General features: G+C 72.0%; 97 protein-coding genes, 4 tRNA genes and 1 pseudogene (2 of these 102 running past the window's edge). 57 read left to right on the forward strand and 45 right to left on the reverse strand.

The window, feature by feature from the left end; translation table 11 throughout:
- A protein-coding gene (locus ACZ7P3_RS07525; protein WP_472079653.1) for an FAD/NAD(P)-binding protein crosses the window boundary here: on the reverse strand, positions 1-587 show its beginning. Its footprint begins 1,336 nt before the window's first position; the window shows 587 of its 1,923 coding nt (coding positions 1-587); it begins with the start codon at positions 585-587; its stop codon lies beyond the left edge, outside the window.
- Between the two features lie 153 nt (positions 588-740).
- Positions 741-980, reverse strand: coding sequence for a DUF2277 domain-containing protein (locus ACZ7P3_RS07530; protein ID WP_472079654.1), 240 nt, complete (start codon positions 978-980; stop codon positions 741-743).
- 93 nt (positions 981-1,073) lie between these two features.
- Here ACZ7P3_RS07530 and ACZ7P3_RS07535 point away from each other — a divergent pair, with 93 nt between their 5' ends.
- Entirely contained in the window at positions 1,074-2,147 is a 1,074-nt protein-coding gene (locus ACZ7P3_RS07535) for a ketopantoate reductase family protein (RefSeq protein ID WP_472079655.1), read from the forward strand.
- 13 nt (positions 2,148-2,160) lie between these two features.
- Here the strand turns inward: ACZ7P3_RS07535 and ACZ7P3_RS07540 are convergent, their stop codons facing one another.
- Entirely contained in the window at positions 2,161-2,343 is a 183-nt protein-coding gene (locus ACZ7P3_RS07540) for a hypothetical protein (RefSeq protein ID WP_472079656.1), read from the reverse strand.
- A gap of 280 nt (positions 2,344-2,623) precedes the next feature.
- Between ACZ7P3_RS07540 and ACZ7P3_RS07545 the strand changes: the two genes are divergently transcribed.
- Both ACZ7P3_RS07545 and ACZ7P3_RS07550 read left to right on the forward strand, forming a co-directional pair.
- Positions 2,624-2,758: a hypothetical protein gene (locus ACZ7P3_RS07545; protein WP_472079657.1), complete on the forward strand. Its 135-nt coding sequence runs from the start codon at positions 2,624-2,626 to the stop codon at positions 2,756-2,758.
- A 94-nt stretch (positions 2,759-2,852) separates the two neighbouring features.
- Complete coding sequence (locus ACZ7P3_RS07550; protein WP_472079658.1) at positions 2,853-3,209, forward strand: hypothetical protein; 357 nt, start codon at positions 2,853-2,855, stop codon at positions 3,207-3,209.
- 46 nt (positions 3,210-3,255) lie between these two features.
- Here ACZ7P3_RS07550 and ACZ7P3_RS07555 read toward each other — a convergent pair.
- Positions 3,256-3,330 (reverse strand) — tRNA-Val (locus ACZ7P3_RS07555).
- 602 nt (positions 3,331-3,932) lie between these two features.
- Here ACZ7P3_RS07555 and ACZ7P3_RS07560 point away from each other — a divergent pair.
- Together ACZ7P3_RS07560 and ACZ7P3_RS07565 are read left to right on the forward strand one after the other, a co-directional pair.
- Positions 3,933-5,330, forward strand: coding sequence for a hypothetical protein (locus ACZ7P3_RS07560; protein ID WP_472079659.1), 1,398 nt, complete (start codon positions 3,933-3,935; stop codon positions 5,328-5,330).
- A 77-nt stretch (positions 5,331-5,407) separates the two neighbouring features.
- Complete coding sequence (locus tag ACZ7P3_RS07565; RefSeq protein ID WP_472079660.1) at positions 5,408-5,956, forward strand: DUF4383 domain-containing protein; 549 nt, start codon at positions 5,408-5,410, stop codon at positions 5,954-5,956.
- Here ACZ7P3_RS07565 and ACZ7P3_RS07570 read toward each other — a convergent pair.
- The 3 genes from ACZ7P3_RS07570 to ACZ7P3_RS07580 form a co-directional block, all read right to left on the reverse strand.
- Positions 5,944-7,095 (reverse strand): amidase domain-containing protein, encoded by a 1,152-nt coding sequence (locus ACZ7P3_RS07570; protein WP_472080297.1) that lies wholly within the window; start codon positions 7,093-7,095, stop codon positions 5,944-5,946. The genes ACZ7P3_RS07565 and ACZ7P3_RS07570 overlap by 13 nt on opposite strands.
- Before the next feature lie 150 nt (positions 7,096-7,245).
- A complete protein-coding gene (locus ACZ7P3_RS07575; RefSeq protein WP_472080299.1) occupies positions 7,246-8,520 on the reverse strand; it encodes a polysaccharide deacetylase family protein in 1,275 nt (424 codons plus the stop codon).
- A gap of 57 nt (positions 8,521-8,577) precedes the next feature.
- Positions 8,578-10,683, reverse strand: a complete 2,106-nt coding sequence (locus tag ACZ7P3_RS07580) for a transglycosylase domain-containing protein (RefSeq protein ID WP_472080301.1) — start codon at positions 10,681-10,683, stop codon at positions 8,578-8,580.
- 368 nt (positions 10,684-11,051) lie between these two features.
- Here ACZ7P3_RS07580 and ACZ7P3_RS07585 point away from each other — a divergent pair, with 368 nt between their 5' ends.
- A complete protein-coding gene (locus ACZ7P3_RS07585) occupies positions 11,052-11,273 on the forward strand; it encodes an FmdB family zinc ribbon protein (protein WP_472079661.1) in 222 nt (73 codons plus the stop codon).
- A 38-nt stretch (positions 11,274-11,311) separates the two neighbouring features.
- On the opposite strand, the gene ACZ7P3_RS07590 is transcribed toward ACZ7P3_RS07585, so the two are convergent.
- Genes ACZ7P3_RS07590 through ACZ7P3_RS07600 form a run of 3 tightly spaced genes read right to left on the reverse strand, consistent with a single transcriptional unit; the run spans position 11,312 to position 15,913 of the window.
- A complete protein-coding gene (locus ACZ7P3_RS07590; protein WP_472079662.1) occupies positions 11,312-12,136 on the reverse strand; it encodes an HAD family hydrolase in 825 nt (274 codons plus the stop codon).
- On the reverse strand, positions 12,136-14,724 hold the full coding sequence (locus ACZ7P3_RS07595; protein WP_472079663.1) for a phosphoribosyltransferase: 2,589 nt from the start codon (positions 14,722-14,724) through the stop codon (positions 12,136-12,138). Before ACZ7P3_RS07595 ends, ACZ7P3_RS07590 begins: the two co-directional genes overlap by 1 nt.
- A 22-nt stretch (positions 14,725-14,746) precedes the next feature.
- Positions 14,747-15,913 (reverse strand): HpcH/HpaI aldolase/citrate lyase family protein, encoded by a 1,167-nt coding sequence (locus tag ACZ7P3_RS07600; RefSeq protein ID WP_472079664.1) that lies wholly within the window; start codon positions 15,911-15,913, stop codon positions 14,747-14,749.
- Positions 15,914-16,088: 175 nt separating this feature from the next.
- On the opposite strand from ACZ7P3_RS07600, the gene ACZ7P3_RS07605 reads away from it, so the two are divergent.
- Positions 16,089-16,895, forward strand: coding sequence for a TerD family protein (locus ACZ7P3_RS07605; protein ID WP_472079665.1), 807 nt, complete (start codon positions 16,089-16,091; stop codon positions 16,893-16,895).
- 3 nt (positions 16,896-16,898) lie between these two features.
- On the opposite strand, the gene ACZ7P3_RS07610 is transcribed toward ACZ7P3_RS07605, so the two are convergent.
- The 6 genes from ACZ7P3_RS07610 to ACZ7P3_RS07635 all read right to left on the reverse strand — a co-directional run bounded on the left by ACZ7P3_RS07610 (position 16,899) and on the right by ACZ7P3_RS07635 (position 21,486).
- Positions 16,899-17,633, reverse strand: a complete 735-nt coding sequence (locus tag ACZ7P3_RS07610) for a TerD family protein (protein ID WP_472079666.1) — start codon at positions 17,631-17,633, stop codon at positions 16,899-16,901.
- A 97-nt stretch (positions 17,634-17,730) separates the two neighbouring features.
- On the reverse strand, positions 17,731-18,870 hold the full coding sequence (locus ACZ7P3_RS07615) for a DUF475 domain-containing protein (RefSeq protein ID WP_472079667.1): 1,140 nt from the start codon (positions 18,868-18,870) through the stop codon (positions 17,731-17,733).
- A gap of 174 nt (positions 18,871-19,044) precedes the next feature.
- A complete protein-coding gene (locus ACZ7P3_RS07620) occupies positions 19,045-19,623 on the reverse strand; it encodes a TerD family protein (RefSeq protein WP_472079668.1) in 579 nt (192 codons plus the stop codon).
- Positions 19,624-19,722: 99 nt separating this feature from the next.
- Entirely contained in the window at positions 19,723-20,298 is a 576-nt protein-coding gene (locus tag ACZ7P3_RS07625) for a TerD family protein (protein ID WP_361120016.1), read from the reverse strand.
- A gap of 140 nt (positions 20,299-20,438) precedes the next feature.
- A complete protein-coding gene (locus tag ACZ7P3_RS07630) occupies positions 20,439-20,897 on the reverse strand; it encodes a peroxiredoxin (protein WP_472079669.1) in 459 nt (152 codons plus the stop codon).
- Positions 20,898-21,045: 148 nt separating this feature from the next.
- Positions 21,046-21,486 (reverse strand): DUF3052 domain-containing protein, encoded by a 441-nt coding sequence (locus tag ACZ7P3_RS07635; protein WP_067314036.1) that lies wholly within the window; start codon positions 21,484-21,486, stop codon positions 21,046-21,048.
- Between the two features lie 408 nt (positions 21,487-21,894).
- On the opposite strand from ACZ7P3_RS07635, the gene aceE reads away from it, so the two are divergent.
- From aceE to ACZ7P3_RS07655, 4 genes are all read left to right on the forward strand, one after another.
- Positions 21,895-24,642, forward strand: coding sequence for a pyruvate dehydrogenase (acetyl-transferring), homodimeric type (gene aceE, locus ACZ7P3_RS07640; RefSeq protein WP_472079671.1), 2,748 nt, complete (start codon positions 21,895-21,897; stop codon positions 24,640-24,642).
- Positions 24,643-24,799: 157 nt separating this feature from the next.
- Entirely contained in the window at positions 24,800-25,543 is a 744-nt protein-coding gene (locus tag ACZ7P3_RS07645; protein WP_472080303.1) for a potassium channel family protein, read from the forward strand.
- Positions 25,544-26,048: 505 nt separating this feature from the next.
- The gene (locus tag ACZ7P3_RS07650; RefSeq protein WP_472079673.1) at positions 26,049-27,266 is read left to right on the forward strand and encodes an alpha/beta hydrolase; all 1,218 of its coding nucleotides are present in this window, start codon (positions 26,049-26,051) and stop codon (positions 27,264-27,266) included.
- 66 nt (positions 27,267-27,332) lie between these two features.
- Positions 27,333-28,187 (forward strand): DUF4429 domain-containing protein, encoded by an 855-nt coding sequence (locus tag ACZ7P3_RS07655; RefSeq protein ID WP_472079675.1) that lies wholly within the window; start codon positions 27,333-27,335, stop codon positions 28,185-28,187.
- Between the two features lie 139 nt (positions 28,188-28,326).
- On the opposite strand, the gene ACZ7P3_RS07660 is transcribed toward ACZ7P3_RS07655, so the two are convergent.
- On the reverse strand, positions 28,327-28,782 hold the full coding sequence (locus ACZ7P3_RS07660) for a MerR family transcriptional regulator (protein WP_472079677.1): 456 nt from the start codon (positions 28,780-28,782) through the stop codon (positions 28,327-28,329).
- 95 nt (positions 28,783-28,877) lie between these two features.
- Here ACZ7P3_RS07660 and ACZ7P3_RS07665 point away from each other — a divergent pair, with 95 nt between their 5' ends.
- Together ACZ7P3_RS07665 and ACZ7P3_RS07670 are read left to right on the forward strand one after the other, a co-directional pair.
- The gene (locus tag ACZ7P3_RS07665; protein ID WP_472079679.1) at positions 28,878-29,348 is read left to right on the forward strand and encodes a GNAT family N-acetyltransferase; all 471 of its coding nucleotides are present in this window, start codon (positions 28,878-28,880) and stop codon (positions 29,346-29,348) included.
- 17 nt (positions 29,349-29,365) lie between these two features.
- Entirely contained in the window at positions 29,366-30,187 is an 822-nt protein-coding gene (locus ACZ7P3_RS07670; RefSeq protein WP_472079680.1) for a serine hydrolase domain-containing protein, read from the forward strand.
- Positions 30,188-30,517: 330 nt separating this feature from the next.
- Here ACZ7P3_RS07670 and ACZ7P3_RS07675 read toward each other — a convergent pair whose 3' ends face one another.
- The gene (locus ACZ7P3_RS07675; RefSeq protein WP_472080305.1) at positions 30,518-31,171 is read right to left on the reverse strand and encodes a pirin family protein; all 654 of its coding nucleotides are present in this window, start codon (positions 31,169-31,171) and stop codon (positions 30,518-30,520) included.
- Positions 31,172-31,244: 73 nt separating this feature from the next.
- On the opposite strand from ACZ7P3_RS07675, the gene ACZ7P3_RS07680 reads away from it, so the two are divergent.
- From ACZ7P3_RS07680 to fabF, 5 genes are all read left to right on the forward strand, one after another.
- Positions 31,245-32,450: a PucR family transcriptional regulator gene (locus ACZ7P3_RS07680; RefSeq protein ID WP_472079682.1), complete on the forward strand. Its 1,206-nt coding sequence runs from the start codon at positions 31,245-31,247 to the stop codon at positions 32,448-32,450.
- A gap of 89 nt (positions 32,451-32,539) precedes the next feature.
- Positions 32,540-33,478, forward strand: coding sequence for an ACP S-malonyltransferase (locus tag ACZ7P3_RS07685; protein WP_472079684.1), 939 nt, complete (start codon positions 32,540-32,542; stop codon positions 33,476-33,478).
- A gap of 17 nt (positions 33,479-33,495) precedes the next feature.
- Positions 33,496-34,527 (forward strand): beta-ketoacyl-ACP synthase 3, encoded by a 1,032-nt coding sequence (locus ACZ7P3_RS07690; RefSeq protein WP_472079686.1) that lies wholly within the window; start codon positions 33,496-33,498, stop codon positions 34,525-34,527.
- A gap of 105 nt (positions 34,528-34,632) precedes the next feature.
- Positions 34,633-34,881 carry an acyl carrier protein gene (locus tag ACZ7P3_RS07695; protein ID WP_472079688.1) on the forward strand — a complete coding sequence of 83 codons (249 nt, stop codon included), beginning with the start codon at positions 34,633-34,635 and terminating at the stop codon, positions 34,879-34,881.
- Positions 34,882-34,966: 85 nt separating this feature from the next.
- Positions 34,967-36,229, forward strand: coding sequence for a beta-ketoacyl-ACP synthase II (gene fabF, locus ACZ7P3_RS07700; RefSeq protein ID WP_472079690.1), 1,263 nt, complete (start codon positions 34,967-34,969; stop codon positions 36,227-36,229).
- A gap of 131 nt (positions 36,230-36,360) precedes the next feature.
- Here the strand turns inward: fabF and ACZ7P3_RS07705 are convergent, their stop codons facing one another.
- Entirely contained in the window at positions 36,361-36,855 is a 495-nt protein-coding gene (locus tag ACZ7P3_RS07705) for a DUF3145 domain-containing protein (RefSeq protein WP_359062974.1), read from the reverse strand.
- Positions 36,856-37,111: 256 nt separating this feature from the next.
- Between ACZ7P3_RS07705 and ACZ7P3_RS07710 the strand changes: the two genes are divergently transcribed.
- The gene (locus ACZ7P3_RS07710) at positions 37,112-38,005 is read left to right on the forward strand and encodes an SGNH/GDSL hydrolase family protein (RefSeq protein ID WP_472079692.1); all 894 of its coding nucleotides are present in this window, start codon (positions 37,112-37,114) and stop codon (positions 38,003-38,005) included.
- A gap of 182 nt (positions 38,006-38,187) precedes the next feature.
- On the opposite strand, the gene ACZ7P3_RS07715 is transcribed toward ACZ7P3_RS07710, so the two are convergent.
- Both ACZ7P3_RS07715 and ACZ7P3_RS07720 read right to left on the reverse strand, forming a co-directional pair.
- The gene (locus ACZ7P3_RS07715; RefSeq protein ID WP_472079694.1) at positions 38,188-39,222 is read right to left on the reverse strand and encodes a hypothetical protein; all 1,035 of its coding nucleotides are present in this window, start codon (positions 39,220-39,222) and stop codon (positions 38,188-38,190) included.
- A gap of 133 nt (positions 39,223-39,355) precedes the next feature.
- A complete protein-coding gene (locus ACZ7P3_RS07720) occupies positions 39,356-41,794 on the reverse strand; it encodes a beta-glucosidase H (RefSeq protein ID WP_472079696.1) in 2,439 nt (812 codons plus the stop codon).
- A 102-nt stretch (positions 41,795-41,896) separates the two neighbouring features.
- Between ACZ7P3_RS07720 and ACZ7P3_RS07725 the strand changes: the two genes are divergently transcribed.
- Positions 41,897-42,478: a TetR/AcrR family transcriptional regulator gene (locus ACZ7P3_RS07725; RefSeq protein WP_472079698.1), complete on the forward strand. Its 582-nt coding sequence runs from the start codon at positions 41,897-41,899 to the stop codon at positions 42,476-42,478.
- A gap of 79 nt (positions 42,479-42,557) precedes the next feature.
- Here the strand turns inward: ACZ7P3_RS07725 and ACZ7P3_RS07730 are convergent, their stop codons facing one another.
- Positions 42,558-42,947 (reverse strand): RidA family protein, encoded by a 390-nt coding sequence (locus tag ACZ7P3_RS07730; protein WP_472079700.1) that lies wholly within the window; start codon positions 42,945-42,947, stop codon positions 42,558-42,560.
- Positions 42,948-42,996: 49 nt separating this feature from the next.
- Between ACZ7P3_RS07730 and ACZ7P3_RS07735 the strand changes: the two genes are divergently transcribed.
- Together ACZ7P3_RS07735 and ACZ7P3_RS07740 are read left to right on the forward strand one after the other, a co-directional pair.
- Entirely contained in the window at positions 42,997-43,953 is a 957-nt protein-coding gene (locus tag ACZ7P3_RS07735) for a LysR family transcriptional regulator (RefSeq protein ID WP_472079702.1), read from the forward strand.
- Positions 43,954-44,028: 75 nt separating this feature from the next.
- Positions 44,029-45,285, forward strand: a complete 1,257-nt coding sequence (locus ACZ7P3_RS07740) for a pyroglutamyl-peptidase I (protein ID WP_472079704.1) — start codon at positions 44,029-44,031, stop codon at positions 45,283-45,285.
- On the opposite strand, the gene ACZ7P3_RS07745 is transcribed toward ACZ7P3_RS07740, so the two are convergent.
- Together ACZ7P3_RS07745 and ACZ7P3_RS07750 are read right to left on the reverse strand one after the other, a co-directional pair.
- Positions 45,275-46,111, reverse strand: a complete 837-nt coding sequence (locus ACZ7P3_RS07745; RefSeq protein ID WP_472079706.1) for an EI24 domain-containing protein — start codon at positions 46,109-46,111, stop codon at positions 45,275-45,277. The two genes, ACZ7P3_RS07740 and ACZ7P3_RS07745, sit on opposite strands and share 11 nt — an antisense overlap.
- 31 nt (positions 46,112-46,142) lie before the next feature.
- Positions 46,143-46,580: a MarR family winged helix-turn-helix transcriptional regulator gene (locus ACZ7P3_RS07750; RefSeq protein ID WP_472079708.1), complete on the reverse strand. Its 438-nt coding sequence runs from the start codon at positions 46,578-46,580 to the stop codon at positions 46,143-46,145.
- 90 nt (positions 46,581-46,670) lie between these two features.
- On the opposite strand from ACZ7P3_RS07750, the gene ACZ7P3_RS07755 reads away from it, so the two are divergent.
- Together ACZ7P3_RS07755 and ACZ7P3_RS07760 are read left to right on the forward strand one after the other, a co-directional pair.
- The gene (locus tag ACZ7P3_RS07755) at positions 46,671-47,669 is read left to right on the forward strand and encodes an NADP-dependent oxidoreductase (protein WP_472079710.1); all 999 of its coding nucleotides are present in this window, start codon (positions 46,671-46,673) and stop codon (positions 47,667-47,669) included.
- 106 nt (positions 47,670-47,775) lie between these two features.
- Positions 47,776-48,195, forward strand: coding sequence for an organic hydroperoxide resistance protein (locus ACZ7P3_RS07760; RefSeq protein ID WP_472079711.1), 420 nt, complete (start codon positions 47,776-47,778; stop codon positions 48,193-48,195).
- Between the two features lie 136 nt (positions 48,196-48,331).
- On the opposite strand, the gene ACZ7P3_RS07765 is transcribed toward ACZ7P3_RS07760, so the two are convergent.
- Together ACZ7P3_RS07765 and ACZ7P3_RS07770 are read right to left on the reverse strand one after the other, a co-directional pair.
- Positions 48,332-49,492 (reverse strand): serine hydrolase domain-containing protein, encoded by a 1,161-nt coding sequence (locus tag ACZ7P3_RS07765; RefSeq protein ID WP_472079712.1) that lies wholly within the window; start codon positions 49,490-49,492, stop codon positions 48,332-48,334.
- Positions 49,493-49,752: 260 nt separating this feature from the next.
- On the reverse strand, positions 49,753-50,826 hold the full coding sequence (locus tag ACZ7P3_RS07770; protein WP_472079713.1) for an SCO2400 family protein: 1,074 nt from the start codon (positions 50,824-50,826) through the stop codon (positions 49,753-49,755).
- Between the two features lie 201 nt (positions 50,827-51,027).
- Here ACZ7P3_RS07770 and ACZ7P3_RS07775 point away from each other — a divergent pair, with 201 nt between their 5' ends.
- The 8 genes from ACZ7P3_RS07775 (at position 51,028) to ACZ7P3_RS07810 (ending at position 61,874) form a co-directional block, all read left to right on the forward strand.
- Positions 51,028-52,185 carry a mandelate racemase/muconate lactonizing enzyme family protein gene (locus ACZ7P3_RS07775; RefSeq protein ID WP_472079715.1) on the forward strand — a complete coding sequence of 386 codons (1,158 nt, stop codon included), beginning with the start codon at positions 51,028-51,030 and terminating at the stop codon, positions 52,183-52,185.
- On the forward strand, positions 52,182-53,213 hold the full coding sequence (locus ACZ7P3_RS07780; RefSeq protein WP_472079716.1) for a zinc-dependent alcohol dehydrogenase: 1,032 nt from the start codon (positions 52,182-52,184) through the stop codon (positions 53,211-53,213). The genes ACZ7P3_RS07775 and ACZ7P3_RS07780 overlap by 4 nt, the downstream gene beginning before the upstream one ends.
- A gap of 318 nt (positions 53,214-53,531) precedes the next feature.
- Positions 53,532-54,500 carry a hypothetical protein gene (locus tag ACZ7P3_RS07785; protein ID WP_472079718.1) on the forward strand — a complete coding sequence of 323 codons (969 nt, stop codon included), beginning with the start codon at positions 53,532-53,534 and terminating at the stop codon, positions 54,498-54,500.
- A gap of 173 nt (positions 54,501-54,673) precedes the next feature.
- Positions 54,674-55,783: a multiple monosaccharide ABC transporter substrate-binding protein gene (gene chvE, locus ACZ7P3_RS07790; protein ID WP_472079720.1), complete on the forward strand. Its 1,110-nt coding sequence runs from the start codon at positions 54,674-54,676 to the stop codon at positions 55,781-55,783.
- 32 nt (positions 55,784-55,815) lie between these two features.
- Positions 55,816-57,402: a multiple monosaccharide ABC transporter ATP-binding protein gene (gene mmsA, locus ACZ7P3_RS07795; protein WP_472079722.1), complete on the forward strand. Its 1,587-nt coding sequence runs from the start codon at positions 55,816-55,818 to the stop codon at positions 57,400-57,402.
- Positions 57,399-58,643 carry a multiple monosaccharide ABC transporter permease gene (gene mmsB, locus ACZ7P3_RS07800; RefSeq protein WP_472079724.1) on the forward strand — a complete coding sequence of 415 codons (1,245 nt, stop codon included), beginning with the start codon at positions 57,399-57,401 and terminating at the stop codon, positions 58,641-58,643. The genes mmsA and mmsB overlap by 4 nt, the downstream gene beginning before the upstream one ends.
- A gap of 28 nt (positions 58,644-58,671) precedes the next feature.
- Positions 58,672-59,820 (forward strand): aldose epimerase family protein, encoded by a 1,149-nt coding sequence (locus ACZ7P3_RS07805; RefSeq protein ID WP_472079726.1) that lies wholly within the window; start codon positions 58,672-58,674, stop codon positions 59,818-59,820.
- A gap of 128 nt (positions 59,821-59,948) precedes the next feature.
- Positions 59,949-61,874: a pyridoxal phosphate-dependent aminotransferase gene (locus tag ACZ7P3_RS07810; RefSeq protein WP_472079728.1), complete on the forward strand. Its 1,926-nt coding sequence runs from the start codon at positions 59,949-59,951 to the stop codon at positions 61,872-61,874.
- A gap of 11 nt (positions 61,875-61,885) precedes the next feature.
- Here the strand turns inward: ACZ7P3_RS07810 and ACZ7P3_RS07815 are convergent, their stop codons facing one another.
- Positions 61,886-63,322, reverse strand: coding sequence for a family 2B encapsulin nanocompartment shell protein (locus ACZ7P3_RS07815; RefSeq protein ID WP_472079730.1), 1,437 nt, complete (start codon positions 63,320-63,322; stop codon positions 61,886-61,888).
- A 404-nt stretch (positions 63,323-63,726) separates the two neighbouring features.
- Between ACZ7P3_RS07815 and ACZ7P3_RS07820 the strand changes: the two genes are divergently transcribed.
- Positions 63,727-64,488: a hypothetical protein gene (locus ACZ7P3_RS07820; protein WP_472079732.1), complete on the forward strand. Its 762-nt coding sequence runs from the start codon at positions 63,727-63,729 to the stop codon at positions 64,486-64,488.
- 9 nt (positions 64,489-64,497) lie between these two features.
- On the opposite strand, the gene ACZ7P3_RS07825 is transcribed toward ACZ7P3_RS07820, so the two are convergent.
- Entirely contained in the window at positions 64,498-65,145 is a 648-nt protein-coding gene (locus tag ACZ7P3_RS07825) for a DUF4360 domain-containing protein (protein ID WP_472079734.1), read from the reverse strand.
- Positions 65,146-65,322: 177 nt separating this feature from the next.
- Positions 65,323-65,781, reverse strand: a complete 459-nt coding sequence (locus ACZ7P3_RS07830) for an RrF2 family transcriptional regulator (RefSeq protein WP_472079736.1) — start codon at positions 65,779-65,781, stop codon at positions 65,323-65,325.
- A 75-nt stretch (positions 65,782-65,856) separates the two neighbouring features.
- On the opposite strand from ACZ7P3_RS07830, the gene ACZ7P3_RS07835 reads away from it, so the two are divergent.
- The 4 genes from ACZ7P3_RS07835 to ACZ7P3_RS07850 all read left to right on the forward strand — a co-directional run bounded on the left by ACZ7P3_RS07835 (position 65,857) and on the right by ACZ7P3_RS07850 (position 72,295).
- Positions 65,857-68,826, forward strand: coding sequence for a glycoside hydrolase family 35 protein (locus ACZ7P3_RS07835; protein WP_472079738.1), 2,970 nt, complete (start codon positions 65,857-65,859; stop codon positions 68,824-68,826).
- Positions 68,827-69,064: 238 nt separating this feature from the next.
- Positions 69,065-69,682, forward strand: a complete 618-nt coding sequence (locus ACZ7P3_RS07840) for a toxin-antitoxin system, toxin component family protein (protein ID WP_472079740.1) — start codon at positions 69,065-69,067, stop codon at positions 69,680-69,682.
- Positions 69,679-70,905: an MAB_1171c family putative transporter gene (locus tag ACZ7P3_RS07845; RefSeq protein WP_472079742.1), complete on the forward strand. Its 1,227-nt coding sequence runs from the start codon at positions 69,679-69,681 to the stop codon at positions 70,903-70,905. The genes ACZ7P3_RS07840 and ACZ7P3_RS07845 overlap by 4 nt, the downstream gene beginning before the upstream one ends.
- Positions 70,898-72,295 carry an NAD(P)/FAD-dependent oxidoreductase gene (locus ACZ7P3_RS07850; RefSeq protein ID WP_472079744.1) on the forward strand — a complete coding sequence of 466 codons (1,398 nt, stop codon included), beginning with the start codon at positions 70,898-70,900 and terminating at the stop codon, positions 72,293-72,295. The genes ACZ7P3_RS07845 and ACZ7P3_RS07850 overlap by 8 nt, the downstream gene beginning before the upstream one ends.
- 203 nt (positions 72,296-72,498) lie before the next feature.
- Here ACZ7P3_RS07850 and ACZ7P3_RS07855 read toward each other — a convergent pair whose 3' ends face one another.
- Positions 72,499-73,344, reverse strand: coding sequence for an SMP-30/gluconolactonase/LRE family protein (locus ACZ7P3_RS07855; RefSeq protein ID WP_472079746.1), 846 nt, complete (start codon positions 73,342-73,344; stop codon positions 72,499-72,501).
- Positions 73,341-74,114 (reverse strand): IclR family transcriptional regulator, encoded by a 774-nt coding sequence (locus ACZ7P3_RS07860; RefSeq protein ID WP_472079748.1) that lies wholly within the window; start codon positions 74,112-74,114, stop codon positions 73,341-73,343. Before ACZ7P3_RS07860 ends, ACZ7P3_RS07855 begins: the two co-directional genes overlap by 4 nt.
- A gap of 416 nt (positions 74,115-74,530) precedes the next feature.
- Between ACZ7P3_RS07860 and ACZ7P3_RS07865 the strand changes: the two genes are divergently transcribed.
- On the forward strand, positions 74,531-75,130 hold the full coding sequence (locus ACZ7P3_RS07865; RefSeq protein ID WP_472079750.1) for a hypothetical protein: 600 nt from the start codon (positions 74,531-74,533) through the stop codon (positions 75,128-75,130).
- A gap of 212 nt (positions 75,131-75,342) precedes the next feature.
- On the opposite strand, the gene ACZ7P3_RS07870 is transcribed toward ACZ7P3_RS07865, so the two are convergent.
- On the reverse strand, positions 75,343-76,173 hold the full coding sequence (locus ACZ7P3_RS07870) for an oxidoreductase (protein ID WP_472079752.1): 831 nt from the start codon (positions 76,171-76,173) through the stop codon (positions 75,343-75,345).
- A 102-nt stretch (positions 76,174-76,275) separates the two neighbouring features.
- Here ACZ7P3_RS07870 and ACZ7P3_RS07875 point away from each other — a divergent pair, with 102 nt between their 5' ends.
- Positions 76,276-77,181, forward strand: a complete 906-nt coding sequence (locus tag ACZ7P3_RS07875; RefSeq protein WP_472079754.1) for a LysR family transcriptional regulator — start codon at positions 76,276-76,278, stop codon at positions 77,179-77,181.
- 177 nt (positions 77,182-77,358) lie between these two features.
- Here ACZ7P3_RS07875 and ACZ7P3_RS07880 read toward each other — a convergent pair whose 3' ends face one another.
- Positions 77,359-78,225, reverse strand: coding sequence for an ATP-grasp domain-containing protein (locus ACZ7P3_RS07880; protein ID WP_472079756.1), 867 nt, complete (start codon positions 78,223-78,225; stop codon positions 77,359-77,361).
- 135 nt (positions 78,226-78,360) lie between these two features.
- Between ACZ7P3_RS07880 and ACZ7P3_RS07885 the strand changes: the two genes are divergently transcribed.
- From ACZ7P3_RS07885 to ACZ7P3_RS07900, 4 genes are all read left to right on the forward strand, one after another.
- Positions 78,361-79,437 (forward strand): MerR family transcriptional regulator, encoded by a 1,077-nt coding sequence (locus tag ACZ7P3_RS07885; protein ID WP_472079758.1) that lies wholly within the window; start codon positions 78,361-78,363, stop codon positions 79,435-79,437.
- Between the two features lie 10 nt (positions 79,438-79,447).
- Positions 79,448-80,053: an O-methyltransferase gene (locus ACZ7P3_RS07890; protein WP_472079759.1), complete on the forward strand. Its 606-nt coding sequence runs from the start codon at positions 79,448-79,450 to the stop codon at positions 80,051-80,053.
- Between the two features lie 73 nt (positions 80,054-80,126).
- On the forward strand, positions 80,127-81,614 hold the full coding sequence (locus tag ACZ7P3_RS07895; RefSeq protein ID WP_472079761.1) for an acyl-CoA synthetase: 1,488 nt from the start codon (positions 80,127-80,129) through the stop codon (positions 81,612-81,614).
- A complete protein-coding gene (locus tag ACZ7P3_RS07900; RefSeq protein WP_472079762.1) occupies positions 81,607-83,193 on the forward strand; it encodes a carboxyl transferase domain-containing protein in 1,587 nt (528 codons plus the stop codon). Before ACZ7P3_RS07895 ends, ACZ7P3_RS07900 begins: the two co-directional genes overlap by 8 nt.
- 1 nt (position 83,194) lies before the next feature.
- Here ACZ7P3_RS07900 and ACZ7P3_RS07905 read toward each other — a convergent pair whose 3' ends face one another.
- Positions 83,195-86,809 carry a S8 family serine peptidase gene (locus tag ACZ7P3_RS07905; protein ID WP_472079764.1) on the reverse strand — a complete coding sequence of 1,205 codons (3,615 nt, stop codon included), beginning with the start codon at positions 86,807-86,809 and terminating at the stop codon, positions 83,195-83,197.
- A gap of 209 nt (positions 86,810-87,018) precedes the next feature.
- Between ACZ7P3_RS07905 and ACZ7P3_RS07910 the strand changes: the two genes are divergently transcribed.
- Together ACZ7P3_RS07910 and ACZ7P3_RS07915 are read left to right on the forward strand one after the other, a co-directional pair.
- On the forward strand, positions 87,019-87,405 hold the full coding sequence (locus ACZ7P3_RS07910) for a CU044_2847 family protein (protein WP_472079765.1): 387 nt from the start codon (positions 87,019-87,021) through the stop codon (positions 87,403-87,405).
- 670 nt (positions 87,406-88,075) lie between these two features.
- Positions 88,076-89,113 (forward strand): rod shape-determining protein, encoded by a 1,038-nt coding sequence (locus ACZ7P3_RS07915; protein WP_472079766.1) that lies wholly within the window; start codon positions 88,076-88,078, stop codon positions 89,111-89,113.
- Positions 89,114-89,174: 61 nt separating this feature from the next.
- On the opposite strand, the gene ACZ7P3_RS07920 is transcribed toward ACZ7P3_RS07915, so the two are convergent.
- Entirely contained in the window at positions 89,175-90,140 is a 966-nt protein-coding gene (locus ACZ7P3_RS07920) for an anti-sigma factor RsbA family regulatory protein (protein ID WP_472079767.1), read from the reverse strand.
- Between the two features lie 133 nt (positions 90,141-90,273).
- Here ACZ7P3_RS07920 and ACZ7P3_RS07925 point away from each other — a divergent pair, with 133 nt between their 5' ends.
- Positions 90,274-90,957: an ANTAR domain-containing response regulator gene (locus ACZ7P3_RS07925; protein WP_472079769.1), complete on the forward strand. Its 684-nt coding sequence runs from the start codon at positions 90,274-90,276 to the stop codon at positions 90,955-90,957.
- Between the two features lie 666 nt (positions 90,958-91,623).
- Here the strand turns inward: ACZ7P3_RS07925 and ACZ7P3_RS07930 are convergent.
- The 3 genes from ACZ7P3_RS07930 to ACZ7P3_RS07940 all read right to left on the reverse strand — a co-directional run bounded on the left by ACZ7P3_RS07930 (position 91,624) and on the right by ACZ7P3_RS07940 (position 92,029).
- Positions 91,624-91,700 (reverse strand) — tRNA-Ile (locus tag ACZ7P3_RS07930).
- A gap of 177 nt (positions 91,701-91,877) precedes the next feature.
- Positions 91,878-91,950, reverse strand: a tRNA-Asn gene (locus ACZ7P3_RS07935).
- Positions 91,951-91,956: 6 nt separating this feature from the next.
- Positions 91,957-92,029 (reverse strand) — tRNA-Asn (locus ACZ7P3_RS07940).
- Between the two features lie 158 nt (positions 92,030-92,187).
- Here ACZ7P3_RS07940 and ACZ7P3_RS07945 point away from each other — a divergent pair.
- The 4 genes from ACZ7P3_RS07945 (at position 92,188) to ACZ7P3_RS07960 (ending at position 97,994) form a co-directional block, all read left to right on the forward strand.
- Positions 92,188-92,493: a YtxH domain-containing protein gene (locus tag ACZ7P3_RS07945; protein ID WP_472079771.1), complete on the forward strand. Its 306-nt coding sequence runs from the start codon at positions 92,188-92,190 to the stop codon at positions 92,491-92,493.
- A gap of 236 nt (positions 92,494-92,729) precedes the next feature.
- The gene (locus ACZ7P3_RS07950) at positions 92,730-94,187 is read left to right on the forward strand and encodes a xylulokinase (protein ID WP_472079772.1); all 1,458 of its coding nucleotides are present in this window, start codon (positions 92,730-92,732) and stop codon (positions 94,185-94,187) included.
- 145 nt (positions 94,188-94,332) lie between these two features.
- Positions 94,333-96,066: an ABC transporter ATP-binding protein gene (locus ACZ7P3_RS07955; RefSeq protein ID WP_472079774.1), complete on the forward strand. Its 1,734-nt coding sequence runs from the start codon at positions 94,333-94,335 to the stop codon at positions 96,064-96,066.
- Positions 96,066-97,994 (forward strand): ABC transporter ATP-binding protein, encoded by a 1,929-nt coding sequence (locus ACZ7P3_RS07960; protein WP_472079775.1) that lies wholly within the window; start codon positions 96,066-96,068, stop codon positions 97,992-97,994. The genes ACZ7P3_RS07955 and ACZ7P3_RS07960 overlap by 1 nt, the downstream gene beginning before the upstream one ends.
- 220 nt (positions 97,995-98,214) lie before the next feature.
- Here the strand turns inward: ACZ7P3_RS07960 and ACZ7P3_RS07965 are convergent.
- The 5 genes and pseudogenes from ACZ7P3_RS07965 to ACZ7P3_RS07985 all read right to left on the reverse strand — a co-directional run bounded on the left by ACZ7P3_RS07965 (position 98,215) and on the right by ACZ7P3_RS07985 (position 105,492).
- A pseudogene (locus ACZ7P3_RS07965) lies at positions 98,215-99,538 on the reverse strand (RNA polymerase sigma factor).
- A gap of 256 nt (positions 99,539-99,794) precedes the next feature.
- Positions 99,795-101,690, reverse strand: a complete 1,896-nt coding sequence (dnaG, locus tag ACZ7P3_RS07970; protein ID WP_472079777.1) for a DNA primase — start codon at positions 101,688-101,690, stop codon at positions 99,795-99,797.
- 154 nt (positions 101,691-101,844) lie between these two features.
- Positions 101,845-103,110, reverse strand: coding sequence for an NAD(P)/FAD-dependent oxidoreductase (locus ACZ7P3_RS07975; protein WP_472079779.1), 1,266 nt, complete (start codon positions 103,108-103,110; stop codon positions 101,845-101,847).
- 104 nt (positions 103,111-103,214) lie between these two features.
- Positions 103,215-104,489 (reverse strand): deoxyguanosinetriphosphate triphosphohydrolase, encoded by a 1,275-nt coding sequence (locus ACZ7P3_RS07980; protein ID WP_472079781.1) that lies wholly within the window; start codon positions 104,487-104,489, stop codon positions 103,215-103,217.
- 148 nt (positions 104,490-104,637) lie between these two features.
- Positions 104,638-105,492 (reverse strand): sirohydrochlorin chelatase, encoded by an 855-nt coding sequence (locus tag ACZ7P3_RS07985; RefSeq protein WP_472079783.1) that lies wholly within the window; start codon positions 105,490-105,492, stop codon positions 104,638-104,640.
- A 154-nt stretch (positions 105,493-105,646) separates the two neighbouring features.
- Between ACZ7P3_RS07985 and ACZ7P3_RS07990 the strand changes: the two genes are divergently transcribed.
- Together ACZ7P3_RS07990 and ACZ7P3_RS07995 are read left to right on the forward strand one after the other, a co-directional pair.
- Positions 105,647-106,324, forward strand: coding sequence for a SanA/YdcF family protein (locus ACZ7P3_RS07990; RefSeq protein ID WP_472079785.1), 678 nt, complete (start codon positions 105,647-105,649; stop codon positions 106,322-106,324).
- Positions 106,325-106,452: 128 nt separating this feature from the next.
- Positions 106,453-107,283: an arylamine N-acetyltransferase family protein gene (locus tag ACZ7P3_RS07995; RefSeq protein WP_472079787.1), complete on the forward strand. Its 831-nt coding sequence runs from the start codon at positions 106,453-106,455 to the stop codon at positions 107,281-107,283.
- 1 nt (position 107,284) lies between these two features.
- Here ACZ7P3_RS07995 and ACZ7P3_RS08000 read toward each other — a convergent pair whose 3' ends face one another.
- Positions 107,285-107,719, reverse strand: coding sequence for a gamma-glutamylcyclotransferase family protein (locus tag ACZ7P3_RS08000; RefSeq protein WP_472079789.1), 435 nt, complete (start codon positions 107,717-107,719; stop codon positions 107,285-107,287).
- A 151-nt stretch (positions 107,720-107,870) separates the two neighbouring features.
- Between ACZ7P3_RS08000 and ACZ7P3_RS08005 the strand changes: the two genes are divergently transcribed.
- Positions 107,871-109,520, forward strand: coding sequence for a M4 family metallopeptidase (locus tag ACZ7P3_RS08005; RefSeq protein ID WP_472079791.1), 1,650 nt, complete (start codon positions 107,871-107,873; stop codon positions 109,518-109,520).
- A 205-nt stretch (positions 109,521-109,725) separates the two neighbouring features.
- Here ACZ7P3_RS08005 and ACZ7P3_RS08010 read toward each other — a convergent pair whose 3' ends face one another.
- Positions 109,726-111,279, reverse strand: a complete 1,554-nt coding sequence (locus ACZ7P3_RS08010) for an MFS transporter (protein ID WP_472079793.1) — start codon at positions 111,277-111,279, stop codon at positions 109,726-109,728.
- Positions 111,280-111,386: 107 nt separating this feature from the next.
- Between ACZ7P3_RS08010 and ACZ7P3_RS08015 the strand changes: the two genes are divergently transcribed.
- The 4 genes from ACZ7P3_RS08015 to ACZ7P3_RS08030 all read left to right on the forward strand — a co-directional run.
- A complete protein-coding gene (locus tag ACZ7P3_RS08015) occupies positions 111,387-111,590 on the forward strand; it encodes a hypothetical protein (protein WP_472079795.1) in 204 nt (67 codons plus the stop codon).
- A 10-nt stretch (positions 111,591-111,600) separates the two neighbouring features.
- Positions 111,601-112,305, forward strand: coding sequence for a TetR/AcrR family transcriptional regulator (locus ACZ7P3_RS08020; protein WP_472080307.1), 705 nt, complete (start codon positions 111,601-111,603; stop codon positions 112,303-112,305).
- A gap of 574 nt (positions 112,306-112,879) precedes the next feature.
- Positions 112,880-113,401 (forward strand): hypothetical protein, encoded by a 522-nt coding sequence (locus tag ACZ7P3_RS08025; RefSeq protein ID WP_472079797.1) that lies wholly within the window; start codon positions 112,880-112,882, stop codon positions 113,399-113,401.
- Between the two features lie 177 nt (positions 113,402-113,578).
- A protein-coding gene (locus ACZ7P3_RS08030) for a class F sortase (protein ID WP_472079799.1) crosses the window boundary here: on the forward strand, positions 113,579-114,176 show its 5' portion. 23 nt of this gene lie beyond the right edge of the window; the window shows 598 of its 621 coding nt (coding positions 1-598); it begins with the start codon at positions 113,579-113,581; the stop codon falls past the right edge of the window.

A 114,176-nucleotide genomic window follows, 5' to 3' on the forward strand; every position in this document is an offset into this window, starting at 1 on the left:
CGCTGCTCGTCGTCGGCGGTCGCCGGCAGATGCCCCTGGGCCAGGACCACGGCCGCGAGTCCGGGCAGCACGCCGCCGTCGTCGAGGGTGAGCGCCTGACTGCCGTCCGGGCCGTCGTCCAGCCGCAGGGCACGGGCCCGGTGGGTGTGGACGCGCACCGGCCGCGGGGCCGTCCGGACGGTCCGCGCGAACACCCACTCCATGTAACGGCCGTAGTGGGCGCGGGTGGGGTAGTCGTCCGGGCCGAGTTCGCCCCGCGCCCACTCGTGGAGGCTGGGGCCGGGGCGGACGGGGCCCGAGCAGTCCACGCTGGCGTCGGTGAACAGCGTCACCTGGCTCGCCACGGTGTTCATCAGGAGTTCGGCCGGCTGCGCGGTCCGCCAGACCCGGCCCGGGCCGGGCGGCGCCGGGTCGATCACGTGGACCGCCAGCCGGGCGCCGGACGGCAGGAGTTCCGGTGCGGAGGCGCAGAGGCGCTCCAGGACGCTGGTGCCGCGCGGTCCGGCCCCGACCAGGGCGACGGAGACCGTGGGGGATTCCTGGGTCGGTGCAGACAAAGGTGTGACTCCCGAGCGTATGGGGCGCATGGCAGCAGACCGCCCAGGGGAAGCGGACGGTCCGCCTCATCATGCCCGTCCGGGACCGGCCGGGAGGGGTCACTCCGGACCCGGTCCGCACCAACACCGGTTCACCAGGCCCGAGTTGTCCGCCATGCCGGTCCCGGTGCGCTCAGGACAGGTTCACGCCTCTCGCCCCGCTCCGCGCACGGATGCGCCGCGCACCTCCAGCCCCCCGAGCAGCTCGGCCGTGGCCTGGGCGACGGCCTCCACGGCCCGGTCGAACACCTCGCGGTTGTGGGCGGCGGGCGCCCGGAACCCCGAGACCTTGCGCACGTACTGCAGCGCGGCGGCCCGGATGTCGTCGTCGGTGGCCTCACCGGGCAGCACGGGCGGACGCAGCGTCTTGATACTCCGGCACATGCCCCCAGTCTCACGCACACCGCGCACCCCTGCGAAGATCCCGGCGAAGGCGGCCACCGATCCCCGGGGCCGACCGACGAGAGGAACCTCCTCATGACGAACAAGCACACCACGTCCGTCCCGGGCACGGGCGGCACGAGCGACACCGGCGGTACCAGCGGCACGAGCAGCACCGGCGACACCGGCGGCACGAGCGGTACCGGCGGCACGAGCGGTACCGGCGGCACGGGCGGTACCGGCGGCACGAGCGGTACCGGCGGCACGAGCGGTACCGGCGGCCTCACCGTGGCCGTCCTGGGCCCCGGCGGCACCGGCGGCCTCCTCGCCGCCCTGCTGTCCCGCTCCGGCCACCGCGTCATCTGCCTGGCCCGCACGGCCACGGCCGACGCCCTGCGCGGTACCGGCATCCAGGTCCGCAGCCGCCAGTTCGGCGACTTCACGGCCCCCGTCGAGGCGGACACCGAACTGCGCGAACCCGTGCACGCCTGCCTGATCACCGTCAAGCACACCTCCCTGGACGCCGCCCTCACCCGCGTCCCGCCCGCCGTCCTCGGCGACGCCCTCGTCGTACCGCTCCTGAACGGCGTCGAGCACCCCGCGGCCCTGCGCGCCCGCTACCGCCCCGAGAGCGTCGCCCCGGCCGTGATCCGCGTGGAGTCCACCCGCCTCGCCCCCGGCGTGATCGAGCACGGCAGCCCCTTCACGGAGATCGACCTGACGGGCGACGCGGTCCCCCGCTCCGGCCTCGAATCCCTCGCCGCCACCCTCTCCTCGGCCGGTGCGACCACCCGCGTCCTCGACGACGAGACGGCTGCCCTGTGGGCGAAGATGACCTTCCTCGCCCCCTTCGCCCTGCTCACCACGCGCTACGGCATCCCCCTCGGCGAAGCCCGCACCCGCCACCGCTGGGAACTGGAATCCCTGGTCGCCGAGGCCGCCGCGGTCGGCCGCGCCTGCGGCGCCCCCACGGACCCGGCCCTGGCCCTGTCCCGGTACGACGCCTTCCCGCCCGCCGCCAAGTCCTCCATGCAGCGCGACGCCGAGGCGGGCCGCCCGCTCGAACTCGACGCCATCGGCGGCGCGTTGCTGCGCGCGGCGGACCGGCACGGCGTACCCGTGCCGGTGACGGCGCGCCTGGTCGGCGAAGTACACGCCGCCGGCCGCTGACGGCCCCGTCGGCTCAATGGGTCAGCAGCCACTGGGCCGACACCAGATGCACCGCGGCGAGAGCGGCCGAGGTGATCAGCATCCCCCTGATGCGGCGGGCGGCGCCGATCGCGGCGTCGCCCAGCTGCGCCAGACCCGCGACGATCAGCACGGGACCGAGGGCGTCCCAGGAGCCCGCGGCGAGCAGCACCAGCACGACCGCGCTGAGCGGGACGGCCCGCCCGGCACGGGCCCGCCGCGGCGACGCGGCCTGTTCGTCTCAGCCACACCCGACCAGCTGTACGGCAGGCTGCTCCGCGGCGCCCCCGGCATCCCCGCGGGCGTGCGGGCCCAGGCCGGCCGCATACCGCTTCCGCCGCGGCTGCTTCCAGATCAACCTCGCCCTGTCGGCACGGCCGCACTTCACCGACCGGAGGCTGGACGCGGGCGGCGCCGTCAACCCCGTCCCCGCCCACCGCGGCGGCCACCGCATCCTCGTGCCCGGCGCCTGGCTGATCGGCGCCGCGACCTGGCCCGGGCCCGCGGTCAACGGTGCCTCCGGCCGCGCCGTCGCCCGCGCGGTCATCGACTCCGCGGCCGGCACCCGGCCCGCTCCGGAACCGGCCGGCTGAGGTGCCGTGCGGGTACGGCGCCCGGGCCCACCCGTTCGCGTGAACCCCGCTGCCGAACTCGCCACCCAAAATCGAACAGGCGTAGCATTGCCGCGTGGCTACGACCTATGAATTCCCCAGTGACCTCCTAGCCGGTCAGGAGGAGCTGCATCAGGTCCGGGCCGAGCTGTCGGCCCTGCTCAAGCGGCTGCCCTGGTCGGTCGAGCCGATGGACGGCTTCCTCGACGACAACGGCTGGCGCAAGACGGAGCGGCCCGCGTCCCCCGGCTGGACGGCGGACGAGCAGGCCGAGGTGGAGAAGCTGCGGCAACGGGAGCACGAGCTGGCGGTGTTCGTCAGCGGCCACCGCTTCTGGGCCGAGGTCGCGACGGCGGAGCGGGTCGAGGCCCGCATGAAGCTGAAGCACGCGCGCGAGGAGAAGGCCGGGGAAAGAGCCGGCGAGAAGGAGTGACACGAAAGCCCCCGACCGGCAGCGGTCGAGGGCTTCTCGTTTCTCCTGGTGGGCGCGGACGGTTTCGAACCGCCGACATCCTGCTTGTAAGGCAGGCGCTCTACCCCTGAGCTACGCACCCGGGACGAACCGACAGCCTACATGGCCCGGGGGGCAGTGCCGCAAACCGTGTCCGGGGCGTACGTCCCGGGGCGAGGGCCTCTCCGGCGGACCGGGCCTGCTCCGGCCATCGGTGCCTCATCGGCGCAGGTGGGCGGGGCCTGATGCGTCGCGCCTCGAACCAGCCGCGGTACCCGGCCCCGTGGATGCCGACAGCGACTGCGGGGCCGTGCCGGTCACGCCGCCCCGGGCCGCCCATCGCCTCGAGGCGGGCTCCGACGACGGGGCGGTGTCCGTCCCGGCGCCCCGCGACGACAGGCGTCCGCACGCCGCGCCCTTCCCGGCGCCCCGCGACGACAGGCGTCCGCACACCGTGCCCTTCCCGGCGCCCCGCGACGACAGGCGTCCGCACGCCGAGCCCTTCCCGGTGCCCCGCGACGACAGGCGTCCGCACGCCGAGCCCTTCCCGGTGCCCCGCGACGACAGGCGTCCGCACGCCGCGCCCGTCCGCTCACCGGACGGGAAAGTAACGGTGCGCACAGCGAACTGACCGGCCCGTGTGTTCGTCTTTCACGGGTGGGAGAATGACACCACCCAGGGCGGACCACAGCACGGGAGAGGGATGTGACGGCGACACCGGGCACGCCATCGACGCGGTCGTACCCGCATCCGCCGTCGGCCGTACGGCGCCGGGGCGGGTCCTCGGCTCTGCGCGACACCCTCACACTGATGAGCCTGCCGGTGCTCGCCGCGCTGGCACTGCCCGGCGCGTTCGCCGGCGGCGGCACCCGGCGCTGGTTCGGCGGGCGTGCGGAGGGCCAGCGGGCCGAGGCGCAGGCCGCGAAGGACGCCGCGGCGGCCGCGTTCTACGAACTCGACACCGCTCAGCGGGACCTGCGGATCTCCATCGAGACCATCACGGCCGTCGACGACTCCCCCGCCGCCCGGCGCGCCATCGCCGACTTCGAGGCGCTGGGCCGGCGGATCGACGAGGTCAGCCAGCGCTACATCCAGGCCGTCGACGCCCATGACCTCGACCGGGACGATCTGGAGGCCGCAGCGGCCGCCCGGGCGCGTGGCGAGCTGACCGCCGCCAAGGACGAACTGGTCCGGGTCGGGCAGGAGCTGGAACGCTTCGGCGATGCGCTCGGGCCGCTGCTCGGCAAGGCCGAGACACAGCTCGCCCGGCTCGCCCCCGCCGTGGAGCGGGCCCGGCAGGCGCTGCTGGGCGCGAGCAACGCGCTGGACGCGGCGCGGCAGAGCGGCCTCACGGCCGAGGATCTCGCGGCGCGGCTGGCGGCCCTCTCCCCCGAGCTGACGAAGCTGAACCAGGGGGCCGGGCAGCACGGGCTGGCGCAGACGCTGGAGCGGGCCGAGCGCGTGCAGCGGGAGGCCGGGGCGATCCGGGCGGAGGCCGAGCGGCTGCCGGAGCAGGCGGCCGAGATCGATCACCGGCTGGTGAGTCTGCGGACCCGGGCGCAGGCGCTGACGACCCGGGCGGGACAGGTCGATCCGGTGCTGAGCGAGCTGCGGCGGCGGTTCTCGGCCGCCTGCTGGCAGGACCTGCAGCAGGTGCCCGCGCAGGCCGCGGAGAACGTACGGCAGGCCGAGCTGAAGCTGGGCGAGGCCCGGGCCGCCCGGGACGCCCAGCGCTGGGCGGACGCCGCCTCGCTGCTGTCGACCGTGCGGGCCCTGCTGAACAGCACCGACGAAGCGGTGTCGGCCGCCGGTGACCGGCTCACCCGGCTGAACGCGGTGCAGAAGGACCCGCAGCAGGAGATCGACCGGACCCGGTTCGCCATCCGGGACGCCCAGCGGCTGGCCATGACCGGCCGGACGAACCCTGATCCGCGGCATGCGCGGCCGCTGGACGACGCGGTGGCCCGGCTGGAGCGGGCGGTCGGCACGCTGGAGGGGCGGCACCCCGACTACTGGCACTTCCTGACCGAGACGGAGGCCGTGCGGCAGACCGTGGCCCGGGTGGTGACCCAGATCCGCGAGGAGCGGGGCGGCATTCACTGAGCCGTTTGCCGCCGAGGCGTGGCGGGCGGATATTGGGTCGTACGTATGGCCTCCGCTGGCACACGAAGGAGGCGGATATGGCCACACATTCAGTGCACCAGCAGACGCGGCGGCGGACCCGGCTCGACGACCACCTTCCCGTCGATCACCGCCTGAACAAGGTCTACCGGATCGGCGCGGGCCTGATGGGTCTGTTCCTGCTCGCCTTCGGCATCCTCGGCCTGACCAACAACATCGGTTTCTTCGACACCGGCGGGAACACCGCCATGGGTCTGAACACCAATGGCGCGCTCAGTGTCCTGTCCGTCTGCGTCGGGCTGCTGCTCTTCGTCGGCATGGTGATCGGCGGGAACTTCGCGTCGACGCTGAACATGACCCTCGGGATCCTGTTCATCCTCAGCGGGTTCCTGAACCTGTCCCTGCTCGACACCGACCACAACTTCCTGGCCTTCAAGATCCAGAACGTGCTGTTCAGCTTCGTGGTCGGCGTGCTGCTCATGGTGTTCGGGATGTACGGCAGAGTCGGCTCGACCCTGCCGCACGACAACCCGTACTGGCGGGCCCGCCACCCCGACGCCATGGAGCCGGAGCAGCAGGCCCGTCCGGGCGGGAATCAGGTGCGGTAGGCGTAGAAGGCCGCACCCGGGTACGACGCGACGAGGCTCGCCACCGACCGGTTGTAGGTGTTGGTGGAGTGGTACGTCACGTACGGCACGCCCTGCGGGCTGCGGTAGGTGACGATCATGGAGTGGTCCTTGGACCCGTCCTTGTTGAAGTCCATCTGGAGCACGTCGCCGATGTCCAGCTGGTAGACGTTGGCGAGGCTGGTGACGCGCTTGGAGGACAGGGCGAACCAGGAGAACTCGTTGACGCCGACGAACGAGTCGGACTGGATGTCGGCGTTGCCGAACCACTTGTGGAAGTCGTTCGTGTAACCCGGAACGTGCTTCCAGCCGCCGGCCTTCAGGGACTGGCTGACGAAGTTGGTGCAGTCACCGCCCGCGCCCTGCCCGTTGTAGTCCGGGTAGTCCGGGTTGTAGTTGTTCCAGTACTTCGTCGCGTACGTGACCATGGCCTTGTAGTCGTACGCGCCGCCGGTGAGCTTCTTCGTGTTGGCCGGCGCGGGCCAGGTGGTGGCCGCGCGGGCCGCCGAGGGCGGGCCGTCGTCGGCCGGCGCGGGGCTGGCCTTCACGGCGGTCGGCTGGGCGACCTGGTTGACCGCGAGGTAGCCGTCGTCGGTGTCACGGACGTCGGTCAGCTGCCAGTTGCCGCTCTGGTCGGCCTTGAAGGTCAGCTCGTGGTGGGCCTGGAAACCGGTGGTCTTCGGCTCGGTGCCCTTGACCTTCTCGTAGGTCAGGGTCGTGGTCTCGGTGACGTCCACCGTGGCGCGCCGGCCCTTGACCTGGGTGGCGTCGAGCTTGACCGTGGTGCTGCCCTTGCTGTACTTCTCGCCCGCCTTGGCGAGCCGGGACTTGCGGCCGCGCAGTTCGCTCAGTGCCGAGCTCTGCTGGTGCGACTGGGTGCCGGACAGGCGCACCTTGCCGGAGAAGGCGGACGTGCGCTGGTGGTGCCCGTTCCCGCCGCTCTTGCCGGTGTTGTCCACCAGCGCTTCCGTGCGGTCGGTGAAAACCGCGTCGGCCAGCCGCTGGAAGGTGGCCTTGGTGGCCGCGTCGACGGTCGGGTCGTCGGTGACAGCGGCGCCCGCGCTCCAGTTGGGCACCAGGGCGACGCCCGCGACGACGGCGGCGGCCGACGCCGTGACTATGGCGGTGCGGCTCCGCTTACGGCTCAGTCTTCTGGATTTCAATGATGTTCCCCTCTACGCCGGTACTCCTACCGGGGACGGCATCTTCGCATGGCTCCTGTGGCGGTTGTGAAGAGGGGATGCACAAGTGGAACGGAGCCATTACGAACCTCACTTGACGACCGACGACCACTCCGGTGACTGCGCCGGGTCCAGGCCGCGCAGGGCCTGCAGGGTCGCGGGCTTCTGCACGTCGAGCCAGTCGGCCAGTTCCTTGAAGGAGACGCACTTGACGCCCTTCTTGGTGCACACGTTCTTGACGACCTGGTCGATGGCCTTCATGTAGATGCCGCCGTTCCAGTCCTCGAAGTGGTTGCCGATGAACAGCGGTGCCCGGCTGCCGTAGTAGACGCGGTTGAAGCCGGCCATGTACGAGTCGACGGTCTGCTGTTCCCACAGGGGGTACTTGGCCGGGTCGCCCTTGGTCTCGCCGTTGGACTGGTTGTAGAGGAAGTTGAAGTCCATGGAAAGGCCCTGGTACTTGCCGTTCTCGTACGGCAGCATCTGCAGCGGGAAGTCCCATATGCCGTTCTTCTTCGTCGGCCATATCTGGAAGTCGCCCGGTGAACTGGCGTCATAGCGCCAGCCATAGCTCTTGATCGCTTTCAGCAGGTTCTGCTGGCCTTCCAGGCAGGGCGCGCGCCCGCCGGTGACTTCTTTCTTGAAGTCGAAGGGCAGTGCCGGAATGTCCTTGAAGCCGGTGTTGGTCTTCCACTCCTCCACGAACCGGAAGAACTGGTCGATCTCGCTCTTCCACTCCTCCACGCTCCAGTCGCCGCCGCCCTTCTTGCCGCAGAAGTGGCCGTTGAAGTGGGTGCCGATCTCGTTGCCCTCGTCGTAGGCCTTGCGGAGCTGCTGCAGCGTGGTGCGTATGTGGTCGTCGGTGGCGTAGTCGATCGCGGCGTCGCCCGGGGAGTGCATCGGGCCGTGGTACTGGGCCTTCTTGCTCTTGGGCAGCAGGTAGATGCCGGTGAGGAAGAAGGTCATGTGGGCGTTGTACTGCTTGGCCATCTCCCGGTAGTGGGAGAAGAGGTGGTCGCTGCCCTCCAGCGCGCCGTCCCAGGAGAAGACGACGAACTGGGGCGGTTTCTCGCCGGGTTTGAGCGGTACGGGCTTCAGCTCGCCCTTCTGGGGGCCGGTGTAGGAGGTGGAACCGTCGCCGAGGATCTTCGTCTTGCCGTCCCAGGCGGGCGTGGGCTTCGGCTTGGCGCCGCCCTGTCCCGCGCCGGCGGAGGCCGTGGGCGTGGTGCGGTCCGGCCGCGTCAGGACCAGGTAGCCCGCGACCACGGAGGCCACGACGAGCAGGGCGGCCAGGGTCATGACCTGCGGACGGGTGACGCGGCGGGGGGTACGGGACCTGCGGCGGCGTCCGGTCGGCGGCTTCATGTGGGACATGTGCGGCTCATTCTGCGTGGGAGGCGGGGCAGCAAAGCGGCCGCCGGGTCAGTCCAGACCCAGGGCGGCCGACCAGATGGCGTAGGGGACGTCGTCGGCGGTGGTTCCGGCGAGCCCGTCGAGCGAGAGGGGCTCCAGGGACTTGGCGAGGTCCATGCGGTAGACCACGACCGCGGTGGACACGGACGCGGAGGTGCCGGCGTACCAGGCGGCGGTGTCGTCGTTGGTGGTGCCGGCCTTGCCCGACACCCGGGCCGTGGCGGGCGCGCCGGCCGGGTGGGCGGTGCGGAAGGACTCCGTCAGCGCCTGGTCGACCTGTTCGGCGACGTCCGCGCCGACCGCCCGTCCCGGGCGGGGGGTGGCCAGGGGCACCGTGGCGCCGTTGCGGGTGATGCGGCGCACCGAGTACGGCTCGGTGTGCATGCCGGAGGCGGGGAACGTGGCGTATCCGCTCGCCATCCGGATCGCGCTCGGCGTGGAGTTGCTGCCCAGGGACAGGGCGGGCACCTGCGGACCCAGGCTGGAGGGGAGCAGACCGGCCGCCACCGCGGTCTGGCGCACATTGTCCAGGCCCGTGTCCATGCCGAGCTGCATGAACGGTGTGTTCACCGACTGGGCGAGGGCCTGGTCCAGGGGGATCTGCCCGTAGGACTTCTTGCCGTCGTTGTGGGCGGCGACCTTTTTGCCGCTGCGGTCCCAGTAGGGGCCCTCGGGGGTGGTGACGGGGACGCCGTCGTCGCCGTCGTACACCGTCTGGGGCGTGACGGGCGTGGCGGGTCCGCCGCGGGTCTTGTGGACTCCGTGCTCCAGGCCCGCGGCGTAGACGAAGGGCAGGAACGCCGAGCCGGCCTGGACGGTGGCCGCATTGGACTCGTTGTAGCCCTGCTTGCGGTGGTCGGGGCCGCCGTAGACGGCGAGGATGCGGCCGTCCGCGGCGACCGAGGCGGCACCGTAGTGGGCCGTCTTCGCCGCGTCGGGGCGGTCCCGGACGGCCTGCTTGCGGGCCTTGGCCACGGCGTCGGTCAGTGCGGTCTCCCGCTTGCGGTCGAAGGTCGTGTAGATCTGGTAGCCGCCGAGGTCGAAGTCCCGGTCGGAGATGTGGGCGGTCTTCTTGGCGTACTGCTGGGCCAGTTCCACCAGGTAGTCGCTCTGCTTGCCGGTGTCGTAGACGCGCCCCGCCTTGAGCGGCTCGGGGAACGTCTTGTACGTGGCGCGCTGGGCCGGGGTCAGTTTGCCGATGTCGACCATCCGGTCCAGGATCCAGGACCAGCGTTCGACGGCCCGCTTGTGGTTGGCCTTGCTGAGGGTGGGGTCGTAGAGCGCGGCGCCCTTGAGCATGGAGGCGAGCACGGCCGCCTCACTGGCGTTGAGCTGGCTGACGTCCTTGCCGTAATAGGCCTGGGACGCGCGCTGGATGCCGTAGGTGCCGCGGCCGAACCAGCTGGTGTTGAGATATCCCTCCAGGATGTCGTCCTTGCTCATCTTGTTGTCGAGCTTGAGGGAGATCATCGCCTCGGTGAACTTGCGGCTGACGGTCTGGTTCTGGTTCAGGTAGACGTTCTTGACGTACTGCTGGGTGATGGTGGAGCCGCCCTCGGTGTCCCCTTCTCCGACGGTGCGCCACAGGGCGCGGGTGATGCCTTTGACGGAAATACCGGGATCGGAGTAGAAGCTGGCGTTCTCCGCCGCGAGCACCGCCCAGCGGACCTGCTCGGGTATGTCCTTGAGGGGCATGTCCTGGCGCTGCACCCAGCCGGTGCGGGCCATCGGTGTGCCGTCGGACCAGAAATAGACGTTGTCCTGTTGTGTGGCGAAAGAGTTGAGGTTCTTCGGTATGTCCGTCATCTCGTAGGCGAGGAACAGGAACAGGCTGATCGTCACGAAGCCGGACAGCACGGCGCCGAGCCACTGGCGCCAGGAGGGTATCCAGCGGCGCCAGCCGCTGCGGCCGGGCCGGGGGTACCGCGGCCTGAGGCGGCGGGCGTACGGGGCCAGCCGGGCGAGCCGGGGGCCCAGGACGGCGCGCAGGCGGGCGAGCCCGGAGGCGGCCGCGCTGGTGGCGCGTGCGCGGGCCGGGGGGCGGGCGCTGCGCCGCCGCTGTGCCCGGCCGCCGGTGGCGGCGGGCTCCGGCGGCGGGGGCACGCGCAGTTGCATGGTGGCGTCGGCGCGGAGGGCGTCCACCCGCAGATGCAAAGTGGCGTCCGCCTCCGGCGGCTGCTGCTCCCCGGGCCGGGCGCTGTCGTCGTCGTCGCGGCTGTCCGACCGCCGCCCTGCCTCGGTCAAGGCTGCGTCTCCCCTCGCAGTGGTGCTTGCGCGCGCGGTCAGACTCAGCAGGCGGACACGGCCGCGGTGATCTTCGCGGCGCGGTGGACCCCCCTTTTTTTCCCGGTCTTATGGCTCCTCGCGGCTCAGCCAAGTTATCAGCGATCTTTTCAAAATCTCCGCACAAGTATCGGGCAGATACGAACACTCATGAAACTTTGAGACGCTGTGAGCAGTACCACTCCGGTTAACCTGTGCACATGCCTCGTTATGAGTACCGCTGCCGGACCTGCGGCGACACCTTCGAACTGAGCCGTCCCATGGCGCAGTCCGCCGCCCCCGCCGCCTGCCCCGCGGGCCACGACGACACGGTCAAGCTGCTGTCGACGGTGGCCGTGGGCGGCTCCGCGTCCGCACCGGCCGCGGCGCCCCGGGCGGGCGGCGGCGGTGGCGGGTGCTGCGGCGGGGGCTGCTGCGGCTGAGCCCCCGCACCTGTCCGGCGGTTCATGCCGGACCGACCCTAGAGCACGGCCTGGTCGCCCTGGTGTGCCGCCCGCAGGAACTCGCGCAGGATCCGCTCGCCGGCCAGTACGCCCCGTTCGGGAAGCGCACTGATCCGGGGTGCGCTCCAGCCGGCGTCGGCCAGTTCGCCGTGGCCGGGGCGCCAGCCCCGGTCGGCGGCCAGCAGCAGGTCCGCGTCGAGCAGGGAGTCCCCGGCGGCCAGGGTGAGCCCGGCGCCGGTGCGGCGGGCGACCTCGCGCACGGCCGCGCTCTTGGTGAGCGGCCTGGGGACGGCGTAGATCTTGCGGCCCTGGAGCGAGACCGTCCACCCCCGGTTCTCCGCCCACACCGCCAGCTCCTTCACCCAGTCCTCGGGCAGCAGCTCGCGCTCGACGACCAGATACGCGAACAGGTCCTCGGCGACCCGGTGCTTGCGCACCCAGACGGGATCGGCGGACCTCATCAGGTGCTCGCGGATCTCCTCCAGCGGCGCGCACTCGTCGGCGAGCCGCGCCTGCACCCCGGCATGCCAGTCCTGGTCCGTGACGCCGTCCACCAGCAGATGCCCGCCGTTGGCGCAGATCGCGTACGCCGGCTGGGGGCCGGGCAGGTTGATGCGCTGGTACTGCTTGCGGGTGCGGGTCGTGGTCGGCACGAAGACGGCCGTGTCTCCGACGTCGGCCAGCAGCTGGGCCGCGGTCTCCGTCATGTAGGACAGCGGCCTGCTCTCGTGCACCTCGACGCACAGCAGCCGGGGCGCCCGCGCGTCCGGCATGGTCAGCGCCAGGGCGGCCGCGGAGTAGATCAGCGTACGGTCGAGGTCGCTCGCCACCAGCACCGGCATCAGACGTTCACCGCCGTGCCGTCGGCGCCCGTGGCGCCCCGGGTGTACCGGGGGTGGATGAGGCCCACGCAGGTGTACGGCAGTTCGCCGACCTCCTCCACGGGTACTCCTCTCTGTTCGGCCAGCAGCCGTACGTGGTCGAGGTCGGCGCCCGCGCCGGCCTTGGCGAGGATCTTCCAGGGCACCCGGCGCAGCAGCACCCGGGTGGTCTCGCCGACGCCGGGCTTGACGAGGTTGACGTCGTGGATGCCGTACTCCTCGCTGATCCGCTCGACCGCGTGCCAGCCCTCCCAGGTCGGCGTGCGGTCCTCGGCCATCAGCTCCTTGACCGCCGTGTCGACGGCGCCGTCGACCTCCGGGAAGCGGGCGGAGACGGCGTCGAGGAAGGCCACGGAGACGTCGGCGCCGGCGAGTTCGCGGTAGAACTTGGCGCCGTGGAAGTCGTCCGGCCCGACCAGGTCCGCGCGCAGGACCGTACGGGAGATCAGGCCGGAGACGGTCGAGTTGAGGCAGGCGGACGGGATGAGGAAGTCCTCGCGGGTGCCGTAGGTGCGCACACAGGCACCCGGGTCGGCGAGTACGGCGATCTCCGGGTCGAAGCCCGTGATGCCCTCCTTCTCCTCGAACTCCTCGACGGCCCGGGCGAGTTCGCGGGTGATCGCGCCCTTGCCGGTCCAGCCGTCGACGAAGACGACGTCCCGGGGGTCGTGGTGGGCGGCCAGCCAGCGCAGCGCGTTGGCGTCGATGCCGCGGCCGCGGACGATCGAGACGGCGTAGTGCGCGAGGTCGAGGCCGTGCCGGTGCTGGGCCCAGCGGCGCATCAGCACGCCGACCGGGGTGCCCGCGCGGGCCAGCGAGACCAGCACCGGGCGGGGCGACCGCTCGGCGAGGACCGTCTCGGTGACGACGCCGACGGCCTGCGCGATCCGGTCGGCGGAGGCGTCCAGGGCCGTGCGGAACAGCTCCTGGTACTGCGCGCTGGGCTGGTACTCCACCGGCAGCGACTCGGCGTAGTGCGCCCCGCCGCTCTGGATGGCCTCCTCGCGCTCCTCGGTCGGTGCCTCCAGGGTCACGTCCGAGAGGTCCTGCAGCAGCCAGCCGACCTCGTCGGGCGGGTACGAGGAGAAGGCGGGGCCGCGGAGGGGCTCGGGCAGCATGGCCGGCCTTTCGGGAGAGGAGAGGGGTTCGGGGGCGCGGGAGGGGGCGCTGGAAGGGCCGTACAAGGGAACGTGCGGGGGGACGTACGAGGGGACGACCGCCAGCAGGACGTGCGGGGTGTGGGCCGCGAGGCGGGCCGCCAGCCCGTCGGGGCCGTGCAGCAGGGGGGTGTCGGCGACCGAGTCGACCACGGCGACGACGGCGTCGAAGCCGGCGCCCGCGACGTTGTAGGCGTAGCGCTCGCCGGGGCCGTCGGCCGGGTCGTCGTGGGCGGGGAAGACCAGGCGGGTGCGTATCGCGTAACCGGGGTCGTCGACCGCGAGGACGGGCGAGCGGGTGGTGGTGGAGTAGCGCACCTCGGCGGGTATGAGCCGCTCCAGCTCGCGGGCCAGGCGCAGCGGGGCGTACATCAGCTCCTCGAAGCCGAGGACGAGGACGCGTCGGGCCCCGGTGGGCAGGGCGTCGGCCATGCGGGCGGCCATCCCGGGGAGCGCGGCCTCCAGCCGGGCGCGATGCTCCGGCGTGAACCCGTGGCGACCGCCGTCGGGGAGGCCGGCCGGCCAGTGGAGGTCGACGCGCGCGATGTCCCCGCCGGGACGGTCCGTGGGCGCCGATGCCGCCCGCTCCGGCCGGTGCGCCCCTTCAGGGGCGCGGGGAACCGCGCGACCGGCCACGGCGGACCCGTCCGCGGACGACGGCCCGCCGTCGTCCGCCGTGTACCGCGCGACCAGCTCCTGCCCCTTCTCCAGCACGCCGTCCGGCAACCGCACGGTCCCGGACGCCGTGGCGATCACGTCCACCCGCGCCCCGATGTCCTCGGCGAACCGCCTCAGGCGCCCCGCGTCCTCGGGCGAGCGCATGTCGATCAGGGCGACCACCACGTAGCGCCCGCGCGGATAGCGTTCATGCAGGTCACGAATGGTGTTGAGGACCGTGTTGCCGGTGGAGAACTCGTCGTCGACCAGCACCAGCGGACCGTCGCCGGCCAGCAGGGCCGGGTCCTGCGGGAGCAGCAGGTGGGAGGTGGCGTGGGAGTGGGACTCCTCGAAGCCGCCCGCCCGGGCGACCCCGGCGACCGGGCGGCGGGTGGAGTGCAGGTACGGGGCGAGGCCCAGGCCGTCGGCGACCGCGTGGCCGAGGCCGGTGGCGGTCTCCGCGTAGCCGAGGACGACCGCCCGGGCGGCCTCCGGCTCGCCGAGCAGCTCGCGGACCCGGCGGCCCAGGCGGAATCCATGGCCGTAGACCACGGACGGCGACTGCGGCACGTGCTTGCCGAGCACGTTCGAGACCAGCAGGTGGGCCCGCTTGGGGTTGCGGCGCAGCGCGAGCCCCAGCAGGGCCGGGAGCCCGTCGTCGCCCTCCAGTTCGACCCCGAGCCGCTCGGCGACCCAGCTGCCGGACCAGACGCCGTCGTTCACTGCGTGATTCATGCGTTCCTTGGGTTGGGAAGGGTCAGCCGGGTATTCCGGCGGCGAGCAGCTCCACGAAACCGACGTCCTCGTGGGCCACGCCGAACGCGTCGGCGCGGAGCAGGGTCCGTTCGGCCCACGCGCGGTGCGGCTTCACTTCGTTCATCTTGTTCGTGTAGGCCGACCGGAGTACACCCCCGCCGCCCCGTTCCGGCCTCAGGATGTCCTGGGCGTCGCTGAACTCCTCGTGGCTGACCACGGACAGCGCGTGCACGGGCAGGACGTGGGAGGGGTGGATGCAGGTCTTGCCGAGCAGGCCGTTGGCCTGGTCCAGGGAGATCTCCCGCAGCAGCCCGTCCATCGCGTGCTCGATGAGCTTCTCGCGCAGCTCGACGGCCTGCACCTCGAGGAAGGGGCTCTGCCGCAGCTGGGGTTTGAACATGCGCTCCGAGACCCGGAAGTACTCCCACACCGGCCCGGTCACGGTGAACCCGGTGCCGTCGGCCCGGCCCAGCATGTTGACCACGTCGGCGATCACCGAGGCGACGATCTGCACGTCGTAGGCGGTCATGTCGGGGGCGCGGCGCAGGCCGTAGGAGGAGCAGAAGTCCGTGACGCCGAGGCGCAGGGCGAGGACACGGTCGCGGAACTTGTCGACCGCGCGGGCGATGCCCTCCAGGGTGTCCACGCGGGACTCCCGGTACAGCAGCTCGGGCGACTCCAGGACGGGCATGGCGAACAGCCGGCGTCCGCTGCGGGCCTCCGCCGAGGCCAGGGCCTCCAGGAACGGGATGCCCCGCTCCTCGGTGAACTTGGGGAGGACGAACCCGGACAGCAGCCGCACGGAGGCGCCGAGGCGCTCCACGAGGTCGGGGATCTGCTCGGGGGCGCGCACCCGGATGAACAGCAGGGGCGGCTCCACGCCCGCCCGCGAGTCGAGGTCGGCGAACTGCCTGACCAGGTTCTCCTCGCCCTCGGCGACATCCGCGTCGTCGATCGAGTCCTCCAGGCACAGCACCATCGAGACCACGCCGTTGCCGGCCTGCTTGACGATGTCGTCGGCGAGCCGCGGCCTGGTCGCCGGGCTGTACAGCGTGGCCCCCAGGGCCGCGGAGAGCAGCCGGGCCGGAGAATCGGCGGTGAATGCGCACGGCTCCCGGTGGAAGAGGCGCTGCCGCACCTCGGGGGCGATCTGCCCGAAATGACGCATAGGACTCCTCAGTGCGCAAGCCGAGCCTGTGGATTCGGTAAAGGGTGGCCGGTAATAGTACGTAGGGACCCATGTCAGGGGTTCCCCGCGGGCATGAATTTCCGGTAACTCGGCCGTGTCGGCGACACCACCCCCCGCATTGTCGTGGCCAGGACGGAGAGGGCAGGATGACGGCATGACGCACGCGATGCTGAAGGGGTCGAACGTCCCGCTGGAAGCCACCACGGTGCGCGCCGTGGTGCGCTGGACACCCGGGCAGGGGGTCCCGGACGTGGATGCCTCGGCGCTGCTGCTGGGCCCCGAGGGCCGTGTGCGCTCCGACGAGGACTTCGTCTTCTACAACCAGCCCCGGCACCCGTCCGGACAGGTGTGGCGCCTCGGCAAGAAGCGGATCACCGAGGGCCTGACCGACACGATCCAGTCGGATCTTTCCGGCGTCGAGCCCAGTGTGGGCCGCATCCTGCTGGTCGCCTCCGCCGACGGCGTCTCCTTCGACCGCGTGCCGGCCCTGTGCGTCCTGCTCTACGACGCGGCCGTCGCCGACGGCGAGCCGCTGGCCCGCTTCGAGATCAAGCCGGAGACCGGCGCGGAGACGGCGATGATCTGCGGCGAGCTGTACCGGCGTGGGGAGGGCTGGAAGTTCCGCGCGCTGGGCGAGGGCTACTCGAACGGCCTGAAGGGCCTCGCCACAGACTTCGGCATCTCCGTGGACGAGTCGGAGGCGCAGGAGGAGCCGCGCCAGGCGCTGCCCGAGACCACGTCCCAGCCCCTGCCGCCCGAGCAGCCGCCGGCGGTCCCGGCCCAGCCCGCCTACGGCTACCCGCAGCCGACGTCCGCGCAGCAGCCGTCGTACGGCTACCCGCAGCCCGCCTCGGCCCAGCCCTCCTACGGCTATCCCCAGCCGCAGCCGGCCCTGGCGGCGGCACCGCTGGACCCGGACTTCCGGCTGCCGCCGCAGGGGCCGCAGTTCATCGGCCGGTAGGGATCACTTGTCCGCCTTCGACTTGTAGCCCCGGCCCCACGACAGCCCCCACCCGTACAGCCGGTCCAGCTCGCCCTGGAAGCCGTAGACGAACTTCACCTCACGCCGGACCACCAGCTCGCCCCGAACGTTCTCGATCATCACGACCGCACACGAGCGGGCCTGTGGGTGCCGCTCGTCCAGGCCTATCGCGATACGAGGACCGTTGCTGGGGTAAAGAGTCACGATCGCATGCGTACGGTCGAAGGCCGGCGTCTGGTCGTAGATGTACACGAAGACCAGCAGCCGCTTGATCGCGTCCCGGTGGTCCAGGTTGACGTACATCGTCTCGCCGGACGCCGACCCGAAGCGGTCGTCCCCGCTGAGCTTGATGTACGGCGGTGCGTTGACGTCCCCGAGATAGCCGCCGAGCGGCTGGACGACCCCCTTGCTGCCGTCGGTCAGCTCGTACAGGCAGCCCAGGTCGAGGTCGACGTTGACCATGCTCTGACCGTGCCCGAGCACCTCCGGCGGCTTCAGCGCCTTGAAGGGGTGCCGGAAGAGGCTGGTGCGCTGGGTGCTGTCGAAGTCGGAGGTGCGCATCCGCCAGGTCAGGTTGACGCGCAGATGGCCGGTGGCCGCGTCCTGCTTGGTGAGCGACACCTGCTGGTGCCGCCGGGTCAGCTCGATCGCGTTGGTCGAGGCACTGCCCGAGTCGAACTCGGCGCGTCCGCCCCGCAGCCCGTCGAAGAATCCCATTCCCGCCCCCAGGTCCGCCAGGTACTCGTCTCGACGCCGTCGGGGCGGCCGACCACGTCGGCCGCCCCGAACGAAGCGTTCCTCACCGCGGGGGGTGTCACACCCCGGAGGAGATCTCGGCCTTCTCGCCGGAGCCGGCCTCCTCGGCCGCCAGGGCACGGTTGCGGCGCACGGAGGACCAGAAGGACCAGGCGATCAGGACGACGCCGACGAGACCGGTGACGACCTCGTTGATCTCGTGCTGGATGGTGACCATGAGGATCACGGCCAGGGCACCGATCGCGTAGTGGGCGCCGTGCTCCAGGAAGACGTAGTCGTCGAGGGTGCCCTGGCGGACCAGGTAGACCGTCAGCGAACGGACGTACATCGCGCCGATGCCGAGACCCAGCGCCATCAGGACGATGTCGTTGGTGATGGCGAAGGCACCGATCACCCCGTCGAAGGAGAAGGACGCGTCCAGGACCTCCAGGTAGAGGAACATGAAGAACGCGGCCTGGCCGGCCAGGACCACCGCCGAGCGCTGCTTTCCGCTGCGGGCGGCCTCTTCCTCCTCCTCGTGCTCGCGCTCCTCCTCTTCCTCCAGCCGGTCCTCGAAGAACCCGGAGAGACCGCCGACGATCATGTACGTGATCAGGCCGGCGATACCGGCGATCAGGACCGTCTGCGCCTTGTCGACGTGGGCGCCGCCGTGCTGGTGGGCGTGGGTGGCGAAGGTGAAGGAGGTGATGAGCAGGACGATCAGGGCGATGCAGACCGACAGCATGTCGACCTTGCCGAGCTTGGCCAGCGGGCGCTCGATCCAGCGCAGCCACTGGATGTCCCGGTCCTCGAAGATGAAGTCGAGGAAGATCATCAGCAGGAACATGCCACCGAAGGCGGCGATCGCCGGGTGGGCGTCGGTGACCAGCTGCTGGTAGCGGTCCTTGTTGTTGAGGGCGAGGTCGACCGCGTCGATCGGGCCGATCTTGGCGGTGATGGCGACGATGACGACGGGGAAGACCAGCCGCATCCCGAAGACCGCGATGAGCACGCCGACCGTGAGGAAGATCTTCTGCCAGAAGGCATTCATCTTCTTCAGGATCCCGGCGTTGACCACCGCGTTGTCGAAGGACAGCGAGATCTCCAGGACGGCCAGGATCGCCACGATGCCGAAAGCGGTCCACCCCCCGTAGAACGCCGCAGCGACCAGACCGACCGCGGTGACCGCGAACGACCAGCCGAAGGTTTTGAGAAGCACTGGCTACCCCATCGTGTTGGTACGGGTCTCCCCCGCGCCGTACTCAGCTTTGCTAAACGTTGACCACGAGTGTAGAGGGGCACTCCGTCTGGGGCGGCGGGCAGGGCGACCTGCACGGAAACGCCACAGATCGCGCTGGTCAGCGCCCCTCGGCCTGGATCGCCGCATCCTGCTTCACGAGACGTTGACCCCGAAGTCCAGGGCGATGCCCCGCAGGCCCGACGCGTAGCCCTGGCCCACCGCCCGGAACTTCCACTCGCCCTGGTAGCGGTAGAGCTCGCCGAAGATCATCGCCGTTTCGGTGGAGGCGTCCTCGCTGAGGTCGTAGCGCGCGAGCTCCTGGCCGTCGGCCTGGTTGACCACGCGGATGAACGCGTTGGAGACCTGTCCGAAGGTCTGGGCGCGCTCGTCGGCCATGTGGATGGAGACCGGGAAGATGATCTTCTCGCAGGAGGCCGGCACCTTCGGCAGGTCCACCAGGATCGACTCGTCGTCGCCCTCGCCCTCGCCGGTGAGGTTGTCGCCGGTGTGCTCGACCGAGCCGTCGGGGCTGGTGAGCTGGTTGTAGAACACGAACCACTCATCGCCCAGCACCCGGTTCCCGGCACCGCACAGCAGGGCGCTGGCGTCCAGGTCGAAGGGGGCGCCGGTGGTCGAGCGCGCGTCCCAGCCGAGCCCGATCATGACGTTGGTGAGGTTCGGTGCGGCCTTGGAGAGGGAGACATTGCCTCCCTTGGCGAGCGTGACGCCCATGATGCTGGTCCTCCCCTTGTGGTGCTTCCCTGGTTGTCCTGCACGTCCGGCGCCGACCGTAAACGGTGCGGCGCCGGACGTCGGCGGAGCTGTCGGGCGTCAGACGTTGACGCCGAAGTCCTGGGCGATGCCGCGCAGGCCCGAGGCGTAGCCCTGCCCGATGGCGCGGAACTTCCACTCCGGGCCGTTCCGGTACAGCTCGCCGAAGACCATCGCGGTCTCGGTGGAGGCGTCCTCGCTCAGGTCGTAGCGGGCGATCTCCTGCTCGTTGGCCTGGTTGACCACGCGGATGAACGCGTTGCGGACCTGGCCGAAGGACTGCTGGCGGTTCTCGGCGTCGTAGATCGACACCGGGAACACGATCTTGTCCACGTCGGCCGGGACGCCGGCCAGATTGACCTTGATCTGCTCGTCGTCGCCCTCGCCCTCACCGGTGATGTTGTCACCGGTGTGCTCGACCGAGCCGTCGGGGCTCTTGAGGTTGTTGAAGAAGACGAAGTGCTGGTCGCTTGCGACCTTGCCGGAGTTGTTCAGCAGCAGCGCGCTGGCGTCGAGGTCGAAGTCGGTGCCGGTCGTGGTGCGCACGTCCCAGCCCAGACCGACGATGACGGCGGTCAGGCCCGGGGCCTCCTTCGTCAGCGATACGTTGCCGCCCTTGCTGAGGCTGACTCCCACGGGTCCTCCATGTGGTCTCCAGGGGCGGGGAGCCCCGTCGTGCTTCGGATATGGGATCAACGTGCCGATCCTAGTGACGGGTTCCCGCCCCCCGCAGACCCTGGACCCGATGCATCACAGGTGTCGGCCGCGAGGCCCGGTCACAGGGTGTCGAGCGCCTTCACGTAGTCGTTCAGGTCACGGGCGTCCGGCAGGCCGTTGACCACGGTCCACCGCACGACGCCCTCCTTGTCGATGATGAAGGTGCCGCGGACGGCGCAGCCCTTGTCCTCGTCGAAGACGCCGTACGCGCGCGAGACGTTGCCGTGCGGCCAGAAGTCGCTGAGCAGCGGGTACTCCAGGCCCTCCTGCTCGGCGAAGACGCGCAGGGTGTGGATGGAGTCGTTGGAGACGGCGAGCAGCTGGGTGTCGCGGTCCGAGAACGTCGGCAGGTTGTCCCGCAGCTCGCACAGCTCGCCGGTGCACACGCCGGTGAAGGCGAAGGGGTAGAAGAGCAGCACCACGTTCTTCTCGCCGCGGAAGTCGGAGAGCTTCACGGGGCGGCCGTGGTTGTCCTTGAGCTCAAAATCGGGCGCCTTGTCGCCGACCTGGATCGCCATCGTCGTGCATCCCTTCGGTGGGCCGTTCGGGTGAGAGCACAGCTAGCGCTCGGAACCACCCTACGCAGCGATCACCGCGGAGCCACCACAGGCTTCCGGACGGGCCGGGGTGCTCCCGGCCCGTCCGACGTCCCGAGGACGAGGCTGTTTACTTCTTGCCGGACTTCGCGGCCTTCGGCGTCGCCAGGCGCGAGCCGCTCCAGTCCTTGCCGACGCTGACGCTCTTGGACGCCGTCAGGCCTGCGGTCGTCGCGGCCTCCGAGATGTCACTCGGCTCCACGTACCCCGTACGGCCGGTCTTCGGCGTGAGCAGCAGGATGGCGCCGCCCTCTTCGATGTACGTGGTGGCATCGACGAGTACATCGGTCAGGTCGCCGTCCTCGTCACGGAACCACAGCACGACGGCGTCGGCCACATCGTCGTAGTCCTCGTCCATGAGGTCGCTCTCGATGGCTTCCTCAATGGCCTCACGGAGTTCCTGATCGACGTCGTCGTCGTAGCCGATCTCCTGGACCACCTGCCCGGGCTGGAACCCCAGCCTGGCGGCAGGGTTCGTCCGCTCCTCCGCGTGGTCCGCGGTCGCGCTCACGGGTTGCCTCCTGATCATGTGTCTTGGTGAGTATCTCAGCCACGCGCGTGCGCGAAGCATTGGCCGTAGTCCACACGGGCGGGACGGATCGCGCAAGTACCCGGCCGTCCAGACCGCCGAAACGGTGACGATCCCGGCCGTGTCGTCGCAACTCCTGGCACCGTATCCCGATTCATCGTGGCCCACATCACACCGATGTGCCCGCTTTGTGCGGTTCGGAATCATCCGGCGATACGGCCATCGAACAACTTTGCCATGCCCGTCACACCCCGAGCGTATCGTTGCGTTTTGACCGACCCGGGCCTCGGTTACCCCACAGTAGAGATGACGTAGGCCCTGCCGAGGTACACGATGGGGATCGGTGTAGGCACGAGTAAAAAAGTTGCCCTCTGACAGGTAAGGAACAGCGTGGCTTCCGGATCCGATCGCAATCCGATCATCATTGGCGGCCTTCCGAGTCAGGTTCCTGACTTCGATCCCGAAGAGACCAAGGAGTGGCTCGACTCCCTCGACGCCGCCGTGGACGAGCGCGGCCGGGAGCGGGCCCGTTATCTCATGCTGCGCCTGATCGAGCGGGCCCGCGAGAAGCGGGTGGCCGTGCCCGAGATGCGCAGCACGGACTACGTCAACACGATCCCCACCCGGGCCGAGCCCTTCTTCCCCGGCAACGAGGAGATCGAGCGCAGGATCCTCAACGCGACCCGCTGGAACGCGGCCGTGATGGTCTCGCGCGCGCAGCGCCCCGGCATCGGCGTCGGCGGCCACATCGCCACCTTCGCCTCCTCCGCCTCCCTGTACGACGTGGGCTTCAACCACTTCTTCCGCGGCAAGGACGAGGGCGACGGCGGCGACCAGGTCTTCTTCCAGGGGCACGCCTCCCCCGGCATCTACGCACGCGCCTACCTGCTCGACCGGCTCTCCGAGGAGCAGCTCGACGGCTTCCGGCAGGAGAAGTCGAAGTACCCGAACGGACTCTCCAGCTACCCGCACCCGCGCTCCATGCCGGACTTCTGGGAGTTCCCGACGGTCTCCATGGGCCTCGGCCCGCTCGGCGCGATCTACCAGGCGCGGATGAACCGCTACATGCAGGCGCGCGACATCGCCGACACCTCGAAGTCACACGTGTGGGCGTTCCTCGGCGACGGCGAGATGGACGAGCCGGAGTCGCTCGGCCAGCTGTCCATCGCCGCGCGCGAGGGCCTGGACAACCTGACCTTCGTGGTCAACTGCAACCTCCAGCGGCTCGACGGCCCGGTGCGCGGCAACGGCAAGATCATCCAGGAGCTGGAGTCCGTCTTCCGGGGCGCCGGCTGGAACGTGATCAAGCTGGTCTGGGACCGCACCTGGGACCCGCTGCTCGCCCAGGACCGCGACGGCGTGCTGGTCAACAAGATGAACACGACCCCGGACGGCCAGTTCCAGACGTACGCCACCGAGTCCGGCGCCTACATCCGCCGGCACTTCTTCGGCGACGACCACCGGCTGCGCGCGATGGTCGAGAACATGACCGACGACCAGATCCTGCACCTGGGCCGCGGCGGTCACGACCACCGCAAGATCTACGCGGCGTTCAAGGCGGCCAAGGAGCACAAGGGCCAGCCGACGGTCATCCTGGCCAAGACGATCAAGGGCTGGACGCTGGGCCCGAACTTCGAGGGCCGCAACGCCACGCACCAGATGAAGAAGCTGACGGTCGCGGACCTCAAGGGCTTCCGGGACCGGCTGCACCTGCCGATCTCCGACAAGGAGCTGGAGTCCGGCGTGCCGCCGTACTACCACCCGGGCCGGGACACGGAAGAGATCCAGTACATGCACGACCGGCGCAAGGGGCTCGGCGGGTACGTCCCGACGCGCGTCGTGCGCTCCGAGCCGCTCGCCCTGCCGGACGACAAGACGTACGCGACCGTGAAGAAGGGCACCGGCCAGCAGTCCATCGCCACGACCATGGCGTTCGTACGACTGCTCAAGGACCTCATGCGGGACAAGGAGATCGGCAGGCGGTTCGTGCTGATCGCGCCGGACGAGTACCGCACGTTCGGCATGGACTCCTTCTTCCCGAGCGCGAAGATCTACAACCCGCTCGGCCAGCAGTACGAGGCGGTCGACCGCGATCTGCTGCTCGCGTACAAGGAGTCGCCGACCGGCCAGATGCTGCACGACGGCATCTCGGAGGCGGGCTGCACGGCCTCGCTGATCGCGGCCGGCTCGGCCTACGCGACACACGGCGAGCCGCTGATCCCGGTCTACGTCTTCTATTCGATGTTCGGATTCCAGCGCACGGGTGACCAGTTCTGGCAGATGGCCGACCAGTTGTCGCGCGGCTTCGTGCTGGGTGCGACCGCCGGCCGTACGACCCTGACCGGTGAGGGTCTGCAGCACGCGGACGGCCACTCGCAGCTGCTCGCCTCGACCAACCCGGCGTGCGTGGCCTACGACCCGGCGTACGCCTACGAGATCGCGCACATCGTCCAGGACGGCCTGCGCCGGATGTACGGCGGCGACGCCGGGCATCCGCACGGCGAGGACGTCTTCTACTACCTCACCGTCTACAACGAGCCCCTCCAGCACCCGGCCGAGCCGGCCGACGTGGACGTCGAGGGCATCCTCAAGGGCGTCCACCGGATCAGCGCGGGCACGAGCGGCGCGGTCCCGGCGCAGATCATGGCGTCCGGCGTCGCGGTTCCGTGGGCGCTGGAGGCGCAGCGGCTCCTCGCCGAGGACTGGAACGTGAAGGCCGACGTCTGGTCGGCGACCTCCTGGAACGAGCTGCGGCGCGAGGCCGTGGCCGTGGAGGAGCACAACCTGCTGCACCCGGAGGAGGAGCAGCGGGTGCCGTACGTGACGCAGAAACTGAGCGGGTCCGAGGGTCCGTTCGTGGCCGTGTCCGACTGGATGCGATCGGTTCCGGACCAGATCGCGCGGTGGGTGCCGGGCACGTACCAGTCCCTCGGCGCGGACGGCTTCGGCTTCGCCGACACCCGGGGTGCGGCCCGCCGCTTCTTCCACATCGACGCCCAGTCGATCGTGGTGGCGGTGCTGACCGAACTGGCCAGGGAGGGCAAGGTCGACCGGTCCGTACTGAAGCAGGCCATCGACCGCTACCAGCTGCTGGACGTCTCGGCGGCGGATCCGGGCGCGGCCGGCGGCGACGCATAGGCACTACGGGACAGACGCGCCACCGGACGGGCGCTGCCGGACGGCCGCCACGGGACGGGCGCCACGGGACGGGCGCCACCGGGCAGTCGGCGTAAGGGCGACGGGGCTCATGCCTCCGCCGCCCTTGCGGTCTCTTTACGATTCCGGCATGAAGGGCATGCGGGAACAGCCGGCGCAGCAGCGCTGGGAACGGCTCAGCCAACGGCCGCTGCTGGCGCTCGCGGTGGCCTTCGCCATCGCCTACGCGGTGCCGATCGTGGACGGTTCGGCGGGGTACTCCCTGACGTCCGTGTGCACGGTCGTGGAATGGGTGGTGTGGGGGGCGTTCGCGGCGGACTACCTCGTACGGCTGACCCTCGCGCCCCGGCGCAAGGAGTTCGTGCGGACGCACTGGCCCGATCTGTGCGCGGTGGTGCTGCCGGTGCTCCAGCCGTTGCGGCTGCTGCGGCTGGTGTCGACGCTGCTGCTGGTGGGGCGGCGGGCCCGGATGGCTCCGCAGATCCGGCTGACGACATATGTCGTGGGGTCGGTGATCGGGCTGCTGATGTTCGGGTCGCTCGCGGTGCTGTCGGTGGAGCGGGCCTCGCCGAACGGGAACATCCGGACGCTGGGTGATGCGGTGTGGTGGTCGTTCACGACGATGACGACCGTGGGGTACGGCGATCATGCGCCGACCACCGGGCTGGGGCGGATGATCGCGGTCGGGCTGATGCTGTCCGGGATCGCGTTGCTGGGTGTGGTGACGGCGAACATCGCGGCCTGGTTCATCTCCCGGTTCGAGAAGGACGACGTGGAGGAGCGGCGCCAGACGGAGGCGATCGCCGCCCTGACCGAGGAAGTCCGGTTGCTGCGGGCCGAAGTGGCGAGGCTCACCAGGGACCGGGAGGAGCAGCGCAGTTGAGCCGGCGCCCGGCGCGGGGGCCGCTCGTGGCCCCGAACGCTCCGCGGGGGCAAGGGGACTGCGCGACCGGTCACGGCACGGCCGCATGCACAGCGGTACGGCGGCGCACCCCGGCCGGGCGTCCCGCGGACGCGGACACGCTGCCCCCCTCCGGCAGCGCGTACCGCGGTCCGACGGTCCTCCCCCGGCCCTGCGGAGGACTTGACCCACTGTGACCTGCGGCACGTACCGCGGGCGAGGAATCTTTAGCGGAGTCACCCTGATAGGCGAACCTCGCGGAGACTCGCCGGAATCCACACAGATCCGCGGAGATTCACGGAGGAATGAGAGCTCGGACACGCCCCGCGCGTCCACCGCGCCGCGCCTCGATCCGGCGGGCCGGGCTCTCGCGGGGGAAACGGCGCCGCGACCGAGATCGTTCACGGATCGTTCGGCACCTGACGAAACGTGATACCAGTCACTCGGTTACCGCGAGACCCTCTCGTTCTCCTAGTGTGTCCTCCCAGTGACTTCCTTCGACACCTCTCCGCAACTCAACGTCTGGCGCGCACTGCTCGCGCTGGGCGTCGTTTTCGTGATGCTCGCGACCACCGGCTGGACCGCCCTGCACACCCACCGGGAGTCGACTGCGCTGCAGGCCTCTCTCACCAAGTGGGAGCACGGCAGCATCCACGGCCGCCACCTGCCTGCCGCCGACTCCTCGGCGGCACGGCTCACCCGCTTCTTCACCTCGCTCACCCCGCACGAGCGCGACCGTCTCGCCCACCGCTACCCCCTCGCGGTCGGCAACATGAACGGCGCACCCGTCTCCCTGCGCTACCGCGCCAACCACATCGCGCTGGACCAGGCGCGCAAGGTCGAGAAGAAGCGCATGCACGACGGCCGGCTCAGCTCGGCCGGCCAGCAGGACGCCGGCCGCCGCATGCACCGCTACGAAGCGCTGATGCAGCCCGGCCGCCAGATCCTCGCCTTCGACCCCGAGGGCTCGGGCCGGGTCGCCGAGGTGTTCGGGAGTCTCACCGATGCCGAGCGGATCTCCGTCGTCGTCCCCGGCGTCGACACCGACGTGCTCACCTTCCAGAAGACGAACCGCCGGTACACCGCCACGGTCGGCATGGCCGAGGCCCTGTACGCGGCGGAGCGCAGGCAGAGCCCCTCGACGCGTACGGCCGTGATCGCCTGGGCCGACTACACCGCCCCCGACGGGCTCGGTGTGGACGCGGCCACGGGACTGCGCGCCGAGGAGGGCGCCGTACGCCTGAACGCACTGCTCGGGGCCCTGCCCGGCCGGGCGCCGGTGTCGATGTTCTGCCACAGCTACGGCTCGGTGGTCTGCGGGGTCGCCGCGCACGGCATGCCCGGCCGGGTGGCCGACATAGCGGTGGCCGCGAGCCCCGGCATGCGGGTCACCAAGGCCTCCCGTCTGGGCACCTCGGCCCGGGTGTGGGCGATGCGGGACGCCACCGACTGGGTGCAGGACGTGCCGTACCTGGAGGTCGGCGGGCTCGGGCACGGAGCGGACCCGGTGTCCTCGGGGTTCGGTGCACGGGTGCTGTCGGCGCGGGACGCACAGGGCCATGCCGGCTATTTCCAGCCAGGCACGGACAGCCTGCGCAACCTCGCCGACGTCGGGGTGGGCGCGTACGACGAGGTGACGTGTGCGCACGAGAACGAGGGGTGCCGGGCCGGTCTGCCCGGCACGACGACGGCCGGACGCGCGTAGAAGCAGCAGGAAGTGCGGTCTGCGCGGGTGGCGACGGAGGAGCACGTGCCGCATACGATGAGCCGCATGGGTGACGTACTGGCGGGATTTCATGCCGTCTGGGAGTTCGAGTCCGACTCCGTGCTCATCCGTTACGAACGGGGGATTCGGACACCGAAGCTGTTCCAGGCGCTGGGCGAGCGGCGGATCCCGCTGTCCGCGCTGGAGGAGGTGACCCTCACCACGGGCAAGCGCGGCACGGTCGCCCTGCGGCTGCGTCCGCGCCCAGGCGCGGATCCGCTGACCGAGGCGGCGGCCGGGCAGCTGCGTGAGGGCTCCGACCCGTACCGGCTGGTCGTGCCGGCCGAGCGGTCGACGCTCGCCGAGTACTACGCCGACGAGCTGAAGGGACTCCTGACGGAGTCCGGCTCAGGGCCCGCCGACCGGTACCTGGTGGCCGCGCCCGAGGCGCCTCTCCAGTTCAAGGCGTACGACGGGAAGGCCTCCTTCGACGGGACGTCGGTGCAGTTCCGGTGGTCCTGGACGGGGGCGTCCTCGACGAAGTGGAAGGCCGGGGACCAGAGTTTCGCGGTCAGCGACCTCAGCGGGGTGGAGTGGCGCTCGCCCGAGGTCTTCGAGGGGCATCTGCGGCTGCTGCGGCGCTCCGCCGACCCGGCACGGTCCGTGCAGCCCGACCAGGATCCGGCGACCGTCGTCTTCGGGCTGGGGTACGGGCCGGTGCACGAGTCGCTGCCGTTCGCGGCGGCCGTGCTGGCGGCCGTACGCACCCGAGGGCCGGTACCGGTGGTACCGGCCCCTTCGCGGCGGGACCCGGCCGACATCGCCGAGCGGATCCGGCACCTCGGGGAGCTGCATCAGGCGGGGCTGGTGACCGACGAGGAGTTCTCTTCCAAGAAGGCGGAGTTGCTGGCCGAGCTCTAGCGATCCGGCGCCCGCCGAGCGCCCGGCCTGCCGGGATCCGGCGCCCGCCGAGTTCCGGCGTCTGCCGGACGTGGCGGACGGGCGACTGCGGCCGGTCGTCGGCTGTGCGCGCAGTTCCCCGCGCCCCCCTCGGGGCGCGCTACTGCTCCCGTGCGTAGAAGCTGATCTTCCGGTCCAGCACGGCGAGTGTGTCGTGCAGCTCCGCGATCCTGGCCAGGACGTCGCGGCGGGTCGACTCCAGCAGTTGCTGCCGCTCCCCGTAGGTCTGCTCGCCCTCCCGCACCAGCTCCGCGTACCTGACCATGTCCGCCACCGGCATGCCGGTCAGGCGCAGCTTGTTCACGAAGTCCAGCCAGTCCAGGTCGCGGTTGGTGTAGCGGCGCTGGCCGGTGTGGGAGCGGTCGACGTGCGGCATCAGCCCGATCCGCTCGTACCAGCGCAGCGTGTGCGCGGTCAGGCCGGTGAAGGCGACGACCTCGCTGATCGTGTAGTGGTCCTGGCCGTCGGGGCGGGGATGGCGCCGGGGTGGGGCGGAGCAGATGTCGGCGCGGGTGGCCTGCTCGGTGTCCGCTGGCGTGGTCTGCATCACCGTCATACCCCCAACGCTATGGCCTTGGAGTGCACTCCAAGCAAGCGGAACCGGTAAGAATTCCGTGGGACGGACCGGGGCGCGACCGTTAGCGTGCGGGCATGAATCTTGTACGCCGAGCCGTGGCCGAGGACGCGCCGGAAGTACTGCGCCTGCGCCAGGTGATGATCGATTCGATGGCCGACGCGGACCGCTCCACCGACTGGCACGGGGAGTCCCTGCCCGGGCTGCGGGCCCGGCTGGACGAGCCGGACGGCACCTTCGCGGCCTTCGTGGTGGACCACCCGGAGCGGCCGGGGGCGCTGGCCGCGCTGGTGGCCGGGACGGTCGACTACCGGATCGGGAAGGCGGGCGATCCGTCCGGGACGGTCGGGTTCGTCTTCAGCGTCGCCACCGACCCGGGCACGCGCCGTCGCGGGTATGCGCGCGCGTGCATGGACACACTGCTGGACTGGTTCCGCGAGCACGGCGCCCACCGCGTCCACCTCACCGCGTCCGCCGAGGCGGCGCCGCTCTACGCCGACCTCGGCTTCGTGCCCAAGCCCGACCCTTTGATGGAGCTCAGGCTCTGAGCGCCTAGGCTCGGGGCATGTCGCTGAAGAGCCTCGCACTGATCGAGAACTGGCCCGTCCCGACCGCCGCCGCGGGTGTCGTACGGGCCGACGGGACCGTCCTCGGGACCCACGGGCCCGCCGGGCACCGCTTCGCGCTGGCCTCGGTGACCAAGCCGCTGGCGGCGTACGCGGCGCTCCTCGCGTACGAGGAGGGTGCCGTCGAGCTGGACGAGCCGGCCGGACCGCCCGGGGCGACCGTGCGTCATCTGCTCGCGCACACCTCCGGGCTCGCCTTCGACGAGCACCGCGTGACGGCTCCTCCCGGGGAGCGGCGGCTGTACTCCAACGCCGGTTTCGAGCAGCTCGGGGACCACATCGCCAAGGCGACGGACATCCCGTTCGCGGAGTATCTGCGGCAGGGCGTGCTGGAGCCGCTGGGGATGACCTCGACGTCGCTGGAGGGTTCGCCGGCGAAGGACGGCGTGTCGACGGTGGAGGACCTGCTGCGGTTCGCGGCGGAGGTGCAGGCGCCGCGGCTGCTGGATCCGCGGACGGTGGCCGAGGCGATGACGGTGCAGTACCCGGGGACGAAGGGGGTGCTGCCCGGTTACGGTCACCAGAACCCGAACGACTGGGGGCTGGGCTTCGAGATCCGGGACTCCAAGTCGCCGCACTGGACGGGGAGTTCGTCGTCGCCGCGTACGTTCGGGCACTTCGGGCAGTCCGGTACGTTCCTGTGGATCGACCCGGACGCGGGGGTCGCGGCCGTCGCGCTCGCGGACCGGGCGTTCGGACCCTGGGCGAGCGAGGCGTGGCCGCCCTTCACCGACGCGGTGCTCGGAGAGCTGCGGGGCTGAGCAGTCCTGCTCGAAGAGCCGAGGGGTGAGCGGACCTGCTCGAAGAGCCGCGGGCTGAGCGGACCCGCTCTGGAGAGCTGCGAGGTGAACGGGCCCGCTCGAAGAGCCGCGAGGCGGAACGGACCCGCTCGGAGAGCCGCGGGGCTGAGCAGTCCTGCTCGAAGAGCCGCGGGGTGAACGGACCTGCTCGAAGAGCCGCGGGGTGAACGGACCTGCTCGAAGAGCCGCGGGCTGAGCGGACCTGCTCGAAGAGCCGCGAGGCGGAACGGACCCGCTCGGAGAGCCGCGGGGCTGAGCAGTCCTGCTCGGAGAGCCGCGGGGTGAGCGGGTCTACCCCGCCATCTCCCACAGCAGCAGCTCCGCCGCCGTGCCCCCCACCGCCTCCAGGCCCCGCGCCCCCGTGATCCGTGCGGAATCCCCCGGGCCCAGGGTCTCCCCGGCCAGGCCCACCTCTCCGTGGGTCACGTGCACGTAGACGTACGCCGCGTCCGGGACCGCCGTGCGCTCCCCCGCGGCCAGACGGCGCACGTGGAGCATCGCGCCCGCGCCCGGGACGGCGTACGGAGTGGAGTCGGCGATGCCCGGGACGATCTCGTAGGACGGGTCACCGCCGGGGCTCAGCGGCGCCAGCCACATCTGGACGAAGGTCAGCGGCACCGAGGCGTCGTTGCGTTCCACGTGACGGACGCCCGCGGCCGCGCTCAGGTGCTGGACGTCCCCGGGGCGGACCCGGCTCTCGTGCCCCGTGGAGTCGCGGTGGGTCAGCTCGCCCTCGACGACCCAGGTGACGATCTCGGTGTGGCTGTGCGGATGTTCGTCGAAACCGGCCCCGGGCGCCAGCCGCTCCTCGTTGCAGGCGATCACCGCGCCGAACCGCAGGTTGTCGGGGTCGTAGTGCGGACCGAAGGAAAAGGCGTGGCGGGAGTCGATCCCGGCCTGTGGATCCCCTCCGCGATAGCGCTCGCCGGCGCGCCGTACGTGCATCACGGGCACCACCGTAGACCTCACCCCTGACCCGGCGGCGCACGGTCCCGTCCGGATAAGGCAGTCTTGTCCCGTGCCCGAACCCGAATCCCACCCCAGAGAACCCGCAGCACAGCACGTCCACCCGCACTCCGCGACCCTGAAGCGGCTGGAGAAGTCCTCCGGGAGTCTCGCCGCGCAGGCCATCGCACGCATGGACGAGACCCTGTCGTGGTACCGGGCCATGCCCCCGGAGAACCGTTCCTGGATCGGGCTCGTGGCCCAGGCGGGCATCGCCGCCTTCACCGAGTGGTTCCGGTACCCGGACGCGCCCCAGGCGATCTCCACGGACGTCTTCGGGACGGCGCCGCGCGAGCTGACCCGGGCCATCACGCTGCGGCAGACCGTGGAGATGGTGCGGACCACCATCGAGGTCATGGAGAGCGCGATCGACGAGGTCGCGGCTCCCGGGGACGAGCGCGTGCTGCGCGAGGCCCTGCTCGTGTACGCGCGCGAGATCGCCTTCGCCACCGCCCAGGTGTACGCCCAGGCAGCCGAGGCACGCGGTGCCTGGGACGCACGGCTGGAGTCGCTGGTCGTCAACGCCGTGCTCAGCGGGGAGGCCGACGAGGGCGCCGTGAGCCGGGCCGCCGCGCTCGGCTGGAACTCGCCGGAGCATGTGTGCGTCGTGCTCGGGACCGCGCCCGACGGGGACAGCGAGCTGACCGTCGAGGCCATCCGGCGGGCCTCCCGCCATGCCAAGGTCCAGGTGCTCACGGGCGTGCTCGGGGACCGGCTCGTCGTCATCGCCGGTGGCAGCACCAACCCGCTCGCCGTCGCCAAGTCGCTGATCGGGCCGTTCGCGGCCGGACCGGTCGTCGCCGGTCCCGTCGTCCCCGATCTGCTGGCCGCGACCCGGTCCGCGCAGGCCGCCGCCGCGGGGCTCAAGGCGTGTTCCGCCTGGCAGGACGCACCGCGGCCGGTGCTGGCGGACGATCTGCTGCCGGAGCGGGCCATGGCGGGCGATCCGAGCGCCCGCGAGCAGTTGGTGGAGGAGATCTACAGACCGCTGGAGGAGGCGGGCTCGGCGCTCCTGGAAACCCTGAGTGTCTACCTGGAGCAGGCGAGCAGTCTCGAAGGCGCGGCCCGCATGCTCTTCGTTCACCCGAACACCGTGCGCTACCGGCTCCGACGTGTGACAGACGTCACCGGCTGGTCGCCGTCGGATGTACGATCCGCGTTCACACTGCGAATCGCGCTGATCCTGGGGCGTCTGGCCGATGGAGACCCCCAACTCTAGGCTTTTGTGGGGTGCCCACAAAAGCCCCCCGCGTTCTTCGTCCCTGTCCCCACGGGCGGCCATGACCGTCCCCAAGAGAGAGTGTGAGAGTGCTCGTACTCGTCGCTCCCGGCCAGGGCGCCCAGACGCCCGGCTTCCTGACCCCCTGGCTCGACCTCCCCGGTGTCGCGGACCGCGTCGCCGCATGGTCGGACGCCATCGGACTGGACCTGATCCACTACGGCACCCAGGCCGACGCGGACGCCATCCGGGACACCGCGGTGGCGCAGCCGCTGCTGGTCGCCGCCGGGCTCCTGTCCGCCGCGGCACTCGGTGACATCACGCCGGGCGCCGTCGCCGGCCACAGCGTCGGCGAGTTCACCGCCGCCGCGGTCGCGGGGGTGCTGGACGACGCCGCCGCGCTCGGCCTGGTCCGCAAGCGGGGTCTGGCCATGGCCGACGCCGCCGCGATCACCGAGACCGGTATGGCGGCGCTGCTCGGCGGCGACCCCGAGGTCACTCTCCCGCACCTGGAGAAGCTGGGCCTGACCCCCGCGAACATCAACGGCGCGGGCCAGATCGTCGCCGCCGGAACGCGGGAGCAGATCGCCGCGCTGGTCGAGGACATGCCCGAGGGCGTCCGCAAGGTCGTTCCGCTGGCGGTCGCCGGCGCCTTCCACACCCAGCACATGGCCCCCGCCGTAGAGGCGCTGGCCAAGGCTGCCGTGGAGGTCGCACCGGCCGACCCGAAGGTCACCTACGTCTCCAACAAGGACGGCAGGACCGTCGCGAGCGGCGCCGAGGTCCTTGAGCGGCTGGTCGGCCAGGTCGCCAGCCCCGTGCGCTGGGACCTGTGCATGGACACCTTCCAGGGACTGGGTGTCACCGCGCTCATCGAGGTGTGCCCGGGCGGCACGCTGACCAACCTGGCCAAGCGCGCCATGCCCGGCGTCCGGCGGCTGGCGCTGAAGACCCCCGACGACCTCGACGCTGCCCGCGAGCTGATCGCCGAGGCGTCGACACCTGCCGCTGACGCGGCGGGCGTCTGACGAAGGAGCCCCAGAGCATGTCGAAGATCAGGCCCAGCAAGGGTGCCCCGTACGCGCGCATCCTCGGCGTCGGCGGCTACCGGCCGACCCGCGTCGTGCCCAACGAGGTGATCCTCGAGAAGATCGACTCGTCCGACGAGTGGATCCGTTCGCGCTCCGGCATCGAGACCCGGCACTGGGCGGGCCCCGACGAGACGGTCGCCGCGATGGCCATCGAGGCCTCCGGCAAGGCCATCGCCGACGCGGGCATCGACGCCGAGCAGATCGGCGCCGTCGTCGTCTCGACCGTTTCGCACTTCAGCCAGACCCCCGCCGTCGCCACCGAGATCGCCGACAAGCTCGGCACGGCCAAGGCCGCCGCCTTCGACATCTCGGCCGGCTGCGCGGGCTTCGGCTACGGCCTGACCCTCGCCAAGGGCATGGTGGTGGAGGGGTCCGCCGAGTACGTGCTCGTCATCGGCGTGGAGCGGCTGAGTGACCTGACCGACCTGGAGGACCGGGCGACGGCCTTCCTGTTCGGCGACGGCGCCGGCGCGGTCGTGGTCGGCCCCTCCAAGGAGCCGGCGATCGGCCCGACCGTGTGGGGCTCCGAGGGCGACAAGTCCGAGACCATCAAGCAGACCGTCTCGTGGGACCGGTTCCGGATCGGTGATCTGTCCGAGCTGCCCGTCGACAGCGAGGGCAACGTCAAGTTCCCTGCGATCACGCAGGAGGGCCAGGCGGTGTTCCGCTGGGCCGTGTTCGAGATGGCGAAGGTCGCCCAGCAGGCGCTGGACGCGGCCGGAATCAGCCCGGACGACCTGGACGTCTTCATCCCGCACCAGGCCAACGTGCGGATCATCGACTCGATGGTGAAGACGCTGAAGCTGCCGGAGCATGTCATGGTCGCCCGTGACATCCGCACCACCGGCAACACCTCGGCCGCCTCGATCCCGCTCGCGATGGAGCGGCTCCTGGCGACCGGCGAGGCGAAGAGCGGCGACACCGCACTCGTCATCGGATTCGGGGCGGGTCTCGTCTACGCCGCCACGGTCGTTACCCTCCCCTAGGCACTCCGTGCCGGGTCTGCGATCCGGTGCGGACGTCGTACCACCCCTGCCGCTGTCGCGGCGGGCGCCGTAATACCGTCTGGAAATCAAGAAGGAGCGCCTGACATGGCCGCCACTCAGGAAGAGATCGTCGCCGGTCTCGCCGAGATCGTGAACGAGATCGCCGGGATCCCCACCGAGGACGTCCAGCTGGACAAGTCCTTCACCGACGACCTGGACGTCGACTCGCTGTCCATGGTCGAGGTCGTCGTCGCCGCCGAGGAGCGCTTCGACGTGAAGATCCCGGACGACGACGTCAAGAACCTGAAGACCGTCGGTGACGCCACCGACTACATCCTCAAGCACCAGGCCTGATCCACCCCTCAGGCCTGAGGCTGCAAGGCCCCGCCACCCGGCGGTGGCGCCGTAGATTCCCGCATCCGTTGGAGAAAGAATTCCCGTGAGCCCGACCAATCGCACCGTGGTCGTCACCGGTATCGGCGCAACCACACCGCTGGGTGGCGACGCAGCTTCGTTCTGGGAGGCCCTCGTCGCCGGCACGTCCGGCGTCCGTCTCCTGGAGCAGGACTGGGCGGCCGAGCTGCCCGTCCGCATCGCCGCGCAGATCGCCGTCGAGCCGGGCGAGATCCTGCCCCGCCCGCAGGCCCGCAAGCTGGACCGGTCGGCGCAGTTCGCGCTGATCGCCGCTCAGGAAGCCTGGAAGGACGCCGGTTTCACCGCCAAGGCCGGTGAGGACCCGTCCGTGAACCCCGACCGTCTGGGTGCGGTCATCGCCTCCGGCATCGGCGGTGTGACCACGCTCCTGGACCAGTACGACGTACTCAGGGAGAAGGGCGTACGCCGGGTCTCCCCGCACACCGTGCCGATGCTGATGCCCAACTCCCCGGCGGCCAACGTCGGTATCGAGCTGGGTGCCCGCGCCGGTGTGCACACCCCGGTCTCGGCCTGCGCCTCGGGCGCGGAGGCCATCGGGTACGCGATCGAGATGATCCGCACCGGGCGTGCGGACGTGGTCGTGGCCGGTGGTACCGAGGCCGCCATCCACCCGCTGCCGATCGCCGCGTTCGGCAACATGATGGCGATGTCCAAGAACAACGACGACCCGCAGGGCGCCTCGCGTCCCTACGACGCCGATCGCAACGGCTTCGTGCTCGGCGAGGGCGCCGGTGCCATCGTCCTGGAGTCCGAGGAGCACGCGAAGGCCCGCGGCGCCCGGATCTACGTCGAGGCGGTCGGCCAGGGCATCTCCGCCGACAGCCACCACATCACGCAGCCCGAGCCGTCCGGCAACGGCATCGCGCACGCGCTGCAGAACCTGCTGGACAACACCGACCTGAAGCCGGCCGAGATCGTGCACGTGAACGCGCACGCCACGTCGACCCCGCAGGGTGACGTCGCCGAGATCAAGGCGCTGCGCAAGGTGTTCGGGGACGACGTCGACCACATGGCCATCTCGGCCACCAAGTCGATGACGGGTCATCTGCTGGGTGGTGCCGGCGGCATCGAGACCGTCGCGTCGATCCTGGCGCTGGTGAACCGTACGGCTCCGCCGACCATCAACCTGGAGAACCTCGACCCCGAGGTCAACGCGGACGTGGTGGTCGGTGAGGCCCGTCAGCTGCCCGAGGGCCGGATCGCCGTGCTGAACGACTCGTTCGGCTTCGGCGGGCACAACGTGGTGCTGGCGTTCCGGACGATCTGAGTCCTGTGACGCCGAATGGCCCGGTCTCCTGTGAGGGAGGCCGGGCCATTCGCCGTCCGGTGCCTCTTCCGGTCGCCGGGCGCGGGTCGTCCCGGGCCCGCCGCGCCGTTCCCCGTGCCCGTTCAGGTCGGCTACACCACCTGGTGCAGCCAGCGCACCGGGGCGCCCTCGCCCGCGTACCTGAACGGCTCCAGTTCGTCGTCCCACGGCTTGCCCAGCAGCTTGGACAACTCGGCTTCCAGGTCGGTCTCGCCGCGCCGGCTGCGGAGCAGGGCCGCGCGCAGCCGGTCCTCGGGGATGAGGATGTCGCCGTGGATGCCGGTGACGGCGTGGAAGATGCCCAGGTCGGGGGTGCAGCTGTAGCGCTCGCCCTCGGCGGTGGGACAGGGCTCCGCGGTGACCTCGAAGCGCAGCAGGTGCCAGCCGCGCAGGGCGGAGGCGAGCTTGGAGGCCGTACCGACCTCGCCCTGCCAGGAGAACTCCGAGCGCCAGGTGCCCGGGGCCGCGGGCTGTCGGATCCAGTCCAGGCTGACGCGCGTGCCGAGCACCCCGGCGACGGCCCACTCAACGTGCGGGCACAGCGCGCGCGGCGCGGAGTGCACGTACAGAACTCCACGTGTCGTCACCGGAACCTCCGGGCAGAGCGGGACATCTTGCGGACTGGCTGGGCGGCAGTGGCACGACGGCCGCGTTGATGGCGAGGCTACCCTGCGGCGGCGCAAGGAGGGTGACGTACCGTCGGTCCTGGTGCCAGGAAACCCCTGCCATTCACCCATGGGGACGCTTGTACGGGTGTGAGCCGTTCCATCGAGCCGGGGCGGGAACTCCCGCGCGTTGTTATGGGAGGGAGCAGTGCACCGTCGAACGAGGGGATCACCAGGGATGCGGAAGCGAAGGCACGGTGCACGAGCCGCCCTTGCCATGGTGGTGACGGCCATCCTGGCGACGGCGGGCTGTGACGCCTTCGGCGGGGGCGGCGGCACGGACTCCGGCGCGGGCGCGTCGCGGTCGGCGGCCAGGCCCGCGCCGGTGTGGAACCGCAGCCCGGACTCGGTCGCCGCGGTGGGCGACTCCATCACCCGCGGGTTCGACGCGTGCTCGGTGCTCTCCGACTGTCCCGAGGTGTCGTGGGCGACGGGCAGTGACGCCAAGGTGGACAGCCTGGCGGTGCGGCTGCTCGGGGTGACGGGGGCGGCGGAGCACAGCTGGAACTTCGCGGTGACCGGCGCCCGGGTGGCCGACCTGCCGGAGCAGATGGCGCAGGCGGCCGCCCGAAGCCCCGAGCTGGTCACGGTGATGGTCGGTGCCAACGACGCCTGCCGCTCGTCGGCGCGGGCGATGACCTCGGTGGCCGGCTTCCGCGCGGACTTCGAGGAGGCGATGAGCACCCTGCGCTCGGCGCTGCCGAAGACGCAGGTGTACGTGTCGAGCGTGCCGAACCTGAAGCGGCTGTGGTCCGAGGGCCGGGAGAATCCGCTGGGCAAGCAGGTGTGGAAGCTGGGGATCTGCCCGTCGATGCTGCGCGACGCGGACGACCTCACCAGCGCGGCCGCCGTGCGCCGGGACAAGGTGCAGAAGCGGGTGGAGGCCTACAACACGGTGCTGAAGGACGTGTGCGCCAAGGACCGCCGCTGCCGCTTCGACGGCAACGCCGTCTACGACTACCGCTTCGACACGGAACAGCTCAGCCACTGGGACTGGTTCCACCCGAGCCGCAACGGCCAGGCGAGACTCGCCGAGATCGCCTACCGCACGGTCACCGCGGAGCGGCCGTGACCGCCGGATCGTGAACCACCGCGGAGCGGCCGTGAGCGCCGGATCGTGAGCCACCGCGGAGCCGCCGTGAGCGCCAGCATGCGGGCCACCGTAGAGCGGCCGTGACCGCCGGTCCGTGAGCCACCGCAGAGCCACCGTGGAGCGGCCGTGACCCGCCGGTCCGTGAGGCCCTGCGCGCGCGGCTAGCCGGTCTCGCCGCGCATCCGCTTGGCCGCCTTGCCCAGCAGGGCCATCGCGCCGCCGCAGATCAGCAGCGTGCTGCCGCCCGCCACGATCGGGGGCAGTGTGCCGCCCTTGATGCCCTCGCCGGTCACGGTCGTGGCCAGCACGAAGATGATCGAGTACAGGCTCCGGCCGACCTTCGCGCCGGCCGGGATCACCTGGAGCAGCTGCGGGATCGTGGTCGCGGCGGCCAGGGCCATGCCGAACGGCAGGGACGCGGCGAGCACCAGCGCCCCGAAGCCGAAGGAGTTGCCGTACGCGCCCCAGCCGGCGCCCTTGTGGAGCAGATAGCCGGTCGCGGCGAGGGACAGCAGGACGAGCAGGCCGTTGAGGTAGGCGGCCTGTGTCGCGGCCTTGCGGGCGCCGGGCAGATGTGCGGCCGGGGAGCGCCAGGCGTCCGGGGTGATCAGCCGCAGCTGCCGTTTGAGGGCCTGCATCCGCAGCAGCGAGAGGACGCCGAAGGCGAGCAGGGCCAGTCCGGCGACCGCGCCGGCGAAGCCGACGGGGCTGTGGGTGAGGCCGTAGTGGACGCCGCCGAAGGTGAGCGGGATGCCGAGCACGAGGCCGTACGCCATGGGCTTGGCCTTCTGCTGGATCTTCAGTGCCAGGTCGCGCTGGTCGGGGGTGAGGCTGGGGTCCAGCCGCATCCGGCCCTCGCCGAGGTGCCGGCCGGCCGGCGGCGGCTGGTTCGCGGCCGGCTGCTGGTGGGGGTTGTACGGGTGGGGCGGGTACGGCTGCTGGGCCTGGTGGGGCGGGTACGGCTGCTGGGCCTGGGCTTGCTGCGGCGGGTACGGCTGCTGGGGCTGCTGGGGCGCGTACGGCTGCTGGTACTGGGGCTGCTGGTACTGGGGCTGCTGATAGTGCGGCTGCTGCCCGTACGCTCCCGGCTGTCCGGCCTGTTGTCCGTACGCTCCCGGCTGCTGCCCGTACGCTCCCGGCTGTCCCGCCTGTTGTCCGTACGGTCCCGGCTGCTGTGGTTGCTGCCCTGGATGCATCGTGTCTCTTCCCCGTGCCCGTTTTCCGCGGTGTGCGCGGCCCGGGAGTCTGCCACACCCGTCCGGACGTCATGAGCCCCGGTCCAGGGGTCAGGTCCCGGACCGGGGCTGTTCGAGGGGGACTTGTCCCGGATCAGACGTTAATCGGCGCCGTCAGCCTGTGGTCGGCGATCGAGCGGCTCGCGGTGATCTCGTACGAACCCTTCACAAACGCCCATGACTTCGCCGTCTCGTCCCAGACCTCGAAGGTGCGCCGGGGCAGTTCGACGCTCACCTCGACGCTCTCGCCGGGCCCGGCCTCCGCGCCGGCGAACGCGGCCAGCCAGCGGGCCGGGCGTTCGGCGGCGGGCTCGGCCGGGGCGACATAGATCTGGACGACCTCGCGGCCGGCCCGGTCGCCGGTGTTGCGGAGGCGGATGCGCGCGGTGGTGCCGTCCAGCTCCAGGGACTCGTAGGCCCAGTCGGTGTAGCCGAGGCCGTGCCCGAAGGGGTACGACGGGGTGCGCCCGGCCCGCTCCCAGGCGCGGTAGCCGATGAAGACGCCCTCGGTGTAGGGCAGTTCTCCCCGGGCGGGGGCGACCTCGCGGACCGGGGCGTCGCCGAGGGAGCCCCAGGTGGTGGGGAGCCGGCCGCCGGGCTCGTGGGCGCCGGTCAGTACGTCGGCGAGGGCGGCTCCGCCCTCCTGTCCGGGGAACCAGCCGAGCAGGACGGCGGCGACCTCGTCCCGCCAGGGCAGTTCGACCGGGGAGCCGGAGTTGACGACCACGATGGTGTTCGGGTTGGCGGCGGCGACGGCGCGGACCAGGTCGTCCTGACGGCCGGGGAGGCGGAGGTCGGCGCGGTCGAAGCCCTCGGACTCGACGCGGTCGGTGGTGGCGACCATGACGACGGCCGTGTCGGCGGCGCGGGCGGCCTCGACGGCCTCGGCGATCAGCTCGTCGGCGTCGCGCTGGGGGGCGGAGTGGGCGAGGGCGAAGGTGATGACCTTCATGGGGATGTTCTCGGGGAACTGGACGACGTGGGTGAGGCGGACGTCGACCGGTTCGCCCGCGGTGAGTTCGGCCCGGGCGCGGGGGGCGGGGGCGGCGAAGAGGGTCTCGAAGGGGTCCTCGCTCTCGGGGCGCTGGACGTCGTCGTAGTACGTCGTCCCGTCGACGGTGAGTGTGAAGGCGCCCATGCCCTTGATGCCGAAGACGTGCGGGCCGGACTCGCGCGGGGTGAAGGTGCCGGTCAGTTCGACGGTGTGCAGCCGGTCGTGGGTGACGCCGTCGGGGAGGTCGGAGCCCATCCACTGGATCTGGCCGCCCGGTGCGGAGCGGGTGCCGATGACGGTGCCGTCGGCGGCCCGGCACACGGCGCGCAGGGTGAAGCCCTGGTCGGCGAGGGCCAGTTCGGTGGTCGGGTCGGCGCCGACCGCGTAGCTGAGGGTGCCGTCGGGGAGGGCGGCGGTGAGGCCGTCCAGCGGCGAGACGATCCGGGCCGGGAAGACGGTGGCGGAGCCGCCGCCGAGCACGCGGGCGTCACGGGCGGCGGCGCCGATCAGGGCCACCGTGCCCGGCTTCAGCGGGAGTGCGCCGCGTTCGTTGCGGACGAGGACGAAGGAGCGGCGGGCGATCTCGCGGGCCAGGGCCTCGCCGTCGAGGGGCGCGGGCGGCTCGGTGACGACGGGTTCGGCGCCGTCCAGGATGCCGACGCGGGCCGCCAGGCGCAGCACCCGGCGTACGGCGGCGTCGACGGTGGCCTCGGCCACCTCGCCGTCGCGGACCGCCCGGGCGAGGGCCTCGCCGTAGACGGTCTGCGGGCCGGGCATGGCGACGTCGAGGCCGCCTTCGATGGCGCCGACGGTGTCCCGGGCGGCCATCCAGTCGGAGACGTTGAAGCCGTCGAAGCCCCACTCGCCCCGCAGGACCTCGTTGACCAGGTGGTGGTGCTCGGTCATCGTCGTGCCGTTGACCTTGTTGTAGGCGGTCATGATGCCCCAGGGGCGGGCGTTCTCGACGATCGCCTCGAAGGGGGCCAGGTACAGCTCGCGCAGGGCCCGTTCGGGGACCAGGTTGTTCACGGTGAAGCGGTCGGTCTCGGCGTCGTTGGCGACGAAGTGCTTGACGGTGGTGCCGACTCCGCCGGACTGGACGCCGGTCACATAGCCGGTGCCGATGGCGCCGGTGAGGTACGGGTCCTCGCTGTAGCACTCGAAGTGGCGGCCGCCGAGCGGTGAGCGGTGCAGGTTGACGGTGGGCGCGAGCAGGACGTGGACACCCTTGCGGCGGGCCTCCTGGGCGAGCAGCCGGCCGGCCCGGCGGGCGAGCGCGGGGTCCCAGGTGGCGGCGAGCGCGGTCGGCGAGGGCAGGGCGACGGAGGGGTCGTCCGCGGTCCAGCGCACGCCCCGCACGCCGATCGGGCCGTCGGACATGACCAGGGACCCCAGGCCGATCTCCGGCAGGGCGGGCAGGGTCCACATGTCCTGCCCGGCCAGCAGCCGTGCCTTGGCGTCGAGATCGAGCCGCCCGAGGGCCGCCGCCACGACCGCCTCGCGGGCCTCGTCTGTGCGCGCCTTGTCTGTCTCCGCCACGGCGGTGCCTCCTCGCTGAAGTCCCTTGGATCCCTCTCATCCTGCATCCGCTCCCTGTAGAGCGGTAGGTGTTGTTATTCTGCCGTTATATTTTGGCCGGCGATGCCGTACGGTGACGTCATGAACGCGAGGGTGAGGAGCGAGGAGCGGCGCGCGGAGATCGTCGGGGCGGCCCTGGAGGTGATCGCGGCGCGCGGCTACCGGGGGGCGAGCCTGGCCGCCGTGGCCGAACGGGTCGGGCTTACCCAGCAGGGGCTGCTGCACTACTTCCCGACGAAGGACGCCCTGCTGGTGGCGGTGCTCCAGGAGCGGGACCGGTGGGACGCGGTGCCGGACACCCGGTGGCGGGTCGATCTGCTGGCCTCGCTGGTCGAGTACAACGCGATGCGCCCCGCCATCGTCCAGACCTTCTCGGCACTGCTCGGCGAGAGCGTGACGGAAGGGCACCCGGCCCGCGCCTACTTCACCGAGCGCTACGCCCAGGTCCGCGAGACCATGACGGACGCGCTGCGCGCCGAGTACGGCGACCTGCTGCCCAACGGGCTCACCCCCGAGCGCACCGCCCCGCTCCTGACCGCGGTGATGGACGGCCTGCAGTACCAGTGGCTGCTGGACCCGGAGTCGGTCGACATGCCGGGCGCGTTCCGCGACTTCCTGCGACTGCTGGGCGAGCCGGTGGGCTGAGGGCCACCGGCCCCGGACCCGGCCCCGGCCCTGGTCCCGGGTGCAGGCGTGGTCCCGGGCGTGGGCGTGGGTGGCAGTGTCACCTGCCGGCCGGCACCGCCGCCACGATCTCGATCTCCACCTTCGCCTCGGGTCTGAAGAGGCGCGGCACCTCGAAGGTCATGCTCGTCGGCGGGGTCCCGGTGAGGAACTGGCGCCGTACGGCACCGTACTGGTCGAGTTCGCTGATGTCGGTGAGGCAGGTGCGGATGTTGATGACGTCCGCGAGGGTCGCGCCGTGTGCCCGGAGCAGCGCGTCGATCGCCTCGAAGACACCCCTGGTCTGCTCGGCGAGGGTGGCGCCCTCGGCGATCTGCCCGGAGAGGTACAACAGGGCGCTGCCGTCGGCGTGTTCGACCCGGGCGACCTGGGAGTAGTAGGGACTGAGCGGCTGGGGCGCCGAGGCGGGGCTGCCTATCGTGATCTGCATGCCGTCGACGCTAGGCGGAGCCTCTCCATGCGACAAGCGATTGTCTAGCATGGCTGCCATGCGCATCCCGCATCAGCAGCGAACCCGCGCCGTCCCCGACCTGTCCACCGTCTGGCTGCGCGCCTTCCTGGAGGTGGCCCGCACCGGCTCGTTCACGACGGCCGCGCGGGCACTGGGCTGGACCCAGTCGGCGGTGTCCCGGCAGGTGGCCTCGCTGGAGTCGGTGCTCGACGGCGGGCCGCTGTTCGACCGGCTGCCGCGCGGGGTGCGGCTGACGGAGGCGGGCCGGGCGCTGGTGCCGTACGCGGAGGCGGTCACCGAGTCACTGCACGGCGCCGTCCGCGACCTTGCGGCGCTGCGGGAAGCGGCGGGCGGGCGGCTGCGGTTCGGGGCGTTCGCCACGGCGGACGCGGCCCTCGTCCCGCACGCTCTGGCCGCCTTCCGGACCCGGCACCCCGCCGTCCGGGTCGAGCGCGAGGAGGGGCTCACGCCCGGCCTGCTGGACCGGCTGGCCGCCGGGCAGCTGGACCTCGCCGTGGTCTCCACGACGGGCCGCGGCCCGCTGGACGCCTACGACCTGCACCATCTGCTGGACGAGCCCCTCTACGTCGCCGTCCCCGCCGCCCATCCGCTGGCCGGCGCGCACGGCGTGCGGCTCGCCCGGTTCGCCGACGCCGACTGGATCTCCGGCAGCGCGCGGCCCGAGGGCACCCTGCTGGACGCGGCCTCGCGGGAGGGGTTCCGGCCGCGCGTGGCCCATGTGGTCGCCGAATGGACCGCCAAGCAGGGCTATGTGGCCGCGGGCCTCGGCGTGACCCTGGTGCCGGGGCTGGCCGCCGGGTCGGTGCGCCCGGACGTCGTGCTGCTCCCGGTGCGCGACGAGCAGGCTCCGGCGCGGGCGGTGTACGCGGCGACCGTGCGGGGGCGGACGCCGTCGCCGGCGGTGCGGGCGTTCCTCGCGGTGCTGCGCGAGGAGGCGGCACGGCTTGTTCGCACCATGGCGTAGACCACCGCGCCCACGCGATACTTCCGCCGTCCCCCGCACCACGCACCCCACAGCGACGGAAGGACCCGAACTCCCTTGACCTCCCTGCGCATACGGGCCGCCGTGCTCGGCACGGCCCTGCTGGCCGGCCTGTCGGCACCCGCGACGGCGGCCACCGCCGTCCCGGCGGCCCTCTCCCCCACCGCCGAGGAACAGCGGCTCGACCGGGCCGTTCCGCAGGAGATCCTCGCGCGCTCCGGATTCGCCGACGTGGCCCCGGAGTTCACCCGCGAGCTGGCGGGCGCCCGCTCCTACGCGCAGGCCCGCCGCATCGTCGTGCACGAAGGCTCGGCGCTGTGGCGGCGGGCCGTGGACCGGGCGCAGGGACGGGGGCCCGCCGGCGGCGACCTCAGCCGGGACGACGACCGGCCGCTGTACTGGGCGCGGCTCGGGATGACCCGGGAAGTACGCACCTGGGAGCCGGGGTTCGCGCTCACCGGCACCCGGCGTTCGGCCCTGCTGGACGATCTGGAACGCAGCTCGCGCGGCGGGACCGACCTCCGCTACCCCCGGCAGCCGCACCTCAGGCGCATCCTGCTCACCGGATTCGACCCGTTCACCCTGGACCGGGACATCCGCATCTCCAACCCGTCCGGGGCGAGCGCGCTCGCGCTCGACGGCACGGTCGTCGAGACGGCCGAGGGTCCCGCCCGCGTCGAGACGGCCGTGTTCCCCGTGCGCTGGCAGGACTTCGCGGACGGCACCGTCGAACGGACACTGCGGCCGTACCTGCCCCGGGTCGATCTGTTCACCACGGTGAGCCAGGGCCGGATCGGGCGCTTCGACGTCGAGCGCACCAACGGGGCCTGGCGGGGCGGCTTCCCCGACAACGACGACGTCTCCCGCACCGGGACCGTGCCCGTCACGGATCCGGCCACACAGCCCCAGTGGACGGCGACGACCCTGCCGTACGCCGCGATCACGGCCGCGCACACGGGCCGGTTCCCCGTGTACGACCACACGGAGGTGACCGAGATCCCGGCGGGAGGCACCGACCCGGTCGTACGGCCCGACGGCCCGACCCCCGGTTCCACGGCCCGGGCCGGGGGCGGCGGCGACTACCTCTCCAACGAGATCGCCTACCGCGCGACCCTGCTGCGGGACCGGCTCGGCCTGCACGACACCCTGCCGGGCGGCCATGTGCACACACCCGTCCTGCAGTTCGCGGCGGACAACACCGATCCGGCGACGGGGACGGTGACCGACCCCGAGTTCGTGCGCAACCGGCTCGACATCATCGGCCAGCTGCGGGCGATCGTGACGGTGGCGGCCGGGGCCGCGTTCAGGAAGTGACCCGCACCGCGTCCCCGGACACCGCGTCCCCGGACTCCGCGTCCCCGGACTCCGCGTCCCCGGACTCCTCCTGCGTCGCGTTCTCCTCGCCCAGCAGGTCACGGGCGAGGAGGGTGGCGCCCGCGACCGCGCCCGGCATCAGGAACACCGCGACGAAGGGGACCAGGAAGGCCAGCCCGAGGGGGGTGCCGAAGCCCCAGACCAGGCTTTTGCGGGAGCGGAGCAGGGCCAGGCGGACACGGAGTTCGACACCGCGGCGCTGCAGGGCCACGGCGGTCAGTTCCTCGGTGAGGAAGAACCCGGTGACGAAGAAGCCGATCACCGGGACGGCCGTCTGGCCGACGAAGGGCAGCAGGCCGAGGGCGAAGAGCAGCACGCCCCACAGACAGGCCCGGACGAGGATGCGCAGGCTGTCGCGGGCGGAGATCCACAGCTCGCGCCAGAGCGGCAGGCCGGACTGCGGCGCCGTGCCGTCGGGCGAGACGTCGGCGTCGACCTTCTCCGACAGGTTCTCGTAGAAGGGCTGGCCGACCAGCAGGGTCACGGCCGTGAAGGTGAGCACGGCCAGGAGCAGGCCGAGGGCGAAGAGGACGGCGGTGAGCAAGCCGCGGAACAGGCCCCGCCAGGGACTCGCCCAGTGGTCCGCGAACGGGGTCGCCCAGGAGACGGCGTCCTCGCCCCACACCGCGAGCGCGACCAGCGCCGCCGTGTACAGGACCAGCGTGATCAGCCCGGGCAGCAGGCCGAAGCCGTACCGACGGCCGTGCCGGCCCACCCACCGCTGGCCCTTCAGGAGATATCCGAAGCCCGCCCCGAGATCGCGCATGGCGAAGACCTTACTGCGAGCCGCAGGTGCCTCAGGCGTCGAGCATCCGCCGCAGCAGGTCCCGGAGGGAGCCGCGCTCCTCTTCGGAGAGGCCGGCCAGCGGTTCGCGGGCGAAGCGCAGGCCCTCGCGCAGATCGCGGGCGACCCTGAGGCCCTCGTCGGTGGCGACGGCCAGCTTCACCCGGCGGTCGGCGGGGTCGGGGCGGCGCTCGACCAGGTCACGGACCTCCAGCCGGTCCACGATCCCGGTCACGTTCGACGGCTCGCACTTCAGCTTCTGCGCCAGTTTGCGCATCGGCAGCGGCTCCAGCGACAGCAGGCTGAGCAGGCGCGCCTGCGGGCCGGTCAGCGCGTGCCGGCCCGCCGCGAGCTCGTAGTCCGCGTAGAAGCGGGCCACGACATCACCGATCAGCTCGACGACCTCCATGGTCAGGGCGTCGGGACGGCGGGTCTTCTCTGGAGTGGACATGCTCTCCAGAATACCGCGTTACTTGACATCCTGAAATATTCAGGAGCATGGTTGTTTCAGGTACTGAAGTAAATCTGGAAAGGCACCGTCATGATCAACCGCGAATGGCACCTGCTCAGCCGCCCGGTCGGCTGGCCCGAGCCCGGCGACTTCGGCCTCGTCGAGGCGCCCGTCCCGGCCATCGGCGAGGGTCAGGTGCTGGTACGGAACAAGTACCTCTCCGTGGACCCGTACATGCGCGGCCGAATGAGTGCCGCGAAGTCGTACGCCGCCCCGTACGAGCTGGGCAAGGTCATGCAGGGCGGAGCGGTCGGCGAGGTCGTCGAGTCCAACGCCGAGGGCATCGCGGTCGGCGACCACGTGCTGCACTTCTTCGGCTGGCGCGAGTACGCGGCCCTGGACGCGCAGCACGCCGTCAAGGTCGACCCCGCGGCCGCGCCGCTGTCGACGTACCTCGGCGTGCTCGGCATGACCGGCCTGACCGCCTACGCGGGGCTGCTGCGCACCGCCTCCTTCAAGGAGGGCGACGTGGTGTTCGTCTCCGGCGCCGCGGGTGCCGTGGGCAGCCAGGTCGGACAGATCGCCAAGCTCAAGGGCGCCTCCCGGGTCATCGGCTCGGCCGGGTCCGACGAGAAGGTCAAGCTCCTGGTGGAGGAGTACGGCTTCGACGCCGCGTTCAACTACAAGAACGGGCCGGTGGGCGAGCAGCTGCGCGAGGCCGCCCCCGACGGCATCGACGTGTACTTCGACAACGTGGGCGGCGACCACCTGGAGGCGGCCGTGGGCTCGCTCAACCAGGGCGGCCGGATCGCGATCTGCGGCATGATCTCGGTCTACAACAACACCGAGCCCGCCCCCGGCCCGAGGAACCTCGCCCGGCTGATCCAGACCCGCGGCCGCATGGAGGGCTTCCTGGTCGGCGACCACTACGACCTGCAGCCTCAGTTCGTCCAGGAGGTCGGCCCCTGGGTCGCCTCGGGCGCGCTGAAGTACCGCGAGACGGTCGTCGAGGGCGTGGAGAACACCCTGGAGGCGTTCCTCGGGGTCCTGCGCGGCGACAACACCGGGAAGATGATCGTCAAGCTCTGACCGGTCCAGGACTTCTGCCGGCTTTCCGGCATGCGGTAACTTCTTTCCGAAATCTGCCGTCGATCGTGGGCGCGAGTCGCGGCGGACCGAGGAGGAAGACACCGGCATGGCCATCCAGCAATCCGACGTCCTGTACACCGCCGTCGCCACCGCGGAGAACGGCCGCGACGGACGCGTCGCCACCGACGACGGCAAGCTCGACGTCGTCGTGAACCCGCCCAAGGAAATGGGCGGCAGCGGCGCCGGCACCAACCCCGAGCAGCTGTTCGCCGCCGGGTACAGCGCCTGCTTCCAGGGCGCGCTGGGCGTCGTCGCCCGCCAGGAGGGCGTCGACGTCTCCGGCTCGACCGTCACCGCGAAGGTCGGGATCGGAAAGAACGACGACGGCTTCGGGATCATCGTGGAGATCTCCGCGAACATCCCGGCCGTCGGCGAGGCCGCCGCGCGGGAGCTGATAGAGAAGGCGCACCAGGTGTGCCCCTACTCGAAGGCGACCCGGGGCAACATCACCGTGACGCTGGCCTGAGCACCGTCGTTGCGTACAACGGCAGCCGCATCCTTGGACGTGGGGTGCGGCTGCTTTTGCGTCGGTCGCCCCGGCGAGGTGCGGTCCGGTCCCGAGGGCGGGCCGTCGGGGGGCGCTCGCGCAGCCCCCTGCGCGCCTAGGGCGTTGCCAGCGCCGCCCTGTGCACCGCTTGCACCAGTCTGTCGTTCTCCTCGGCCGCGCCCCCCGGGAACGCGAACCTGCGCCGGGTGTAGCCGTAGGCCAGGCCGCTGCGCGGGTCGGCGAAGGCCTGGGAGCCGCCCGCACCGCTGTGGCCGATCGCACCCGCGCCGAGGAAGGGGTGCCGCACGTCGGCCGTGGCCTGGAAGCCGAGCCCGAACGATCTGTGGTCGCGGGCCACGAGGTCGTACCCGACGGAATGCGGCTGGCCGAACTCGGCGACCGTGTCCCCCTTCAGCAGCGGTGCCTTGCCGCGTACCTCGCTGATCGCCGCCGCGTACATCGCGGCCAGCCCGCGCGCCGAGGCGACGCCGCCCACCGAGGCGGGACCCTTGGCGCGGACCGCGCGGTCGTTCGGCAGCGACTCCAGCGCGGTCGGCTCGGCCGCGTGCCGGTTGAAGGCGATGGACGCGAGCGTGTGCGGTCCGGACGGCTGCGCGGCCAGCAGCTCGGCCTGCTCGGCCGTCGGCAGCATCGGCTGGGTACTGCGGAAGCGCGGCTCCCCGGAGAGCGGCAGACCGAGGAAGAAGTCCAGGCCGTACGGGGCACGGACCCGCTCCTCGTACAGCTCCTGGAGCGTGCGGCCCGTCGCCCGCCGGACGATCTCGCCGGTCAGCGCTCCGATCACCAGGGCGTGGTAGCCGAAGGCGGTCCCGGGGCGCCAGAACGGCCGCTGGTCGGCGAGGCGTTCGGCCATCGCCCGGTCGTCGGCCAGCTCCGCCGGGCCGAAGCCGGCGTCGGTGCCGATCAGCCCCGCACGGTGCGCGAGCAGGTCGCGCAGGGTCAGCGCACCCTTGCCCTCGGCACCGAACTCCGGCCAGTAGTAGGTGACTTTACGGTCCAGCTCCAGCGTGCCGTCCTGCACCAGCAGGGCCACCACGAGGTGGGCGGCGCCCTTGGTGGACGAGAACACGCCGTACAGCGAGTCCCCGTCGACGCCCTCGCCCGCCCACAGGTCGACGACCTTCCGGCCGTGGACGTAGGCACACACCTGTCCCTCGTAGTCGTGCCGTTCCTCCGCGACGAAGGCGGCGAACTCCTCGCGCACCGTTTCGAAGCCCTCGCCGACCGTGCCGTGGACGGTGATCCCCTGCGTCATCCGCTCTCCTCAACCGAGCCGCTGCCCGCTGCTCCCTCTGTGCACAACGCCCCTTCCGCCGCCGGGCGTTCCCGAGATCGGTACGGCGAGGTGTGCCTGTTCGACTCAACCGCCCCACCGGCGGGTCGGTGTCACCGATACCCCGAATGGCGGGGTGCACGGGGTGGTACGGGGGCACGCGGGGGGCGGAGGCGCGCACGACCGGCTCGGGCGGGCCGGTCAGCCCGCCCGGAACGCTTCACGGCGACCCGGCTGCGCCCTTACGTGCACCACCACAGGAACCGGTTGCACGTCTTCGTCGGCGACGGCTGCGGAGTCGGGTCCGAGGTCGTCGGGTCCGAGGTCGGAGTGGACGTCGGCCCGGACGTCGTCGGCGCGGTGGGGGCCGAGGCGCCCGAACCCGAGCCCGGTCCCGAGCCCGTCGTGGCGGACTGCTCGGCGTTGCCGGTGTCCTTGGCGGACGGGGAAGCGGAGACCTTGTCCTTCGGGGACTCGGAGGCGGAGGCGGAGGCCGACGCGTCCGGGGAGGCGGAGGCGCCCGGGCCGTCCGTGCCGCCCGAGGTGGCGTCCAGGGGGGCGGCCGTACGGTCAGGGGAGGCGGACGAGGTGCCGCCGTCCACCGAGGCGTCCCCGGTCGCCGCCGGCTTGTTGCCGGAGAAGGGGGCGTCCATGCCGAGTTCGGCGAGGCTGAGACCGCCGGCCGCCAGGACGAAGCCGGCGGTGATCAGCACGGTGCGGCGCCGGCGGCGGCGGTGCGCGGCCGCCTTGCGGTCACGGCGGCTGGCGTCGGGGGCGACGGGGCCGTCGACGTCCTCCTCCGGGCCGGGGGCACCGCCGCGGCCCCGCGACTGGCGCCGGGCGGCCCGGCCGCCGGGCTCGTCCGTGCCGGGCTCGTGACCGTGCCGGTCGGCGGCACCGTCCGCGTCCGCGTGGTCGTCGTGGTCCGCGTGGTCGGCGTCGTCCGCGTAGCCATCGTGGTCCGCGTAGCCGTCACGGTCGGCGTATCCGGCGTGGTCGGCGTAGTCGTCACGGTCGGCGTAACCGTCACGGTCGGCGTAGCCGTCGTGGTCCGGGTGGGGGTCGTAGCCCGCGAACCCGTCGGTCGGCTGCGGGGCGTAGTAGGCGGTTCCGCCGGACAGGCCCGTGTGGCCGGCGTACGGGTCGCCGGACGGGCCGGTGGCGGCCTGTTGTCCGTACGGAGCCGCCACCGTGCCCGCATATCCGTGTGCGACGGGCGCGTCCGCGTGCGCGGCGACGGACCGCGCCGGCGCGCCGCACCCCGGGCAGGCCAGGGCGCCGTTGAGGTGCCGTTGGCACGGGTGGCAGAAGTCCATGACGCCGGAAGACTAGATTCCCCGTCGGTCACGTTCCTAGGCGCCCTTGTGAAGGTTTCGTGCGGGACCGAAAACGTTGTCGAAAGCCTTGTCGAAACCGTTACCCGTTCGCCCCATTGACACCCCTGCCGCACCATCCTTACTGTCACGCCAACATTTCGAACGTGTGACGAAATCTCGAACAGCTGAGGGGCAACTGCTGTGCGCATCACCGGAATCAGCACACACGTGGTCGGGACTCCGTGGCGCAACCTGACCTACGTCCAGGTGCACACCGACGAGGGCATCACGGGAGTCGGCGAGACCCGGATGCTGGGTCGCACCGACGCGCTGATCGGCTATCTGCGGGAGGCCGAGGCCCATCACATCCTGGGATCCGACCCGTTCGCCGTGGAGGACCTCGTACGCCGTATGAAGTACGGCGACTACGGCCGGGCCGGCGAGATCGTCATGTCCGGCATCGCCGTCGTCGAGATGGCGTGCTGGGACATCAAGGGCAAGGCCCTGGGCGTTCCCGTCTGGCAGTTGCTGGGCGGCAGGGTGACGGACAGGGTCAAGGCGTACGCCAACGGGTGGTACACGACCGAGCGAACGCCCGAGGCCTACCACAAGGCCGCCCAGGGGGTGGTCGAGCGCGGCTACCGCGCCCTGAAGATCGACCCCTTCGGCACCGGACGCCTGGAGCTGGACCACGACGAGACCCTGTACGCCGTCTCCCTCATCGAGGCGGTGCGCGACGCCATCGGACCCGACACCGAGCTGATGCTGGAGATGCACGGCCGCTTCTCCCCCGCCACCGCCGTCCGGCTGGCCGGGGAGATGGCCCCCTTCAAGCCGGCCTGGCTGGAGGAGCCGGTGCCGCCGGAGAACCTGAAGGCGCTGGAGAAGGTCGCCGCCAAGGTGGACATCCCGGTCGCCACCGGCGAGCGGATCCACGACCGCATCGAGTTCCGCGAGCTGCTGGAGAGCCAGGCCGCCGACATCCTCCAACCCGACGTGGGCCACCTGGGCGGCATCTGGGAGACCCGGAAGCTCGCCGCCACCGCCGAGACCCACTACCTGCTGGTCGCCCCGCACAACGTGGGCGGGTCCGTGCTCACCGCCGCCTCCCTCCAGATCGGCTTCAGCACGCCGAACTTCAAGATCCTCGAACACTTCAACGACTTCGCGGACGCGGAGATCAAGAAGGTGGTCAGGGGTGCCCCCGAGGTCGTCGACGGGTACTTCCACCTCTCCGACGCGCCCGGCCTCGGCGTCGAGCTGGACACCGACGCGGCCGCCGAGTTCCCGCAGCAGAAGGCCCGGTTCGACCTGTGGGCCGACGGCTGGGAGCAGCGCAGGCCGAGGGGCGCGAAGTGAGTTCCCAGGTTCTGGTCGAGGCGCCGGGCGTGCACCGGATCGAGGAGCACACGCCCCGGGATCCCGGTCCCGGCGAGGCGCTGGTGGACGTGCACGCGGTGGGTATCTGCGGCAGCGACCGCGAGGTGTACGGGGGCAACCGCCCCGAGGGGTACGTCCGCTACCCGCTCACACCCGGCCACGAGTGGTCGGGGACGGTGCGCACGGTGGGCCCGGGCGTGCCCGCGGGCCTCGTCGGACGCAAGGTGGTCGGCGAGGGCTTCCGCAACTGCCAGGTGTGCGACCGCTGCCACGCGGGCGAGACCACACTGTGCAGCGCGGGGTACGAGGAGACCGGATTCACCCGGCCGGGCGCCATGGCCGCCACCCTCACGCTGCCCGCCCGGCTGCTGCATCCGCTGCCGGACGACGCCGATCTCACCGCCGCCGCCCTGCTGGAGCCGGCCGCCTGCGTCGCGGCCGCCGCGCTGAAGGCGGGCGCGCGGCCGGGCGAGCGGGTCGCGGTGGTCGGAACGGGCACCCTCGGCATGTTCGCCGTGCAGTTCCTGAAGGCGAACTCGCCGGCGGAGCTGCTGGTGGTGGGCACCAGCGGCGAGCGGGAGGCGCTCTCCCGGCGGTTCGGGGCCACCGGTTTCCGGCTCAGGGACCGGGAACTGCCCGACGGCTTCGACGTGGTGATCGAGACCGCCGGCTCCGCGTCCGCCGCGCGCACCGCCGCCGCCCTGCTCAGGCGCGGCGGACGGCTGGTCCTGACCGGTATCCCCGCGCCGGGCGCGGACGGGCTCGACCCGACGGACCTGGTCGTACGACAGCTGGAGGTGCACACGGTCTTCGGGGCGCCGCCGGGCGCCTGGGCGCACACCGTGCGGGTGTTCGCCGCGGGACTGCTGGACCCGCTGCCGCTGGTCACGCACGAGCTGCCGCTGACCGAGTTCCCGCGCGCCATCGAGCTGGTGGGGGCCGGCGATCCGAAGGTGGGCAAGGTGCTGCTCCGTCCCCAGCCGTACGCCGGCCGGGGCGTGACCTGACGGCGCCCCGGCCGGCGTACCACCGAGGCACCTTCCGTGCCCGGCGCCGGACCTCTCGCACACCGCGACGCCAGGCCCCTTCCGTACGTGCAGCCGAGCCCCTTCCGCACGCGGAGCCGAGCCCCTTCTGTACCCGCAGCCAAGCCCCTTCCGTCCCAGCAGCCAAGCCCCTTCCGCCCCCGCAGCCAAACCTCTTCCGTCCCCGGCGCCAGGCCGCGCCCGTCCCCGTAGCCAAGCCCCTTCCGTCCCCGGAGCCAGGCCCTTCCCGTACTCAGGGACTCGAACCTTGTCCGAAATACCGAACACGAAGGACAGCTTGTGACCGACGCTCCCGCCTCGGCGGCCCGCAGGCCGGGTGAGCAGGTGCTCGCCGCACTCGGCCTGGGCGCGCCCGCCCTCGACCCCGCCGACGCCTCGCCCCACGGCTTCCCGGGCGGCGGCCGCTGGCGCACCGAGATCCCCTCGTGCGAGGGACCCGAAGCGCTCGCGGTCGTACTGAAGGAGGCCGCACGCCTCGACGTGCCGGTGCACCGCATCAGCCAGGGCAGCGGCGTGTGGATGCTCACCGACGCCGAGATCACCGAGATGGTGGAGGCGACGGGCGAACGGGACATCGAGCTGTGCCTGTTCACCGGCCCGCGCGGCACCTGGGACACCGGCGGCTCGGTCCGCTCCGACTCCCGCGGCGCGGGCCCGCGCGCCCGCGGCCACGACGCCGTCGCCGGGTGCGTCGAGGACGCCGTACGGGCCACCGGGCTGGGTGTCGGCTGCCTGCTCGTGGCCGACGAGGGCGTGCTGTGGACCCTGCACCGGGCGCGGCGGCAGGGAATCATCCCGCCGGACACGACCCTGAAGGTCTCGGCGCTGATCGGCCCGGTCAACCCCGCCTCGTACGCGGTGTACGAGGGGCTGGGCGCCGACTCCGTCAACGTGCCCAGCGATCTGACGCTGGCCCACCTCACCGAGATCCGCCGGGTGTCGGCCGCCCCCATGGACATGTACATCGAGGCCCCGGACGACCTCGGCGGCTATGTGCGGATGTACGAGGTCGCCGAGCTGATCCGGCGCGGCGCACCGCTCTACCTGAAGTTCGGCCTGTCCAGGGCGCCCGGCATCTACCCGTGGGGCACCCATCTGCGGGACGTGGCCCTGGACACCGCCCGGGAGCGGGTGCGGCGCGGCCGGCTCGCCCTGGACCTGCTCGCCCGGCACGGCGCGGACGGCGACATGGCGCCGCTCGGCTCCCGGCTCCCCGGCCCGCTCCACCGCTTCCGCACCACGCCGTGACCCCTCGCCATCACCACATGCCCCCTCGCCACCACCGCAAGCCCCCGCGCCAGCACCGCAAGCCCCTTCGCCACCACCGCAGGACCCTTCGCCACCACCGCAAGCCCCCGCGCCAGCACCGCAGGACCCTTCGCCCCGACGAGACGACCCCAGAAGGACAAGGACGGATCACCATGCGCAACCGCAGAGCCGCACTCGCCGCGATAGCCGGAGCCGCCTCGCTCGCCCTCACGCTGACCGCCTGCGGCCAGAGCGGCGAGGGCGGCAGCAAGGAGAAGTCGGGCGACGCCGAGGGCGGGACCATCGGCATCGCGATGCCGACCAAGTCCTCCGAGCGCTGGATCAACGACGGCGACAACGTCGTCAAGGACCTCAAGGCCAAGGGCTACAAGACCAAGCTGGTGTACGGCGAGGACGACCCGGACACCCAGGTCTCGCAGATCGAGAACCTGATCACCCAGGGCGTCAAGGGCCTGATCGTCGCGGCCATCGACAACAAGTCCCTGAGCAACGTGCTCCAGGAGGCCGCGGACGCGGACATCCCGGTCATCGCCTACGACCGCCTCATCCTCGGCACCAAGAACGTCGACTACTACGCGTCCTTCGACAACGAGAAGGTCGGCCGGCTGCAGGGCACGTACATCGTGCACAAGCTGGGGCTGGACAGCGGCAGGAAGGGCCCGTTCAACATCGAGCTGTTCGCCGGCTCCAACGACGACAACAACACCCGGTACTTCTTCGACGGCGCGATGAGCGTCCTGAAGCCGTACCTGGACAGGAAACAGCTGGTCGTCCGCTCCGGCCAGAGGGCGCTGAACCAGGTCACCACCCTGCGCTGGGACGGCGCGACCGCGCAGAAGCGCATGGACGACGTCCTGACCTCGTCCTACAAGTCGCAGCGGGTCGACGCGGTCCTCTCCCCGTACGACGGCATCTCCATCGGCGTCCTGTCCTCCCTCAAGTCGGACGGCTACGGCTCGGGGAGCAAGCCGCTGCCGGTCATCACCGGCCAGGACGCCGAGCTGGCCTCGGTGAAGTCGATCATCGCCGGTCAGCAGACGCAGACCGTCTACAAGGACACCCGCAAGCTCGCGGAGGTGGCCGCGACCATGGTCGACGACGTCCTCAGAGGAAAGAAGCCGCAGGTCAACGACGCCAAGTCGTACGACAACGGCACCAAGGTCGTGCCCGCCTACCTGCTCCAGCCGGTGAGCGTCGACAAGGCCGACTACCGGCAGGTGCTGGTCGACGGCGGCTACTACACCGAGTCCGAGCTCAAGTAAGCGCCCGCCCCTACGGATTGGAAGGCACGACCATGGCGGGACCCGTCCTGGAAATGCGCTCGATCGTCAAGACCTTTCCCGGTGTCACGGCGCTGTCGGACGTCACCCTGACCGTCCGGCAGGGCGAGGTCCACGCCATCTGCGGGGAGAACGGCGCCGGCAAGTCCACCCTGATGAAGGTGCTCTCCGGCGTCCACCCGTACGGCAGTTACCAGGGAGACGTCCTCTTCGAGGGAGAGGTCTCCCGGTTCAGGGACATCCGGGCGAGCGAGCAGCACGGCATCGTCATCATCCACCAGGAGCTGGCGCTGGTGCCCCATCTCTCGGTCGCGGAGAACATCTTCCTCGGCAACGAGCACGCCCGGCGCGGGCTCATCGACTGGAACGACACCCTCGAGCACGCCACCGAACTGCTGCGCCGGGTCGGTCTGGACGAGCACCCGCAGACCCGCGTCGCCGACATCGGCGTGGGAAAGCAGCAGCTCGTGGAGATCGCCAAGGCGCTCTCGAAGCAGGTGAAGCTGCTGATCCTGGACGAGCCGACCGCGGCCCTGAACGACGAGGACAGCGGCAAACTGCTCGGCCTGATCCTGGAGCTGAAGAACCAGGGCATCACCTCGATCATCATCTCCCACAAGCTGAACGAGATCCGCAAGGTCGCCGACTCGGTGACGATCATCCGGGACGGCCGGTCGGTCGAGACCCTCGATGTGAGGGCGCCGGGGACGACCGAGGAGCGGATCATCGCCGGCATGGTCGGCCGCGACCTCGACCACCGCTTCCCCGAACGCACCCCGCACCGGCCCGAGGAGGGCGCCGCCCCGGCCCTGGAGATCCGGGGCTGGACCGTGCACCACCCGATCGACCGGCAGCGCAGGGTCGTGGACGACGTGTCGCTCCATGTGCGCCGGGGGGAGATCGTCGGCATCGCGGGCCTGATGGGCGCCGGCCGCACCGAACTCGCGATGAGCGTCTTCGGCCGCACCTACGGCCGGTACGCGGGCGGCACGGTCCTGAAGGACGGCAGGGAGATCCGGACCAGGACCGTCGCCGAGGCGGTCCGGCACGGCATCGCCTACGTCACCGAGGACCGCAAGCACTACGGCCTCAACCTCATCGACACCGTCAACCGCAACATCTCGCTGACCGCGCTGCACAAGGTCGCCAGGCGGGGCGTGGTGGACGAGCACGAGGAACGGAAGGTCGCCGAGGGCTTCCGGACGTCCATGAACATCAAGACGCCGACCGTCTTCGAGCCGGTGGGCAGGCTGTCGGGCGGCAACCAGCAGAAGGTCGTCCTCAGCAAGTGGATCTTCGCCGGACCCGAGGTGCTGATCCTGGACGAGCCGACCCGCGGCATCGACGTGGGCGCCAAGTACGAGATCTACACGGTCATCGACCGGCTCGCCGCCCAGGGCAGGGCGGTCGTCTTCATCTCCTCCGAGCTGCCGGAACTGCTCGGCATGTGCGACCGCATCTACACCATGGCCGCGGGCCGGCTGACCGCGGAGGTGCCGCGGTCCGAGGCCACCCAGGAAGTGCTGATGCGCCACATGACGAAGGACGAGAAGGCCCGGAACGGCACGGCGGACGAGAAGGACGAAGAGGTGACGCGATGAGCGCCGATGTGACCGCCAAGAGCCCGGCCCCCGCGCCGCCGGGCGGGAGCGGCCCGGCCGCCGTGGGGGGACTGCTCCGGCTGATGCTCGACGGCCTGCGCCGCAACATGCGCCAGTACGGCATGCTGATCGCGCTCGGTCTGATCGTGGTCCTCTTCGCGATCTGGACCGACGGGGACCTGCTGCTGCCGCGCAACGTCTCCAACCTGGTGCTGCAGAACAGCTACATCCTGATCCTCGCGATCGGCATGATGCTGGTGATCATCGCCGGGCACATCGACCTCTCGGTCGGCTCGCTCACCGCGTTCGTCGGTGCCTTCGCGGCCGTGCTCACCGTGCAGCACGGGGTGGCCTGGCCGCTCGCGCTGGTGCTGTGCCTGCTGGTGGGCGCGGTGGCCGGGGCGATGCAGGGCTTCCTGATCGCCTATCTGGGCATCCCCTCCTTCATCGTCACCCTCGCCGGGATGCTTCTCTTCCGGGGCCTGACGGAGATCCTGCTCAAGGGCCAGACGCTCGGCCCGTTCCCGGGCGGTCTGCAGAAGATGGGCAACGGCTTTCTGCCGGAGGCCGGTCCGGACACCAACTACCACAACCTCACCCTGCTGCTCGGTCTCGTGCTGATCGCGGCCGTGGTGTGGCAGGAGGTCCGCGACCGCCGCCGCCAGCAGGAGTTCGCCCTGGACGTCCTGCCGGTGCGCCTCTTCCTGCTCAAGCTGACCGCGCTGGTCGCCGCGGTCCTCGTGCTGACCCTGCTGCTCGCCAGCTACAAGGGCGCCCCGATCGTGCTGATCGTCCTGGGCGCGCTGGTGGTCGGTTACGGCTATGTGATGCGCAACGCGGTGTTCGGCCGGCACATCTACGCGATCGGCGGCAATCTGCCGGCGGCCAAGCTGTCCGGTGTGAAGGACAGGAAGGTCACCTTCCAGGTCTTCCTCAACATGGGCGTGCTCGCGGCCCTGGCGGGACTGGTCGTCGCCGCCCGTCTGAACGCGGCCTCTCCGAAGGCGGGCGTCAACTTCGAGCTGGAGGCCATCGCCTCGTCGTTCATCGGCGGCGCGTCGATGAGCGGCGGTGTCGGCACCGTCCTCGGCGCGATCATCGGCGGTCTCGTCCTCGGCGTGCTGAACAACGGCATGAACCTCCTCAGCGTCGGCACCGACTGGCAGCAGGTCATCAAGGGCATCGCCCTGCTGGTGGCGGTCGGATTCGATGTGTGGAACAAGCGCAAGTCCGGTTCGTAGGCACCCGGAGACCGAAGAGGGAGCTCCCATGGAACTGAACAGACGCACGGTCATCGCCAAAGCCGCGGCCGCGGGCCTCGCCGCGACCGCGCTCGGCGGCACCGCCGAGGCCGCCCAGGGAAGGAAGCCGGTGAAGGAACTCTTCGGCACACTGGCCGACGGCACGAAGGTGTACCGCTGGTCGCTGGAGAACGGCGGCACCCGGATGAAGGTCCTCTCCTACGGCGGCATCGTCCAGTCCCTGGAGATCCCGGACCGGCACGGACGGTACGCGAACGTCTCGCTCAGCTACGACAACCTCGCCGCGTACGCCGCCGGGACCACCTACTTCGGCGCCACCATCGGCCGCTACGGCAACCGCATCGCCAAGGGCCGCTTCAGCCTGGACGGCACGGCCTACCAGCTGTCGGTGAACGACGGCGTCAACAGCCTGCACGGGGGCGCCAAGGGCTTCAACACCAAGGTGTGGGACGTCGAGGGCTTCACCGCCGGCTCCGACGTGGGGCTGCACCTGTACCGCACCAGCCCCGACGGGGAGATGGGCTACCCCGGAACCCTCCGCACCGAGGTGACCTTCACCCTCACCCGGCACGGCGACTGGCGGATCGACTACGAGGCCACCACCGACAGGCCGACGGTCGTCAATCTCACCAACCACACCTACTACAACCTCGCGGGCGAGGGCAGCGGCAGCATCTACGACCACGAACTCCAGCTGGCCGCGGGACGGTTCACTCCCACCGACGCGGGCCTGATACCCACCGGCGAGCTGGCCGAGGTCACGGGCACCCCGTTCGACTTCACCCGGCCCAAGCCGATCGGGCGGGACCTGCGCACCGGTCACCGGCAGCTGGTCACCGCCAAGGGCTACGACCACAACTTCGTGCTCGACAAGGGCGTGACCGCGGAGCCGGAGCACGTGGTGACACTGCGCGACCCCGGGTCCGGCCGCACCCTGAAGATCCTCACCGACCAGCCGGGGGTGCAGTTCTACTCGGGCAACTTCCTCGACGGCACACTGGTCGGCCCGTCCGGGCGCACCTACCGCCAGGGCGACGGCCTGGCCCTGGAGACCCAGCACTTCCCGGACTCGCCGAACGAGCCGTCGTTCCCCTCCACCGTGCTCCGGCCCGGCCGGACCTACCGTACGACGACGGTCCACACCTTCGGCGTCTGAGATCACCGCTGCTCAGCGCGGAGTGAACTGGCTCACGTGTCTCATGAGTTGAACGCCACCTGGGCCGCCTCCGTATCCATGGGCGGCCCGTGCTCCCCCGCACGGGCCGCCCTTCGACGGAGGTTCCCTTGCCTGACAACGTCACCTCGTTGTTCCGCAACACCGCCGCGCACAGCCCTTCGATGGCGGCGCTGACGCGGGAGAGCGACGGGTCGGGCCCGGTGGACTTCTGCATCCCGTGCAACCCCTACTTCCCCACCCCCGCCATGTTCGAGGAGCTGGCGGCCCGGCTGCGCGAGATCGTCACGTACTACCCGAGCGGCGCCGACACCATCACGGCCGAGCTGTGCAGCCTGCTCCAGCTGCCCCCGCAGTGCGTGGCGATGGGCAACGGCTCGACGGAACTCATCACCTGGATCGACCACCTGCTGGTCCGCGAATCGCTGGCGGTCCCCGTCCCCACCTTCGGCCGCTGGACCGACCAGCCGATGGAGACCGGCAAGCGGGTCGACATGTTCCCGCTCCAGGAGGCGAACGGCTTCGCACTGGACCTGGCCCGGTACGCGGAGTTCATCCGGGCGCGGGGGACCCGGGTGGCGGTGATCTGCAACCCGAACAATCCGGACGGGGGCTATCTGCGCAGGCAGTCCGTCGTGCAGTTCATGGACGCGATGGCGGACCTGGACCTGGTGGTCGTGGACGAGTCGTTCCTGGAGTTCGCCGACGCGGAGACGGAGCCGAGCGTCGTGCAGGAGGCGATGCTGCGGCCCAACGTCGTCGTCCTGCGCAGCCTCGGCAAGAACTTCGGTCTGCACGGCATACGCTTCGGCTACCTGGTCGCGAACCCGGCGCTGGCCGGCCGCGTCCGCTCGATGCTGCCGAAGTGGAACCTCAACTCCTTCGCCGAGCACGTGGTGTTCATGCTGAAGGAGCACGGGGCGGAGTACGCGCAGAGCCTGCTGCAGGTGCGGCGCGACCGGCTGGAGATGGCCAGCCATCTCTCCGCCCTGCCCGGTCTGACGGTCTACCCCTCCCAGGGCAACTTCCTCTTCGTGCGCCTTCCCGTCGGCGCCGAGGGCACGGTGGTCCGGGACCGGATGCTCACCGAGCACCGGATCCTGGTCCGCGAGTGCGGCAACAAGATCGGTTCGTCCAGCCGCTTCCTGAGACTCGTGGTGCGCCCCCAGGTCGACGTGCGTCGCCTGGTGTCCGGCCTGGAGCAGGTGCTCTACGGGTCCAGGAGGGGAGTCGCCGTACCCGAGCTGAGCAACGGGACCAGCTACAGCTCGGGTACGGCGGCCGTCGACCGGCTGATGAGCGAGACCAACGGGTCCGGCCTGCGCCTCACCGCGGCCGCACCCGCCCCGGCCGTCGGCACCGGCATGCCGCTCCCCGCCGCCGTACCCCCACCCGGCGGCGGGATGCCGATGCCGGCGGCAGCCCAGGCCGTACCGGTGCAACAGCCGGTGGCGGCTCAGGCCGTACCGGTGCAACAGCCGACGGCGGCCCAGGCCGTACCGGTGCAACAGCCGACGGCGGCCCAGGCCGTACCGGTGCAACAGACGACGGCAGCACCACCGGTACAGCAGCCCATGGCCCCCGTGGCCGTCTCCGTCCCGGTCCCCGCGCCCGTCCCGGTCCCCGTCCCGGCACCGGCCCCCGTCCCGGCGCCCCCGCCGGTGACGGCCCCCTTCACCGCACCGGTACCCGCGCCCCCACCAGTACCTGCGCCCGCGCCTGCCCCCGCGGCCCCTGCCGCCTTCCCGGCTCCTGCCCCCGTGCCCGCCCCCGTCCTGGCGCCTGCCGCCGTGGCCGGTCCCACCCCGCCGGGCGTGCCGGCCCGCGGGGGTCTCACCGCCGCCCAGGTGCGCGGCATGACGGCGCCGGGAACCCCGGTCCCCGGTCTGACCCCGGCGCCGCCTCCCGGTCTGACTCCGGCGCCGCCTCCCGGTCTGACCCCGGCGCCGCCTCCCGGTCTGACCCCGGCGCCGGCCACCGGCTGGCCCAACGCCCAGAGCTGGCCGAACGCGGCGGGGATGGGGCAGGCGGGGTAGGGCGGCCCGGGTCAGCTCCCGTTCGTGCGGGCGATCTCGACGTTCTCCAGGACACCGAGGGCGTCCGGCACCAGCACGGCCGCCGAGTAGTAGGTGCTGACCAGGTAGGAGATGATCGCCTTCTCGTCGATGCCCATGAACCGCACGTTCAGGCCCGGCTCCACCTCGTCCGGGATCCCGGTCTGGTACAGGCCGATGACGCCCTGGTCGTCCTCGCCGGTGCGCATGGCGATGATCGACGACGTGCCCTGCTCACTGATCGGGATCTTGCTGCACGGCAGCAGCGGCACCCCGCGCCAGGCGGGCAGGTGGTTGCCGTGCAGTTCGACGCCGCCGAAGTAGATGCCCCGCTTGTTGCACTGGCGGGCGAACGCGGCGATCGCCTTGGGGTGGGCGAGGAAGCAGCGGGTCTTGCGCCGCATGCTCAGCAGCTCGTCCAGGTCGTCCGGGGTCGGCGGGCCGGTGTAGGTGGAGATCCGCTGATCGAAGTCGGCGTTGTGGAGCAGGCCGAACTCCGCGTTGTTGATCAGCTCGTGCTCCTGCCGCTCGCGCAGCGCCTCGATGGTCAGCCGCAGCTGCTGCTGCGTCTGGTTCATCGGCTCGTTGTAGAGGTCGGCGACCCGGCTGTGCACGCGCAGCACGGTCTGCGCCACGCTCAGCTCGTACTCGCGCGGGGCGAGTTCGTAGTCGGCGAAGGTCTGCGGCAGGGTCTCCTCGCCCGTGTGCCCCGAACTGAGCACGATCGCCGCCTCGCCGGACCGGTTCAGCCTGCGGTGCCCGTTGGAACTGATCTGCTGCACATGCGTGCGCAGCGCCTCGTGCCGGTCGGCGACCGCCTTGTAGGCGGCCAGCGGCAGCGCGAGAACCGTGGTGGCGGTCGCGGCGCGGGCCGTGAAGTCCCACTTCTTGACCTGCCCGGCCAGCACCCGGCCGCCGAAGGTGTCCCCGTCGGCCAGCAGTCCGATCATGGCCTCGTCGCCGTACGGCCCCTCGCCGATCTTCTCGACCTTGCCGTGCGCGATCAGGTACACGTGGTCGGCCTTGCGACCCTCCTCCACGATGACCTGGCCCGGCGCGAACTCCCGCTGCACGAACCGGTCGGCCAGCGCACCGAGCACATCGCCGTCGAAGAAGCCGCGCAGCAACGGCAGTTCGCCCAGCTCGGCGGGGACGACCTTGACCTTCGAGCCGGTCTTCACGAAGGACACCCGGCCGTCGCCCACGGTGTACGACATCCGGCGGTTGACCCGGTACGTGGCTCCGGGCACGTTCACCCACGGAAGCATGCGGATCGCCCAGCGGGAACTGATGCCCTGCATCTGGGGTTCGGACTTGGTGGTCGTGGCGAGATTGCGCGCCGCCGCGGTGCTGAGGCTCTGCTGCCCCCGCTGCTGGGCCGGCCCCGCGTCCGGGCCCGCTGCCGGTGCTGTCGCCGTGTCGAGTGGCATGACTCTTCCTCGTCTCCCGTGGCACAAGCGGTCGCGACGACCGGTCGTCGTCGTCACACTGCGTGCACAGAACTATCAGAGGTGTCATTACGTTGAGTGAGGGAAACGACAGGCGCGCGAAGGAACCCCCGTCCATGCCCTGCGCTCCCGCGCGCCCCAACTCTCAAGAGTTGCTGATCAGATCGATCACGGGTCAACCGAACAGCCATCGACACTCTTGAAGGTGCCTAACACTCACAGTAGTCGACTGGGCGGACGTACATACCGCGGCACCCACCGGCCCCGCGGGCACCGTCACCCCGGGCGCCGACGGCAACCGGGCCGGGACACAGGCGAATTCGCCCCGGCACGGCACGGTCCTGTCCGCCGGATCCCGCCCGGCCCCCGCCACTATGCTCCACGGCATGACCATCAACGAGGACCTCGCCGACATCCTCGACCGCGGCGCCGCGACGACGGAGTCGCAGCAACTGCTCGCCGCCCTCGCCGACCACGGAGTCCATGTCCCCGTACAGGGGAATGGATCCGTCCTGTTCCTGCAGAACAGCGAGGACGGCAGCCCCGTCCTCCCCGGCTACGTCAGCGAAGCCTGCTGTGCCGCGCGGCTGCCGCAGGCCGCAGGAACGGTTCACTGCGATGCCCTGCGGCTCCTGGACATCTCCCAGCAGACCGGTGTCGGCGTCCTCGCGCTCCACTCGGACGCGAACTGGGCGCGGGTACCGCTGCCGTTGCTGTCCCGGACGCTGCGCGAGCGAGGCCAGCGGGCGGGAGGCCAGCAGCTGAGGCTCACCTGGTCGACGGACCCCGTCGCCGTGGCGCTGCGGGACGCCCTCGCCCGGCGGATCAGGGAGTTCACGGCCGTCCGTACGGTCTGGGTGTCGCAGGCGCGCCGCATGGACACCGGCTTCGAGCACCTGATGCTGCACATGGCCGTCGACGAGCCGCTGCCGTCGGCCTCGGCACACCGGCTGATGGAGACGCTGCTCGCCGAGGAGGTCGCACTCGGCGACGGCGCGCCCCAGGTCGGCCTGATCGCCCTGCACACCGAGACGCACGCGGCGACGATCGCCGAACTGGAGCGCATGGGCCTGGACACCGTGCGGTCCGATGCCGCCACCGGGCGCGTCGACGTGATCTCCAGGGAGTTCGACGCGCCGCGGCAGTGATCGGCTACGTCACGTGCTCGGGCACTGCTTCCACGCGAGGTGGTACACGGTGCTGATGTCCCCGTCGGTCGAGTCCATCGTCATGAAGCTGACCTTGCTCGGGGAGCTGCCCGCGCTCACCCGCAGCTCGGTGTTGATGTTGAAGTTGCGGAGCACTCCGCAGGGGGCCCAGACCAGTTGGGCCCAGTCGGTGCTGTCGCTGGCCTGCCAGTCGTCGTTGTAGGCGCCCCTGAACGGGTGGGTGATGGACGCCGTGTTCGGGGAGCCCTGGAAGTAGTACGACGCCTTCTGCGTGGCGGACGCGCCCGGCTGGAGCGAGAGGAAGCCCCGGTAGTCCGCCTCGGCGATGGCGTAGGTGAAGCCCTGCGGGACGTGGACGACCAGGTTGAGCTGGCAGTTCTTGCGGAAGGCCGTGGGGTCGGAGTTGCCGCCGGCCTGGGCCAGGTAGTTGCTGTAGGTCACCGTGAAGGCGGTGTTGTCCGGGGAGACGGCCACCGCGGCCGTACCCGCGGGGCAGCCCGAGCCGTTCACCGTGGCGACGTCGATGACGATCTTGTCCGGGGGCGGGTCGTCGAAGACGGGGGAGGAGGTCGAAGCGGGTAGCGCGGTGGTGAGGAGAGCGGCTAAGGCGCCGCTCAGCAGAAGTCCACCAGCCATGGTTTCTCCCGGTTGTCGAGTGGGGGGTTTCGGCCTCCGATCCGCCCGTTCAACTTTGAAGAATCTGTGCGGAAACTGTGAAGGACGGGGAGGCGAGGGAATCGTAGGAAGCCCCGTCCCGGCCGGGGAGGGTGAACTCCGGCCATTCACTCCGGGCCGTTCACACGTCCCGGGGCATCAGGGGTTCTCCCAGGCCGCCGGTTCCGCCGCCAGCGCCCGCACCGGCTCCGGCAGCGCGTCCGCCGCCAGGTCGGCGACGGTGACGCCCTCCAGGATGCGGCGCACATTGGCGCGCAGGGCGATCCACAGGGGCAGCAGCGGCTGCGCGGTTCCCGTGTACGACAGGCCCGTGGGGCGTTCTCCGCGGACCGACACGATCGGACCGTCCACGCCCCGGATGACGTCCGCCACCGTGATCGCGGCGGCGGCCCGGGCCAGCCGGTAGCCGCCGCCCCCGCCACGCCGGCTGTCGACGATTCCGGCACGTCGCAGGTCCCCCAGGATGCCTTCCAGGAACTTGTGCGGAATGTCCTGCACGGCAGCGATTTCCTCTGCCTTCACCGGGCCGTCACCCTGCCGTACGGCCAGCTCCAGTACCGCCCGTACCGCGTAATCCGCCCGCGCCGAGATCCTCATGTGTCCATTGTGGGGCGTGTGTCCATGGAGAATGGCCGGACCGCGCCCCCGTAAGATCGCCCGGGAGGATCCACCTTGGCGCTCAGCAGACGTACCTTCAGTGCCCTGGCCGGCTCGGCCGCGCTCGGCTTCGCCCTGGGCGGCAGCGGCGGCCCCGGGGCCTCCTCGGCGTACGCCGCGCACAGTGTGCCGACCGGCCCCCCGCCGGCCCCGCCGCGCGCCGACGGACGGCGGCACACCATCGGGTACGACCCGTACTCGCTGCTGGTCGACGGGCGGCGGCTGGTCGTGTGGTCCGGCGAGATGCATCCCTTCCGGCTGCCCAGCCCCTCCCTGTGGCGCGATGTGCTGCAGAAGATGCGGGCGCACGGGTACAACGCCGTGAGCATCTACGTGTCGTGGAACTACCACTCCCCCGCGCCCGGGCAGTACGACTTCTCCGGCGTCCGGGACCTCGACCTGTTCCTGCGCACGGCCGCCGAGACCGGGCTGTACGTCATTCTGCGGCCCGGCCCGTACATCAACGCCGAGATCGACGGCGGCGGCTTCCCGGGCTGGCTGACGGCCACCAGGGGGACGGCGCGCACCGCCGACCCGACCTATCTGTCGCACGTCGACGAGTGGCTGACCCAGGTGAACCGGATCGCCGCCCGGCATCTGTTCACCCAGGGCCGGGGCACGGTCCTGCTCTACCAGATCGAGAACGAGTACGACGCCCACGTCCGGGAGGCGACCGGCCGGGACTACATGTCCCACCTGTACAAGAAGGTCAGGGGCGACGGGATCGACGTGCCCCTCTTCCACAACGACAAGGGCCGCAACGGCTACTGGGCCCCGGGCTCCTTCGACACCGGCGGGGAGCGGGGCGGCTGGCTGTACGGCTTCGACGGGTACCCGTCGCCGGCGCAGACGCCACCGGACTGGGGGCACTTCGGGCCCGGCGGGCTCACCGGCGGGGCCACCGCCTCGCCGCGCACGCCCGGGTTCGTGCCCGAGTTCGGGGGCGGCTGGTTCGACCCGTGGGGCGGGGCGGAGTTCGACGGCAAGGGGTACGCCGAGTCGCGGCGCACCCGGGACGCGGCCTACGAGCGCCGCTTCTACCTGACCAACCTCGCCAACGGCCTCACCCTGCACAACGTGTACATGACCTTCGGCGGGACCTCGTGGGGCTGGCTCCCCGCGCCCGTCGTCTACACGTCGTACGACTACGGTGCCGCCATCGACGAGGGCCGCAACGTCACCGACAAGATCGCCCCGATGCACCAGCTCGGGCATCTGCTCCAGCGCGTGCCCGACTTCGCCCGGCTGGACCGGGCGGCGGAGGTGAAGGCCGAGGGGCTGAAGGTCTACCACCTGACCAACCCCGACACCGGCACCCATGTGTACGTGGCCCGCAACGACGGCGCGGAGCCGGTCACCACCGACCTGCCCACGGACGCCGGGGACCTGCCGGTCACCGTGCCCGCGCGCGACGCCCGCATGCTGACCACCGGGCTCCCGCTCGGCAAGCGGACGCTGAAGTACTGCACCGCGCAGCCCATGCTGCACCTGGCGGTGGGGCGGCAGGAGATCGCGGCGTTCGCGGGACGCCGGGGCGACATGGCGGACCTGGTCCTCAAGTGCCCCCAGGAGCCCACCGTCGTCCGCCTCGACCCGGAGGCCGCCTGGGCGTACGACGGCAACGAACTGCATGTCAACGCGCCCCTGGGACAGGGCGGTCTCACCCGTGTGCTGGTCGACAAGGGCGAGAGCGACACTCCGCTGCTGCTGCTCTTCGCCGACGACGCCACCGCCGTGCGCATCTTCCCGTACGACACCCCCTCCGGCACCCTGCTGGTGTACGGCCCGGCCCTGCTGCGCCACGCCGAGGTGCGCGGTTCCGAGGTGCATCTGACGGGTGACGTCATCGGGACCACCGGCGTGGAGGTGTGGGGGCCGCGCGGCATCGCGAGCCTGGTGTGGAACGGGCGCAGGGTGCCGACCCGGGTCACCATGTCCGGCAGCCTGATGACCACCGGGCTGCTGCCGGCCGTGCCCGAGGTGCGGCTGCCCCGGCTGGACGGCTGGCGGATGCGGACGGAGAACCCGGAGGCCGGGCCGGGCTTCGACGACTCGTCCTGGAAGACCGCCGACAAGACGTCCTCGTACAGCGTCACCCCGGTCCCGAAGGGCCGGCCGGTGCTGTTCGCCGACGACTACGGCTTCCACTACGGGGACGTCTGGTACCGGGGGTCGTTCACGGACGCCTCCGGCATCGAGGAGGTCTCGCTCGCCTACAGCACCGGTACGCAGGGCCTGCTGATGGCATGGCTGGACGGGGAGCCGCTGGGCACCCACCGGATGCCGGTGCCGGACAAGAAGACCACCCTCCGCAAGGGCAGCTGGGACGCCACCGCCGCCTTCCCCGTGCGCGAACGGCTGCGCTCGCCCGGCCGGCACGTGCTGTCGGTCCTCGTCCGGCGCATGCAGCGGGACATGGACGGCAAGGCGCTCGACACCCACAAGGCGGCCCGCGGGCTGACCGCCGCCCTCTTCAAGGGGGCCTCGCCCGAGGTGACGTGGCGGATCCAGGGCGAGGCCGCGCCGGATCCGGTGCGCGGGCCGCAGAACAACGGCGGCCTGTACGGGGAGCGCCAGGGCTGGCACCTGTCCGGCTTCCCCGACCGGGACTGGGAGGCGGTGACCTTCCCGCGGGCCGAGCGGCGCCAGGGCGTGACCTGGTACCGCACGACGTTCCGGCTGTCCGTGCCGGCCGACATCGACGCCTCGGTCGGCCTGACCCTGGAGGACGACCCGTACCGGGCCTACCGGGCACAGATCTTCCTCAACGGCTGGAACATGGGCCAGTACATCAACGACGTCGGCCCCCAGCACACCTTCGTCCTGCCGAACGGCATCCTGCGCACCCGGGGCGACAACACCCTTGCCCTGGCGGTCCTCTCGGAGTTCACCACTCTGTCCGGACCGGGGAAGGTCCGGCTGACCCTGCTGGGCCGGGCGGCCGGGGGGACACCGGTGACCCCGGTGGCCTCCCCCGGTCACTGAGTCCGCCCAGGCGGGCCGGATCACGTCCGGGGCGTCGGTGCGCAGTCCGCCGTCGTCCGCGGCGGGCGGTCCGGCCGCCGGCGCGCCCGCTCGTCGACGGGCCGGACGGGACCTCCGTCCGGCCGCCCACGGAGGCGGTCATTCCGTGTTGAACGACGGTCGTCGGATCGCATGACGTGAACACACACGGGCGCGTACGCTCGGACGAGCCGCACACCGGCGGTGAGAAGGGGGACCGATGATCATCGCGGGTGCGCGACGGCGAGCGGCACGACTGGCCGCACGGCTGCGTCGCTCCCGTCCGGGCTCGGCGATGCGCCTGCTGGCCGCGGACCTCGTCACCGCCGTCTGCGCGCGGGCGCAGGCGCCGGGCGACGTACGGGACCTGTGCCGGGCACTGTGCGAGGAGATGAGCGCACGGCGGGCCGGACGGCCGGTGGAGCTGCGCTTCGAGCGCTTCCCCGACGAGATCGAAGTCACCGGCCTGTGCGTGGAGTTCCAGGACTTCGACCTGGTCATCGTGGAGGAACGGGCCGCCGCCATGCAGCAACTGGTGATCCTCGGACACGAGTTGTGGCATCTGCACGCCGGGCACCGGCACCACGACCTGGCCGGGGCCGCCGCGGCCCGCGCGCTCGCGGACGAGCCGGCCCTGCGCGACATGGCACTGACGGTGGCCGCCCGCAACGGCTCCCGGGAGGCCGACGAGGCCGAGGCCGACGACTTCGGCCACCGCCTGGCCACCCTGCTCCGGCCCCGGCTCACCGGGTCCGGGGACGGCCCCGGCCCCGGCACGCCCCTCGACCCGGTCCAGCGCTCCCTCGGCTACCGCGGACGCGGCGGAGCCGCGCGGTGACCCTGGCGCTGAACCCCTCGCACCTCCTCGGCGAGTTCTACATCTCCTTCTGGATCCCGACCGCCGTGCTCACCGCCGCCCTGGTGATCAAGCTGCCCACGATCATCCGGCTGTGGCGGGACCCGCTGCTGCGCGCGGTCGGCGGACTGCTGCTGCTCGCCTGCGGGGTGTTCGTGTTCTGCACGCCCTCCACGATCGCCGCCGTCAACCGGCTGACCGGCGTGCCCAACATCTCGGCGCCCTGGTGCTATTCGCTGATCACCGCGTTCTGCGGGTCCTGTCTGCTGCTGATCATCACCTGGCGCAACGGCCTGCCCGAGCGTTCGGCCGTCACCCGTCGCGCACTGCGCTGGGTCGTCTCGCTCTACTCCGGGGTGATCGTCGCCCTCTGGGTGCTGTTCCTGCTCGCCGACGCGTCCGAGGAGCGGCTGCGGGACCTGGACACGTACTACGCCACCACCCCGTTCATGAGCGAGGAGATCCTGCTCTACCTCGTCGCGCACGCCGTGGCCGTCCTGGTCACCTCCAGGCTGATCTGGAACTGGGTGCGCACCGAAGGGCTGGACGCCTGGCTGCGCTGGGGGCTGAAGCTGCTGGGCGCCGGCTACGTACTGAACCTGATCTTCGACGCGTCCAAACTGATCGCCGTCACCGCGCGCTGGACCGGGCGGAACCTGGACTGGCTCAGCACCGACCTCGCCCCGCCGGTGGCCGCCCTGTCCGCCATCCTGATCGCGGTCGGCTTCATCCTGCCGCACGCCGGCCAGTACCTGCACGACCGCTGGCGGGTCCGGCACGCCCACCGCGAACTGGGGCCGCTGTACCAGCTGATGCGGGCTTCCAGCGGTGAGGGCGTGCCGTTCGTGCTGCGGGCCACGCCCGAACTGCGGCTGACCCGGCGCGAGACGTTCATCCGGGACGTGCTGCTGCCGCTGGCCCGGCACATCGACACCGGCCTGGGCAGGCGCTCGTACGAGGCCGCGCTCGGCCTCGGCCACCCCCCGGAGCGCGCCCGGGCGCTGGCGGCCGCGGTGAGCATCCTCGACGCGATCGAGGCGAGGCACCGCAGCCCCGAACCGCCCGAGCCCGCCGACGGGCCCGACACCACGAGCCTGCTCCAGGAGATCGGCGCGGTGTCCCGGGCCCTGCGCCACCCCGACGAGATCGAGGCGGTACGCACCCGTGCGACCGCCCCAGCAGAGAGCGTGCCCGTCCATGAGTGACCGCCCCACCACTGCCGTCGTCCTCGGCGGCTCCCTCGCCGGCATGCTCGCGGCCCGGGCCCTGGCCGCCTTCGCCGACCGGGTCACCGTCGTCGAGCGGGACGCGCTGCCCGAGGGGCCCGAACCGCGCCGGTGCCTGCCGCAGGCCCGGCACGTCCACCAGCTGTGGTCGGGCGGGGCGCGGGCCCTGGAGGAGCTGCTGCCGGGCGTGACCGGGCGGCTGCGGTCCGCGGGGGCGCACCGGTTGCCGGTCACCACGGACATGGTGTGCCTGTCGCCCCACGGCTGGTACCGGCGGTGGGCCGAGTCGCACCACATGATCCTGTGCAGCCGCGATCTGCTGGACGCGACCGTGCGCGCGCAGGTGCTCGCCGACGGGCGGATCGAGGTCGTCGAGCGGGCCGAGGCGGTCGGGCTCACCGGCACGGCCGCGGCGGTCACCGGCGTCCGGATCCGCACGCACGACGGCACCGAGCGGACCGTCGCGGCCGATCTGGTCGTCGACGCCAGCGGGCGTGGCTCGCACACACCGCAGTGGCTGACCGGGCTGGGGCTGCCCGAGCCGGAGCGGCGCGAGGTCAACTCCGGCATCGCCTACGCGAGCCGGCTGTACCGGGCGCCCGAACAGGCACGGGACGGCTTCCCCGTGGTGAACCTCCAGCCGGATCCGCGGACGGGACGACCCGGCCGCGGCGGTGTGCTGCTGCCGGTGGAGAACGGCCGGTGGATGGTGACGCTCTACGGCTCCCGCGGCGGCGAACCCTCCGCGGACACCGGCGACTTCCTGCGCTACGCCCAGGAGGAGATGCGGCACCCGATCATCGCCGAGCTGCTCGCGGGTGCGGAGCCACTCACCGACGTGACGGTCACCCGGACCACCGCGAACCGGCGCCACTTCTACGAGCGGATGCCGGCGTGGCCGGAGAACTTCGTGGCCCTCGGGGACGCGGTGTGCGCGCTGAACCCCGTGTACGGCCACGGGATGTCCGTCTCGGCCCAGTCGGCGCTGGCGCTGCGGGACGTGCTGCGCCGCCGTGGCGGGCTGCGCGGTGCGGGTCTGTCCCGGCAGATCCAGAAGGAGGTGGGGCGGACGGTCCGCACGGCCTGGGACCTGGCGATCGGGGCGGACGTGTTCTACCCGGGCGCCACGGAGTCCGGCCCCACCCTGCGCGACCGGGTGCTGTCCGCGTACGTCGACCGTCTGCTGTACACGGCGACCGGCAACGGCCGGATCGCGCGCAGGGTCACCGACGTGACGTCCCTGGAGCGGGGCCCGGAGGCGCTCCTGGCGCCGGGCATGCTGCTCGCCGCGGCGGTGGGTCCGCTGAAGCCGCGGCTCGCGGCGCCACCGCTGACGGCGCACGAGCGAAAGGCTGCGGGGGGCTTGTAAGCGGAGGTGTGGGGGCCGGTCGCGCAGTTCCCCGCGCCCCTTTGGGGGTGGCTACGGCCGTCTTGCACGTGCAGGTACGCGGAGGCGATCGCGCAGTTCCCCGCGCCCCTTTGGGGGTGGCTGCGGCGGTCTTGTATGTGCGGGTGGGTGAGGGGCGGTCGCGTAGTTTCTCGCGTCGCTTTGGGGGGTGCAGTCCTTGTCGGTCAGCCCTCGAAGGGGGGCTGGGGGAGGCCCTTGCCCGCTTTCGGGATCACTAGGAGCGAGCCGGACATGGGGTGGGGCGAGGACAGACCCGTGCGTGCCGTCGTGACGTAGAGGTCGGTCAGATCCGGGCCACCGAACGCGCAGGCCGTCGTACGCGGCGTCGGCAGGGCCAGGACGCGGTCCAGCTCGCCGGACGGCGTGTAGCGGCGCACCGCTCCCCCGTCCCACAGGGCCACCCACACGCACCCCTCGGCGTCGACCGTCAGGCCGTCCGGAAAGCCGGCGCCCACCTCGATCTCCGCCAGCCTACGGCGGTTGCGGATGCCCCCGCCGTCGTGGTCGAAGACGTCCACGCGCCGGGTCGGCGTGTCGGCGTAGTACATCAGACGGCCGTCCGGGCTCCAGCCGGTGCCGTTGCTGATCGTGACGTCGGGAAGGATCGTCCGCACCCCTCCGTCACCGGTCAGCCGGGACAGCGTGCCGCCCCCCGGCGCCTCGTCGTAACGCATCGTGCCCGCCCACAGGGACCCGTCGGGAGCGACGGCCGCGTCGTTCGCGCGGCGCCCGGGCACCGGCTCGTGGTGCAGCCAGCGGAAGGTGTCGTCGGGATCCAGCAGGCCGACGCCGTCCCGCAGGTTCAGCACCAGCCCGCCGCCCGCCCGGGGCTTCGCCGCCCCGACGTGCTGCTCCGTCGTACGCACGGTACGGCGGCCGGACGAGGGGTCGTAGGTGTGCACGCGCATGCCCAGGATGTCCAGCCAGACCAGGCGCCCCGCCACCGGGTCCCAGGTCGGGCCCTCGCCGAGCGCCGCCTCCGCCTGGACGGCGACCTCGTACCGCGTCATGCCGCGCCCCGGTGCCCGAGCCGTTCGGACAGCTCCGCCGCCCCCTTCACGGCCAGCTGCTCCAGCTCCGCCCGGCGCCCGTCGCTCCAGCGGATCATGGGGACCGAGATGGACAGGGCGGCGACCACCTGGCCCGCGCGGTCGCGTACCGGTGCCGCCACGCAGGACACGTCCGGGTTGGACTCGCGGCTCTCCACCGCGATGCCCCGCTCCCGGATCCGCGCCAGGGCCTCGCGCAGGGCGGCGGGTTCGGTGATGCTGTTGGGGGTCATCGCGGTCAGCTCGGCGCCGTCCGGGATCCGCGCCGCCAGCTCCTGCTCGGGCAGCGAAGCAAGCAGCATCTTGCCGACCGAGGTGCAGTGGGCCGGCAGCCGGCGCCCCGCGGCGGAGACCATGCGCACCGCATGCGTGGAGTCGACCTTGGCGATGTAGATGACGTCGGTGCCCTCGAGGATCGCCACATGGACCGTCTCGTCGCAGGTCTCGGCGACCGAACGGGCCACCTGCTGCCCCTCGGCCGCGAGGTCGAGCTGCTCCGCGTAACGGCTGCCGAGCTGGTACGGGCGCACCCCGAGCCGGTACCGTCCGGGCTGTCCCGGCACCGGCACGATGTACGAGCGTGCGACGAGCGTGGTGACCAGCTCGTGCACGGTGGTGCGCGGCAGCTGCAGCCTGCGCACGATGTCGGGGGCGGAGAGCGTCCCGTCCCCGTCGAGGAACAGCTCCAGAATGTCGAGAGCCCGGGTCACGGCAGGCACGAGGCGTCCCACGTCCGGCCCCCTCCCTTGGGTCTAAGCGCCTGTGTTCGAAATTTCAACAGGCGATCGGCATGACGAACACAGGCTAGTCATGGTGTGTTGCGCGGGCAATGGCCGTGCAGTCCGCAGCGCTCGCACCAGGCTTCCGGGCGGGATCCGCGGCGGGTCCCGCGGCGGGTTCCGCGGCGGGTCCCGTGACAGCGCGACGGCTCGGCGTCCGCCGCCGTGGGCGGACCCTTGACCGCCTTCGTCCGGGACCGCGCCTGAGCTGCTCCGACCCACGGCGGCCCCGTCGCCGCTCCGGGCCCACGGCAGCCCCTTCGCCGCTCCGGACCCACGGCACCCCGTCGCCGGCGCAGCGATCAGCGGCGGTGACGTCCCGCTGCCGCGGGCCCGGTCCTTCTCCTCCGGGAGGCCGGTGGGGGACGATGGCCGCGATGCCCTCCGCACAGCGAACACCCGGTCCCTTCACCCGCCTCGACTTCCAGCTCGTGGTGCTGCGCCGTATGGCCGACCACAATCAGGACCTGGTGGAGGACGCCCGGCGCTCCCTGGGCGTCTCCATCGCCGAGATGCGCGAGGCCAACAAGCGCTGGCAGGCCATGCTCCGCTCGCCGCGGGCCCGGTCCGGCGCCGCCCGCTACCGCTCGGTCCTCGGTGAACCCGAGGCCGTGATCCGGCGCCGCCTCGGTGACGTCGGCTGCGAGGCCCGGCAGTGGGCGCTGCCGCTCTGGCCCGACCTGCGTTTCGAGGTGCTCGTCTCCCCCGAGGGCGCCGTCTGGAACGAGTGGCTGGTCCGCGCGCCGGGCGTCCCCGCCCCGGAGCTGCGCACGCTGGACGACCTCACGCCGTGGTCCTGCACGGTGGACGAGGCCGCCCGCGCCTTCGCCCCCGCCCGGCCCCTGGAGGGCACGGCCCCCACCCGCTGGGGGCTGGCCTTCGCCGCCCCCGGCCGGGACGGCGTACGGCACGACGTCGTCGCCGAGTTCACCTGGGGGCTGCTCCAGCGGACGGCAGTGCGCACCTGAGCCGACCCCTGCAGGTCCACCCACCGGGTCCACCCACTCGGTCCACCCGGGTCACCCACCCGGTCCACCCAAGTCCACGCAGGCCCACCCACCATGTCCACCCAGGTCCACGCCGGCCCCACGCCCACCCCACGACGGCCTCACGCCGACCCGCCCCGGCCCCTCGCCGACCCGCCCCGGCCCTTCCCCGACCCCGCCCCGTCCCGAGCGCCTCAGGCGTCGAAGGCCGTGGCCCTGGTCTGCTTCTCCCAGGCGGTGACGTCCTCGCGGACCTGGTCGAGATGGGTCAGGACCGCGCCCACCCCGTCGTCGCCGAGCGGCAGCCGGAGCGGAGTGTGCTCCGCCTGCAGCGCGGCCAGGATGACAGCCGCCGCCTTGGCCGGGTCACCGGGCTGCGTACCGTCGCCCCCGGCGACCAGCCCACGGGTCTCGCTCACCCTCGCGTACACCCCGCTGTCCGCGCTGACGCCGGCCCGCGCGGGGTCCATCAGCGAGGTCCGGAACCCGCCCGGCTCCACGATCAGCACCTTGATGCCGAACTCCCGCACCTCGTCCGCGAGCGCCTCGGACATGCCCTCCAGCGCGAACTTCGTCCCGCTGTACGCCCCGAAGCCCGCGAAGGACATCTGCCCGCCCATGCTGCTCATCTGCACGATCGCACCCGCACGCCGCTCCCGCATGTGCGGCAGCACCGCCCGCACCAGGGCCGCCGGGCCGAAGACATGCAGGTCGAACAGGTCCTGCAGTTCCTGGTCGGTGGTCTCCTCCAGGGCTCCGACATGCGTGCGGCCCGCGTTGTTGACCAGCACGTCGATGCGCCCGTGCCGCGCCACCACGTCCCGTACGGCCTCCTCGACCGCCGCCGGGTCGGTGACGTCCAGGCGCACCGCCTCCACCTGGTCCGGATGCGCAGCCACCAGGTCGTCCAGTGCCCCGGGGCGCCGGGCGGCGCCGACCACCACGTCACCGGCGGCGACCGCCGCCCGTGTGATCGCCCGCCCGAATCCGCTGCTCGCACCGGTCACCAGCCACACCTTGTTCACGGCTACTCCCCGTAGGTTCCTGGGTCCTTTTCCTTCTGACACGCATCAGCCTGCTGCCGCACACCGTTGCCCGTCCAAGACCTTCGGTGATAGCCAACGGTTATGACGATCGACGTCCACGCCCGGGACCTGCGCTACTTCGTCGCGGTTGCCGAAGAGCTGCACTTCACGCGCGCCGCCGAGCGGCTGTACGTCTCGCAGCCCGCGCTCAGCAAGCAGATCCGGGCGCTGGAGCGCCAGTTGGGAGCGGAACTGTTCCGGCGCGATCAGCACGGGGTGGCGTTGACGGGCGCGGGTGAGGCGCTGCTGCCGCACGCGCGCACCGTGCTGGCGGCGTGGGAGGCGGGCGCGGCGGCCGTGGAGGCGGCCAGGGCGGCGCAGCGCAGCACGCTCGTGGTGGGCATGAGCACCAGTCCGGGCCGGGGCGGGCTGCTGCCGGCCATCCGTTCCCGGTTCACCGCCGCGCATCCCGAGGTGACGCTCCGGCTGCGCCAGATGGGCTGGGACGATCCGACGGCGGGCCTGGCGGACGGCACGGCGGACGTCGCCTTCGTCTGGCTGCCGCTGCCCGACGAGGAGCGCTACGCCTGGACGGTGCTCGCCGAGGAACCCCGGCTGCTCGCCCTGCCCGAGGCGCATCCGCTCGCCGCCCGCGCCGAGATCGACTTCGCGGACCTGCTGGACGAGCCCTTCCTCGCGCTGCCCGAGAGCGCGGGCCGGCTGCGGGACCACTGGCTCGCGCTGGACGCCCGCCACGGCCGGCCGCCCCGGATCGGCGCGGAGATCTCCGGGGCGGAGGAGACGTACGAGGCGCTGGTCGCCGGTCTCGGGGTCTGCCTGGTGGCCGAGGGCAACGCCCCGCTGATCAGCCTGGGCGGGGTCACCACCCGCCCGCTGCGGGGCATCGGCCCCAGCCGCTATGTGCTGGCCTGGCGCCGCGAGGACGCACACCGGCCACTGGTGCGGGCCTACGCCGAGGCGGCCCGGACCACTGCGGGGGCACGCTAGCGCGCCGCAGGGGCGCGGAGCCGATGTCCCCCGTGCGGCTGCCGCCGCCGCACGTGCGCGAACGGTCACGCCGTCGCCGCACGGACGCGAGCAGCCACGCCGGCGCCGCAGACGTTCGACGGCAGCATGTCGCGGCCCTTCCGGCGTGAACGCCCGGCGGAACGCTCATACCGACGCTCACGCCGCCGCCAGGATCGCCTCCGTCACGCGCTCCAGGGAGCCGGGGTGCAGCCACAGGAACAGGTTCGGTTCCACCAGCTCCAGTTCCATCAGGCGGGGCTCGCCGTCCTCCCCGTCCACGAGGTCCACGCGCGCGTAGAGCAGTCCGGGTGCGCCGGGTACGGCGGCCAACGCCTGCTCCGCCACGGCGAGTTCGGCCTCGGTGGGCCGCCAGCGCTCCAGGCCGGGATGCGCGACCTTGTCGGCGTCGTACGGCGTGCCGGGCGCGAGGACGGCGCCCTTGCGGCTGGCGTGCAGCAGGCGGCCGCCGAAGAACTGCAGCGCCCGCTCCCCGCTGACGTCGATGTCCCGCATGTACGGCTGCACCATCGCGGTGAAGCCCTCCGCGTGCATCCGCTCCAGCTGCCGCGCGGCCCGGTCGTGCTCGGCGGGTGTGTAGCGGGCGGCGAACCGGGCGCCGGCACCGGAGGTGGGCTTGATCACGTACTCGTGGTCCGCGGACAGGCCGGCCCGCTCGCCCGGGGCGATGTACCGGGTGGGGACGGTGGGCACGCCGGCCGCGGCCAGCTCCCCGAGGTAGCGCTTGTCGGTGTTCCAGCGCACCACGGCGGGTGGATTGGCGAGGCGCGTCACCGAGCCGACCCGCTCCACCCATGCCGCGAACTCCTCGGCGCGCCAGCTGTAGTCCCAGGTCGAGCGGATGACGACGAGGTCGAAGCCGCCCCAGTCGGTGTCCGGATCGTCCCAGGGCCGGGCCACCGCGTCGGCCCCCGCCTCTCGCAGGGCCCGCACCAGCACCGGCAGGTCGCGGTCGTGGCGCGGCTCGGCCCCGGGGTCGTAGGTGGCGAGTGCGATGCGGGGCACGGCGGACTCCCTGTCGTACGACGGTTCGATCACCGGCGAGGCTAACAACCACCCGGGAACCGGCACACCGCATTTGACCTTCACCTTCGGGGAAGCCCCAGCATCGGTGGCGGAAGCGAGGAACGCGAGGTTTTCATGGAGCTGCTGACGATCGGGGCCTTCGCGAGAGCGAGCAGGCTGTCGCCGAAGGCGCTGCGACTCTACGACGAGCTGGAGTTGCTGCGGCCCGCACGTGTCGATCCGGCCACCGGATACCGGTACTACGCCCTCGGGCAGCTGGAGCAGGCCCGGCTCGTGGCCTGGCTGCGACGGCTGGGCATGCCCCTGGCGGAGATACGCACGGTGTGCGCCCTCGACCCGGCGGGCGCCGCGCGGGAGGTCCGGGCGTACTGGGGGCGGGTCGAGGCCGAGACGGCCGCCCGGCGGGATCTCGCCGCGTTCCTCGTCGACCAGCTGACCGCCGGACCGAGAAGGGATCACACCACCATGCTGGAACTGCGATATGCCGCCCACTCCGACCGTGGGCACGTCCGCCCGGCCAACCAGGACACCGTGTACGCGGGCCGCAGGCTGCTCGCCGTCGCCGACGGCTGCGGGCCGGCGGGAGCGCTCGCGAGCAGCGCCGCCGTGGAGGCGCTGCGGTTCCTGGACGAGGGCGAGGAACTCGCGGCGGGCAACGTGCTGAACCTCCTGGAGGAGGCCGTGCGGGGTGCGGGCGAGGCGGTGCGGGACGTTGCGGGCGACGGTGAGGAGGGCGTGGGCACCACGCTGACCGCGCTGCTGTGGACGGGGACGAAGCTGGCGCTCGTCCACATCGGGGACTCACGGGCGTATCTGCTGCGGGACGGCGAGCTGTTCCGGATCACCCACGACCACAGTGTCGTGCAGTCCCTGATCGACGAGGGGCGGCTGACGCCGGAGGAGGCCGCGAGTCATCCGCAGCGGGCCCTGCTGCTCAGGTTGCTGGGGAGTGGTGCGGCTTCGGTTGCGGATCTCCGGCTGCACGAGGCGCGGGCCGGTGACCGGTATCTGCTGTGCTCCGACGGGTTGACCGGTGCGGTCCCGGACTCACGGATCAAGGAGCTGCTCGGCGGGGAGGACGCCGTTCACGCACTGGTCGACGAGGCCAATGCGGCCGGCGGGTCCGACAACGTGAGCTGTGTGGTGGCCGACGTCGTCCTTTCCATGCGCCCACCCGCGTCCGTCGGATAGAAGTGCCCCCATGGCGATCCACGGCACCGACGCGTACGCCGGCCTGGGCGGGCTCCCGCCCCTCGTGCGGGACGCTCTGACGGCCGCCCGCGCCCACCGCTTCCCGTACTCCTGCCGCCCCGAACAGGGCCGCCTGCTGCACGCGTTGGCGGGCGGCGCCCCGGCCAGGATCGGTGAGAGCGGCACCGGGCTCGGCGTAGGGCCGGCCTGGCTGGCCTCGGCGGCGGGGCCGGGCGTGCGGCTGTACAGCGTGGAGCGGGATCGGGAGCGGTCGCGGGCGGCGGCGGCCGTCTTCGCCGAGCGCCCCGAGGTCACCGTGCTCACCGGCGACTGGCGGCGGATCGAGGAGTACGGCCCCTTCGATCTGCTCGTGCTCGACGGCGGCGGGCAGGGGAAGGCGCCCGGGGACCGGCCCGCCGACGTCGAGCGGCTGCTCGTGCCCGGCGGGACGGTCGTCGTCGACGACTTCACCCCGGCGTGCGGCCGGCCGCCGCTGCACGAGGGTGTGCCCGACACGGCCCGGCTGCACTGGCTGGGGCATCCCGCCCTGCGTGCGACCGAATTGCGCCTTGCGCCCGACCTGAGCACGGTCGTGGGGACGAGGCTCCTGGTGTAGGAAGGATGCTGTCGTCCACCGAGTGTTCCTGAGTTTTCCGACAGCTTTGTCCTACAGCCAAGGAGTGCGCCGCGTGTCTTCCCTCTTCCCCGCCCTGGCGGACGGTCCGGGCGAGCGCAGCGAGATGGGGGTCCCCCCGGACGAAGTCCGGGGGAGGGTCGCCCTGCGGTTCGGCGAACGGTCGTTGACCTACGGCTCGCTCGCGGGCGCCGCCGGCGCGCTGGCCGCTCGGCTGCGGGGTGCCGGCCGCGTCGCCGTGTGGGCGACGCCGGAGCTGGAGACCGCCGTCGCGGTGACCGGTGTGCTGCTCGCCGGTGCGGCCGCGGTGCCGCTGAACCCGAAGTCGGGCGAGAAGGAGCTGGCGCACATCCTCTCCGACAGCGCCCCCGCTCTCGTGCTCGCCGCGCCCGGCGCCGAACTGCCCGCCGTGCTCCATGACCTGGCACGGCTGGACGTGGACGCGTCCGGCACCGGCACCGTCCCGGCCGAGGAGTTCTCCGAGGCCGACCCGGCGCTGGTCGTCTACACCTCCGGCACCACCGGCCCGCCCAAGGGCGCGGTCATCCCGCGCCGGGCCCTCGCCGCGACCCTGGACGCGCTGGCCGACGCCTGGCAGTGGACGGCCGGGGATGTGCTGGTGCACGGGCTGCCGCTGTTCCATGTGCACGGGCTCGTGCTGGGCGTCCTCGGCCCGCTGCGGCGCGGCGGGTCGGTGCGGCACCTGGGCCGGTTCAGCACCGAGGGCGTGGCCCGGGAGCTGACCGACGGCGCGACCATGCTGTTCGGGGTGCCGACCATGTACCACCGCATCGCCGAGGCCCTCCCGGACGACCCGGAGCTGGCCGAGGCGCTGGGCCGGGCCCGGCTGCTGGTCTCAGGTTCGGCGGCGCTGCCGGTGCACGACCACGAGCGGATCGCGGCGGCGACCGGCCGGCGGGTGATCGAGCGGTACGGCATGACGGAGACGCTGATGAACACCAGCGTGCGGGCCGACGGGGAGGCCCGCGCGGGCACCGTGGGTGTGCCGCTGCCGGGGGTCGAACTGCGGCTGGTGGAGGAGGACGGCTCGGAACTGGCCGGCTACGACGGGGAGACCGTCGGCGAGATCCAGGTGCGGGGCCCGAACCTGTTCACCGAGTACCTCAACCGGCCCGACGCGACCGCCGCCGCGTTCACCGCCGACGGCTGGTTCCGCACCGGTGACATGGCGGTGCGGGAGGCCGACGGATACGTCCGGATCGTCGGGCGCAAGGCCACCGACCTGATCAAGAGCGGCGGTTACAAGATCGGGGCGGGCGAGATCGAGAACGCGCTGCTGGAGCACCCGGGGGTGCGGGAAGCGGCGGTCACCGGGGAGCCGGACGCGGACCTGGGCGAGCGGATCGTGGCCTGGATCGTCCCGGCGGACCCGCGGTCCGTGCCCGCCGCCGAGGAGCTGGCCGATCACGTGGCCGGGCGGCTGGCCCCGCACAAGCGCCCGCGCGTGGTCCACTACCTGGACGCCCTCCCCCGCAACGACATGGGGAAGATCATGAAGCGGGCACTGGTGGCCGATGCCTGAGCGGCTGTCGGCGCGCGAGATCCTGGCCCTGGTCACGGACGGGTCGAGCTTCGACGAACTGCCCTGCGCCATAAGGGAGCCGAAGCCCGACGGCCCCCTCGGCTGGCAGGGCTACGACGCCTCGCGGGCCCGGGCCGCCGCGCGCACCGGCGAGGAGGAGTCCGTCGTCTGCGGCACCGCGAGCGTCGCGGGCACCCGGGCCGTGCTGATCGCGTTCGAGTTCGGCTTCCTCGGCGGCTCCCTGGGCGAGCGCACCGGCGACCGGCTGGAGGCGGCGTACGCACATGCCCGGGCACACCGGCTGCCGATCGTGCCCCTGGTCGCCACCGGCGGCAGCCGGATGCAGGAGGGCATGCTCGCGCTGACCCAACTCCAGCGGGTGGCCCGCCAGTCGGTGCTCACCCGGGAGGCGGGCCTGCCGCAGATCGCCGTCCTGCGGGACCCGACGACGGGCGGCGGCTGGGCCACCCTGGGCGCAGGAGCCGATGTGATCCTGGCGCTGTCCGGGGCCCAGGTGGGCTTCGCGGGCTCCCGGGTGCGCCCGCCGGACGCCGACCCGGCGGCCTATACCGCGCAGGCGCAGGTGGCGGCGGGTTCGGCAGACGCGGTGGTCCCCCTGGAGGAGCTGCGGGAGACCCTGGGGGTGTGGCTGCGGCTGCTCACCGCCCCGGCGCGGGAGCAACCCGCGGAGCAGGAGCACGCGCAGGCGCCCCGGGAGAACCCTGCCGAGCCGGGGCCCGCGCAGGGGCCTCGGGAGAGCTCTGCCGAGCCGGGGCCCACGCAGGAGGACCGGGAGAGCCCTGCCGGGCAGATTCCACCGCGGGAGACCCGGGAGCGGTCCGTCGAGCAGGGGCCCGCGCGGGAGACCGGCATGGCGACGGCCCGCGCGAGGAAGGTCCACGTCGAGGAGGTGCCGGCGCCGTGCGCCCTCGGCGCGAGTGCCGGCCTCCCCGGCACCGGCTGGGAAGCCGTCGTACGCGCCCGTTCCCCCGAACGCCCGCGCGCGCACGCCTACCTGGACGCCTGCTTCACCCGCCGGGTGGCCATCTCCGGTGACCGCTGCGGCGGCACCGACCCGGACGGCATGCTCTGCGGGTTCGGCGAGCGGGACGGCCGTACCGTGGCGTACGCGGCGCAGACCGGGACGGCGACCCGGCCCGCGGGATACCGCACCGCGGCGCGGCTGATCCGGCTCGCGGACCGGCTCGGGATCCCGGTGCTGACGCTGGTGGACACGCCGGGTGCCGCCAATGACGCCGAGGCGGAGCGGCAGGGGGCCGGGGCGGCGATCGCGGAGGTGTTCGGCGCGGTGGCCGCCGCCCGGGTCCCGGTCACCACGCTCGTCATCGGCGAGGGCGGCTCCGGCGGGGCGCTCGCACTGGCCGCGCCCGGCAACACCTGGGCCACGCCGGACAGTTACTTCTCGGTGATCGCCCCGGAACTCGCGGCGGCGATCCTCAAGCGTCCGCCCGGGGAGGTGGAGGCGACCGCGGGGCAGCTGCGTATCCGGCCGCAGGACCTGGTGGAGCTGGGGGTGGTCCGGGGCGTCGTCGGGACCGCCGGCCACCCCCGCTCCTGAGCTACCGCACCCCCACCGCCCGGACGATCTCCTGGGTCACCGTGCCGCCCCTGTCGTCGTGGGCCGAGGCCCGCAGGGAGACGTGCTCGGCATCGCGAGGCACGGTCAGCGTGCCGTGCCAGGAGGCGCCCCGGCCGGCGGTCAGGCGGACCGTGTGCCAGGTCGTGCCGTCGTCGTACGACACCTCCAGCGTGCCGCCGCCGAGGGTCCCGGTGCCGGCCGCGCCCGCCACGTACGCGGCGCCGAGCCCGACGGGTGTCCGCTGCCCGCCGCGCACCCGGCCGGCGAGGTCGGTGTCCACGTCGAAGGCGAGGTTGATCAGCGGCAGGTAGGTCCAGTGGTCCTCCGGGGTGGCCGCCGACCGGAAGGTCCACTCGCTGTGGCCCCGGGTGGCGAGCGGCCAGTGGCCGGCGTCCAGGGCGGTGTCGGTGACCACCTTGTAGGTGTGCTCGTCGGCGGGGGCGTCCCAGACGTAGACGCCGGAGCTCGTGCGCCGGTCGACCTGGGTGCCGTCGAGGTAGACGGCGGTGGTCTGGCTCATCCCGCTGTCCTCGCTCCACACGTCGCCGAAGCCGGTGTGGTCCGGCCCCGAGTCGCCCCAGCCCGGTGTGTTCAACTGGATCTGGTTACCGGCGCGTTGCTGCCCCCAGCCCAGCCCGGTGCCGAGCCACGGGTGCCACACGGGACGGAACCAGTCCAGCTCCGGCCGCGATCCGCCCTCGTAGCGCACCAGCCCGCTGCGTTCCTCCAGCGCCCCGTCCCGGGCGGTGACGGACTCGTGCCAGAGCTGGCCGGGGCCGGTGGAGACGTAGTCGGTGCGTTCGGCGGGCAGGTCGACGCGTTCCTGGAAGCCGAGGCCGATCGGGAAGGTGCCGGTGATCGAGTACCGGAACTCGCCGCCGCTCACCGGCTGCGGGGAGTGGAACCCGACGTGCACGGCGGAGAGTTGGCGTCCGGTGGGGGCATAGGTGAGGTCCCGGTCCGGGATCGCGCCCCGGTGGCCCTCCGACAGGTCGTACACGTACGGCGCGTCACGGGTGCCGGTCATGTCGACGTGTCCCGCCGAGCGCAGCCGGGCCGCGTCCCCCTTGCTCACCGTGGCGATCTGCAGCGGCCGTTCGGCGTCGTCGTCCGTGCCCCACCAGGCCATCAGCCGGCCCGGCGCGTCGTCCGTCACGAACAGCGCCCTGGCGCCCGCGTCCTGGGCGGCCCCGGCCAGCGCGGCCGGGTCGGCGCCGTCGGCGAGGTGGGCGAGCACCGCCTTGCCCGCCACCCCGGTGAACGGGCCGTCCCCGACGTCGGCCAGCGGCAGCCTGGTACGCCCCTCGATCAGCGTGCCGCCCGCCTGTACGGTCGCCTCGCCGACCCCCCTGACCTCCAGCAGCGGCTTGGCCAGCCGCCACACGGTCCGGTACTCGAAGCCGCCCCGGGTGACCTTCCGGGTGGGCGCGGCGAAGACGCTGTCGTAGGTCAGGGGCACCTGGACCGCGCCGAACAGGTCGGCGCCGTTGGCGGTGCGGTCGTACTCCATGAGCAGCTGGCGGGTCTCGGTGCGCCGGTCGACGTCGGCCTTGACCTCCCGCAGTGCCCGCCCGTCCAGGGTGATGTCGCGGTCCCGGTCCAGGGTGATCTCGGGGGCGGCGAGGAAGCCGAGGCCGAGCGAGTCGGCGCCGTGGCTGCCGCGCACGTCGAGGAAGGAGGTCAGGCTGTAGGTGCCGGGCTTCAGGCGCAGCTTCAGGGTGCCGGAGCCGCCGACGTGCGCGGGCTGGGCGTCCTCGCCCGCGGCGAGCCGCTGCACGGTGAGGTCGGCGCCGGCGGGCGCGCCGTCGCGGTCCTTGACGTGCACCGTGAGCGTGTACCGCTCCTCCTCCTTGACCAGCCCGAACACGGTGTGTGCGAGCGGGGTGCCGTCCGCGCCCGAGGCCACGATCTGCCCGCTGGTCTCCCCCACCGGTGCCTTGGACCCGTCACCGGTGACGGTGGTGGACGCGGTGCCGTGCGCCGGGACGGTGAGGGTGGAGTCGGCGAGGGTGGCGACCTGGTCCGGACCGCCCTGGACGGAGAGCTTCACCGGGATGTCCCGGTCGGAGGAGTTGCGGTAGGTGAGGGTCCGGGTGACCGGCTCATTCGCCTCGTACGGCCAGCTGTAGAAGCCTAGGTCGGCGCTGCCGGTGGCCGTGATGTCGGCCCGCACCGCGCCGGAGACGCTCACCCGCCCGGCACCCAGCACGTACGCGGACGCGTCGAGCCGCTCGGAGCTGGACATCAGTGCGTCCTTCAGCTTCGCGCCGGTCCAGTCGGGGTGCTCCTCGGCGAGCAGGGCGGCGGCCCCGGCGACGTGCGGGGTCGCCATGGACGTACCGCTCATGGAGGTGTAGTAGCCGCTGCCGGGGACGAGCTGGGAGCGGGCGGCGAGGATGTCGACGCCGGGCGCCGAGAGGTCGGGCTTCAGGGCGTTGTCGCCGTAGCGGGGTCCGGCGCTGGTGAAGTGGGCGGCCTGGTCGCCCGGGTCCACCGCGCCGACGGTGAGGGCCGCGTCGGCGGCGCCGGGCGAGCCGATGGAGGACGGGGCTCCGGTGTTGCCGGCGGCGACGACGAAGAGGGCGCCGGTCTCCTTGGAGAGGGTGTTCACGGCCTGGGCCATGGGATCGGTGCCGTCGCTGGCCTCGGTCGAGCCGAGGCTCATCGAGATCACCCGGGCGTGCACGTCCCGTGCCGCCCACTCCATGCCGGCGATGATCTGGGACTCGCTGCCCGAACCCTGGTCGCCGAGCACCTTGCCGACGGCGAGCGTGGCGCCGGGCGCGACCCCCTTCTCCTTGCCGTCGGAGGCGGCACCGCTGCCGCCGACGGTGGAGGTGACGTGCGTGCCGTGCCCGTTGCGGTCGGCGACCTCCTGCCCGTCGATGAAGCTCCTGGTGGCGGCGACCCGGTCCTTGAGGTCGGGGTGGCCCAGGTCGGCACCGGTGTCGAGGACGGCCACCGTGACGCCCTTGCCGGTGAGGCCGGCGTCCCAGGCGGTCTCCGTGCCGATCTGGGCGTTGCTCTCGGCCATGTCGGACTTGACGCGGCCGTCCAGCCAGACCTTGCCGACGCCGCCCCGGGTGAACGAGCGCCAGAAGGTACGCCCCCTGCCGGCCTCGACGGCGGCCGCGCCGAGGCTCGGCAGCGTCCGCGTCCGTTCGGTGCCGGCCGGTGCGACGGCGCGGGCCCCCTTCGCGTAGGTCACGATCAGCGGCAGCGTGTCCGACGCGGCGTCCGTGAACCCCTGCCGGACCAGCCCGCTCACGTCGAACAGCCGCCGGTCCAGGGTGCCGGCCCGCAGATACGGCAGCGCCTCGTCCGGTACGACGGTGATGTCACCGCCGCTCATCTGCGTCCGTACCGCGCCGGTGGCGCCCCGCGGCCGCTGCACGGCGACCGTCTTCCGTCCCTGCCCGAGGTCGGTGACGGTCACCTTGTCGCCGGTGACGAGGGTGACGGTGGCGGCGGCGTCCGGGGTGCGCCGGGCCGTGGTGGCGGCCTGCTGCGCGGCCGCCGGGGCCGCCGGCGACAGGGCGATCACGAGCCCCGCCGCAAGCAGCGCCGCCCCGTGTCTGACTGGTCCTCTGGTCATCCACGCCTCTTCTCGTGTCGAGCGCGTCGAGCGCTGGGACGAGTGTCATGTGCCCTGTGGTGCAAGGGTGTTGGCCGTCGCTGGCGGGAAGGTGTCCTGGCGGCTTCCCGCCAGCGAGGCTGCGCGGCGGGGACCGGACCGGAGACATCCCCGCCCCCGTCCGCGACAATGGACCGGCAATCTGGATCAAGAAAACGGGGGAAGGCGCCATGAACAAGCTGATGGAGTTCACGACGCAGGACGGCGCCGTCGTCGTGGTGGAGGCCTCGGACGGCATGAATGGCACCCGGCTCGTCTCCAGAGGCGAGGGGGGCGGCCCGGCGGCCCAGGCCGCCCGCACCTTCGAGAGCACCCTGGACGGGGTCCGCTCGGCGGCCCAGTCCGCGCTGCGGGTCTTCCGCGACGGCAGCCTGCGCCCCGACTCCGTGGAGCTGGAGTTCGGCGTGAAGCTGACCGCCGAGGCGGGCGCGGTCATCGCCAAGGGGGCGGCGGAGGGACAACTGGTCGTCAAACTGAGCTGGACGTCGAAGGCCGCGACCCCGGCCGACGCGGACGGCGCGGACGGCGCGGGTCCGGAGCCCACGGCCCGCTCATGAGCGACGCCGCCCGGCACGCCCGGACCGGGTACGGGGGCGCGGTCGCCGGGGCGGGTTTCCTGGTGGCGCCCCGCACGGGCTGACCTGAGCGCACGTCGTACAGGCCGGCGGGGCCTGGGCTGCCGACCGTGTCGTTCCCGACCCGTCCGGGCGGCCTCGGCGTGCCGCCCGCGGTCGTGCCCGTGGACGGGACCCGCACCCCTGTCCGGTGATCGGCTCCACCGACGTCGAGCGGCGGACGCCGGGCGGCACGGACGGCGGCCAGCGCGGGTGGCGGGCGGCGCGGACGGCGGCCAGCGCGGGTGGCGGGCAGCGCGGGCGGCGGCCAGCGCGGGTGGCGGGCAGCGCGGGTGGCGGGCAGCGCGGGTGGCGGGCAGCGCGGGTGGCGGCCAGCGCAGACGGCGGACCGAGGGCCGCGCGGGCGCCGGGCAGCCCGTTCGTCCGCATCGGCTTCCGCCTCACGCGCACATGCGTCCAACCCGTCGTCATATCTCCTGGTGCCGCGCCTCTCCTGCGCGCCGCGCAGACCCTGTCACGCAAACCCCCCGTTCAGCCGCACCCCGCCCGGCCCCCTCCAGAAGGCGCCCGCCCCCCGCGCCGCCGCAGGATGCCAGTGAGGCCCGCCGGACCAGGCGGCAGCCCAAGGCCCGCCCACCCGGGAGGATCCGCCGTGACCGTCAGTCTGGACCAGCTGAGACGCTGCCACTTCGCCGTCGACGTGGGGGCGGCGCGCACCCGGGTGTATGTGAAGGGTGCCGGTCTCGTGGTCGACCAGCCGTCGGTCGCGGCCGTGAACATCCGGACCGGGGCACTCATCGCGGTGGGCGAGTTCGCGCAGCGGATGACGGGCAAGACGCCGGGCTACATCAGGGTCGTACGGCCCATCAGCGGTGGCACGATCGTCGACATCGAGATGGCCCAGCGGATGCTGCGGCACCTGCTCGGGGACAAGATGCGCCGCTCCCTGCGCCGCAGGCCCCGGCTGCGCGCGGCGGCCTGCACCCCGCACGACGCCGACCCGGTGGCCCAGCGGGCGACGATCGAGACGCTGGTCGGGCTGGGTGCGCGGCGCGTGGAGCTGGTGGACACGCTCATCGCGGCCGCCGTGGGGTGCGGGCTGCCCGTGGAGCAGCCCGAGGCGACCATGATCATGGTGTGCGGGGCGGCGGCCACCCAGGTGGCCGTGCTCTCCCTCGGGTTCATCGTCGCCGCGGAGCGGATCCCGGTCGGCGGGGAGGCCGTCGACCATGCGATCGTGCAGCACCTGCGGCACAAGCACGCGCTGATGCTGCCCAGCCAGGCGGTACGGCCGCTGCAGGTCGCCCTGGCCGGCAACGGGCTCGCCCTGGACGGACCGACCGCGACGGAGATCCACGGGCTGGACGTGGTCACCGGGCTCGCCCGCAGTGTGCGGGTCGACACCGCCGCCGTCCGCTACGCCATCCAGACACCGCTGACCGCCGTCCTGGACGGTATCGGCAAGGTGCTGCGCGACTGCCCGCCCGACCTGGTGGCCGATCTCGCCGACCGCGGGATCATGATGGTCGGCGGCTCCGCCCTGCTGCCCGGCCTGGACCAGATGCTGCGCGAGGCGACCGGGATGCCGGTGCACATCGCGGAGCGGCCCGACGTGTGTGCCGTGGAGGGCATCGGCGCGATGCTGGAGGGCCGGATCCCGCCCCTGGTCCTGGAACGGCTGTCCGCCTGAAGCAGCCCGGCGACGGCAGGACGGTGGCGCGGCGGGCGCCGCCGTGCGGCCGCGCCGGGCGTCAGCGTGCGAGGTAGCTCCGGATGGTCGTGCCGGTCGGTCCGGTGTGCGTGCGCACCAGGTCGGAGACGTGGTTGACCAGGAGCAGGCCGCGGCCGCCGCGCTGGTCGCGGGCGGCGGGGCGGCGGCCGGCCAGCGGGTCGGTCAGGCGGCCCCGGTCGCGGACCTGACACAGCACGTACCCGCCCTCGGCCCACACGGTGAGCGTGCCCGTCCCGCCGCCGTGCAGCACGCTGTTGGTGGTCAGCTCGGAGGTGATCAGGGTCAGGTCCTCCAGGCGCAGGCCGCTGAGGCCGAGCCGGGCGCCGTGCACGGTGGCGAGGCGCCGGGCGGAGGGCAGCGAGTCGTCGTCGAAGACCAGTGCGAGGACGCCGGGGCCGGTGCCGGGGGCGGAGGGCAGCGGCTCGTTGTAGTGGGCGACGACGCCCTCGGGGTCGTAGGTCTCGCTGGGCCGGTGCGTGCCGGCGCCGGGCGGGATGACGACCGGGTGGGTGGCGTGGGCGTCGGCGAGCGCCCGTGCGTCCAGGCGGGCGGTGTCGTAGGGGCACAGGACGGTGGCCCTGCGGCCCTGGAACGCGGTGTTGATCAGCGCCTCGTGCTGGGCGCAGGCGGGGTACTCGGCGGCGCTGCGGCCCGCCCAGACGGGCTCGCCGATGATGTGGACCCGGCGGCCGGCCGGCTGGGTGTCGGCGAAGGCGCAGAGCACGCCGGGGATGATCCGGGCGGGGTTGCGCCCGGCCTCGCGCATGTCCAGGAACCGTACGGCGTCCGCGTCCGCGCCCAGCGCGTCCCGGATCAGCCGCAGGTTCTCGCCGGGGACGGCGACCGCGACCGGTTCGCCGGCGGCCAGCGCGCCGCGGACGAAGGGCACCGTGCCCGCCAGGTACTGCTCGGCGTCCTCGTAGAAGAGGGCGGGGTGGACGAAGGGGTCGGCCGTCGGGGGCCGGGCCGGCTCCGGGACACTCACGCCGTCTCCCAGCTTCGCATGAACACAGGTGCCCAGTATGCGCCTTGTCCGTCCCCCGCCGGGTGTAGGCCCGGGAGCCCGGGGCAGGCGAGGAGCGAGCCGGCGAGGACCGATACCGACACAGGGGGGAGACATGAACTCAGCGGCACGAGCACCGCACACCGGGCGGCTGGACGCGCTGGTCGTCGGCGGCCGGACCGAGGCGGGCCGGGCCCTGCTCGACGCGCGCGGAGAGCTGGTCCTCGGCTGCACGGACACACTGGCCGCGGCCCTGTCCGCCCTGCCGGCGGGAGTCGGCCGGGTGGAGCTGGACGTGACGGGGGTGTCCTTCATGGACACGGCAGGCCTGGAGTCGCTGGACGTGCTGAGCGGGTACGGGCACCGGCGCGGTGTACCGGTCGCGGCCACGGGCTGGCGGGGCCAGCCGCGCCGGATCCTGGAGCTCGTGGGCCTGGACGCCGTCGATCCGCTGCGCACACCGCTGCCCGCCGAGCCGCCCGTCCGTACCGCCTCCGCGGTGGCCCGGGAGCGGGCGGAGCAGCTGCACGGGCTGCGGGTGGAGATCGAGCAGTTGCGTCAGGCGATCGTCTCCCGCCCGGTGATCGACCAGGCGCGCGGCATTCTGATGGCCGCTCATGCGTGCGGTGCCGAGCGGGCGTGGGACATCCTGCGGGAGGCCTCCCAGCGGTCCAACACCAAGCTGCGCGACGTGGCGGCGGCCGTCGTCGCGAGCGCGGCACCGGACGGCCCCGTGCCGCCCGGAAACCTGCGGACGGCACTGCGTGCGGCGGTCTCCCTGCACACCCATGACGGGTGATCAGTAGGGCAGGATGCGCCCGGAGGGCGTCCTGCGGTCGATCTCCTGCCCGCGCGGGGCGGCGGGCCGACGACTGACACGTACCCGGATCCGACGGTCCATGACGTCCTCCTCCTGCCGGCACCGCCCCGGCGGCGGCTCCTTGTAGGAGGTCCGTGCCCCGGACACGGCATGTCCAAGCCAGGTCCGGCCAAGTCGTATGCCATGTCCGCCGGTTGACGAGGACCGCAGAACCCGACGGGCCGCGGTGAGCACGAGGCACCCGGCACCCGGCACCCGGCACCCGGCCCGAGGCGCTCATCGCGCTCATCGCGCTCGGCGACTCCGCGGCGCCTCAAGTCCCCTGCACGGGCAGGGTCCGTACGGGCAGGGCACCGACCCTCGGCAGGCGGACCCGGTGACGGCGTGGAAGCGGGCGCAGCAGCCTCGGTCACGTGATCCGGAGCCGGAGCCGGTGCGGGGGTTCGTCGTCCCGCCCGAGCCCTGAGAGCCGCACTCGCGGCTTCGGGCGACGCCCCGCCGACCGGGTCCGCTTCACGTCGTGATCGTCCGGCATGCGGGCCGACAGCGGGCCGGATGAGGATCTCCGGCGTGTCGCTCCTCGCGTCCGGTCCTCGGGGGGCGCAAAGTCAGCGCAGGTGAAAACGTTCCTGCGCCAACTCGCAGTGGTGGGGCGGGTGGGACTCGAACCCACGGCCGACGGATTATGAGTCCGCTGCTCTAACCGGCTGAGCTACCGCCCCATAGCGGCGTGTCGCGTACAAGTGTGCGCGCCGTCTGCCGCAGCATAGCCGCTCATACGATCTCCTGCTTCGGATGGTCGGCTTCTGCGCTGCTTCCTGACCTTGAGGACTTCGCCGCGTCCGCGCCGGTTCCCGCGCATATGAAAAAGGACCCCGTCGGGGTCCTCGTTCAGCGTGCTCCCCCGACTGGACTCGAACCAGTAACCTGCCGGTTAACAGCCGGCTGCTCTGCCAATTGAGCTACGGAGGATCGAAGCTCCCCCGACTGGACTCGAACCAGTAACCTGCCGGTTAACAGCCGGCTGCTCTGCCAATTGAGCTACGGAGGATCGCTTCGTTGCATCGAACGTACCTCCCTGGGTATTCGCCAGGGGGCGGGCGCTCGCTGCGACACATACATTAGCGCAAGCAGGGGGGTGCTCCGCCAATCGGTACTCCCAGGCCCCGACGCCACACCAGAGACCTACGCAACGGAAGGGTGGCAACCATGCGCTACCGGCTCACATTCGTCGCCGGACTGGCCCTCGGTTACGTACTCGGCACGCGGGCCGGACGCGAGCGTTACGAGCAGCTGAAGAAGTCCGCCCGCCGGATCGCCCAGAACCCCGCGGTCCGCAACACCGCCGAGACGGCCGCCCAGCAGGGCCGCGTCTACGCCGGCAAGGCCTTCCACACGGTCAGCGACAAGGTCGGCGACCGGGTCCCGGCATCCGTCGCCGACCGCGTCCGTTCCCTGCGGGAGCGCACCGTCAACGGAACGGAAGAGGACGACTGGGGCACCAGCAACACCTAGGGGGACCGGTGAGCACGGGATCACCGCTCCGGCCTCAGGGGCGCGGGACCGTGCCGGGGCGCGGAACCGTACCGCTGTGCGGGGCCGCACCGGCGCGCGGGACCGTGCCGCTGTGCGGCTCCGCCGCGTGAGCGCGCCCGGCCGTGACGGGCCCGTTGCCGCCGGATCACAGGCGCCCTCGTCTCCTTGAGCGCCCACGGCCAAAGCAAGCGCCGCGATGCGGCAGAATTTTGGCCATGGGGATAGTCGCCGGGTTGGACAGCTCGCCCGATTTCACGCGCATCGTGGTCTGTGACGCGGACACGGGTGCCGTGCTCCGCCAGGGGTACGCCCCACATCCGGTCGACACGCCGGAAGGCGGCAGCACGCGTCCCAGTGACGTGGACCCGCAGGCCTGGCTGCTCTCCCTGGGCGAGGCCGCGGGGGGCGGCCTGCTGGAGGGCGTGCAGGCCATCGGCGTGTCCTCGCAGCAGAACGCGCTGATCCCGCTGGACGCGCAGGGCAACACCGTGCGTCCGGCGCTGGTCGGCGGCGACAAGCGGGCGCAGGTCGCGGCGGCCGACCTGGTCGACGCGCTGGGCGGCCGGGAGGCCTGGGCCCAGGCGGTCGGCTGTGTCCCGCAGGCCGCGCAGCCCGTGACCAAGCTGCGCTGGCTCGCGAAGAGCGAGCCGGAGAACGCGCTGCGCACGGCCGCCCTGCTCCAGGCCCACGACTGGCTGGTGTGGCAGCTGCTCGGGCGGCCCGTGCGCAGGACCACCGACCGCGGCGGGGCCTCCGGCACCGGGTACTGGTCCGCCGCCACCGGCGCCTACCGGCCCGACCTGATCGAGCTGGCGCTCGGCCACCAGGCGATGCTGCCCGAGGTGATCGGCCCCTCGGACGCGGCCGGTACGACCCCGGAGGGGCTGCTGATCTCCGCCGGGACCGGGGAGACCATGGCCGCCGCCTTCGGGCTCGGGATCGGGCTGGGGGACGCGGTCGTCTCGCTCGGGGCCTCCGGGTCCGTGATGGCCGTGCACCCGGAGGCGCTCGCCGACCAGTCCGGGATGATCACCTCGCTCGCCGACGCCACCGGCATGCACCTGCCGGTCGTCACCACCCTCAACGCCGTACGCACCCTGCGCGGCACCGCCGAGCTGCTCGGGCTGCCGGATCTGGAGAGCCTGTCCGACCTGGCGATGAAGTCCACGCCGGGAGCCCACGGGCTGGTCCTCCTCCCCTACCTGGAGGGGGAACGGACACCGCATCTGCCGCACACCGCGGGGACGCTCGCCGGGCTGCGGCGCGAGTCGATGAAGGCGGAGCATCTGGCGCGGGCCGCGTTCGAGGGCATGCTGTGCGGGCTCGCCGACGCGCTGGACGTGCTGCGCGGTCGGGGCGTGGACGTGCGGCGGATCTTCCTGCTCGGCCAGGCCGCCGAGCTGCCGGCCGTGCAGGCCGCCGCGCCCTCGCTGTTCGGTGCGCAGGTCGTCGTACCGCAGCCCGCCGACTACGCGGCGATCGGCGCCGCCCGGCAGGCCGCCTGGGCGCTCGGTGTGTCGCAGGGCACACTCGACCCGCGCACCCCGCCGGCCTGGCAGGGTGCGGCCGCGCAGGTTCTGGAGCCGGGTGACGACCTGGCCGTCGGACAGGCGGTGCGGCAGCAGTTCGTCTCCGTGCGGGAGCAGACCCACCCGGGAGCGTTCCGCGCCTGAACACCGAGCCGTTCCGCCCCACGAACACCGCGCCGCGGGGTTCACCGGTCGGCTTAATCGGTTGAGGTAACGCCGGTGGAGTGTCCGACGATAGGGGCCAAGGGCATATCGACCGGCCCCCACCGCCGACTCCGAGAGACGTAGCGTGCTCATACGACTTCTGCGGACCTATCTCAGGCCCTATAAGAAACCCATAGCCATCCTGGTGCTGCTGCAGTTCCTGCAGACTTGCGCCACCCTCTACCTGCCCACCCTGAACGCGCACATCATCGACAAGGGCGTCGTGAAGGGTGATACGGGTTACATCCTGTCCTTCGGTGGCCTGATGATCGGCATCTCGCTGGCGCAGGTCGTGTGCAACATCGGCGCCGTGTACTACGGCGCCCGGACCGCCTCCGCGCTCGGCCGGGACCTGCGCGCCGCCGTCTTCGACCGGGTGCAGTCCTTCTCCGCCCGTGAGGTGGGTCACTTCGGAGCACCCTCGCTCATCACCCGTACGACCAACGACGCACAGCAGGTCCAGATGCTGGTCCTGATGACGTTCACCCTGATGGTCTCGGCGCCCATCATGTGTGTCGGCGGGATCGTGCTGGCGCTCGGCCTGGACGTACCGCTGTCCGGGGTGCTCGTCGCGGTGGTGCCGGTGCTCGGCATCTCCGTGACGCTGATTGTGCGCCGGCTGCGGCCGCTGTTCCGGTCCATGCAGGTCCGCCTCGACACGGTGAACCGGGTGCTGCGCGAGCAGATCACCGGCAACCGGGTGATCCGCGCCTTCGTCCGGGACGAGTACGAGCAGGGCCGGTTCGGAAAGGCGAACGGCGACCTGACCGAGATGCAGCTGGCCACCGGCCGGATGCTCGCCCTGATGTTCCCGATCGTCATGACGACGGTGAACGTGTCGTCGATCGCGGTGGTCTGGTTCGGCGCCCACCGCATCAACAGCGGCGGGATGCAGATCGGTGATCTGACCGCGTTCCTCGCCTATCTGATGCAGATCGTCATGTCCGTGATGATGGCCACGTTCATGTTCATGATGGTGCCGCGCGCGGAGGTGTGCGCCGAGCGTGTCCAGGAGGTCCTCGGGACCGACTCCAGCGTGGTGCCGCCGCTCGCGCCGGTCGTCGAGCTGCGCCGGCACGGGCATCTGGAGATCCGGGCCGTGGGCTTCCGCTATCCGGGTGCCGAGGAGCCGGTGCTGAAGTCCATCGACCTGGTGGCCCGGCCGGGCGAGACGACCGCCGTGATCGGCTCGACCGGCAGCGGCAAGTCGACGCTGCTGGGGCTGGTCCCGCGGCTGTTCGACGCCACCGAGGGCGAGGTGCTGGTCGACGGCGTGGACGTCCAGGAGGTCGAGCCGCAGCTGCTCGCGAAGACGGTCGGGCTCGTGCCGCAGAAGCCGTACCTGTTCGCGGGCACGGTCGCGACCAACCTGCGCTACGGCAATCCGGACGCCACCGACGAGGAGTTGTGGCACGCGCTGGAGGTGGCGCAGGCCAAGGACTTCGTGCAGAAGCTGGAGGGCGGGCTGGACGCGCCGATCGCACAGGGCGGCACCAACGTCTCCGGCGGCCAGCGGCAGCGGCTCGCCATCGCCCGCACGCTGGTCCAGCGCCCGGAGATCTACCTCTTCGACGACTCCTTCTCGGCGCTCGACTACGCGACCGACGCGGCCCTGCGCTCCGCGCTCTCCCGGGAGACCGCCGAGGCCACCGTGGTGATCGTCGCCCAGCGGGTGGCGACCATCCGGGAGGCCGACCGGATCGTCGTGCTGGACGAGGGCCGGGTGGTCGGCTCCGGCCGGCACCACGAGCTGATGGAGACCAATGAGACGTACCGGGAGATCGTGCTCTCCCAGCTGACGGAAGCGGAGGCCGCCTGATGGCAGGGCCCATGGGACGCATGATGGCCGGGGGCGGCCCCGACCAGCGCTCGATGGACTTCAAGGCGTCGGGCAAACGGCTCGTCGCCCAGTTCAAACCGGAACGGCTCACCCTCTACGCCCTGCTGCTCTGCGTGGTCGTCAGCGTGGGCCTGAGCGTGATCGGCCCGAAGATCCTGGGCCGGGCGACCGACCTGATCTTCGGCGGCATCATCGGCAAGCGGATGCCCGCCGGGGCCACCAAGGAGCAGGTGCTCCAGTCGATGCGCGACCACGGCCAGGGCCAGATCGCGGACATGCTCAAGAGCACCGACTTCACCCCCGGCAAGGGCATCGACTTCGATGCCGTCGGGAACGTGCTGCTGCTCGCGCTCGGCACCTTCATGGTCGCCGGTCTGCTGATGGCGGTCGCCACCCGGCTGACCAACCGGGCCGTGAACCGCACGATGTACCGGCTGCGCGAGGACGTGCAGGGGAAGCTGTCGCGGCTGCCGCTGTCGTACTTCGACAAGCGCCAGCGCGGCGAGGTGCTCTCCCGGGCCACGAACGACATCGACAACATCGGGCAGACGCTCCAGCAGTCGATGGGCCAGCTGATCAACTCGGTGCTGACCATCATCGGCGTGCTCGTGATGATGTTCTACGTCTCCTGGCTGCTGGCGCTGGTGGCCCTGCTGACCGTGCCGCTGTCGTTCGTCGTCGCCACCCGGATCGGCAAGCGGTCGCAGCCGCACTTCGTGCAGCAGTGGCGCTCCACCGGCAAGCTCAACGCACACGTCGAGGAGATGTACACCGGGCACACCCTGGTCAAGGTGTTCGGACGGCAGGAGGAGTCGGCCCAGCAGTTCGCCGAGCAGAACGAGGCGCTGTACCAGGCCGCGTTCAAGGCGCAGTTCAACAGCGGTGTGATGCAGCCGCTGATGATGTTCGTGTCGAACCTCAACTACGTGCTGGTGGCCGTGGTCGGCGGTCTGCGGGTCGCGTCGGGCGCGCTGTCCATCGGTGACGTCCAGGCCTTCATCCAGTACTCGCGGCAGTTCTCGATGCCGCTGACGCAGGTCGCGTCGATGGCGAACCTGGTGCAGTCGGGCGTCGCCTCGGCCGAGCGGGTCTTCGAACTCCTGGACGCGGAGGAGCAGGAGGCGGATCCGGTACCGGGCGAGCGGCCGGCCGAGCTGCACGGGCGGGTGCGTCTGGAGCACGTCTCGTTCCGGTACGACCCGGAGAAGCCGCTGATCGAGGACCTCTCGCTGACGGTGGAGCCCGGGCAGACGGTGGCGATCGTCGGCCCGACCGGGGCGGGCAAGACCACGCTGGTCAACCTGCTGATGCGGTTCTACGACGTCTCCGGCGGGCACATCGCCCTCGACGGCGTGGACATCCGCAGGATGTCCCGGGACGAACTGCGGGCCGGGATCGGCATGGTGCTCCAGGACACCTGGCTGTTCGGCGGCACCATCGCGGAGAACATCGCGTACGGCGCCGCGCGCGAGGTCACCCCGGGCGAGATCGAGGAGGCGGCGCGGGCGGCTCACGCCGACCGGTTCATCCGCACCCTGCCCGAGGGCTACGACACCGTGATCGACGACGAGGGCACGGGGGTCAGCGCGGGTGAGAAGCAGCTCATCACCATCGCGCGGGCGTTCCTGTCCGACCCGACGATCCTGGTGCTGGACGAGGCGACCAGCTCCGTCGACACCCGTACCGAGGTGCTGATCCAGAAGGCGATGGCCAAACTCGCCGACGGGCGGACCTCGTTCGTCATCGCGCACCGGCTCTCCACCATCCGGGACGCGGACACGATCCTGGTGATGGAGAACGGCTCGATCGTCGAACAGGGCGCCCATGCGGAGCTGCTGGCGGCCGACGGGGCGTACGCCCGGCTGTACAAGGCGCAGTTCGCACAGGCAGTGGCCGAGGTGGACTGAACAACTGCCGTTGTCCGGTTGCGGGCGGGGTTCCCCCGCCCCCGAAGGGGCGCGGGGGAACTGCGCGACCAGCCCCCACACACCCGCAGCCGGCCAACACCCCCGCCCCGGAAGGGGCGCGGGGAACTGCGCGACCAGCCCCCACGCACCCGCAGCCGACGACGGCCCGCGGTGCCACGGCACCCCGGCGCGCAGCGCCATCGCGCACCCGGAGACCGGCTCAGTCCAGATACCCCCGCAGCTGGTCGGCGAAGGCATGGTCCCTGAGCTTGTTCAGCGTCTTGGACTCGATCTGCCGTATCCGCTCCCGGGTCACCCCGAACAGGCGCCCTATCTCCTCAAGGGTGCGCGGGCGGCCGTCGGCCAGTCCGTACCGGAGCTGGACGACCTTCCGCTCGCGTTCGCCGAGGGTGGAGAGCACGGCCTCCAGATGCTGCCGCAGCAGCAGGAAGGCGGCCGACTCGACGGGGCTCGCGGCATCGCCGTCCTCGATGAGGTCGCCGAGTGCCACGTCGTCCTCCTCGCCGACCGGGGCGTGCAGGGACACCGGCTCCTGGGCGAGCCGCAGCACCTCGCAGACGCGCTCGGGCGGCAGTTCGAGGTGGGCGGCGACCTCTTCGGGCGTCGGCTCGTACCCGCGTTCCTGGAGCATGCGGCGCTGGACGCGCACGACCCGGTTGATGAGTTCCACGACGTGCACGGGAACCCGGATGGTGCGGGCCTGGTCGGCCAGGGCGCGGGACATGGCCTGCCGGATCCACCAGGTGGCGTAGGTGGAGAACTTGTAGCCGCGGGCGTAGTCGAACTTCTCCACCGCCCGGATGAGCCCGAGGTTGCCTTCCTGGACCAGGTCGAGCATGGTCAGGCCGCGGCCGACGTACCGCTTGGCGACGGACACCACGAGCCGCAGGTTGGCCTCGATGAGACGGCGCTTGGCCATCCGGCCCATGACGACGAGCCGGTCCAGGTCGTGCGCGAGCCGGCTGTCCAGGTCCGGGGCGGTGCTCAGCTTCTCCTCGGCGAACAGCCCGGCCTCGACCCGGCGGGCGAGTTCGACCTCCTCGGCCGCGGTGAGCAGCGGAATGCGTCCGATCTCGCGCAGGTACTGGCGGAACAGGTCCGAGGAGGGGCTGCCGGTATCGGCCCGGGCGGCGGCCGGGACCTCGGCGGGCTCGGCGGCCTCCTCCTGCGTGCCGGGCTCCTCCGGTTCCTCCCTGAGCGCCCCGGCGGTCGGCTCCGCCGGTTCGCCGGCCGTACCGGTGAGCGCCTCCGGGGTCCCTGCCGCCGCCTCCGGGGTCGTCTCCGGATGGTGGGGGGCACGGCCCTGCGGGGGCACGGCCACGAGGACGTCGCTCTCGTCGTCCGCCTCGTCGGCGGCGGTGCTGGTGCTGCTGTCGGTCTGGGTGAGGGTCTGGGTCTGCACGGGGGCGACCTCCAGGATGATCGCTGCTCAAGGTGTGCGGCAGCGGTACTTCGGGAGCGGAGAGTCGACGGCCTGCGCTCCGAGGACTCGGGCACCGCCCCCAGTGTGGAGGAAGACACATCCCCGCCACGAGGGGCGTGCGGTGACTTTTTGCATCCGGCCCGTGACCGGCTGGTGACCTGCACCGCACATCCCGGCCGCCGCGCCCCGTCCGGTCTGCGAGGATCCCCGGGGTCCGGACCCCCGTACGAGACCCGTGCGACCGTGCACCGCGCGGCCCCCGCCCGGACGGACCGGCTGCGCGGCGCGGACCCCGTCGGGACGGACCGGCGGCGCGGCTGGGCGGACGGGCGGTGGCGCAGGTGTCCGACGGGTCGTCAGAGGGCGGTGGCGCCGTGCATCTTCAGTGCCTGGTCGTACTGCTGCAGAACCCACAGTTCGTTCCGCACGGCAGCCAACTGGGCCGGATCTCCGCCCACTTCCAAGCGTTTGACCGTGATCTGGATTTCCTGGATGCGTCGCTCCACAGCGCGTCGGCGGACGGTCACGAGCTGTTCGCCCGCGTAGTTCTCGTCCACCGTCCTGCGCATGATCGCCTCGACCGCGAGTTCGGTGACCATGGCCCGGACCATGTCGTCGGGGGCCGCCTCGCGGACGCGCACCAGGTACTCCTGGGCGTCCCGCATGCCGTTCTCCGCGCCGCCCGCGTCCAGGATGGCGTGGCGTACCGCGGCGTAGGGGGCGGCGGTGAACTCGTCCACGCCGTACGCGTCGAAGGCCGGGGAGACCAGTTCGGGGCGCTGGAGGGCGAGTTTGAGGAGTTCGCGCTCGGTGGCGTAGACGGGGTTGCGGAGCTGGAGCGCCGGACCGGACGTGGCGGGGCGGTGAGCGGCCTCGTACGACTGCGGACCGGTGGGGGCCGGGCCCTTGCCGCCGCGGTCGCGGGCCCAGCGGGCCAGCTGGGCCACCCGCTTGACCACGAACTGGGTGTCGAGGATGCCGAGCATGCCGGCCAGGTCGACGGCGACCTCGTGCTGGGCGCCGCTGTTCTTGATGCGGGCGACGATCGGGGCGGCCTCGTCCAGGGCGGCCGCACGGCCCGCGGGGGTGTCCAGGTCGTAGCGGACGACGATCTGGCGCAGCGCGAACTCGAAGAGCGGGGTGCGGGGTTCGACGAGGTCGGCGACCGCCTCGTCGCCCTTGGCCAGGCGCAGCTCGCAGGGGTCCATGCCGTCCGGGGCGATGGCGATGTACGTCTCGGCGGCGAACTTCTGGTCGTCCTCGAAGGCGCGCAGGGCCGCCTTCTGGCCGGCCGCGTCGCCGTCGAAGGTGAAGATCACGCGGGCCGAGCCGTTGTCCATGAGCAGACGGCGCAGGATCCTGATGTGCTCGCCGCCGAAGGCCGTGCCGCAGGTGGCGATGGCCGTGGTGACACCGGCGAGGTGGCAGGCCATGACGTCGGTGTAGCCCTCGACGACGACGGCCCGGCTGCTCTTGGCGATGTGCTGCTTGGCGAGGTCGATGCCGTAGAGGACCTGGCTCTTCTTGTAGATCGCCGTGTCGGGGGTGTTCAGGTACTTCGGGCCGTTGTCCGCCTCGTACAGCTTGCGGGCGCCGAAACCGACGACCTCGCCGCCGATGTCCCGGATGGGCCACATCAGCCGGCCCCGGAAGCGGTCGATGGGGCCGCGGCGGCCCTCCTGGGAGAGCCCGGAGAGGATCAGCTCCTTGTCCGTGAAGCCCTTGCCCCGCAGGTAGCGGGTGAGGTGGTCCCAGCCCTGGGGGCTGTAGCCGACGCCGAAGTGGACGGCGGCGGCCTGGTCGAAGCCGCGCTCGGCGAGGAAGACCCGGCCGGTCTCGGCCTCGGGGCCGGTGGCGAGCTGCTCGGCGTACCACTGGGCGGCGATCTTGTGCGCCTCGACCAGGCGGATGCGCTCGCCGCGCTGGTGGGCCGGGTTGTACCCGCCCTCCTCGTACCGCAGGGTGATGCCGGCCTGGGCGGCCAGCCGCTCCACCGCCTCCGAGAAGGAGAGGTGGTCCACCTTCATGACGAAGGTGATGGTGTCGCCGCCCTCCTGGCAGCCGAAGCAGTGGAAGAGTCCCTTGCTCGGGCTGACCTGGAAGGACGGCGATTTCTCGTCGTGGAAGGGGCACAGCCCCTTGAGGTTGCCGCCACCGGCGTTGCGCAGCTGGAGGTACTCGGAGACCACGGCGTCGATCGGGACCGCGTCCCGTACCGCCTTCACGTCCTCGTCGTTGATCCGTCCTGCCACGAGGTGATTCTACGGGGGCGGAAGGACATGACCGGGGCCACCGCGGCGCTCCGGAGGGGCCGCGGGGCTCTGTGCGGGACGCGGCTGCGCCGCGCGGGCGCGACCGGCCGCGGACGGCACGCGCCCGCGGAACGGCGGACCGGAAGGCTGACGCCTAGGCGACCAACGATTCCAGCGGCACATGGGGATCGGCCAGCGCGTCGAGGTCCACCGGCGCCGAGGTGCGGATCAGACGCTGGATCTGCTCTGTGACATCCCACACGTTCACGTTCATCCCGGCGAGGACGCGGCCTTCCTTCACCCAGAACGCGATGAACTCGCGCTTGCCCGCATCGCCCCGGATGACCACCTCGTCGTACGACCCCGGCGGCGCCCACCCGCTGTACTCCATCCCCAGGTCGTACTGGTCGGTGAAGAAGTAGGGCACGCGATCGTAGGTGACGTCCTGGCCGAGCATCGCGCGCGCGGCGGCCGGACCGCCGTTCAGGGCGTTCGCCCAGTGCTCCACCCGCAGCCGGGTGCCGAAGAGGGCGTGCGGGAAGGCGGCGACGTCACCGGCCGCGTGGATGTCGGGGTCGGACGTCCGCAGCCGTCCGTCCACGACGACACCGCCGCCCTGCGCCCGGTCGGCCAGCTCCAGCCCGGCGGCCTTCGCCAGGCCCGTGCGCGGTACCGCGCCGATCGCCGCCAGTACGTCGTGGGCCGGGTGCTCCTCGCCGTCGTCGGTACGGGCCGCGAGGACCATGCCGTCCTGGCCGACGATCTCGGTGAGCTGCACGCCGAAGCGGAAGCGGACCCCGTGGTCGCGGTGCAGCTCGGCGAAGACGTTGCCCAGCTCGGGTCCGAGGACGCCGTGCAGCGGGGTCGGCGCCGGCTCGATCACGGTGACCTCGGCGCCGTACGTACGGGCCGCCGCGGCGACCTCCAGGCCGATCCAGCCGGCGCCCGCGATGACGATGTGCCCGTTGTCCCGGCCGAGCGCGGTGAGGACGCCCTTGAGCCGCTCGGCGTGGGCGAGGCGGCGCAGGTGGTGGACGCCCGCCAGGCCGGTGCCGGGGATGTCCAGGCGGCGGGGCTCGGCACCGGTGGCCAGCAGCAGCTTGTCGTAGCGGACGAGGGTGCCGTCGTCGCCGAAGCGGACCGTCTTCGCCGTGCGGTCGATCCGGTCGACGGTCTGGCCGAGGTGCAGCTCGACGTCGTTCTGCGCGTACCAGGCGGGTTCGTGCACGAAGACGCTGTCGCGCTCCTCCTTGCCGAGCAGATAGCCCTTGGACAGCGGCGGTCGCTCGTACGGGTGGTCGCGCTCGTCGCAGATCAGTATCACCCGGCCGCTGAAGCCCTCCGCACGGAGCGTCTCGGCCGCCTTCGCGCCGGCGAGACCGCCTCCGACGATGACGAATGTCTGATCCGCGTCGACCACTTGATGCCTCCTCGTAAGGGTGTCGCCACAAGCGAGCGTCCCGCACGCAACGTGCTGCGGGAAGAGGGAGTGCCCCGATCAGGCCACCCCGGGTCACGTTCCCTTCACATATGCCCCGTCAGTCTCGCGTGCAGCGAGCGGGCGGCGGCGTCGGTCAGCGAGGCGATCTGGTCGACGATCACCCGCTTGCGCGCGTGATCGTCGGGCGCCGCGTCGAACAGCGCGCGGAACTGCGGGTCCAGACCGTCCGGCGCGCGTGCGGTGAGCGCCTCGGCCAGTTCGGCGACGACCACCCGCTGGTCGGCGCGCAGCCGCTCCTGCTCGGCGCGCTGCATGACGTACCGGTCGGCGACCGCCTTGAGCACCGCGCACTCCAGGCGGGTCTCGTGGGGTACGACGAGTTCGGCACCGTAGCGGGTGAGCCGGCCGTGGCCGTACGCGGCCCGGGTGGCGCTCTCGGCGGCCAGGCAGAACCGGCCGATGAGCTGGCTGGTGGCGTCCTTGAGGCGGGCCTGGGCTGCCGCCGTGCCGTCGTAGCCGTGCGGCCACCACTCCTCGTCCTGGAGGCGGTCCAGGGCCGCGGCGAGTTCGGCCGGGTCGGTGCCGAGGGGGACGTACCGGCCGACGGCCACCTCGAAGACCGCCTGCCGCTCGGGGTCCGCGTGCAGGCAGTTGGGGTCGATGTGGCCGGCGTGCAGGCCGTCCTCGACGTCGTGCACCGAGTAGGCCACGTCGTCCGCCCAGTCCATGACCTGGGCCTCGAAGCAGGTGCTGGTGCCGGGGGCGGACTTGCGGACCCAGTCGAACACCGGGCGGTCGTCCTCGTACACACCGAACTTCCGGGACGCCGGGTCGGTGGGGTGGTCGCCTCGCGGCCAGGGGTACTTGGTGGCGGCGTCGAGGGCGGCGCGGGTGAGGTTGAGGCCGACGGAGCCTTCGGGGGTGAAGCGCTTGGGCTCGATGCGGGTGAGGAGTCTGAGGGACTGGGCGTTGCCCTCGAAGCCGCCGCAGTCGTCGGCGAATTCGTTCAGCGCCTGTTCGCCGTTGTGTCCGAAGGGCGGGTGGCCGAGGTCGTGGGAGAGACAGGCCGCTTCGACCAGGTCGGGGTCGCAGCCGAGGGCCGCGCCCAGCTCGCGGCCGACCTGCGCGCACTCCAGGGAGTGGGTCAGCCGCGTCCGTGGACTGGCGTCCCAGGCCTGGCTGCGGGTTCCCGGGGTGACGACCTGGGTCTTGCCCGCGAGGCGGCGCAGGGCCGCGGAGTGGAGGATCCGGGCGCGGTCGCGCTGGAAGGCGGTGCGGCCGGGGCGTTTGTCGGGTTCGGGGGCCCAGCGTTCTACCGACGTCGGGTCGTAGGCGTTCTCAGGTGTGGTGCCTTCCATGATTCGACAGTAGGCGCCCGCAGTGACAATTGGGTGGTGCCGGGCGCCCGATCGTCTGTCGAGTGCTGTTTTCGGACGCGTGCGGGCGGTGTGCGGCGGCCCGTCGCGGCGGCGCGGCGGAGCCGCACGGGGACACCGCCCCGCTCCCCTAGGCGGCCTCCGTGGAGCGTGCTGACAGGCTCCGGTCGTAGCGGTGCAGGATCAGGCGGGCCATCGCCTCGTGGGCTCCCAGCGGAGCCGAGACGGTCCAAGGGGCCTCCTGCGCGCACTGCGTCGCAAAACGCCCCGGAGCGGTGAAGCAGGAGGCGATCGCCACTCTGCGGCGGCCCCCGGCCGCCAGGACGCGCAACGCCGTCGCGACCGTCGGGGTCGCCGCCGAGGCGTACGCGGGGAGCACCGGGACGCCCAGGCGCTCGGCCAGGAGGCGGGCCGTGGCGCGGGTGTCGGCGGCCGAGTCGGGGTCGCGGGAGCCGGCCGTCGCGAGGACGACCGCGCTGGTGCGGCGGGCGGTGTCGTCCAGGGTCGTGGGCCAGCCGGACTCGACCAGACGGGCGTGCAGGGCCTGGGCGAGGAGCGGGTGGGGGCCGAGCGGGGCGGCCACGCGCACGCGCGCCGGTGATGCGGCGGCCAGCTCGGGGATGTCCCGCTTGACGTGGTAACCCCGGCCGAGGAGCAGCGGGACGAGGACGGCGGGGGTGTCGCCGAGGGCGGCGAGGGTGTCGGGGAGCAGGGGCTCGTTCAGCTCGATGTGGCCCAGGCGCAGCGGAAGGGCGGGGCGCAGCCGCCGTACCAGGTCCATCAGGGCCCGTACGGTGTCCAGCGCCCGCGGGTCGCGGCTGCCGTGGGCGACCAGGACCAGGGCGGGCGGGGCCGGACGGCGGCGGCCGGGGGGCGGGACGAGCCGGAGCCGGCCGGCGAGCCGGCTGCTGATGCTGTTCATGAGCTGCGCCGTGCTGTCGAGGTGGATGAGGGGCTCGTCGCGAGGAGGGTTCGACGCCGTCATGGAAGGATCCTGACGGCGGGAGGTTGCGCCGCCGTTGCGGCGCCGTCACGGGTATTTTCCGTGGGTTCACGTCGCACGGATGCACGATGTGAGGCGAAACCGGATCGTCGTCCTCGGCGTCCTCAAAGATCGGAACCGATCCATGGGGGACCGCATGAAGATCCGTCGACCGCGGCTGCCGCGCACCCGCAAGGGGCAGCGGCGGCTGGTGCAGGCCGTGATGGCCGGATGTGTGCTGGCACTGCTGCCGTCCGCCTGGCTGTTCGTGTCGACGGCGGACCGGCTGCGGACGACGGCCGACGCGCCGCGCACCGAGGTCGCCGTCGTCTTCGGGGCCGGGCTGTGGCAGGGGGAGCCGTCGCCGTACCTCGCGCACCGGCTGGACGCGGCGGCGAAGCTGTACCGGGCGGGCAGGATCAAGGTCGTGCTCGTCACCGGGGACAACAGCCGCAAGGACTACGACGAGCCGGACGCCATGCGTGCCTACCTGAAGAAGCACGGGGTGCCGGACGCGCGGATCGTCAGCGACTACGCCGGTTTCGACACCTGGGACTCCTGCGTGCGGGCCCGGAAGATCTTCGGAGTGCACCGGGCCGTACTGATCAGCCAGGGCTTCCACATCCGGCGGGCGGTGGCGCTGTGCGAGGCGGCCGGGGTGGATTCGTACGGGGTCGGAGTGGACGCGAAACACGATGCGACCTGGTACTACGGCGGCACCCGCGAGGTGTTCGCGGCGGGCAAGGCGGTGCTGGACGCGGTGTTCCATCCGGCCCCCACGTTCCTCGGGCCCCAGGAGCCCGGGGTGGCCCGGGCGCTCGCCGGCGGAAACTGACCACGCCTCACGATGCCCGCTCCCGGCGCCGGTACGTGCGCATGCGCCGGGGCCTGGGACCACAGGAGGAGCCGGGTTCCGTCCGTGGGACGCCGCCGGGGCCGGCGGGGCTCGCGTAGCTTCGGGGTATGTCCGACACCGAGCAGTTCGACCTCGACGCCTACCTGGAGCGCATCGGATGGGAGGGCGGCAGGCGGGCCGATACGGCGACCTTGCGGGGCGTGCACCTGGCGCACGCCCTGTCCTTCCCGTTCGAGAACCTGGACCCCGTGTCCGGCAGGGCTCCGTCGCTCGCTCCCGCCGACCTGGTGGCCAAGCTGGTCCGCAGCCGGCGCGGCGGCTACTGCTACGAGCAGAACACCCTGCTCAGGCTGGCACTCCAGGCACTCGGTTTCGGGGTGACGGGCCTGGCCGGACGAGTGGTGCTGGGGGCCGAGACCGTGGAGAGCCGGCCGCGGACGCACATGATGCTGCGGGTGGAGGTGCCCGGTGACCCGCAGCCGTATCTGGCGGACGTCGGGTTCGGGGCGGCCGGCGCGCTGCTGCAGCCGGTGCCGCTGACGGCCGGCGTGGAGTACGAGGGCGGCGGGCGCCGGCACCGGCTCGTGCACCTGCCGCACGGCGGGCCGCTGGAGCTGTGGGCGCTGCAGGCGTACGACCGGGACGCGCGGGACTTCGTGAGCCAGTACGCGTTCACGCTGGAGCCGTTCACCGCGCCCGACTTCGAGGTGTTCAACTGGCATGTCGGCACCAACCCCCGCTCTCCCTTCACCCAGCGCCCCTACCTCCAGCGGACCACCCCCGACCGCCATCTCGCCCTCGACGGCGCCCGGCTGGTCGAGACGCGTGCCGACGGCACGGTGACCGAGCGCAAGCTCGCCGGGGAGGCGGAGGCGCGGCGCGTGGTGGAGGAGGAGTTCGGGATCGCCGTGCCCGAGGGGTTCAGGCTGCTGGGCTGATTCAGCGGCGGGCCAGCCAGTCGCCGCCCTCGATCAGCCGTCCCCGGGCCCGCAGCCGGACGGCGACGCCGGGGGCGGCGAGGTACACCCAGGCCCGTACGGCGGTGCCGTCGGTGCGTACGACGTACCGGGCGACACGCTCGTAGAGGTTGCGCGGGTCGCCGGGGACGTACTCCTCCAGCCGGTCCAGTTCGGTGAGCAACGGGCCGTACGTCTGCGGGAGTGCGGTGACCAGTTCGCCGCTGACCGGTCCTGCCCCGGGTTCCTCGACGGCGTACGGATAGCCGGGGCCGTCGTAGAGCACCGCACCCGGAAGGCGGCCGGGCTGCTCGGTCCGGACGCGGCCGCGCAGGAGCAGGTCGTGGTTCGCCTCGCCGGGGCGGAGGGTGCCGTAGACGAAGAAGGGCAGCGGCTCTCGGGGCTCCGGAGTGATCACAGAAACGATTCTTCACCCCCGCCGGCCCCTCACACATCCCCATGCACATCTCCATGTCACTGCTATGGACATGACATGTGAGGCGTTCTTAAATCGCTGGCGGCATCAGCGCCACCCCCACGCCTCCAAGGCGCCTCCCCCAAGGAGACAGATGAGCCGGATACGTCAGCATGTCCGAGGATCCCGTCGTCTCGCCACCGCCGGCGTCGCCGCCACCACCGCCGCCCTGCTCGCCGCCGCGCTCTCCCCCGCCGCCCACGCCGACGGCAGACCGACTCGGGCCGGAGCCGTCGAGAACGCCGCGTCCGCCCTCGTGGCACACGCCGCGAGCCTCGGTCTGACCGCCGTCCAGGGCACGAGCGTCCGGGACGTGATCGTGGACAAGGACGGCACCCAGCACGTCCGCTACGACCGCACCTACCACCGACTCCCGGTGCTCGGCGGCGACTTCGTGGTCCACCTGGCACCGAACGGCTCCTACCGCAGCGCCGACCGGGCGACGAGAAACCTCATATCCCTGTCCTCGGTCGTCCCCGCGGTGCCGGGCCCCAAGGCCGCCGACCTCGCGGTGAACGCCCTGCGCGCCGCCAACCTCGGCGAGACCCTGAGGAAGGTCAAGGCCAAGCCGGAACTGGTGGTCGACGCGCTGCACGGCACCCCGAAGCTGGCCTGGCGCACCAACGCCGTCGGCCAGGACTCGCTCGGCAACCCGGTCGCCCGGACGGTGCTGACCGACGCCCGCACCGGCGCCCAGATCGACGCCTGGGACAGCATCGAGACGGCCGCCGGCGACGGCCAGTCGCTCTACGGCGGCACCGTTCCGCTGGAGACGACCCAGTCCGGGTCGTCGTACCAGCTGAAGGACCCGACCCGCGGCAACACCTACACCGGTGACGCGGAGAACAAGACCGACCTGTGCTTCTTCGGCATCTGCTTCGTCCGGGCCCCCGCGACCCTGTTCACGGACGCCGACAACCACTGGGGCACGGGCAGCAACGCCGACCGCTCCTCGGCCGCCGTCGACGCCCAGTACGGCACCGACGAGACCTGGGACTACTACAAGAACGTCCACGGCCGCAGCGGCATCGCCGGGGACGGCAAGGGCTCGTACAACCGCGTCCACTACGGCAGCAACTACAACAACGCCTTCTGGGACGACAGTTGCTTCTGCATGACGTACGGCGACGGTGACGGCACGACGTTCGGGCCGCTGGTCGCGCTGGACGTGGCCGGCCACGAGATGAGCCACGGGGTCACCTCCAAGACGGCCGCGCTGGCCTACACGGGCGAGTCCGGCGGGCTCAACGAGGCCACCTCGGACATCCTCGGCACGATGGTCGAGTGGTACGCGAACAACCCCTCCGACCCCGGTGACTACCTCATCGGCGAGGAGATCGTCCGCCCCGGCTTCGGCAAGCCCGCCCTCCGCTTCATGGACAAGCCCTCCAAGGACGGTAACTCCGCCGACTACTGGAGCTCGTCGGTCGGGAACCTCGACGTCCACTACTCGTCGGGCGTCGCCAACCACTTCGCGTACCTGCTCGCGGAGGGCAGCGGCGCGAAGACCATCAACGGGGTCAGCTACGACTCGCCGACCTACAACGGCTCGACGGTCACCGGCATCGGCCGGGACAAGCTCGGCAAGATCTGGTACCGGGCGCTGACCGTCTACATGACGTCCTCCACGAACTACAAGGCCGCCCGGACGGCCACCCTGAACGCGGCCAAGGACCTCTACGGCGCGGGCAGCACGGAGTACAACGCGGTGGCCGCGGCATGGAGCGCAGTGAACGTCAACTGACCCTGTTCCAAAGGGGTTTCGCGGCCGTCCCGGCCATCTGGCCGGGGCGGCCGCACGGGGGCACGGGGGAACGGCCCGGCGCCAGGCTCGTCGGCACGGCACGAACCCGTACGGGCTCCCCCCTCAGGGCGGTGACGAGGGAGTACGACGCAAGGCCGGCGCTCCGTGGAGTGCCGGCCTTGCGCCGTGCGAGGCGCGGGGCAGGTCAGGCGGCCGGCTCCGGCTGCTGCTCCGACGGGGGCTCCTCCACCTGGTCCGCCTGGTCCACCTGGTCCACCTGGTTCGCCTGGTTCGCCTGTTCCGGGCGCTCCGGCTTGGCGTCCCGCATCACCAGCGTGGCCAGGACCGCCGCCGCCAGGACGCCCACGGCGCTGACCGTGAAGGTGGTGGACATCGACGAGGTGAAGGCCTCGCGGGCCGCCCGGGCGAGGGCCGGGTGGGCCGTGGTGACCGCTCCGGCGATGGACTGGCGGGCCTGGGCGGGAGCGTCGGCGGGCATCCGGTCCGTGTAACCGCTGGTGAGCAGTGAGCCGAGGATCGCGATACCGAGGGCGGTGCCGGACTGCTGGATGGTGTCGTTCAGGGCCGAGCCGACGCCCGCCTTCTCCGGCGGGATCGTGCCCATCAGCGCGCCGACCGCCGCCGGCATGGCCGCACCGGCACCGAGGCCGAGCAGCCCCAGGGCGATCGCCGGCACGGTGAAGCCGGAGTCGGCGTCGACGGTGGTGAGCAGGGCGAAGCAGGCCACCATGATCAGCATGCCGGTCAGGATCACGAAGCGGTCGCCGATCTTCGCGGCCAGCTTCACGCCCGCCGTGTTGCCGATGATCGCGGTGACGGCCAGCGGCAGGAAGGCCAGGCCCGCCTTGATGGGCGAGTAGCCGAGGACGAACTGCAGGTACTGGGTGAGGACCAGCAGCAGACCGCCGTTGCCGATCTGGACCAGGGCCAGGGAGAGCGAACCGCCGCTGAAGTTGCGGTGCTTGAAGAGGACCAGCGGGACCATCGGGGACGTGGTGACGTTCTCCCAGACCACGAAGCCGGCGAGGGCGACGACCGCGACCGTCAGACCGACCAGGGAACGGCCGCCGAAGGCACCGTGCTGCGGAATCTCGATGATCCACCAGACCAGCGCGGTCATCCCGGCCGCGGACAGCACCGCACCCAGCGGGTCGGACTTCTGCCACGGCGCCTTCGACTCGGGCATGAGGGTCACACCCGCGATGACGGCCAGCGCGACGACCGGGACGTTGAGGAAGAAGATCGAGTGCCAGGAGAAGTGGTCGATGAGCACTCCGCCCAGCACCGGGCTGCCCACCAGGCCGAGCATCGACACCGACCCCCAGGCCGCCATCGCCTTGCCGCGCTCCTCCTCGTCGAAGACGGTGATGAGGATGGAGAGGGTGGACGGCATGATCAGCGCCCCGCCGACGCCCATCGCGATCCGCAGGGCGATGACCTGGCCCGGGTCCGCGGCGAACGTCCCCGCCAGTGAGGCGGCGCCGAAGAGCAGCAGGCCGATCAGCATCACCTTCCGGCGGCCGAAGCGGTCCCCGAGGCTGCCGGAGGTGAGCAGCAGGCCGGCGAAGACCAGGACGTAGGAGTCGAGGATCCACTGGACGTCCTGGGCGCTCGCGCCGAGGTCCTCGGTCATCGAGGGCACCGCCACGGTGAGCGCCATGCTGTCGATCACCAGGACCAGTGTGCTCAGGCACAGCACGACGAGGATCCACCAGCGACGTGGGTTGCGGGTTTCCATCGGGGTTTTCCTTTCGGCTGCACCGGACTGTGCACACTGGAGACCAAGGATGCGAACGGTGTTCCGGTGATGCGAACACCGTTCCTTGTCCTGCGAACACTGTACGCATGGCGGAACAGTGTGCGCAACCCTTGTTCGCTGTACGCTGGCTGCGCACGATGTACGCACCGAACGCCCCTGAAAACCCCGAGGAGCGCCATGGCCGCCGACGCGAGGCCGAAGCCGACACCGAAGCCGGGATCGACACCGAAGCCGAAGCCGACACCGAAGCCGGGATCGACACCGGAGCCGAAGCCGGGATCGACGCCTGAGCCGAACCCCATCCCCTCCGTGTGGGCGCGCCGGCAGCCCGCGCCGGATCAGCCGGCGCTCAGCCGGGACGCGATCGTGCGCGAGGCGATCGCCATGCTGGACTCGGACGGCATCGAGGCGCTGAGCATGCGCAAGCTCGCCGCCCGCCTGAACGCCGGCGCGACCTCCCTCTACCGGCACGTCGCCACCAAGGACGAGCTGATGGAGCTGGCCGTGGACGAGGTCGCCGCCGAGATCCACGTACCTCCCGCCGACAGCCCCGACTGGCGGGCCGCCGTCATCGAGGCGGCGGCCTCCTTCCGCGCGACGGCACTGCGGCACCCGTGGGTGTCCTCGGTGCTCGGCCAGGCCGGCCTCGCTTACCTCGGCCCGAACCTCATGGCCTTCTCCGAGCGGCTCGCCGCGCTCTTCACGGCGATCGGCTTCCCCGAGCCCAACGGCGCTATCGACGCGGTGCTGTCCTACACGATCGGCATGAGCACCACCGAGGCCGCATGGCTCACCACGGTCGCCCGCTCCGGCGAGACCGAGGCCGGCTTCATCGCCCGGCTGCTGCCCGCCGCCCAGCAGGCCGCGGCGGCCCACGACCATCTCGCCGACCCCTACGTCGAGGCCGGCGCGGCGGCCGAGGACCCCGCCGAGTTCCGCGAGGCCAAGTTCCGGTACGCCCTGGAGGTCGTCCTCGACGGACTGTCCCTGCGACTGCCGCAGTAGTCCCGGGTCCCTCGTCCCGGATCAGCCCGATCCGGCGCGTTTCCCGATCCTCGGGACGGCGCCGGCCCGGCGACGGACCGCCGGGCGGACGGGACGAGGTGGCCGAACTCGGCGCCGCCGTCGACAGGATGGCCGCGCCCCTGCAACGGCGGCGGGAGGCGGAGCAGCGGTTCACCGCGGACGTGACGCACGAACTGCGCACGCCATGCAGGCCACGTATGCCTTGAACGCCGCGCACAGCACGCAGGCCCACGCATGCCTTGAACGCCACGCGCACCACGCAAGCCGCGTATGCCTTGAACGCCACGCACACCGCGTATGCCGCGGTCACCCGTTCACCGGTGGCCGCCCCTCCATTCGTGTTGTCTTCGGCGGTCCCCTCCCGCACGCCCCATGACCAGCCGTAACGCGACGCCGCTACGCCGTGTGGGGGTCGTGGACGCCACCCGTTCACCACGTTCCTGACGTTGTTTCAGCAAGCGGTACGGCCCGAGTGCCACTTACCTCGGTAGGGCAGGGGACGCGCCCCCTGAACGAGTCGGATCAACGAGTCGGACAAGCTCTGGGGAGCACCATGCGACACACCGCCCGCCTGCTGACCGGTACCGCACTCGCCGTGGCCACGGCGGGTCTCGCCGCGGCACCGGCCTACGGCGGCAGCACCGGCATCCTGCAGGTGTATCCGTCGACCACGGTGCCGGGCAGTCAGGTCACGGTGAACACGGCGGCGTGCGGGCAGAAGGGCACGGCGCTCGGGGACGCCGGCGCGGTCGGCGCCGGGACCTTCCCGCTGGCGCCCAGCACGCACGAGGGCGAGGCGATCGGCCAGTTCCGGGTGCCGCCGAGCGCGCAGCCGGGGACGTACGAGATCGTCGCCAAGTGCGCGGAGGGCACCCAGCAGGTCGCGGGGGACCTGGTGGTGTCGTTGAACGCGGTGCACGAGCAGGTGCAGCCGCGAGGAAGCGTGAAGACGGGGGTCGGCGGCGCACTCGGCTCCGACCCCGCACAGACCGCGGCGGGTGTGACGGCGCTGGCCGTCGCCGCCGCGGGCGGTACCTGGCTCCTGCATCGCCGGGCGAGAGGCGACGGGATCTGACGGACACCCTCCGCTGTCCGTCCGCCGGTACCGCACAGCCCCGCCCCCTCCGGGTCCGACGCCCCTCGCGGCCCGGAGGGGGCAGGGGATCAGCTCGTCAGAGACCAGCCGTGGTCCGTCTCGGGGACCCGCCCGGGTCCCACCTCGCGGGAGTCCGTCTCCGGGAGAGGGGTTCGTATGCGCAGGATCGGGGACACCGCGATAGCCGCCGTCACCGTCGTCGCCCTCGGCTCGGGGGTGTGGCTGCTCGGCGCCGGCTCCGGGACGCACGCCCCGCCGCAGCCGTCGGCCGCGGAGGGCCGGCCCGAGCCCGGCGAGGAACGGCTCGCGTCCCCCGCGCTGGAACCGTCGCCGCCCACCCGTATCCGCATCCCCGCGATCCGCGTGAACGCCCCGCTGATGGGCCTCGCCCTCACCCGCGCCGGAAGCCTGGACGTGCCGCCCGCCAAGGAGAAGAACCTCGCCGGCTGGTACGAGGCCGGCACGATGCCCGGCGAGACCGGCACCGCGATCGTCGCGGGCCATGTCGACAACACCGAGGGCCCGGCCGTCTTCTACGACCTCGGTGCCCTGAAGCGGGGCGCCGTCATCGAGGTCGACCGCCGGGACGGCTCCGTGGCCGTGTTCACGGTGGACGCGGTGGAGGTGTACGCGGCCCGGAACTTCCCCGACGAGAAGGTGTACGGCGCGGCCGAGCGCCCCGAGCTGCGGGTCATCACCTGCGGCGGCGGCTATTCGAAGGCCACGGGCTACCAGGGCAACGTGGTGGTCTTCG

Source organism: Streptomyces sp. NPDC107581, assembly GCF_055657175.1.

Bases quoted from the DNA above. Each gene is read 5' to 3' on its own strand.
- ACZ7P3_RS07530 (WP_472079654.1), bottom strand. From the start codon at position 980: ATGTGCCGGAGTATCAAGACGCTGCGTCCGCCCGTGCTGCCCGGTGAG.
- ACZ7P3_RS07535 (WP_472079655.1), top strand. From the start codon at position 1,074: ATGACGAACAAGCACACCACGTCCGTCCCGGGCACGGGCGGCACGAGC.
- ACZ7P3_RS07565 (WP_472079660.1), top strand. From the start codon at position 5,408: ATGGCCACACATTCAGTGCACCAGCAGACGCGGCGGCGGACCCGGCTC.
- ACZ7P3_RS07575 (WP_472080299.1), bottom strand. From the start codon at position 8,520: ATGAAGCCGCCGACCGGACGCCGCCGCAGGTCCCGTACCCCCCGCCGC.
- ACZ7P3_RS07580 (WP_472080301.1), bottom strand. From the start codon at position 10,683: ATGCAACTGCGCGTGCCCCCGCCGCCGGAGCCCGCCGCCACCGGCGGC.
- ACZ7P3_RS07585 (WP_472079661.1), top strand. From the start codon at position 11,052: ATGCCTCGTTATGAGTACCGCTGCCGGACCTGCGGCGACACCTTCGAA.
- ACZ7P3_RS07590 (WP_472079662.1), bottom strand. From the start codon at position 12,136: ATGCCGGTGCTGGTGGCGAGCGACCTCGACCGTACGCTGATCTACTCC.
- ACZ7P3_RS07595 (WP_472079663.1), bottom strand. From the start codon at position 14,724: ATGAATCACGCAGTGAACGACGGCGTCTGGTCCGGCAGCTGGGTCGCC.
- ACZ7P3_RS07600 (WP_472079664.1), bottom strand. From the start codon at position 15,913: ATGCGTCATTTCGGGCAGATCGCCCCCGAGGTGCGGCAGCGCCTCTTC.
- ACZ7P3_RS07605 (WP_472079665.1), top strand. From the start codon at position 16,089: ATGACGCACGCGATGCTGAAGGGGTCGAACGTCCCGCTGGAAGCCACC.
- ACZ7P3_RS07610 (WP_472079666.1), bottom strand. From the start codon at position 17,633: ATGGGATTCTTCGACGGGCTGCGGGGCGGACGCGCCGAGTTCGACTCG.
- ACZ7P3_RS07620 (WP_472079668.1), bottom strand. From the start codon at position 19,623: ATGGGCGTCACGCTCGCCAAGGGAGGCAATGTCTCCCTCTCCAAGGCC.
- ACZ7P3_RS07630 (WP_472079669.1), bottom strand. From the start codon at position 20,897: ATGGCGATCCAGGTCGGCGACAAGGCGCCCGATTTTGAGCTCAAGGAC.
- ACZ7P3_RS07645 (WP_472080303.1), top strand. From the start codon at position 24,800: ATGCGGGAACAGCCGGCGCAGCAGCGCTGGGAACGGCTCAGCCAACGG.
- ACZ7P3_RS07655 (WP_472079675.1), top strand. From the start codon at position 27,333: ATGGGTGACGTACTGGCGGGATTTCATGCCGTCTGGGAGTTCGAGTCC.
- ACZ7P3_RS07660 (WP_472079677.1), bottom strand. From the start codon at position 28,782: ATGACGGTGATGCAGACCACGCCAGCGGACACCGAGCAGGCCACCCGC.
- ACZ7P3_RS07665 (WP_472079679.1), top strand. From the start codon at position 28,878: ATGAATCTTGTACGCCGAGCCGTGGCCGAGGACGCGCCGGAAGTACTG.
- ACZ7P3_RS07670 (WP_472079680.1), top strand. From the start codon at position 29,366: ATGTCGCTGAAGAGCCTCGCACTGATCGAGAACTGGCCCGTCCCGACC.
- ACZ7P3_RS07675 (WP_472080305.1), bottom strand. From the start codon at position 31,171: ATGCACGTACGGCGCGCCGGCGAGCGCTATCGCGGAGGGGATCCACAG.
- ACZ7P3_RS07690 (WP_472079686.1), top strand. From the start codon at position 33,496: ATGTCGAAGATCAGGCCCAGCAAGGGTGCCCCGTACGCGCGCATCCTC.
- ACZ7P3_RS07695 (WP_472079688.1), top strand. From the start codon at position 34,633: ATGGCCGCCACTCAGGAAGAGATCGTCGCCGGTCTCGCCGAGATCGTG.
- ACZ7P3_RS07710 (WP_472079692.1), top strand. From the start codon at position 37,112: ATGCGGAAGCGAAGGCACGGTGCACGAGCCGCCCTTGCCATGGTGGTG.
- ACZ7P3_RS07715 (WP_472079694.1), bottom strand. From the start codon at position 39,222: ATGCATCCAGGGCAGCAACCACAGCAGCCGGGACCGTACGGACAACAG.
- ACZ7P3_RS07725 (WP_472079698.1), top strand. From the start codon at position 41,897: ATGCCGTACGGTGACGTCATGAACGCGAGGGTGAGGAGCGAGGAGCGG.
- ACZ7P3_RS07730 (WP_472079700.1), bottom strand. From the start codon at position 42,947: ATGCAGATCACGATAGGCAGCCCCGCCTCGGCGCCCCAGCCGCTCAGT.
- ACZ7P3_RS07735 (WP_472079702.1), top strand. From the start codon at position 42,997: ATGGCTGCCATGCGCATCCCGCATCAGCAGCGAACCCGCGCCGTCCCC.
- ACZ7P3_RS07745 (WP_472079706.1), bottom strand. From the start codon at position 46,111: ATGCGCGATCTCGGGGCGGGCTTCGGATATCTCCTGAAGGGCCAGCGG.
- ACZ7P3_RS07750 (WP_472079708.1), bottom strand. From the start codon at position 46,580: ATGTCCACTCCAGAGAAGACCCGCCGTCCCGACGCCCTGACCATGGAG.
- ACZ7P3_RS07755 (WP_472079710.1), top strand. From the start codon at position 46,671: ATGATCAACCGCGAATGGCACCTGCTCAGCCGCCCGGTCGGCTGGCCC.
- ACZ7P3_RS07760 (WP_472079711.1), top strand. From the start codon at position 47,776: ATGGCCATCCAGCAATCCGACGTCCTGTACACCGCCGTCGCCACCGCG.
- ACZ7P3_RS07765 (WP_472079712.1), bottom strand. From the start codon at position 49,492: ATGACGCAGGGGATCACCGTCCACGGCACGGTCGGCGAGGGCTTCGAA.
- ACZ7P3_RS07770 (WP_472079713.1), bottom strand. From the start codon at position 50,826: ATGGACTTCTGCCACCCGTGCCAACGGCACCTCAACGGCGCCCTGGCC.
- chvE (WP_472079720.1), top strand. From the start codon at position 54,674: ATGCGCAACCGCAGAGCCGCACTCGCCGCGATAGCCGGAGCCGCCTCG.
- mmsA (WP_472079722.1), top strand. From the start codon at position 55,816: ATGGCGGGACCCGTCCTGGAAATGCGCTCGATCGTCAAGACCTTTCCC.
- mmsB (WP_472079724.1), top strand. From the start codon at position 57,399: ATGAGCGCCGATGTGACCGCCAAGAGCCCGGCCCCCGCGCCGCCGGGC.
- ACZ7P3_RS07805 (WP_472079726.1), top strand. From the start codon at position 58,672: ATGGAACTGAACAGACGCACGGTCATCGCCAAAGCCGCGGCCGCGGGC.
- ACZ7P3_RS07815 (WP_472079730.1), bottom strand. From the start codon at position 63,322: ATGCCACTCGACACGGCGACAGCACCGGCAGCGGGCCCGGACGCGGGG.
- ACZ7P3_RS07820 (WP_472079732.1), top strand. From the start codon at position 63,727: ATGACCATCAACGAGGACCTCGCCGACATCCTCGACCGCGGCGCCGCG.
- ACZ7P3_RS07825 (WP_472079734.1), bottom strand. From the start codon at position 65,145: ATGGCTGGTGGACTTCTGCTGAGCGGCGCCTTAGCCGCTCTCCTCACC.
- ACZ7P3_RS07830 (WP_472079736.1), bottom strand. From the start codon at position 65,781: ATGAGGATCTCGGCGCGGGCGGATTACGCGGTACGGGCGGTACTGGAG.
- ACZ7P3_RS07840 (WP_472079740.1), top strand. From the start codon at position 69,065: ATGATCATCGCGGGTGCGCGACGGCGAGCGGCACGACTGGCCGCACGG.
- ACZ7P3_RS07850 (WP_472079744.1), top strand. From the start codon at position 70,898: ATGAGTGACCGCCCCACCACTGCCGTCGTCCTCGGCGGCTCCCTCGCC.
- ACZ7P3_RS07855 (WP_472079746.1), bottom strand. From the start codon at position 73,344: ATGACGCGGTACGAGGTCGCCGTCCAGGCGGAGGCGGCGCTCGGCGAG.
- ACZ7P3_RS07865 (WP_472079750.1), top strand. From the start codon at position 74,531: ATGGCCGCGATGCCCTCCGCACAGCGAACACCCGGTCCCTTCACCCGC.
- ACZ7P3_RS07875 (WP_472079754.1), top strand. From the start codon at position 76,276: ATGACGATCGACGTCCACGCCCGGGACCTGCGCTACTTCGTCGCGGTT.
- ACZ7P3_RS07885 (WP_472079758.1), top strand. From the start codon at position 78,361: ATGGAGCTGCTGACGATCGGGGCCTTCGCGAGAGCGAGCAGGCTGTCG.
- ACZ7P3_RS07890 (WP_472079759.1), top strand. From the start codon at position 79,448: ATGGCGATCCACGGCACCGACGCGTACGCCGGCCTGGGCGGGCTCCCG.
- ACZ7P3_RS07900 (WP_472079762.1), top strand. From the start codon at position 81,607: ATGCCTGAGCGGCTGTCGGCGCGCGAGATCCTGGCCCTGGTCACGGAC.
- ACZ7P3_RS07905 (WP_472079764.1), bottom strand. From the start codon at position 86,809: ATGACCAGAGGACCAGTCAGACACGGGGCGGCGCTGCTTGCGGCGGGG.
- ACZ7P3_RS07910 (WP_472079765.1), top strand. From the start codon at position 87,019: ATGAACAAGCTGATGGAGTTCACGACGCAGGACGGCGCCGTCGTCGTG.
- ACZ7P3_RS07925 (WP_472079769.1), top strand. From the start codon at position 90,274: ATGAACTCAGCGGCACGAGCACCGCACACCGGGCGGCTGGACGCGCTG.
- ACZ7P3_RS07945 (WP_472079771.1), top strand. From the start codon at position 92,188: ATGCGCTACCGGCTCACATTCGTCGCCGGACTGGCCCTCGGTTACGTA.
- ACZ7P3_RS07950 (WP_472079772.1), top strand. From the start codon at position 92,730: ATGGGGATAGTCGCCGGGTTGGACAGCTCGCCCGATTTCACGCGCATC.
- ACZ7P3_RS07960 (WP_472079775.1), top strand. From the start codon at position 96,066: ATGGCAGGGCCCATGGGACGCATGATGGCCGGGGGCGGCCCCGACCAG.
- ACZ7P3_RS07980 (WP_472079781.1), bottom strand. From the start codon at position 104,489: ATGGAAGGCACCACACCTGAGAACGCCTACGACCCGACGTCGGTAGAA.
- ACZ7P3_RS07985 (WP_472079783.1), bottom strand. From the start codon at position 105,492: ATGACGGCGTCGAACCCTCCTCGCGACGAGCCCCTCATCCACCTCGAC.
- ACZ7P3_RS07990 (WP_472079785.1), top strand. From the start codon at position 105,647: ATGAAGATCCGTCGACCGCGGCTGCCGCGCACCCGCAAGGGGCAGCGG.
- ACZ7P3_RS07995 (WP_472079787.1), top strand. From the start codon at position 106,453: ATGTCCGACACCGAGCAGTTCGACCTCGACGCCTACCTGGAGCGCATC.
- ACZ7P3_RS08005 (WP_472079791.1), top strand. From the start codon at position 107,871: ATGAGCCGGATACGTCAGCATGTCCGAGGATCCCGTCGTCTCGCCACC.
- ACZ7P3_RS08010 (WP_472079793.1), bottom strand. From the start codon at position 111,279: ATGGAAACCCGCAACCCACGTCGCTGGTGGATCCTCGTCGTGCTGTGC.
- ACZ7P3_RS08015 (WP_472079795.1), top strand. From the start codon at position 111,387: ATGGCGGAACAGTGTGCGCAACCCTTGTTCGCTGTACGCTGGCTGCGC.
- ACZ7P3_RS08025 (WP_472079797.1), top strand. From the start codon at position 112,880: ATGCGACACACCGCCCGCCTGCTGACCGGTACCGCACTCGCCGTGGCC.